The sequence below is a fragment of the Polaromonas sp. P1_F8 genome, from assembly GCF_056405635.1.
Window position 1 is genome coordinate 393677 of the sequence record NZ_JBFUBS010000002.1, and the last position, 111884, is coordinate 505560.

General features: G+C 62.5%; 104 protein-coding genes, 1 pseudogene and 1 riboswitch (1 of these 106 cut by a window edge). Of the genes and pseudogenes, 28 read left to right on the plus strand and 77 right to left on the minus strand.

The genetic code is table 11. From position 1 onward, the window contains the following. Both ruvB and AC1D1J_RS10770 read left to right on the plus strand, forming a co-directional pair. On the plus strand, positions 1–562 hold the 3' portion of the coding sequence (gene ruvB / locus AC1D1J_RS10765; RefSeq protein ID WP_477694672.1) for a Holliday junction branch migration DNA helicase RuvB. Its footprint begins 503 nt before the window's first position; the window shows 562 of its 1065 coding nt (coding positions 504–1065); its start codon lies beyond the left edge, outside the window; its stop codon occupies positions 560–562. A gap of 11 nt (positions 563–573) precedes the next feature. Continuing rightward, positions 574–1065: an energy transducer TonB gene (locus tag AC1D1J_RS10770; RefSeq protein ID WP_477694673.1), complete on the plus strand. Its 492-nt coding sequence runs from the start codon at positions 574–576 to the stop codon at positions 1063–1065. Between the two features lie 25 nt (positions 1066–1090). On the opposite strand, the gene AC1D1J_RS10775 is transcribed toward AC1D1J_RS10770, so the two are convergent. Genes AC1D1J_RS10775 through AC1D1J_RS10800 form a run of 6 tightly spaced genes read right to left on the minus strand, consistent with a single transcriptional unit; the run spans position 1091 to position 5821 of the window. Continuing rightward, positions 1091–2278, minus strand: coding sequence for a DSD1 family PLP-dependent enzyme (locus tag AC1D1J_RS10775; protein WP_477688525.1), 1188 nt, complete (start codon positions 2276–2278; stop codon positions 1091–1093). 24 nt (positions 2279–2302) lie between these two features. Then, positions 2303–2974, minus strand: a complete 672-nt coding sequence (locus tag AC1D1J_RS10780) for a histidine phosphatase family protein (protein ID WP_477688526.1) — start codon at positions 2972–2974, stop codon at positions 2303–2305. Between the two features lie 2 nt (positions 2975–2976). Further along, positions 2977–3597, minus strand: a complete 621-nt coding sequence (locus AC1D1J_RS10785; RefSeq protein ID WP_477670046.1) for a DUF4136 domain-containing protein — start codon at positions 3595–3597, stop codon at positions 2977–2979. Between the two features lie 53 nt (positions 3598–3650). Beyond that, positions 3651–4601 (minus strand): tRNA 2-thiocytidine(32) synthetase TtcA, encoded by a 951-nt coding sequence (gene ttcA / locus AC1D1J_RS10790; RefSeq protein ID WP_477688527.1) that lies wholly within the window; start codon positions 4599–4601, stop codon positions 3651–3653. 20 nt (positions 4602–4621) lie between these two features. Continuing rightward, positions 4622–4993 (minus strand): dihydroneopterin aldolase, encoded by a 372-nt coding sequence (locus AC1D1J_RS10795; protein WP_348046741.1) that lies wholly within the window; start codon positions 4991–4993, stop codon positions 4622–4624. Between the two features lie 54 nt (positions 4994–5047). Next, complete coding sequence (locus AC1D1J_RS10800) at positions 5048–5821, minus strand: SDR family oxidoreductase (RefSeq protein ID WP_477688528.1); 774 nt, start codon at positions 5819–5821, stop codon at positions 5048–5050. Between the two features lie 62 nt (positions 5822–5883). Between AC1D1J_RS10800 and AC1D1J_RS10805 the strand changes: the two genes are divergently transcribed. The 3 genes from AC1D1J_RS10805 (at position 5884) to AC1D1J_RS10815 (ending at position 8385) form a co-directional block, all read left to right on the plus strand. Then, complete coding sequence (locus tag AC1D1J_RS10805) at positions 5884–6990, plus strand: class I SAM-dependent methyltransferase (RefSeq protein WP_477694674.1); 1107 nt, start codon at positions 5884–5886, stop codon at positions 6988–6990. A gap of 221 nt (positions 6991–7211) precedes the next feature. Further along, positions 7212–7406, plus strand: a complete 195-nt coding sequence (locus AC1D1J_RS10810) for a DUF2905 domain-containing protein (RefSeq protein ID WP_477688530.1) — start codon at positions 7212–7214, stop codon at positions 7404–7406. Positions 7407–7422: 16 nt separating this feature from the next. Then, positions 7423–8385, plus strand: a complete 963-nt coding sequence (locus AC1D1J_RS10815; RefSeq protein WP_477694675.1) for an ROK family protein — start codon at positions 7423–7425, stop codon at positions 8383–8385. 18 nt (positions 8386–8403) lie between these two features. On the opposite strand, the gene mdtD is transcribed toward AC1D1J_RS10815, so the two are convergent. The 6 genes from mdtD to rplM form a co-directional block, all read right to left on the minus strand. Then, positions 8404–9825 carry a multidrug transporter subunit MdtD gene (mdtD, locus tag AC1D1J_RS10820; RefSeq protein WP_477694676.1) on the minus strand — a complete coding sequence of 474 codons (1422 nt, stop codon included), beginning with the start codon at positions 9823–9825 and terminating at the stop codon, positions 8404–8406. Positions 9826–9949: 124 nt separating this feature from the next. Beyond that, positions 9950–10315, minus strand: coding sequence for an iron-sulfur cluster insertion protein ErpA (gene erpA / locus AC1D1J_RS10825; RefSeq protein ID WP_122955163.1), 366 nt, complete (start codon positions 10313–10315; stop codon positions 9950–9952). Between the two features lie 167 nt (positions 10316–10482). Then, positions 10483–10884: a bactofilin family protein gene (locus AC1D1J_RS10830; RefSeq protein ID WP_457282898.1), complete on the minus strand. Its 402-nt coding sequence runs from the start codon at positions 10882–10884 to the stop codon at positions 10483–10485. 53 nt (positions 10885–10937) lie between these two features. After that, positions 10938–11645 (minus strand): DUF6776 family protein, encoded by a 708-nt coding sequence (locus AC1D1J_RS10835; RefSeq protein WP_477666786.1) that lies wholly within the window; start codon positions 11643–11645, stop codon positions 10938–10940. Between the two features lie 230 nt (positions 11646–11875). Further along, positions 11876–12268, minus strand: coding sequence for a 30S ribosomal protein S9 (rpsI, locus tag AC1D1J_RS10840; RefSeq protein WP_007867568.1), 393 nt, complete (start codon positions 12266–12268; stop codon positions 11876–11878). Positions 12269–12278: 10 nt separating this feature from the next. Next, entirely contained in the window at positions 12279–12707 is a 429-nt protein-coding gene (gene rplM / locus AC1D1J_RS10845; RefSeq protein WP_007867557.1) for a 50S ribosomal protein L13, read from the minus strand. A 205-nt stretch (positions 12708–12912) separates the two neighbouring features. Here rplM and AC1D1J_RS10850 point away from each other — a divergent pair, with 205 nt between their 5' ends. The 3 genes from AC1D1J_RS10850 (at position 12913) to AC1D1J_RS10860 (ending at position 18305) form a co-directional block, all read left to right on the plus strand. Continuing rightward, on the plus strand, positions 12913–13911 hold the full coding sequence (locus AC1D1J_RS10850) for a 23S rRNA (adenine(2030)-N(6))-methyltransferase RlmJ (protein WP_477694677.1): 999 nt from the start codon (positions 12913–12915) through the stop codon (positions 13909–13911). 324 nt (positions 13912–14235) lie between these two features. After that, complete coding sequence (locus AC1D1J_RS10855) at positions 14236–16236, plus strand: sensor histidine kinase (protein ID WP_477694678.1); 2001 nt, start codon at positions 14236–14238, stop codon at positions 16234–16236. After that, on the plus strand, positions 16233–18305 hold the full coding sequence (locus AC1D1J_RS10860) for a protein kinase domain-containing protein (protein WP_477694679.1): 2073 nt from the start codon (positions 16233–16235) through the stop codon (positions 18303–18305). Before AC1D1J_RS10855 ends, AC1D1J_RS10860 begins: the two co-directional genes overlap by 4 nt. Before the next feature lie 2 nt (positions 18306–18307). Here the strand turns inward: AC1D1J_RS10860 and AC1D1J_RS10865 are convergent, their stop codons facing one another. From AC1D1J_RS10865 to AC1D1J_RS10875, 3 genes are read right to left on the minus strand one after another with little or no spacing between them, the layout of a single operon-like run. Beyond that, positions 18308–19339, minus strand: a complete 1032-nt coding sequence (locus AC1D1J_RS10865) for a cytochrome d ubiquinol oxidase subunit II (protein ID WP_477694680.1) — start codon at positions 19337–19339, stop codon at positions 18308–18310. Next, on the minus strand, positions 19332–20747 hold the full coding sequence (locus tag AC1D1J_RS10870; protein ID WP_477694681.1) for a cytochrome ubiquinol oxidase subunit I: 1416 nt from the start codon (positions 20745–20747) through the stop codon (positions 19332–19334). Before AC1D1J_RS10870 ends, AC1D1J_RS10865 begins: the two co-directional genes overlap by 8 nt. Positions 20748–20749: 2 nt before the next feature. Beyond that, on the minus strand, positions 20750–21406 hold the full coding sequence (locus AC1D1J_RS10875; protein WP_477651344.1) for a GbsR/MarR family transcriptional regulator: 657 nt from the start codon (positions 21404–21406) through the stop codon (positions 20750–20752). Positions 21407–21618: 212 nt separating this feature from the next. Here AC1D1J_RS10875 and AC1D1J_RS10880 point away from each other — a divergent pair, with 212 nt between their 5' ends. Then, positions 21619–22170 carry a hypothetical protein gene (locus AC1D1J_RS10880; protein ID WP_477694682.1) on the plus strand — a complete coding sequence of 184 codons (552 nt, stop codon included), beginning with the start codon at positions 21619–21621 and terminating at the stop codon, positions 22168–22170. Between the two features lie 512 nt (positions 22171–22682). After that, positions 22683–23153 (plus strand): cupin domain-containing protein, encoded by a 471-nt coding sequence (locus AC1D1J_RS10885; protein ID WP_477694683.1) that lies wholly within the window; start codon positions 22683–22685, stop codon positions 23151–23153. Positions 23154–23180: 27 nt separating this feature from the next. Here AC1D1J_RS10885 and AC1D1J_RS10890 read toward each other — a convergent pair whose 3' ends face one another. The 4 genes from AC1D1J_RS10890 to ahcY all read right to left on the minus strand — a co-directional run bounded on the left by AC1D1J_RS10890 (position 23181) and on the right by ahcY (position 27279). Then, entirely contained in the window at positions 23181–23810 is a 630-nt protein-coding gene (locus AC1D1J_RS10890; RefSeq protein ID WP_477688537.1) for a septal ring lytic transglycosylase RlpA family protein, read from the minus strand. A gap of 11 nt (positions 23811–23821) precedes the next feature. Then, positions 23822–24658: a methylenetetrahydrofolate reductase [NAD(P)H] gene (metF, locus tag AC1D1J_RS10895; protein WP_477694684.1), complete on the minus strand. Its 837-nt coding sequence runs from the start codon at positions 24656–24658 to the stop codon at positions 23822–23824. A gap of 8 nt (positions 24659–24666) precedes the next feature. Then, positions 24667–25701, minus strand: coding sequence for a TlyA family RNA methyltransferase (locus AC1D1J_RS10900; protein WP_477694685.1), 1035 nt, complete (start codon positions 25699–25701; stop codon positions 24667–24669). A gap of 147 nt (positions 25702–25848) precedes the next feature. Beyond that, positions 25849–27279, minus strand: a complete 1431-nt coding sequence (gene ahcY / locus AC1D1J_RS10905; RefSeq protein WP_477688540.1) for an adenosylhomocysteinase — start codon at positions 27277–27279, stop codon at positions 25849–25851. A 101-nt stretch (positions 27280–27380) separates the two neighbouring features. Next, a riboswitch (S-adenosyl-L-homocysteine riboswitch) is annotated at positions 27381–27455 on the minus strand. A 265-nt stretch (positions 27456–27720) separates the two neighbouring features. Here ahcY and AC1D1J_RS10910 point away from each other — a divergent pair. Next, the gene (locus tag AC1D1J_RS10910; protein ID WP_477694686.1) at positions 27721–28533 is read left to right on the plus strand and encodes an HAD-IIB family hydrolase; all 813 of its coding nucleotides are present in this window, start codon (positions 27721–27723) and stop codon (positions 28531–28533) included. A gap of 115 nt (positions 28534–28648) precedes the next feature. On the opposite strand, the gene AC1D1J_RS10915 is transcribed toward AC1D1J_RS10910, so the two are convergent. Then, on the minus strand, positions 28649–29887 hold the full coding sequence (locus AC1D1J_RS10915; protein WP_477694687.1) for an MFS transporter: 1239 nt from the start codon (positions 29885–29887) through the stop codon (positions 28649–28651). Positions 29888–29994: 107 nt separating this feature from the next. On the opposite strand from AC1D1J_RS10915, the gene AC1D1J_RS10920 reads away from it, so the two are divergent. Continuing rightward, the gene (locus AC1D1J_RS10920; RefSeq protein WP_477688543.1) at positions 29995–30570 is read left to right on the plus strand and encodes a TetR/AcrR family transcriptional regulator; all 576 of its coding nucleotides are present in this window, start codon (positions 29995–29997) and stop codon (positions 30568–30570) included. Between the two features lie 112 nt (positions 30571–30682). Here the strand turns inward: AC1D1J_RS10920 and AC1D1J_RS10925 are convergent, their stop codons facing one another. Both AC1D1J_RS10925 and uvrA read right to left on the minus strand, forming a co-directional pair. Further along, entirely contained in the window at positions 30683–31654 is a 972-nt protein-coding gene (locus AC1D1J_RS10925) for a Bug family tripartite tricarboxylate transporter substrate binding protein (RefSeq protein WP_477688544.1), read from the minus strand. A 382-nt stretch (positions 31655–32036) separates the two neighbouring features. Continuing rightward, positions 32037–37907 carry an excinuclease ABC subunit UvrA gene (gene uvrA / locus AC1D1J_RS10930; protein WP_477694688.1) on the minus strand — a complete coding sequence of 1957 codons (5871 nt, stop codon included), beginning with the start codon at positions 37905–37907 and terminating at the stop codon, positions 32037–32039. Positions 37908–38106: 199 nt separating this feature from the next. On the opposite strand from uvrA, the gene AC1D1J_RS10935 reads away from it, so the two are divergent. Then, complete coding sequence (locus AC1D1J_RS10935) at positions 38107–39219, plus strand: ABC transporter substrate-binding protein (protein ID WP_477688546.1); 1113 nt, start codon at positions 38107–38109, stop codon at positions 39217–39219. A 376-nt stretch (positions 39220–39595) separates the two neighbouring features. On the opposite strand, the gene AC1D1J_RS10940 is transcribed toward AC1D1J_RS10935, so the two are convergent. From AC1D1J_RS10940 to AC1D1J_RS11000, 13 genes and pseudogenes are all read right to left on the minus strand, one after another. Continuing rightward, positions 39596–40060, minus strand: a complete 465-nt coding sequence (locus tag AC1D1J_RS10940) for a hypothetical protein (protein ID WP_457282875.1) — start codon at positions 40058–40060, stop codon at positions 39596–39598. Between the two features lie 190 nt (positions 40061–40250). Next, positions 40251–40409 carry a hypothetical protein gene (locus AC1D1J_RS10945; protein WP_477688547.1) on the minus strand — a complete coding sequence of 53 codons (159 nt, stop codon included), beginning with the start codon at positions 40407–40409 and terminating at the stop codon, positions 40251–40253. A 121-nt stretch (positions 40410–40530) separates the two neighbouring features. Next, positions 40531–42189, minus strand: a complete 1659-nt coding sequence (locus AC1D1J_RS10950) for an MFS transporter (protein WP_477688548.1) — start codon at positions 42187–42189, stop codon at positions 40531–40533. A 192-nt stretch (positions 42190–42381) separates the two neighbouring features. Then, the gene (locus AC1D1J_RS10955; protein ID WP_477694790.1) at positions 42382–43032 is read right to left on the minus strand and encodes a 2-hydroxychromene-2-carboxylate isomerase; all 651 of its coding nucleotides are present in this window, start codon (positions 43030–43032) and stop codon (positions 42382–42384) included. A gap of 47 nt (positions 43033–43079) precedes the next feature. Continuing rightward, positions 43080–43349 carry a DUF1289 domain-containing protein gene (locus tag AC1D1J_RS10960; protein ID WP_477694791.1) on the minus strand — a complete coding sequence of 90 codons (270 nt, stop codon included), beginning with the start codon at positions 43347–43349 and terminating at the stop codon, positions 43080–43082. Continuing rightward, a pseudogene (locus AC1D1J_RS10965) lies at positions 43341–43832 on the minus strand (YbaK/EbsC family protein); the annotation flags it as partial. The pseudogene AC1D1J_RS10965 and the gene AC1D1J_RS10960, both read right to left, overlap by 9 nt. A gap of 115 nt (positions 43833–43947) precedes the next feature. Then, on the minus strand, positions 43948–44868 hold the full coding sequence (locus AC1D1J_RS10970; protein WP_477694689.1) for a hydroxymethylglutaryl-CoA lyase: 921 nt from the start codon (positions 44866–44868) through the stop codon (positions 43948–43950). A gap of 27 nt (positions 44869–44895) precedes the next feature. Next, on the minus strand, positions 44896–45354 hold the full coding sequence (locus AC1D1J_RS10975) for a DUF3592 domain-containing protein (RefSeq protein WP_477694690.1): 459 nt from the start codon (positions 45352–45354) through the stop codon (positions 44896–44898). 36 nt (positions 45355–45390) lie between these two features. Further along, positions 45391–46320: a 2-hydroxyacid dehydrogenase gene (locus AC1D1J_RS10980; RefSeq protein ID WP_477694691.1), complete on the minus strand. Its 930-nt coding sequence runs from the start codon at positions 46318–46320 to the stop codon at positions 45391–45393. 36 nt (positions 46321–46356) lie between these two features. Continuing rightward, complete coding sequence (locus AC1D1J_RS10985) at positions 46357–48348, minus strand: acetyl/propionyl/methylcrotonyl-CoA carboxylase subunit alpha (protein WP_477694692.1); 1992 nt, start codon at positions 48346–48348, stop codon at positions 46357–46359. Then, positions 48341–49009 (minus strand): DUF4126 domain-containing protein, encoded by a 669-nt coding sequence (locus AC1D1J_RS10990; protein ID WP_477694693.1) that lies wholly within the window; start codon positions 49007–49009, stop codon positions 48341–48343. Before AC1D1J_RS10990 ends, AC1D1J_RS10985 begins: the two co-directional genes overlap by 8 nt. Continuing rightward, complete coding sequence (locus tag AC1D1J_RS10995; protein WP_477694694.1) at positions 49009–49788, minus strand: enoyl-CoA hydratase/isomerase family protein; 780 nt, start codon at positions 49786–49788, stop codon at positions 49009–49011. Before AC1D1J_RS10995 ends, AC1D1J_RS10990 begins: the two co-directional genes overlap by 1 nt. Positions 49789–49819: 31 nt before the next feature. Beyond that, entirely contained in the window at positions 49820–51442 is a 1623-nt protein-coding gene (locus AC1D1J_RS11000; protein ID WP_477694695.1) for a carboxyl transferase domain-containing protein, read from the minus strand. A 181-nt stretch (positions 51443–51623) separates the two neighbouring features. Between AC1D1J_RS11000 and AC1D1J_RS11005 the strand changes: the two genes are divergently transcribed. After that, the gene (locus AC1D1J_RS11005) at positions 51624–52658 is read left to right on the plus strand and encodes an AraC family transcriptional regulator (protein ID WP_477694696.1); all 1035 of its coding nucleotides are present in this window, start codon (positions 51624–51626) and stop codon (positions 52656–52658) included. Positions 52659–52699: 41 nt separating this feature from the next. On the opposite strand, the gene AC1D1J_RS11010 is transcribed toward AC1D1J_RS11005, so the two are convergent. Together AC1D1J_RS11010 and AC1D1J_RS11015 are read right to left on the minus strand one after the other, a co-directional pair. Further along, positions 52700–53005 (minus strand): hypothetical protein, encoded by a 306-nt coding sequence (locus AC1D1J_RS11010; RefSeq protein ID WP_477694697.1) that lies wholly within the window; start codon positions 53003–53005, stop codon positions 52700–52702. Continuing rightward, positions 53002–54411, minus strand: coding sequence for an MFS transporter (locus tag AC1D1J_RS11015; protein WP_477694792.1), 1410 nt, complete (start codon positions 54409–54411; stop codon positions 53002–53004). Before AC1D1J_RS11015 ends, AC1D1J_RS11010 begins: the two co-directional genes overlap by 4 nt. A 266-nt stretch (positions 54412–54677) precedes the next feature. Here AC1D1J_RS11015 and AC1D1J_RS11020 point away from each other — a divergent pair, with 266 nt between their 5' ends. Continuing rightward, positions 54678–55604, plus strand: coding sequence for a sigma-70 family RNA polymerase sigma factor (locus AC1D1J_RS11020; protein ID WP_477694698.1), 927 nt, complete (start codon positions 54678–54680; stop codon positions 55602–55604). 375 nt (positions 55605–55979) lie between these two features. Continuing rightward, positions 55980–57008: a restriction endonuclease gene (locus AC1D1J_RS11025; RefSeq protein ID WP_477694699.1), complete on the plus strand. Its 1029-nt coding sequence runs from the start codon at positions 55980–55982 to the stop codon at positions 57006–57008. A 276-nt stretch (positions 57009–57284) separates the two neighbouring features. Here AC1D1J_RS11025 and AC1D1J_RS11030 read toward each other — a convergent pair whose 3' ends face one another. After that, positions 57285–58193, minus strand: a complete 909-nt coding sequence (locus AC1D1J_RS11030; protein WP_477694700.1) for a hypothetical protein — start codon at positions 58191–58193, stop codon at positions 57285–57287. 266 nt (positions 58194–58459) lie between these two features. Here AC1D1J_RS11030 and AC1D1J_RS11035 point away from each other — a divergent pair, with 266 nt between their 5' ends. Then, the gene (locus tag AC1D1J_RS11035) at positions 58460–59437 is read left to right on the plus strand and encodes a Bug family tripartite tricarboxylate transporter substrate binding protein (protein WP_477694701.1); all 978 of its coding nucleotides are present in this window, start codon (positions 58460–58462) and stop codon (positions 59435–59437) included. A 57-nt stretch (positions 59438–59494) separates the two neighbouring features. Here the strand turns inward: AC1D1J_RS11035 and AC1D1J_RS11040 are convergent, their stop codons facing one another. From AC1D1J_RS11040 to AC1D1J_RS11050, 3 genes are read right to left on the minus strand one after another with little or no spacing between them, the layout of a single operon-like run. Continuing rightward, the gene (locus tag AC1D1J_RS11040; RefSeq protein WP_477694702.1) at positions 59495–60454 is read right to left on the minus strand and encodes a hydroxyacid dehydrogenase; all 960 of its coding nucleotides are present in this window, start codon (positions 60452–60454) and stop codon (positions 59495–59497) included. Between the two features lie 17 nt (positions 60455–60471). Beyond that, positions 60472–61152, minus strand: a complete 681-nt coding sequence (locus tag AC1D1J_RS11045) for an RraA family protein (RefSeq protein WP_477694703.1) — start codon at positions 61150–61152, stop codon at positions 60472–60474. A gap of 1 nt (position 61153) precedes the next feature. Then, positions 61154–62122, minus strand: coding sequence for a Bug family tripartite tricarboxylate transporter substrate binding protein (locus AC1D1J_RS11050; RefSeq protein ID WP_477694704.1), 969 nt, complete (start codon positions 62120–62122; stop codon positions 61154–61156). Between the two features lie 111 nt (positions 62123–62233). On the opposite strand from AC1D1J_RS11050, the gene AC1D1J_RS11055 reads away from it, so the two are divergent. Beyond that, a complete protein-coding gene (locus tag AC1D1J_RS11055; protein WP_477694705.1) occupies positions 62234–62989 on the plus strand; it encodes an IclR family transcriptional regulator in 756 nt (251 codons plus the stop codon). Positions 62990–63062: 73 nt separating this feature from the next. After that, the gene (locus AC1D1J_RS11060) at positions 63063–63401 is read left to right on the plus strand and encodes a hypothetical protein (protein WP_477694706.1); all 339 of its coding nucleotides are present in this window, start codon (positions 63063–63065) and stop codon (positions 63399–63401) included. A gap of 170 nt (positions 63402–63571) precedes the next feature. Here the strand turns inward: AC1D1J_RS11060 and AC1D1J_RS11065 are convergent, their stop codons facing one another. The 3 genes from AC1D1J_RS11065 to AC1D1J_RS11075 all read right to left on the minus strand — a co-directional run bounded on the left by AC1D1J_RS11065 (position 63572) and on the right by AC1D1J_RS11075 (position 66335). Next, positions 63572–63871, minus strand: coding sequence for a hypothetical protein (locus AC1D1J_RS11065; RefSeq protein ID WP_477689836.1), 300 nt, complete (start codon positions 63869–63871; stop codon positions 63572–63574). Positions 63872–63919: 48 nt separating this feature from the next. Next, positions 63920–65077 carry a formyltransferase family protein gene (locus AC1D1J_RS11070; protein ID WP_457282851.1) on the minus strand — a complete coding sequence of 386 codons (1158 nt, stop codon included), beginning with the start codon at positions 65075–65077 and terminating at the stop codon, positions 63920–63922. Between the two features lie 97 nt (positions 65078–65174). Then, positions 65175–66335 carry an aminotransferase class V-fold PLP-dependent enzyme gene (locus AC1D1J_RS11075; RefSeq protein ID WP_477659318.1) on the minus strand — a complete coding sequence of 387 codons (1161 nt, stop codon included), beginning with the start codon at positions 66333–66335 and terminating at the stop codon, positions 65175–65177. Between the two features lie 342 nt (positions 66336–66677). On the opposite strand from AC1D1J_RS11075, the gene AC1D1J_RS11080 reads away from it, so the two are divergent. The 3 genes from AC1D1J_RS11080 (at position 66678) to AC1D1J_RS11090 (ending at position 70913) form a co-directional block, all read left to right on the plus strand. Then, positions 66678–68192, plus strand: coding sequence for a sensor histidine kinase (locus tag AC1D1J_RS11080; protein ID WP_477694707.1), 1515 nt, complete (start codon positions 66678–66680; stop codon positions 68190–68192). Further along, complete coding sequence (locus tag AC1D1J_RS11085; protein ID WP_457282848.1) at positions 68189–68875, plus strand: response regulator; 687 nt, start codon at positions 68189–68191, stop codon at positions 68873–68875. Before AC1D1J_RS11080 ends, AC1D1J_RS11085 begins: the two co-directional genes overlap by 4 nt. A gap of 94 nt (positions 68876–68969) precedes the next feature. Further along, positions 68970–70913 carry a potassium transporter Kup gene (locus AC1D1J_RS11090; RefSeq protein ID WP_477694708.1) on the plus strand — a complete coding sequence of 648 codons (1944 nt, stop codon included), beginning with the start codon at positions 68970–68972 and terminating at the stop codon, positions 70911–70913. 307 nt (positions 70914–71220) lie between these two features. Here the strand turns inward: AC1D1J_RS11090 and AC1D1J_RS11095 are convergent, their stop codons facing one another. From AC1D1J_RS11095 to AC1D1J_RS11175, 17 genes are all read right to left on the minus strand, one after another. Next, the gene (locus tag AC1D1J_RS11095) at positions 71221–71598 is read right to left on the minus strand and encodes a YciI family protein (RefSeq protein WP_457282846.1); all 378 of its coding nucleotides are present in this window, start codon (positions 71596–71598) and stop codon (positions 71221–71223) included. A 101-nt stretch (positions 71599–71699) separates the two neighbouring features. Further along, complete coding sequence (locus AC1D1J_RS11100; RefSeq protein WP_477694709.1) at positions 71700–72362, minus strand: HAD family hydrolase; 663 nt, start codon at positions 72360–72362, stop codon at positions 71700–71702. A 37-nt stretch (positions 72363–72399) separates the two neighbouring features. Next, positions 72400–72714, minus strand: coding sequence for a hypothetical protein (locus AC1D1J_RS11105; RefSeq protein WP_477688685.1), 315 nt, complete (start codon positions 72712–72714; stop codon positions 72400–72402). 11 nt (positions 72715–72725) lie between these two features. Then, positions 72726–73142, minus strand: a complete 417-nt coding sequence (locus tag AC1D1J_RS11110; protein ID WP_477694710.1) for a YchJ family protein — start codon at positions 73140–73142, stop codon at positions 72726–72728. 10 nt (positions 73143–73152) lie between these two features. Next, positions 73153–73581 (minus strand): rhodanese-like domain-containing protein, encoded by a 429-nt coding sequence (locus AC1D1J_RS11115; protein ID WP_477694711.1) that lies wholly within the window; start codon positions 73579–73581, stop codon positions 73153–73155. A 180-nt stretch (positions 73582–73761) separates the two neighbouring features. Next, the gene (locus tag AC1D1J_RS11120) at positions 73762–74889 is read right to left on the minus strand and encodes an acyl-CoA dehydrogenase family protein (protein ID WP_477694712.1); all 1128 of its coding nucleotides are present in this window, start codon (positions 74887–74889) and stop codon (positions 73762–73764) included. Positions 74890–74915: 26 nt separating this feature from the next. Beyond that, a complete protein-coding gene (locus tag AC1D1J_RS11125; RefSeq protein WP_477694713.1) occupies positions 74916–75593 on the minus strand; it encodes an SDR family oxidoreductase in 678 nt (225 codons plus the stop codon). Positions 75594–75627: 34 nt separating this feature from the next. After that, positions 75628–76716, minus strand: coding sequence for a DUF695 domain-containing protein (locus tag AC1D1J_RS11130; protein WP_477694714.1), 1089 nt, complete (start codon positions 76714–76716; stop codon positions 75628–75630). Beyond that, a complete protein-coding gene (locus AC1D1J_RS11135; protein ID WP_477694715.1) occupies positions 76713–77894 on the minus strand; it encodes an acetyl-CoA C-acyltransferase in 1182 nt (393 codons plus the stop codon). Before AC1D1J_RS11135 ends, AC1D1J_RS11130 begins: the two co-directional genes overlap by 4 nt. Before the next feature lie 57 nt (positions 77895–77951). Continuing rightward, positions 77952–79541: a serine hydrolase gene (locus AC1D1J_RS11140; RefSeq protein WP_477689824.1), complete on the minus strand. Its 1590-nt coding sequence runs from the start codon at positions 79539–79541 to the stop codon at positions 77952–77954. A gap of 69 nt (positions 79542–79610) precedes the next feature. After that, positions 79611–81488 (minus strand): bifunctional isocitrate dehydrogenase kinase/phosphatase, encoded by a 1878-nt coding sequence (gene aceK / locus AC1D1J_RS11145; protein WP_477694716.1) that lies wholly within the window; start codon positions 81486–81488, stop codon positions 79611–79613. A 17-nt stretch (positions 81489–81505) separates the two neighbouring features. Continuing rightward, positions 81506–82198 carry a carbonate dehydratase gene (gene can, locus AC1D1J_RS11150; RefSeq protein WP_457282831.1) on the minus strand — a complete coding sequence of 231 codons (693 nt, stop codon included), beginning with the start codon at positions 82196–82198 and terminating at the stop codon, positions 81506–81508. 51 nt (positions 82199–82249) lie between these two features. Then, entirely contained in the window at positions 82250–83062 is an 813-nt protein-coding gene (locus tag AC1D1J_RS11155; RefSeq protein ID WP_477694717.1) for a hypothetical protein, read from the minus strand. A gap of 11 nt (positions 83063–83073) precedes the next feature. Beyond that, positions 83074–84255 (minus strand): isovaleryl-CoA dehydrogenase, encoded by a 1182-nt coding sequence (locus AC1D1J_RS11160; RefSeq protein ID WP_477694718.1) that lies wholly within the window; start codon positions 84253–84255, stop codon positions 83074–83076. A gap of 34 nt (positions 84256–84289) precedes the next feature. Then, entirely contained in the window at positions 84290–84733 is a 444-nt protein-coding gene (locus AC1D1J_RS11165; protein ID WP_477694719.1) for a PaaI family thioesterase, read from the minus strand. A gap of 60 nt (positions 84734–84793) precedes the next feature. Beyond that, positions 84794–85987, minus strand: a complete 1194-nt coding sequence (locus AC1D1J_RS11170) for a serine hydrolase domain-containing protein (protein WP_477688674.1) — start codon at positions 85985–85987, stop codon at positions 84794–84796. A gap of 26 nt (positions 85988–86013) precedes the next feature. Continuing rightward, positions 86014–86418: a MerR family transcriptional regulator gene (locus tag AC1D1J_RS11175; RefSeq protein ID WP_457282826.1), complete on the minus strand. Its 405-nt coding sequence runs from the start codon at positions 86416–86418 to the stop codon at positions 86014–86016. 126 nt (positions 86419–86544) lie between these two features. Between AC1D1J_RS11175 and AC1D1J_RS11180 the strand changes: the two genes are divergently transcribed. Further along, positions 86545–87642, plus strand: a complete 1098-nt coding sequence (locus tag AC1D1J_RS11180; RefSeq protein ID WP_477694720.1) for an MBL fold metallo-hydrolase — start codon at positions 86545–86547, stop codon at positions 87640–87642. Positions 87643–87866: 224 nt separating this feature from the next. Here the strand turns inward: AC1D1J_RS11180 and AC1D1J_RS11185 are convergent, their stop codons facing one another. The 11 genes from AC1D1J_RS11185 to AC1D1J_RS11235 all read right to left on the minus strand — a co-directional run bounded on the left by AC1D1J_RS11185 (position 87867) and on the right by AC1D1J_RS11235 (position 101046). Further along, a complete protein-coding gene (locus tag AC1D1J_RS11185; RefSeq protein ID WP_477694721.1) occupies positions 87867–88511 on the minus strand; it encodes a response regulator in 645 nt (214 codons plus the stop codon). 115 nt (positions 88512–88626) lie between these two features. Continuing rightward, complete coding sequence (locus AC1D1J_RS11190) at positions 88627–92931, minus strand: PAS domain S-box protein (protein WP_477688672.1); 4305 nt, start codon at positions 92929–92931, stop codon at positions 88627–88629. Positions 92932–92992: 61 nt separating this feature from the next. Further along, positions 92993–93433, minus strand: coding sequence for a response regulator (locus AC1D1J_RS11195; protein ID WP_348049366.1), 441 nt, complete (start codon positions 93431–93433; stop codon positions 92993–92995). Positions 93434–93581: 148 nt separating this feature from the next. Next, positions 93582–94610 carry a M48 family metallopeptidase gene (locus AC1D1J_RS11200; protein WP_477694722.1) on the minus strand — a complete coding sequence of 343 codons (1029 nt, stop codon included), beginning with the start codon at positions 94608–94610 and terminating at the stop codon, positions 93582–93584. A gap of 36 nt (positions 94611–94646) precedes the next feature. Next, positions 94647–95426 carry a lysophospholipid acyltransferase family protein gene (locus AC1D1J_RS11205; RefSeq protein WP_477649341.1) on the minus strand — a complete coding sequence of 260 codons (780 nt, stop codon included), beginning with the start codon at positions 95424–95426 and terminating at the stop codon, positions 94647–94649. Between the two features lie 118 nt (positions 95427–95544). Next, positions 95545–96117, minus strand: a complete 573-nt coding sequence (gene gmhB / locus AC1D1J_RS11210) for a D-glycero-beta-D-manno-heptose 1,7-bisphosphate 7-phosphatase (protein WP_477688670.1) — start codon at positions 96115–96117, stop codon at positions 95545–95547. Positions 96118–96141: 24 nt separating this feature from the next. Next, positions 96142–98247 (minus strand): glycine--tRNA ligase subunit beta, encoded by a 2106-nt coding sequence (gene glyS / locus AC1D1J_RS11215; protein ID WP_477694723.1) that lies wholly within the window; start codon positions 98245–98247, stop codon positions 96142–96144. Further along, complete coding sequence (locus AC1D1J_RS11220; RefSeq protein WP_477672064.1) at positions 98244–98777, minus strand: metal-dependent hydrolase; 534 nt, start codon at positions 98775–98777, stop codon at positions 98244–98246. Before AC1D1J_RS11220 ends, glyS begins: the two co-directional genes overlap by 4 nt. Before the next feature lie 11 nt (positions 98778–98788). Then, entirely contained in the window at positions 98789–99088 is a 300-nt protein-coding gene (locus tag AC1D1J_RS11225; RefSeq protein WP_477649325.1) for an antibiotic biosynthesis monooxygenase family protein, read from the minus strand. After that, positions 99088–100008, minus strand: a complete 921-nt coding sequence (gene glyQ / locus AC1D1J_RS11230) for a glycine--tRNA ligase subunit alpha (RefSeq protein WP_348049382.1) — start codon at positions 100006–100008, stop codon at positions 99088–99090. The genes AC1D1J_RS11225 and glyQ overlap by 1 nt, the downstream gene beginning before the upstream one ends. A gap of 81 nt (positions 100009–100089) precedes the next feature. Continuing rightward, complete coding sequence (locus tag AC1D1J_RS11235; protein WP_477694793.1) at positions 100090–101046, minus strand: LysR family transcriptional regulator; 957 nt, start codon at positions 101044–101046, stop codon at positions 100090–100092. 145 nt (positions 101047–101191) lie between these two features. On the opposite strand from AC1D1J_RS11235, the gene AC1D1J_RS11240 reads away from it, so the two are divergent. Then, positions 101192–101965: an SDR family oxidoreductase gene (locus AC1D1J_RS11240; RefSeq protein ID WP_477694724.1), complete on the plus strand. Its 774-nt coding sequence runs from the start codon at positions 101192–101194 to the stop codon at positions 101963–101965. Positions 101966–102046: 81 nt separating this feature from the next. Here AC1D1J_RS11240 and AC1D1J_RS11245 read toward each other — a convergent pair whose 3' ends face one another. Further along, positions 102047–103102, minus strand: a complete 1056-nt coding sequence (locus AC1D1J_RS11245; protein ID WP_477694794.1) for an asparaginase — start codon at positions 103100–103102, stop codon at positions 102047–102049. Between the two features lie 265 nt (positions 103103–103367). Between AC1D1J_RS11245 and AC1D1J_RS11250 the strand changes: the two genes are divergently transcribed. After that, entirely contained in the window at positions 103368–104276 is a 909-nt protein-coding gene (locus tag AC1D1J_RS11250; protein ID WP_477688667.1) for a LysR family transcriptional regulator, read from the plus strand. 118 nt (positions 104277–104394) lie between these two features. Here the strand turns inward: AC1D1J_RS11250 and lnt are convergent, their stop codons facing one another. From lnt to AC1D1J_RS11270, 4 genes are all read right to left on the minus strand, one after another. Beyond that, positions 104395–106005, minus strand: a complete 1611-nt coding sequence (gene lnt / locus AC1D1J_RS11255) for an apolipoprotein N-acyltransferase (protein WP_477688666.1) — start codon at positions 106003–106005, stop codon at positions 104395–104397. Positions 106006–106063: 58 nt separating this feature from the next. Then, complete coding sequence (locus AC1D1J_RS11260; RefSeq protein ID WP_477670114.1) at positions 106064–106846, minus strand: HlyC/CorC family transporter; 783 nt, start codon at positions 106844–106846, stop codon at positions 106064–106066. Positions 106847–107210: 364 nt separating this feature from the next. Continuing rightward, the gene (locus AC1D1J_RS11265) at positions 107211–107948 is read right to left on the minus strand and encodes a GNAT family N-acetyltransferase (protein WP_477688665.1); all 738 of its coding nucleotides are present in this window, start codon (positions 107946–107948) and stop codon (positions 107211–107213) included. A 261-nt stretch (positions 107949–108209) separates the two neighbouring features. Then, positions 108210–108683, minus strand: coding sequence for an Lrp/AsnC family transcriptional regulator (locus AC1D1J_RS11270; protein WP_477688664.1), 474 nt, complete (start codon positions 108681–108683; stop codon positions 108210–108212). A 117-nt stretch (positions 108684–108800) separates the two neighbouring features. Between AC1D1J_RS11270 and hppD the strand changes: the two genes are divergently transcribed. Genes hppD through phhA form a run of 3 tightly spaced genes read left to right on the plus strand, consistent with a single transcriptional unit; the run spans position 108801 to position 111692 of the window. Next, complete coding sequence (gene hppD / locus AC1D1J_RS11275) at positions 108801–109952, plus strand: 4-hydroxyphenylpyruvate dioxygenase (protein ID WP_477694725.1); 1152 nt, start codon at positions 108801–108803, stop codon at positions 109950–109952. A gap of 34 nt (positions 109953–109986) precedes the next feature. Beyond that, positions 109987–110802: a transporter substrate-binding domain-containing protein gene (locus AC1D1J_RS11280; protein WP_477694726.1), complete on the plus strand. Its 816-nt coding sequence runs from the start codon at positions 109987–109989 to the stop codon at positions 110800–110802. Next, entirely contained in the window at positions 110790–111692 is a 903-nt protein-coding gene (gene phhA, locus AC1D1J_RS11285; RefSeq protein ID WP_477688661.1) for a phenylalanine 4-monooxygenase, read from the plus strand. The genes AC1D1J_RS11280 and phhA overlap by 13 nt, the downstream gene beginning before the upstream one ends. Positions 111693–111884: the final 192 nt, after the last annotated feature.

Sequence of the window (111884 nt, forward strand, 5' to 3'; positions counted from 1 at the left end):
CACGCTGGTGGGCGCCACCACGCGCGCCGGCATGCTGACCAACCCGCTGCGCGACCGCTTCGGCATCGTCGCGAGGCTGGAGTTTTATACGCCCGACGAACTCGCACGCATCGTGCGGCGCAGCGCCAAGTTGCTCAATGCGCCCATGGACGAAGAAGGCGGTTTTGAAATTGCCCGCCGTTCACGCGGCACGCCGCGTATTGCCAACCGCCTGCTGCGCCGCGTGCGCGACTATGCCGACGTGAAGGGCACCGGCCACATCTCGCTGGACATCGCCAACAAGGCGCTTGCCATGCTCGACGTGGATCCGCAGGGCTTTGACGTGATGGACAGAAAGCTGCTGGAGGCCGTCATCCACCGCTTCGACGGCGGCCCGGTGGGCCTGGACAACATCGCCGCCAGCATCGGCGAGGAGCGCGACACGATCGAAGACGTGATCGAACCCTATTTGATCCAGCAGGGCTATCTGCAGCGCACACCGCGCGGACGCATCGCCACGCTGGCCGCCTACCGCCACCTGGGCGTGACGCCGCCGGCCAGCGGCAATGACATGTTCACGTGAAGGGAAGCTGCATGTGCGGGAACCTGCACCATTCAGCAGCTGCCCTGACGCTGACCGGCCTGGCCTTTGTACTGGCCGGCTGCGCCGGCCCGGCCCCCACGCCGCGCACGCCCAATCCAGCCGTGCCTCTCGCTTCCACGTCCAGCCTGCCGGAATTCCCCGAACTGTTCCGGCAGATGGGAAAACTCTACGCTGATCATCCGCAGGCGCCGCAGATGCAGGACGGCGACGGTATGGGGCAAAAAATTTCCATCGCACGCGTGCGCAAGCCCGGTGCGCTGGACGCGTTGCAGACTTACCGCGCGCAGGGAGTCCATGGCCGGGTTGTAGTGATCTCGCTGCTGGATGCTGAAGGCCGGTTGCTCGATGCGCGTGTGCTGTCGTCCACGCATGCCGAGCTCAATGAGGCGGTGCTGCAGTCGGCACGCGAGGCGGAGTACCGGGGCGGGCGCATCAATGGTGCGCCGTCACCGATGTACGCTATTTACGGCGTGAACTTCTAGGCGCGCTGTTTTACGCGCAGGGGAGTCAGGTCAATGCGCCGCGCGCGTCGACCTGGTATATGCGCTGCACCGTACCGTGGCGCAGGCCACCGGCCACGCCGATCATGGCGTCGTGCAAATTCACGGTAGGGTCGCAGTGGCCGGGAATCAGCCACAGCATGCTGCCCAGGCCGGGCAGGCGCTTGCTGTCGCCGGCGGGCCGCAAAATGCCATGCTCATCACCGCCGTTGAAATAGGCCAGCTCGCTTTCGCTGTCAAAGGCATGCACCAGCGGCAGGCCGGAATCAATGGCGTGGCTTTTATGGCCGGCGTCGCACACCGCATGGCTGCCGTGCGTGCTGACAACCTGCGTTTTGACGAACAGCGCATGTTCGAACTGCGGCTGCGACGGGTCCCGTTCGTTTTGGGCGTAGTCGGCGTCCATGAACATGAAGGAGCCGGCCTGCAGTTCGCCGTAGACGCCGCTGGCAGCTTCCAGCATCAGGCTGCCGGTGCCGGCCCCCGTGACCAGGTCTACCGTGATGCCCTGGGCTTCGATCAGTTTGCGCGTCAGGAGCACGGCCTCCACCGCCCTGGCGATGGCGTCGCGCCTTTCCTGGGCGCTGCGCATGTGCTGGGCCTTGCCGTGGTAGGCCTGCAAGCCGGCAAAACGCAGCGCGGGGTGTTTGCGGATTTCCAGTACCAGCGTGACGGCGGCGGCGCCGGGCTCGACACCGCAGCGGCCCTGGCCAACGTCAATTTCCACAAACACGTCGATCACGGTGGCGCCCGTGCTCTTTTTGTTGATGCGGGCCTCCGTCATGGCCTGCGCCAGGCGGATGACGCCTTCGGTGCTGTCCACCGCAATGGCAAGGTGCCCACCCTGGGCCGCGACTTTTTGCGTGAGCGCCGCCACACGGGCCAGCTTGCCCGGGGCGATCACTTCATTGCTGATGTAGACGTTGTACACACCGCCGGCCACCATGATTTCGGCTTCGGACGTTTTTTGCACGCACACGCCAATGGCGCCGGCCCGCATCTGCGCCTTGGCCAGCGCGACGCTTTTGTGCAGCTTGGCATGGGGACGCCAACGAACGTTGTGCTTCTTGGCAAATTCGGCCATGCGCGCGAGGTTGCGCTTCATCGCATCCAGGTCGATGACCAGGGCGGGGGTATCGATGTCGTTGACCGGTTTGCCGATCAGTTCGGCCAGATGGGATGGCAGGGTGCTCATGGATACGTAGAAGTTTATCTGTGCCTATTGTGCGCCGACACCGGAACCGGCCTCGCCGCCGGCAAATCCGTCATCCAGCGCAATGCCGTCCAGGTGCTGGGTGTCGGCCCAGCCTACCAGCGAAAAACCCTGGGGCGTCCAGAGCAAGCGGTTGATGGCCGTGTTGCCCAGCGCCCAGGTGCGTGGGGCCTGGATGTCCAGCCGCGTGGCGGCGCGGTACAGCACGTCCATCACCCCGCCGTGGCCCACCATGGCGATCAGTTCGCCCGGGTGCGCGGCCGCCAGACGCTCGGCGGTGGCCACCACCCGGCTGCGCAAATCCAGCAGCGACTCGCCGCCGGCAGGCGCAAACTCCGGATCCCGCTTGCGCCATCGCATCGACTGCTCGGGCAGCAGGGCCTCGATCTCCGAAAAGGTTTTCCCTTCAAAGTCGCCGAAGCCGCGCTCCCGCAGGCCTTCCTCACGCGTCACCTCGATGCCCAGTGCACGGCCCAGGTACTCCGCGGTTTCCCAGGCGCGTGTCAGATCGCTGGCGTAGATGGCGGTGATGGGTTCCTCGGCCAGCGCGAGCGCCATGCGCTCAGCCTGCCGGCGTCCAATGTCATTGAGGGGAATGTCCAGGTGGCCCTGGATTCGGGTATCCACATTCCAGGTGGTCTCACCATGCCGTATGGCAATAACGCGCGTTGATTCCATTCTTATCGTGGGATCTCGACGTTAATGCGTCTTGTCCCCGGCGGGGGTTGCGGAAAGCCCCGCAAGGCCGAGTCAAGCATGGCGGGCAGCACGGCCGGCGTGTCCGACCAGACGCCGTCGTGCAAGGCCCGCGTTTCATAGGCGACCTGGTTGGTGCGAAGGTCGCGCATCACGATGCTCAGCTCGCGCTTGAAATAGGTCGGCTCCGAGATTCCGCCGCCGATTGGGAACGACAGGCCGACCCCGACGCCGCGGCTGCCGCCGCCCATGAACACACCGCTTCCAAACCCAAAACCGCCGTAGGGACTGTAGCCATAGGGGCCGCGGTCGATGATCTGGGTGTTGGCCACAATCTGCACGCTGTAGCGTGCGGCGGGCGGATTGAGCTCCATTCCCACCTTGGCCAGGGCGCTGCGCGCCATGCCCTCGAGGGCCTCCTGCGGCGAACCCGGGGCCTGCTGGGAGGGCAGGCGCTCAAAGCGGTAAGGTGTGCCCGGCGCCGGCGGCGCGCCGTTCCAGTTGTAGAAGGCAGTGACATCACTGTCGACCAGGCGCACGGTGGAACAACCCGCCATGACAAAAGCCATGGCAGCCATGAAGAAAATCGCGAACGCACGTTTCATGAGACCTCCAAAGCAATGAGTTGTTGAAAAACGAAGAACGCTGAAAAAACCAGTCAACCGGAATGAACACCGATCACGGACAGGCCCGGAGGCACCGGTTCCCGGAACTCCTCAGCGTCAAAAGCCTTGTCGCCTTCCGGGTCGGCAATGCCCGTTGTCTTGATGCCCTTGAAATCATGGCGCTTGTTGTCCATCAGATGCGACGGCACGATGTTTTGCAGCGACGCGAACATGTTTTCCAGCCGTCCGGGGAATTTTTTCTCCCATTCGCGCAGCATGTTGCCAACCTGCTTGCGCTGCAGGTTTTCCTGGCTGCCGCACAGTGTGCACGGGATGATGGGAAATTCGCGCACCTGCGCCCAGCGCGTCAGGTCTTTCTCGGTCACGTAGGCCATGGGGCGGATGACGACGTTCTTGCCGTCGTCGCTCACCAGCTTGGGCGGCATGCCCTTGAGCTTGGCCGCGAAGAACATGTTGAGGAAGAATGTCTGCAGCATGTCGTCGCGGTGGTGGCCCAGCGCGACCTTGGTGCAACCGAGTTCGCCCGCCACGCGGTACAAAATGCCCCGGCGCAGGCGTGAGCACAGCGAGCACAGTGTTTTGCCTTCGGGGATCACGCGCTTGACGATGCTGTAAGTGTCCTGGTTTTCGATATGAAAGGGCACACCCAGCTTGCCGAGGTAGTCCGGCAGGATGTGCTCCGGGAAACCGGGCTGCTTCTGATCGAGGTTGACGGCCACCAGTTCGAAATTGATGGGTGCGCGCTTTTGCAGCTTCAGCAAAATGTCGAGCATGGCGTAGCTGTCTTTGCCGCCCGAGACGCACACCATGACCTTGTCGCCCTCTTCAATCATGTTGAAGTCGACGATGGCGCGGCCCACTTCGCGGCACAGGCGTTTTTCAAGCTTGTGGTCTTCGCGCTCGATCTTCATGCTGTTTTGCACGCGCGCGGAGCTTTCCTGCTGCTCGTGTTCCGCGACAGCATCTTCCCAAACAGCACTCATATCATTCACTCCCATATCGTTCACCACTGTCCCGTCTCGATGCGAATGGCTACTTCGCAGTCGTCAAAAATTTCAAGTTTGGCGATCTTCACCCGCACGCCCAGCACGCCGGGCAACTTCATCAGCCGGTGCGCCAGCTTGCCGATCAGGCTTTCCAGCAGGTTGACGTGTTCCGAGGTGCATTCGGTGATGATGATCTGCCGCACCTTGCGGTAATCCAGCACATGGTGGATGTCGTCGTCATGGGGCAGCAGCGGCTGCGCGCCCAGGTTCAGTTCGGCATCGACCTGGATCGGTTGCGGCGCGGTTTTTTCGTGATCCAGAATGCCCAGGTTGGCGTCAAAGCGCAAACCGGTGAGGTTCAGGATCTGGGTGCCCCGGGAATTGAACATGGTGCCAGTCTGTAGTGGGTCGGTTGTGGTGATGTGTAAGCCGTTGCCGATGGCTTACATCAGCGAAAAATCGCGCTCGAACTTCATCAGGTGCTGGCCGCCATCCACCAGCAGCGTGGTGCCGGTGATGGAGCTGTTCTCCAGTGCAAACTTCACCGTGGCCGCCACGTCGGCGGGGGTGGACGACCGGCCCAGCGGCGACAGTTTGTGACGGGTCTCGAATTGTTCGTCGGTGAGCAGGTGGCTGGTCAGCGTCAGCCCCGGCGCAACGCCGACCACACGAACCTGTGGCGCCAGCGCCAGCGCCAGCATGGTGCCGGCCGCTTCCAGCGCGGCCTTGGAAAGCGTGTAGCTGAAAAAGTCGGGGTTCTGGTTCCAGAGCTTCTGGTCCAGCAGGTTGACGACGGCCCCCCTGGCACCGCGCGAGGCCACATGCGCATGCAGGGCCTGGGCCAGCACGATGGCGGCGCCGGTGTTGCTGTGCAGATGCCGGTCCATGGCGGCGAAACCGAAGCTGGCGGCGCTGTCTTGCTCAAAGGTCGAGGCGTTGTTCACCACGGCATCGACCTGGCCCATGCGCTCCACCACGGCCGGCAACAGGCCGCGCACCGCCGTTTCGTCATTTAAATCCGCATGAAAAGCGGCCGCAGCGCCCGACAGCTGAGCGCAAGCAGCTACTGTTTTCATAGCATCTTCTTCGGAGCTGCGGTAGTGCACCGCCACCTGCCAGCCGCCGGCCGCGAGCGCCAGCGCGATGTCACGGCCCAGCCGCCTGGCGGCGCCGGTCACGAGGACAACGGGTCGGGATGATGGCGGGGTTGGGGTCATGGGTGGTGAGGGTTGGCAAAAAAGGTCAGGGACGTATCGCCGACAATTGCAGGCGGTGACAAATGACCCAGACGACCAATCCCCCCATTTTACCGACCGGCCTTGCCGACCACATCGCCAGGGCCATTGACGCTGCCGGCGGCTGGATCGGGTTTGACCGATTCATGGACATGGCGCTTTACACACCCGGCTGGGGTTATTACGCCAATACCTCGCGAAAATTCGGCCTGATGCCGCAGTCGGGCAGCGATTTTGCGACGGCCCCGGAGATGTCCGCCCACTTTGGCCGGGCGCTGGCCAGGCAGGTGAAAGAAGCCCTGGCGGCAACCGGCACCACGGAAATCTGGGAATTCGGCGCCGGCTCGGGCGCCCTGGCGCACCAGTTGCTGGATGCGCTGGGCGATTCGGTCACCCAGTACCGCATCGTCGATTTGTCGGGCAGCCTGCGCGAGCGCCAGCAGGAACGGTTGCAGGCTTTTGCCGGCAAGGTGGACTGGGTAGCGGAGCTCCCGGCGCAGATGCGGGGCGTGGTGGTGGGCAACGAAGTACTGGATGCCATGCCGGTGAAGCTGCTCGCGCGGCTCAACAACGCCTGGCATGAGCGCGGCGTGGCCCGCTTTGAGGGAGGATTTGTCCATGCCGACAGCCCGACCGATCTCCGGCCTCCCATTGAAGTGGAAGGCGAACACGATTACGTCACTGAAATCCATCCGCAGGCGGAAGGCTTCATGCGGACACTGGCCGACCGGCTGGACGCCGGCGCTGTATTCCTGCTCGACTACGGCTTTCCCGAACACGAGTACTACCATCCGCAACGCAGCATGGGCACGCTGATGTGCCACCGCGGCCACCTGGCCGATGCCGATGCGCTGGCGGACGTGGGCGACAAGGACATCACGGCGCATGTCAACTTCACCGGTGTTGCCCTGGCAGGGCAGGAAGCCGGCCTGCAGGTGCTGGGCTACACCAGCCAGGGGCGATTTTTGCTCAATTGCGGCTTGCTGGACGGCATGGAAAACGCCAGCCAGCCTGACCGGGTGATGTTGCAAAAGCTGGTGAACGAGCATGAAATGGGCGAGCTGTTCAAGGTGATCGGCTTTGGCGCGAAGGGAAGTCCACCATGGGAACCCATAGGCTTCGCCGCTGGCGATCGAACACACACACTCTAGAAGAAGCACCCCGTCCAGGCTCACCGCGCGTAGCTGTTCCCCCTCAAGGGGACGGCTCCTGCAATCTGGCAAAGCCAGTCCCGCGGCGCCTTGGCTGTGCTCACTGAATTCTTAAGCCAGCATGAGCCGTGGAACCGGCTTTGCCGGGCCACAGGCGGGCGGCCCCCTCGGGGGGCAGGGAGCTACACGAAGTGAGCGACCGTGGGGGCTAAACTAACCTCATGATCCGCTGGTTCATCGTTATCTTCCTGGCCCTGATGCTTATCAGCTGGTTCAGCCCGCTACTGCAGAAGCTGGGCTTCGGCAAGCTGCCCGGCGACTTGCGTTTTCGCCTGTTCGGGCGCGAATGGTTCATCCCGCTCACCACCACGATCCTGCTGAGCTTCATTGCCAGCCTGATCGCCAAGCTCATTTGAGAATAAGGCCCTCTACATGAAAGCCTGCGTCGACCTGGGCGGCACCAAGATTGCCGTCAGCCTGATTCCCTCGGCCCCGGAGATAACCTTCGCCCATGCCTCATTGGCCCTGCAGTCCCGGCGCACGGAACCCACTGGAAAAGAAGGCCCGCGCGACACATTGGCATGCCAGGTGTTGCGCATGCTGGACGAGGCCTGCCATGCGGCCGGCATCCGCGTACAGGATCTCGATGCGGTGGGCGTTTCGTCCTGTGGCCCTTTCGTGATGAGGGACGGCATGCTGGAGATATCCAACCCCAACATCTGCGGCGGCATGGCAGGCCCGGCACGCGGCCTGCCTAACGACTGGGTGAGCGTTCCGCTGGAAGCGCCTCTGCGCCGGCGCTTCGCCGAAAAACTCCGCATCGAGAACGACGGCGTGGGCGCCCTTCAGGCCGAACGCCGCTGGGGTGCACTGCAAGGCTCCAGCCATTGCGCTTACGTGACATGGAGCACCGGTATCGGCTTTGGTCTGTGCGTGGATGGCCGGATCCTGCGCGGCAAGCACGGCAACGCGGGCCATGCAGGCCATTCCTTTGTCAGCGACAGCAGCGATGCGCTGTGCGGCTGCGGCAATATGGGTGACCTCGAAGGCGTTGTGGCTGGCAACGCGATTGCGCGGCGCTTTGCCGGTGCGGGCTACCCCGGTGCTTCCGCATTGTTCGCCGCTGCGCAGACGGGCGACATGGCCGCCATCACGCTCGTGGATGAACTGTGCCGGGTACTGGGGCGCGGTCTCTACAACCTCGTCGTCACGATGGACCTGGAGCGCATCAGCATGGGCGGCGGCGTATTCTGGAATCACCGCGATTACCTCTTGCCGCGTCTGCGTTCACAGATTCACGGCAAGTTGCCCGCCCTGACGGATGATTTTGAGCTGGTGGCAGCAGGGCTGGGCGAAAGAGTCGGGGATTTTGCAGCTTTGGCACTGGTAAGTTGACCTGGCTGTCCGGCAGAACTAACCCTGCCCCGAAGCCTCGGTCGCTTCAGCCTTCTTCACCACCCTCACCTGCGGCGACAGCTGCCAGAAAATCCCCGCTGACGCCAGGGTGATCAAACCCATCGCGGCAAACGTTGCCTGGAAGGAATGCAGCGTCTGCACGGCCTCGCCCGCGCCAAAGAAGCCCGTGAAAGCGGCCAGCACCGCACCCGCGGCGGCCACGCCCATGCTCATCGCCAGCATCTGCACCATCGACAGCAAACTGTTGCCGCTGCTGGCCATGCTGCTGTCCAGGTCGCGCAGGGTCACGGTGTTCATCGCCGTGAATTGCATCGAGTTGACCGCGCCAAAACACGCCAGCTGGAGTATGTGCAGCCACAGCGGCTGCGCCGGCGTCACGAAAGCAAAACTCGCCATCGTCAGGCCCACCAGCGCGGTGTTGCTCACCAGCACCCTGCGATAGCCGTAGCGCGTGATCAGCGGTGTGGTGACGCGCTTGACCAGCATGCTCGCCACGGCAACCGGCACCATCATCATCCCCGCCTGCAACGGCGAATAGTCCAGGCTGACCTGCAGCAGGAGCGGCACCAGGAAAGGCATGCATGAGCTGCCCAGGCGTGAGAACAAATTGCCCAGCAATCCGATGCTGAGCGTGGGAATCGAGAACAGCTGAGGCGAAAACAGCGGATCGGGCCGCTTGGCGGCATGCAGCCAGTAGGCGGTAAGGCTGGCCATGCCGAACACCAGCAGCACCAGCACGCTGGCCTGTTTCAGGCCCATGCCCGACAGCCCATCCACTGCCAGCGACACGGCCACCATGCCAAAAGCCAGCAAAAGGTAGCCCGGCAGGTCGAAACGCGGCATTTGAAGCCGTGGGTTGTCCTCCATGTAGAAAAGCGTCGCCACGCAGCCCAGTACCCCTACCGGAATGTTGATGAGGAACACCCAGTGCCAGGAAGCCACCTGAACCAGCCAGCCGCCCAGCGTGGGCCCGATCAGCGGGCCAACCAGGCCCGGCACGGCAATGAAGCTCATGGCCTGCAAAAAGCGCTCACGCGGAAAGGCGCGCAGCACGGCCAGCCGGCCCACTGGCAGCAGCAGCGCCCCGCCCATGCCCTGCACCACACGCGCCGCCACCAGTTGCATCAGGTTGCCGGACAGCGCGCAGGCGACGGAGCCAATGACGAACAGCGAGATCGCCCCCACATACACCCGCCGCGTGCCAAAGCGGTCGGCGATCCAGCCGGACGCGGGGATCAGCATGGCCATGGTGAGGGAATAGGCCACCACCACCGACTGCATGCGCAAAGGGCTTTCGCCGAAGCTGCGGGCCATGGCCGGCAAGGTGGTGTTGACGATGGTGGCGTCCAGCGTCTGCATGAAAAAGCCGATGGCCACCAGCCAGAGCAGCATGCGCAATGATTTTTCTTCTGCCTGCATGGATGAGAGATGCGAAAGGGCGAACTTGGTTCACCGCATGGGGAATGAAGAAGACGGGAAGATGGCCGGACAGCAAAAAGCCGCCTCGAAGGCGGCTTTTAAAGCGAAGGCGTTGAGTTCCGCCTCAGGCCGAGAAGCTGGATCCGCAGCCGCAGGTGCTGGTGGCGTTGGGGTTCTTGATGACGAATTGCGCGCCTTCAAGGTCATCCTTGTAGTCGATTTCGGCGCCCACCAGGTACTGGTAGCTCATGGCGTCGATCAGCAGGGACACGCCATTTTTGGTCATCGTGGTGTCGTCTTCGTTGGTGATTTCATCGAAGGTGAAACCGTACTGGAAACCGGAGCACCCCCCGCCCTGCACAAAGACGCGCAGCTTCAGATCCGGGTTGCCTTCTTCAGCAATCAGCTCAGCCACTTTGGACGCGGCGCTGTCGGTGAAGACAAAGGGCGCGGGCATTTCGGTCTGGATATTTTCGGCAACGGCACTCATGGGGACTCCAATACATAAAGCGAATCAGGGTTCGCGATTCGAGGCGTTCAAGCCTCTGGCGACACTTATGGGCAAATAGTACAGCAATTCAATCAACCATAACGCCCATGCGTGTTAGGTCGTGCGGTCTATTTGTGAGCGCTTACTCGCTCAATTCGCCCAATCAATCAGATGTTATTGGCGGCCAGTTTGAGCGTGGGTTTTTCTTCCAGCTCCGCGTGGCTGGTAGCGCGCAACTGTCCGAATATGACGGCACCCTGGTGCATTTCAAGCGCCTTGTAAGAGACATCGCCCTCGATTTTGGCTTTGGGCTGCAATTCAAGCAGCTCGGAGGCGTGGACAGGGCCCATCACCCGACCATTGATGATCACATGGTCGGCATGAATATGGCCGGTCACGGTGGCGGACTCGCTGATCACCAGAATGCTGGAGCTGCCTTCGGCGGCACGGATGTCGCCGATCACTTCACCGTCGATCCGCAGGCCGTCGGTGAATTTCAGGTTGCCCTCGATGCAGCTGCCTTGGGCGATCAGGCTTTTGATGGGCGGCTGCTTCTTTTTTCCAAACATACAAAGGTTCCTGTGCTGGGGGGTGGCGGTGGAAGGGGAAATCGGGGAAATTCTCAAAGCTTGAAGGTCTGGGCAGATCTGACCGCTGTCCCCTCAATGACTTTAGCTGTAACTGTTTGTACCATGGCTTGGGGGGGCAAGTCGAGGACACCTTCCACACGAAGGTACTGTTTGAACTGTAAAGTTTGCGGTCCACCGGGCAAAGTCATCGTCCAGGGTTTTCCGTCCTGCGTGCCATGAACCGTCAGGTCAAGTTTCCCGTTGAAATTAGGCGCACCCTTGACGGGCTGGATCACCAGGACCTGCCATTTGAGCTGGGTTCCCGACAATACCTCGGCCTGCAGGCTGCGGATGGCGACAACCTCGGCGCTACCAGCCGGCAAAAGCTTCTGAAAAAATCCCAGGTCGTCACGCAGGCTGCGGTTGTCGCTCTCCAGCTGCCGGATCTGGCTCATCATCTTTTCCTGCACCGCTTTTTCGGCCGTGAGCAGACTGCCTGAAGTATTGGCAATCGATTGCGCCCTGTCGCGGTCTGCACGCAAAGTGACCACTTCCTGACGCAATACGCTGATCTCTTCCCTGGCATCGGTATCCACGCCCGCAATCCCCTTGCCGAACTCGAAGGCCCAGAGGGCGACCGCTGCGGAAAACCCCAGCATCAGGGCGCCGGCGATCCACCGCAAGGGCCAGGGAAGCGAGCTGCGCACCGACATGCGCGGGGAGCTGATCGTCAGCCGGCGGCGAAACAGGCGAAATTTCAAATCGGGGACCCTGCAGTTTTCGGTTCGAGGAGCTGCATTGTGCACGCAGACATCCGCTGAACCGCCCGATTCAGCCGTAAAGCCGGGTAAGGCTTTGCATCAGGAAAACTAAACGCTTACAAAGCATTGACAGGGCGTTGCGGGCGCCACACAAATGCTTCGGCCATGAAAAAAGCCGCCAGGTGAACCAGGCGGCTTTTTGGGGACAGCGAAAGCGGCTAAATGTCGATTTAGCGCTTGCTGAACTGCTTGCGGCGGCGAGCTGAGCGGAAACCGACTTTTTTACGTTCGACTTCACGTGCATCGCGGGTCACAAAGCCGGCCTGGCTCAGGGCCGGCTTGAGCGTTGCGTCGTAATCGATCAGCGCACGGGTGATACCGTGGCGCACTGCGCCGGCCTGGCCGGACTCACCGCCGCCGTGGACGTTGACCATGATGTCAAACGTCTCGACGTGGTTCGTCAGAAACAGGGGTTGGCGGCAGATCATGATCGAGGTTTCACGACCGAAGAACACCTGGATGTCACGGTCATTGATCGTGATCTTGCCGGTGCCTTTTTTGATAAACACACGGGCGACGCTGGATTTGCGACGGCCGGTGCCATTGTTCCATTCACCAATCATCAATGGCTCCTTAGATGTCCAGCACTTTAGGCTGTTGGGCGGTATGCGGGTGCTCTGCACCACCGTACACCTTGAGTTTCTTGATCATGGCGTAGCCGAGCGGGCCCTTGGGCAGCATGCCCTTGACGGCTTTTTCCAAAGCGCGGCCGGGGTGCTTGGCTTGCATGTCGCGGAAATTGGTGGCAGTGATGCCGCCTGGATAACCGGAATGGCGATAGTAGATCTTGTCAGTCGACTTGGCGCCGGTGACGCGCAGCTGGGCTGCATTGATGATGACGATGAAGTCACCGGTATCGACGTGAGGCGTATAAATGGCCTTGTGTTTGCCGCGCAAACGGAGAGCAACTTCGCTGGCTACTCGTCCGAGGACCTTGTCGGTCGCGTCAATCACAAACCACTCGTGCGTCACGTCAGCGGGTTTTGCGCTGAACGTTTTCATGAGTTTTCTTTCGAAAAAATGGTTTGTCGGGTTCTTTTCTGCGGTCGGTGTTCTTCTGATGAGAACCTCTTAGGCAGTATTTCAAGCTCTGCCGCGGAACCACTAGGCGCTGCAGAGCCAACGATTATATGAAAAATCAAGGACTTGCGTCAATATTCAGCCGGGTTTGAGGCATTTCCCCCATGCAAGAAGGTAGGATAGACCCATGTTTTCCTATCGCCACGCCTTCCACGCAGGCAACCACGCCGACGTGCTCAAGCACACCACGCTGATCGCGTTGATGAAGTATTTGACCCAGAAAGACACGGCGCTGACCGTGATCGACACGCATGCGGGCGCGGGCCTGTACCGGCTTGACGGCGACTACACCGAAACCAGCGGTGAGGCCCAGGAAGGCATTTTCAGGCTGCTTTCCCAATCTGCTTCCGAGACAAAACCGGCTCCAGCCCAAGTACAGCGGGCGCAAGCAGCTCCTAAAACCATAGCAAATCCCGCCGTCGCCAAACCAGCCGCTGGCGGCTGGGCGCCTGCCCTGCAGGACTACATCGACCTGCTGCGCGGCCTGAACCCGCAATTCGCCGAAAGCGGCGACATCGCGCACCTGAAGATCTATCCGGGCTCCCCTTTCATCGAGCAGCAATTCCTGAGCGGGCGCGACAAGCTCAAGTTGTTTGAATTGCATCCCACCGATTTCAAGTCGCTTTCCGGCAACATTGAACAGTTGGGTGTCGGCCGCCAGGTGGCGGTTTCGCGCGAAGACGGCTTTGAAGCCCTGAAAACCTTTTTGCCGCCACCCGCCCGCCGGGCGATGGTGCTGTGTGATCCCAGCTATGAAATGAAGAGCGATTACGCGCGTGTGTCGGCCTGCATGGCAGACGCCGTCAAGCGCTTCGCCACCGGCGCCTATGTCGTCTGGTACCCCATCATTCCGCGGCCGGAAGCCCATGACTTGCCCCGCAAGCTCAAGACGCTGGCCGTGAAAGCCAGCCGAAGCTGGCTGAATGCCGCTTTAACGGTGAAATCGAGCAAATTAACAACAGATGCCGCCGGTGACGTGGTACGGCCAGGCCTTCCTGCCAGCGGCATGTTTGTCATTAACCCGCCCCACACCCTCAAGGCAGAGCTGCAAGCGGCCTTGCCGCAAATGGTGGCCCTGCTGGGGCAAGACCGCAATGCCGGCTTCACGCTGGAGCATGGCGGCTAGGGCTTTCAGGACGACGCCCTGCAAGGGGGGCATGGCAGCCGGCACCGCCAGCCGGTTATGCCAGGTTGGCTGTGTTGTGCGCCCAGACTTTCCTGTCTTTACCGCCGCAGTGAGTTGTGGCAAGGTTGCCCCGTAAGCTTTCCCAAAGTCTGCGCCTTCATTTTCCCGCCGTGTTTCCCCTGCTTCCTGCGTCCTGATTTCCGCTTTCTTTTCTTCCTTTCCTCTTGGCTCTCCCCGCTCCCTCGGTGCTCCACCACTAACATGCCCGTCCAGGCTCAAGCTCTCCCATCCGCCGCCCCGGATACGCCGGGCCGTGGACCGCGCGTGCGTGGAAAAACGGCCAGGCCTGCGGAAACGGGAATCAACCCCGGCACAGCAAGCGACATGGCGATGGGCACGCCAGAGGACATGGAGCATGAAATCGAGCGCCGGGTTGCGCTTCGCACCCAGGAACTTCGTGCATCGCTGGCGCGCTACCAGACCATGGTGGACCTCGCGACCGAAAACATCTGCGTCGGGCAGGAAGGCCTGCTGCGCTTTGCCAATCCGCCGTGCCTGGCCTTGCTGGGTACAGAGGCCGGCACCATGGCCGACCGGCCCATGATCGAGTTCATCCATCCGGAAGACCGCAACTTTGTTTCCGGCAAGCACAAGCTGCGCGCCGCCGGCAACGTCGTCCCGGCGTTTGAGGCGCGATTCCAGCGCGACGACGGCACGATTTCCTGGGTGGAAATCAATGGCGTGCTGGTGGACTGGGAAGGTGCGCCGGCGGACCTTTTTTTCCTGAAAGATGTCACCGAGCGCAAAAGACTCGAGGCCCTGACCCGATCAGCCGCCGAGCGCTACCGGGCGGTCGTGGAAAACGTCAACGACGTGATCCTGGTGGTGCAAAAAGGCATCGTGCGCTTTTCCAATACCAGCGCCCAGGCCATGTTCGGCCTGACGCTCACCGGACTGCCGTCCATGCACCTGATCCATCCTGACGACCGCGGCATGGTGCAGCGCCAGCGCGAGCTCATGCAGTCTGGCACCATGGTCAGCGCCTACGAGGCCCGCTTCATCACGCCTCCGCGCGAAACGATGGCGCCGGACCTGCGCACCGGCTGGGCCAGCATCTACGGCACGCGCATTGAGTGGGATGGCGAACCTGCCCTGCTCGTGCTCATGTCCGACATCAGCGAGCGCCGCCGGCTGGACGAAGAACTCAAGACCGCGCTGACGCAGCGCGAAGCCATCCTCGAAACCACCGCCGTCGGCGTCACCTTCCTCAAGGCACGGCGCCACCAGTGGCTGAACCGCACGCTGGCCGCCATGCTCGGCTACAGCCCGGCCGAGCTGCTGGGCAAGGAGACGCGCGTTCACTATCCCAGTGACGAGGACTTCGAACGCACCGGCGAACTCGCCTACGCGCAGATCGCGCAAACCGGATCGTTCTCGCTGGAAACGCGCATGCGCCGCAAAAGCGGCGAGCTTATCTGGGTTCAGCTGGACGGCTCGGCGCTCGACCGCAACCGCCCGCAAGAAGGCTCCGTGTGGACTTACGTGGACATCACCCGGCGCAAGGTAGCCGACGAAGAAGCCCGACGGGCCCTGGCGCGCGAACGCGAGCTGGGTGAGCTGAAAACGCGCTTTGTGTCCATGGCCTCGCATGAATTCCGCACGCCGCTTGCCACGATCCTGTCGTCCGCAGAGTTGATCGAACACTACGGCGAAAAAATCACGCACCGCGAGCGCCAGGACATCATGGCCGACCTGGTGATCGCGGTCAAACGCATGCAGGGCATGCTTGAAGACATGCTCACCGTCGGGCAGGCCGACGCAGGAAAACTCAAGCTCAACCTGAAACCGCTGGATATCGCGGCGCTGTGCCGCAAGCTCGTGACCGAAATGCACACCAGCGACGCCGGCCAGCATGCGATTGAATTTGAAGCCCCCATCGGCCACGACGCTTTTTCGCAGCTGGTCCTGCTCGACGAACGGCTGGTCCGGCACATTGCCAGCAACCTGCTGGCCAACGCCTGCAAATATTCGCCCGCCGGCAGTGTGGTGGTGCTCACGCTGGACCGCCGGCAGGACGCGTCCGGGGACCACCTGATCCTGCGCGTCAGCGACGAAGGCATCGGCATTCCGCCCTCGGACCTGCCACGCCTGTTCGAGAGCTTTCACCGCGGCTCCAATGTAGGCAACCGCCAGGGCTCCGGGTTGGGCCTGGCCATTGTCAAACACGCCGTTGACCTGCATCACGGCAAAATCGAGGTGGCAAGCATGCCGGGAGCAGGCACACAGTTCACGATCAGCTTGCCCATTTCTCAAGGAACCCCATGACCCTGATCCTGATCGTTGAGGACGACGACGCCATCCGCAGCAACATCGTGCGGTTGCTCAAGCTTGAAGGTTTTGAAACGGCCGCGGCCGCAGATGGCCGGCAGGGCCTGGAGCAGGCCCGCGCAAGCCGCCCCGACCTGATCGTCTCCGACGTCGGCATGCCCGGCATGAACGGCTTTGAACTGCTGGCAGCCGTGCGCGCCGACCCGCTGCTGGTCAACACCCCCTTCATGCTGCTGACCGCGCTGGACGACCGCGAAAGCATGCGCCGCGGCATGACGGCCGGCGCCGACGACTATTTGTCAAAACCCTTCAGCCGTGCCGAGCTGCTCGACGCCGTCAATGCGCAGCTGAAGAAAAAAGCACGGGTGAGTGAAGCCATCGACTCGGGGGTGGCCGCCGGCGAAGAACGCCTGCGCGCAGCTTTTGCCAGCCGCATCAGCGGCAGCCGCCCCGACAGCGTACCGGTTGATATTCCGGCCAGCGCGCAAACCGAAGAACTGCCCAATGCCACTGTGCTGGTGGCCAGCATCCGCAATTTCACCTCGCTGGCTGAAAAACTCAATGCCGCGGAAGTGTCGCAACTGCTCACCGAATATTTTGAGCGTATCTCCGAACCCGTGCTGAAAAACAGCGGCCGGCACATCAAGTTTGTCGGCGACGGGCTGATGGCGGTGTTTGTCGACACCCTCACCGGCTCGCCGCTGCCGGCCCCGCGCCGCGCCATTTCTGCGGCTCTTGCCATGGCACTGGCCACGCATGAATTCCGCGACTGGCTGGAGCAGCGCTTCGGCGGCCGCGCGCTGCCGCCGTTTGCCATGGGCATCGGCATCCACAGCGGCGCCGTCACGCTGTGCCAGCTCGGCACGCAGCAGACCAAGGAACTCACGCCCGTGGGCGAAACCGTGACGCTGGCCTCGCGGCTGGAAGACGCCACCGAAGAAAAGGGCTGGACGGTGATGGCCAGCGAGCAGACGCTCGGCGAAGCCGGCACCGGTATCCAGACCGGCATCCACACCTCGCTTTCGCTGCCCGGCCGCAACCTCGCCATCGATGTGGCCGAGGTCACAGGCCTCATCACCACCATGGACGACAAAATCCACGGCATGGCCAGCCTGACCGAGCGCGCCAGCGAGATCAGCGACGCCGTGCGCGCCAATTCGGACATCACCGCACGCGCGGTCAAGGGCGCGCTGGACGCCAAGCTCTCGGCGCTGAAAGACCTGCGGTTTGACGCCAGCAGCGAGGCGGTACGCCTCAAAGGCTACCGCATCACGCGCAAGATCGGCGCCGGCGGCATGACCGAGGTCTACCTGAGCGAGCGTGAATCGGACGGCCTGCCGATCGTGCTCAAGGTGCTGGACTCACGCGGCAAGGAAGCCTCGGAACACCTGGTGCGCTTCATCCAGGAATACGCCCTGCTCTGCAAGATCGACCATCCGCACGTGATCAAGATCTACGACCAGGGATTCACCGACGAACACGCCTACATCGCGATGGAGTACTTCGAACGCGGTGACCTGCGCAGCCTGTTCGGGCCCGACCTGGCCCGCTCGCAGGCGCTGACGGTGGCGCGCGAGGTCGCCCAGGCGCTGTCGGCCATCCATGCGCACGGCATCGTCCACCGCGACATCAAGCCTGAAAACGTCATGCTGCGCGCCGACGGCAGCGTGGCGCTGGCCGACTTCGGCATTGCCAAGTCCATGCTGCAGGCCCCCAGCATGGGCCTGACCCAAACCCACCACGGTGACGTCGTTGGAACGCCCTACTACATGAGCCCCGAGCAGGCCACAGGCCGCAAGGTAACGGCGCAGTCCGACCTCTACAGCCTGGGCGTGATGCTGTTTGAAATGCTGGCCAACCGCAGGCCCTACGTTGCCGAATCGCTCGAGCTGCTGCTGGCCAAACACCTGAATGCCGATACCCCCGCACTTCCCGAAGTGCATGCGGAATTGCAGGGCGTGGTCAACAAACTGATGGCCAAAAATCCCGAGCACCGCTACGAATCGGCCGAAGCCTTTTTGCTGGAGCTGGAAGCCATAGCCCCCGCTCCCGAGATCAGTCTGTAGCGCTAGTACTTCAAGGCCGTACTTTTTCCCCAGAAAATCCGGTACGCAAAGATCGTGTACCCAATGATCATCGGCAACACCACCGCCGCACCGGCCAGGATCACGCCCATGGCTTCGGGCGCACTGGCCGACTGCCAGATCGTCAGCTTGTCGATCACCAGCCACGGAAAGAGGCTGTAGGCCAGGCCGTAGAAGGCCAGCAAAAACACGCCGACCGTGGCACCGAATGGCACCCAGGCGCCGTATTCATTGCCCTGCGCCAGGCGCACAGGCAGGCGCTGCAGGCTGCGGAAAATCACACCGAACAGCACCGCCGTGGCTGCCGGGATCGGCAGCAGCAGCACGATGTTCGGAAACGAAAACCATTTGTCGAAAATGCTCTGGCTCACCAGCGGTGTGGCCACCGAAATGGCGCCGATACCGATCACAGTGAACAGCAGGCTGCGCCTGGCCCAGCGCACGGCTTGCAGTTGCAATTCGCCTTCGGATTTGATGATGAGCCAGCCGGCGCCGAGCAGGCAATACGCCGCGACCAGCGCCGCGCCGATGACCGCGTTGAACACAATCGTCCACCAGGTCGCCGCAAAACCGGTGATCAGCGAACCCAGCATGTAGCCCTGCGACCAGCTCGCCAGCAGCGAGCCGGTGTAGAACATGCGGTTCCACAGCGGCTTGTGGCTGGCGCGCGCCTTCACGCGGAAGTCAAAGGCCACGCCGCGCAGCGTGAGGCCGATGAGCATGAAGGCCACGGGCAAATACAGCGCGCCCAGAATAACGCCGTGCGCCAGCGGAAACACGGTAAGCAAAATACCAACGCCCAGCACCAGCCAGGTTTCGTTGGCATCCCAGAAGGGGCCGATGCTGGCGATCATGGTGTCCTTGTCGTCATCGCCGGCGGTGCGCATCAACACGCCCACGCCCAGGTCGTAGCCGTCCAGAATCACATAGGCCAGCATGGCCAGGCCCATCACCACCAGGAAGACGATGGGCATCCAGCCGGCGGCTTGCGTCAGGTCAGGGGCAAGGTCAAGCATTGGAGGCTCCTTCTTTTTCGGGGTAGTTCACGACGTTGAGGTCCTTCTCGGGCTCACCGGCGGTGCTGTCATCGCCGAACGGCTTGTCCGCATGTTTCCTGTGCCGCGCGAGGTAAAACACCACCGACACATAAGACACCAGCAGCACCGCGTACAGCGCGAGGTAAAGCGTCAGCGTCAACGCAATGCGTGGCGCAGGCACTTTTGAGGCGGCATCAGCCGCCGTCAGCACGCCCGTCACCAGCCAGGGCTGCCGGCCGATTTCAGTCACATACCAGCCGGCGATCAGCGCGATCCAGCCTGCGAATGTCATGGCGACCAGAACTCGCGCATGCCATACGGTGAGCGTACGGTCAGGGTCTTTTTTCCAGGGTGCCAATTGCCACACGCTGGCCCAGCTGACCAGCAGCATCAGAACGCCCACCCCGACCATGATGCGAAACGCCCAGAACACCGGCGCCACGGGCGGATGCTTGCCTTCAAACTGGTCCAGGCCCTTGACTTCGCCGTCCAGCGAGTGCGTGAGGTACAACGACGCCAGCTTGGGAATCGCGATTTCATAGTGGTTGGCCTTGGCCTTTTCGTCCGGCAAGGCGAACAGAATCGCGGGTACGCCTTTCTCGGTCTTCCAGATGCCTTCCATGGCGGCCAGCTTGGCCGGCTGGTGCTCCATCGTGTTCAGGCCGTGCTGGTCGCCCGCGACAATCTGCAGTGGAATCAGCATCGCGGCCATGTAGATGCCCGTCTTCAGGCCGGCCATGACTTCTGCGCCGCGATCGTTGCGCAGCCAGCGGTAGGCCGAAACGCCCGCCACCAGAAAAGCCACCGTCAGCCCCGACGCCAGCAGCATGTGCACCAGCCGATACGGAAATGAAGGATTGAAGATCACCGCCAGCCAGCTCGTCACATGCGCCTGGCCGTTGATCATTTCAAAACCCGCCGGCGTCTGCATCCAGGAGTTGAGCGCCAGAATCCAGAAAGCCGACAGCGTGGTGCCGCCCGCCACCAGCAGCGTGGCGACGGTGTGCATGGTCTCGCTCACGCGTTCACGCGCGAACAGCATCACGCCCAGCATGGTGGCCTCCAGAAAGAAGGCCGTCAGCACTTCGTAGGCCAGCAGCGGCCCGGCGATGTTGCCGACTTTCTGCATATAGCCCGGCCAGTTGGTGCCGAACTGAAAGCTCATGGTGATGCCGCTGACCACACCGAGGGCAAAGGTCAGCGCGAAAATTTTCACCCAGAACTGGTAGGCGTCCATCCAGTATTGCGCTTTGGTTTTCACGAAGCGCAGCTTGAAGTACAGCAGCACCCAGCCCAGTGAAATGCTGATGGTGGGAAAGAGGATGTGGAAGGTGATGTTGGCCGCAAACTGGATGCGGGCCAACAGGAATGCGTCTAAACCGTCCATCATCAACTCCTGTTTTCGTCGGGAAGGTTGGCAGCGGGCGCTGCAGGGCCGGGAAGCTCGCCGGAAGGCTTCGCCGCCACTTTGCTGGATGCGGTGCGGCCTGTCAAACCGGCCTTCATGCTGCTGGCGACCTTGTCTTTCACCTCCAGCAGCTTCTGCACCTTGGCGCCCATCTTCATCAGGCTCATCAGCGTGGCCGAGTCCATCTTCTGCACATCAGCCAGCCAGCCCGTCATCAGCTCGATCAAATCGTGCATCTGCTTCATGCGCGCCTGGGCATGGATGTCGTCCTGGTTGGCCGGGTGTTCCATCAGCGCATCGCGCAGCATTGAAAGCGTCGGGTCTATTTCACGCTTGCGGCGTTCCTCGGCCAGTGTGCGGAAGATGGCCCAGACGTCTTCCGGCGCACTGAAATACTCGCGCCTGTCGTTCGGCAGGTGCTGCAGCCGCACCAGGTTCCACGACTGCAATTCCTTCAACCCCATGCTGACGTTGGAGCGAGAAAACGCCAGCGCTTCACCGATTTCATCGGCATTCAAGGCCCGCGGCGAGACGTACAGCAAGGCATAAATCTGCCCCACGGTCCGGTTAATGCCCCAACGGCTGCCCATTTCACCGAAATGGAGGACAAATCGCTGGGTCAGGGGGGCAAGGTTCATGGCGCGGGGCCTCTTTGGTTTATTGAATTTTCAGGAATTACTGAAATTCTAATAAATTGAAGCGGTTTGCGCTGGCGGCTGGGTTTTCGTTGACCCTTTTTGAAGGTTAAAGTCATTTCGAGTGGACTATCAACTTTCCATACAACCCCAGTCAAATGGCGCGGAGGAACGTTGAGACTCGCTCATACTGTTAAATAAAGGACGGAATAGTGATGGCCCAACAGTCCGACAAAACTTTTTCGCTCACCAATCCGATGGATATGCTGGTGAAGCTTGAATGGGAGTGGGACAAGATGCGTGGCTTCGATATCACGAAGTACAGCCATGAAAAAGCCTACTTTGCACTCAATGCCGCGACAACCGCATGGCACATTAGCGACTGGCTGGCGGCCACTTTGAGTGAAGAACAATACCTGCAGCTCTCAACTCAGGCAGGTACCCAAATTCGGGATCTCAAAAGCCTACAAAACTGGGCCATAAGGGAGTGCAATGGAGTGTTTGTTTGTGACCAAGTAGCAAATGGGGCAAAGCACTTCGCCATAAGACCTCGTGAAGAGCCCGTGTCAGCTAAGGAAAGGGAGTTTCTGCTCGGCGAACTGCGTACCTACTATCTGATGATCGAGGGCGGCGGAAATCTCATTTCGATGGACTGGATCATCGGACAAGCCTACGCATTCTGGAAAGAAGTGTTTTTAGCTTGCGGCATTGCCACTCCGGAACAAATTGACTATCCAATGGTGCCGCGTGCTTGGGCACTGCAGTAGCACTCTCCTAGGTCAACGAAATTTGGCCCCCCGTCCCGCATCCGTTTCCATAATCGGCGCCAGAACACCTTGCCTCGCTATTTGGCCTGGAGCGCGAGCGGCAGCTGGGCTCACCAACCTGTCAACCATAGATCACTATCAAATTCATAGCTGCTCGCGCAGATTCTTATTGGGCTGGGGGCATTTTTCATTCAAAAAAAGAGGCAAAACCGCCCCAAACCATCTCTCACCGGCCGGAAAAGCCTGAAAAACGGCCCTGAAAACATTTTTCCAGCCTATTTTCAGCATCAAATCGGCCTCTCGCCCAATTGGATCATGCGCCGGTAGCTATCAAATAGATAGCAAACATGGTCAGCAACTGAAGGCCTCCGGGCTGGAGGTGTTGCGGGGGTGTTAGCCGGACCTGCTTCCAAGCGAAACGGCCGGTTGCGGGTCGGGTCAGCGCTCTTGGCAAGCCCGTCGCAACATGGGCATACTGGCCCGCCCTTACACAACACCTCGAAAAGGATTCCATGCGCCACACCACCACCGTCCTCGGCTTTTCCGTCACCCTGGCTTTTGTGGCCGGGATTGCGCTGTCGCCGCTGGCCCAGCACGCCCTGCCCGATGCGCACGCGCAGGCCGTGCCCCTGGCGCCGGCAATGATTGACCTCGCGGCGCTCAAGCACGGCGACATTCCCGGCACCCCCAATCCTGAAATGAATGCGAAAGGACTGGTCATCACCGACAACGCCACCATCGGCATTCAGTCCGGCAATGTGGCCAAACACATTCACCCGAAAACCGACGAGATCCAGTACATCATCGAAGGCAGTGGCGCCATGTGGCTGGGCGGCGAGCGCAAGGAGTTCAAGCCGGGCACGCTGATCATCATTCCCAAAGGCACGGCACACGGCGGTACGCTGGTGACCAGCGGGCCCGTCAAGGCACTGGCCATCAAGATCCCGCCTCAGCCCAGGGACGACGTGACTTTTGTGAACTGAGCGAGCGCGCCTCGTCAGCGGGGCGATTCAGCGCGGCGTACGCGGCGCCGTTGGGCGCCGCCTTGCAGGCGGGCGCTTCCGGGCCGCAGGCGCGGGCGTCGTCGCGACCTCCGGTGTGGACTCCGGCACCAGCAGCACAACTTCTTTCAGCCCCATGCCCAGCATGCCGAGCTCTTCCGCCGCGGCACGGCTCAGGTCGATGATGCGGTTGCCGCTGTAGGGTCCGCGGTCGGTAATACGGACGTCCACGTCGCGGCCGTTGACCAGGCTGTGCACACGCACCATGGTGCCAAAAGGCAGCGTGCGGTGCGCGGCGGTGAACTCCTGCATGTCAAAGCGCTCACCGCTGGCGGTGCGCCGGCCGTTAAAGCGCGGGCCGTACCAGGAAGCCTGGCCGCGCTGGAATTCGCGGGGCACTTCGCCGGCCAGCAGCGACGGCCTGGGTGCAGCGGCAGAAGGCGGCACCTCGTCGGCCATCTCACCGATCACGGGTGATGCATCGGTGGCGGGACGTGAAGGACGCGGCACCGGTGCAGCAGTACCAGCGCCCGGCGCGGTGGATGACTTGTTGGATGGCGGCGTGGTGCAGGCAGCCAGCAAGGCCAGCAGCACCGCAGCGCTGAGGGTGACGGCAGACCGGCAGGCTCCCTGCAGCATGGATGGCGGCCTCAGGCGCGCTGCAGTCGCCCGATGATTTCGGTCGTCGCTGCGGCCTGGTTCATCGTGTAGAAATGGATGCCGGGCACGCCGGCTGCGTAGAGCTGCTCGCACAAACCGCTGATCACATCAAGGCCGAAGCTCTTGATGGACGCGGTGTCGTCGCCAAAGCCCTGCAGGCGCAGACGGATCCAGCGCGGAATCTCAGCGCCGCAGGCATCGGAAAAACGCATGAGCTGCGTGGAACTGGTGATCGGCATGATGCCGGGGACGATGGGCACGTCCACGCCCAGGGCCTGCGCGTCGTCGACAAAACGATAGTAGGCGTCGGCGTTGAAGAAATATTGGGTGATCGCCGAGTTGGCGCCGGCCTTGACCTTTTGCACAAAGGCCTGCAGGTCAGCGTCGGCCGATCTGGCCTGGGGATGGATCTCCGGGTAGGCGGCCACTTCGATGTGGAAGGCGTCGCCGGTTTCGGCGCGGATAAACGCCACCAGGTCGCTGGCGTAATGGAACTCGCCGCCAGCACCGTAGCCGCTGGGCAGGTCGCCGCGCAGGGCCACCAGACGCTTCACGCCCATGATCTGCAAGGTGGTGAGTTGCTGGCGCACGGTGGCCTTGGTGGCGCCCACGCATGAGAAATGGCAGGCCGCCGCCACGCCTTCGGCCAGGATCTCGCTCACCGTACCAAAGGTGCCGTCCTGCGTGGAACCGCCCGCGCCAAACGTCACCGAGCAGAACTCGGGCTTGTGCGCATACAGCGCCTGGCGCGCCACACGCAGCTTCTCGGCGCCTTCAGGTGTCTTGGGCGGGAAAAATTCAAAACTGAGGGGAAGGTTCAGGCTCATCACGGATCTCACTCGTCGTTGTTTGTCGTATCGGTTTTGTTGTCACGCCGTTTGCCACGTGCAGGGCCAGGTTGGCCGGCATGCGCAAGTTCGGAGTCTTCGTGCGGCGCGCGGGAGGCGCGCATTTCGCTGCGCGGCACGCGCTTGGCCACCTTGCGCTGCGGCGCGGCCGGCAGCGGCTGGTCTTCGCCCACCACGTCCTGGCCCTTGACGGCCTGGATAAAAAATTCGCGGTTGCCGTCACCGCCTTCAATCGGCGACTCCAGCCAGGCTTTGACTTCCAGTCCCAGCGCTGCGCAGGCATCGCGCAAGCGCTTTTCGACAAACTCGAAATGCGCCGGATCGCGCACGATGCCGCCCTTGCCGATCTGGCCGGGCTGCAACTCAAACTGCGGCTTGACCAGCATGAGCAAGTCGCCGCCAGGCTTGAGCAGGCGAACCACGGCGGGCAACACCAGCGTGAGCGAGATGAAAGACAGGTCGCCGGTCAGGAAGTCGAAGTTGGCTTCTGCGGCTGGGCTGGCCTCATCCAGGTCAGCGTCATCCTCATCGCCATCGAAGTCATCCGGAAAACCCATGTCATCGCTGTCGCCTGCATGGCCGGCCACGAGGTCGGCGGCGGTCATGGAACGGGCATTCAAGCCCTCGACGCAAACCACACGCGGGTCTTCACGCAGGCTGGCGTGCAGCTGGCCGTGGCCCACATCAACGCCCACCACCTGCACTGCGCCGTGCTGCAGCAGGCAGTCGGTAAAGCCGCCGGTGGACTGGCCCACGTCAAGGCAGCGCAAGCCATCCACCTTCAGGCCGGTAGCTTTCAGCGCGCCTTCGAGCTTGAGCCCACCGCGCGAGATGTACTTGGCTTCGGTGGTGTCCAGCAACTGCAGTTCAGCGCCGGGCGGAATCTCGTCGCCGTTCTTGGCGACCTTCTTCCAGGCAGCGTCGCTTTCAGGACGCCACTGCACACCCGACGCAATCAGGCGCTGGGCCTGGGAGCGGGTGGCGGCATGGCCGTGTTCGACGAGGAATAGGTCAGCGCGCATGTAGTTCCAGAAAAAAAGGGCTCAGCGCGTCGCGAGCGGCCGTCAGGCTAGGCGCGGGAGGACCCATGAACCGGAGCGTACTGGAGGTACGTGAGGATTCATGGAGGGACCCGCAACGACGCATCACGGCCGCGCAGTAGCGCGGGATCAGTAGCGGTAGGTGTTGGCTTTGTACGGGCCTGCTTTGCTGACACCGATGTACGCAGCCTGCTCGTCGCTCAACTCGGTCAGCACAGCGCCAACCTTCTTCAGGTGCAAACGGGCGACCTTTTCGTCAAGATGCTTGGGCAGCACATAGACCTTGCCCACTTCGTACGCGTCTTTCTTGGTGAAGAGCTCGATCTGTGCGATCGTCTGGTTGGCAAAGCTCGACGACATCACGAAGCTCGGGTGGCCGGTGCCGCAACCCAGGTTCACGAGGCGGCCCTTGGCCAGCAGGATGATGCGCTTGCCGTCCGGGAAGATCACGTGGTCGACTTGCGGCTTGATCTCTTCCCAGGTGCATTTTTCGAGTGCAGCAACGTCGATTTCGTTGTCGAAGTGGCCGATGTTGCAGACGATGGCCTGGTCTTTCATCTTCGCCATGTGCTCATAGGTGATGACGTTCTTGTTGCCGGTGGCGGACACAAAAATGTCAGCCTTGTCGGCGGCGTATTCCATGGTCACGACCTTGTAGCCTTCCATCGCGGCCTGCAGGGCGTTGATCGGGTCGATCTCGGTCACCCACACCTGGGCGCTCAGGGCGCGCAAGGCTTGTGCAGAGCCCTTGCCCACGTCGCCGTAGCCGGCAACCAGTGCAACCTTGCCGGCGACCATCACGTCGGTGGCGCGCTTGATGGCGTCAACCAGGGATTCGCGGCAGCCGTACAGGTTGTCGAACTTGGACTTGGTGACGGAATCGTTCACGTTGATGGCGCGCAGGGCCAGCGTGCCCTTGGCCGACATTTCATTCAAACGCAACACGCCGGTGGTGGTTTCTTCGGTCACACCGATGATGTTCTTCAGGCGGCGGCTGTACCAGGTCGGGTCTTGCGCGAGCTTGGCCTTGATCGAGTTGAACAGGCAGATTTCTTCTTCGCTGCCGGGTTTGGAGATCAGGCTCGCGTCTTTTTCGGCCTTGGTGCCCAGGTGCATCAGCAGCGTTGCGTCGCCGCCGTCGTCCAGGATCATGTTGGGGCCTTCTTCAGGCGTGCCCTTGGCACCGCTGAATTCGAAGATCTTGTGGGTGTAGTCCCAGTAGTCGGCCAGGGTTTCGCCCTTGATGGCGAACACCGGCGTGCCGGCAGCGGCAATCGCGGCGGCAGCGTGGTCCTGCGTCGAGAAGATGTTGCACGAAGCCCAGCGCACTTCAGCGCCCAGGGCCTGCAGGGTTTCGATCAGCACGCCGGTCTGGATCGTCATGTGCAGCGATCCGGTGATGCGCGCGCCCTTGAGCGGCTGCGCCTTCGCGAATTCTTCGCGGATGGCCATCAGGCCGGGCATTTCAGTTTGCGCGATGTTCAGTTCCTTGCGGCCCCAGGCGGCAAGCGAAATATCGGCAATGGTGTAGTCGGTGGAAGGTTTCAGGACGGCGCTCATTTGGTAACTCCGAAAGTCATAGGTCAAACTGGGCAAAATAGCCACGAGCCTGTACGTCAATCGGGGAGTTTGTTGTTAGCCTCACCCGGTTTGAAAGCACATGCGGGTGAGCGTGGTTGCAAATGAAAGTCCTGAGCCTAGACCACATGGAGTGGGTTGCAACGCTCCTCAGGAAGCCGTGATTATAACAAATCACCCCCGTCCAGGCTCACTGGCGTGTAGCCCGTTCCCCCCTCAAGGGGGCGGCGCCTGGGGCCGGCAAAGCCGGACCCTCGGCCCCCACTGGTGAAATACTCCCGCTGCATCCGCCCTGAATCTTCAAGCCAGCATGAGCCGTGGAACCGGCTTTGCCGGGCCACAGGCGGGCGGCCCCCTCGGGGGGGCAGCGACCCACACGAAGTGGGGGAGCGTGGGGGCCACATTCAGTGCGAAAATTTCACCATGCAAGAACTGAACACCTGGCCGGACAGCCAGCGGCGCCGCATCACCGGCGTCTTCACCGACATCGACGACACCCTGACCACTGAAGGCGCCATCACGGCCGATGCGCTGGCTGCGCTGGGCGAATTGAAAGCGCGCGGTTTCAAGGTCGTGGCCATCACAGGACGGCCGGTGGGCTGGAGCGAACCCTTCGCAGTGACCTGGCCGGTGGATGCCATCGTGGCCGAAAACGGTGCGGTGGCGCTGCTTTCCGAACAGGAAAATGGCCGGCAGACCAAGCAGGACGGGCGCAAGCCGCTATCAAAACTGTATCAACAGGATGCGGCGACTCGCGACGCCAACTTCGCCCGCATGCAGGCCGTGCTGGCGCGCATCGAGCGCGAGCTGCCAGGCATCACCCGCGCCACCGACTCGCCGGGCCGCGAAACCGACATCGCCATCGATCACAGTGAGTTTGTGCATTTGAGCGACGCGCAAATCGCCGCGGTGGTGGCGCTGATGAAAAGCGAGGGCATGCACGCCACCGTGAGCAGCATCCATATCAATGGCTGGTATGGCAGCCACAACAAGCTCGAAGGCGCGCGCTGGATAGTCCGGCAGCTCTGGCAGCGCGACCTGGACGCCGAGATGGACCAATGGGTCTATGTGGGCGATTCAACCAACGACCAGTTGATGTTCAAGACCTTTGCCAACAGCGTGGGCGTGGCCAACATCGCGCGCTTTGTTCCGCAGCTGGCGCACTTGCCGCGCTACGTAACGCGCGGCGAGCGCGGCGCAGGTTTCACCGAAATGGCGCGCGCTTTACTGGATTAACAACCGCAGCTGCCCCGCGTTACCTCAGCGGGTGCCGCGGATCGGGCTTTGCCCGGCCGCAGGCAACGTCCCCTGAAGGAGAGGGGACGCTACACGAAGTGAGCGTCAGCAGGGGTTAGCTATATTGGCGGCGCACCGAGCCCCAGCGCAGCCAGGCGCCGAGGGCCGCCACGGCCAGCACCAGCGCGGCGTAACCCTCTACCGTGGCAGGCAAGCCCAGCGGCGCGATCAGCCGGCCTGCCAGCATGGCGGGCACGCTGAAGGCCAGGTAGCTGATGGCGTACAGCGCAGAAAACAACTCCGCCCGCTGGTGCGGCTGTGCCATCGGCGCCAGCGTCTGCACCTGCGCGGAGAAAGCCGAGCCGCCGCCGAAACCGGCCAGCGCCGTCCCCGCGAAAAACAGCGCCACGGAACGGGTGGCCAGCGACAGGACCACCAGACCTGCGCCCACGGCGAGCAAGCTCATGCCGATGGCGCTCATGCGCACGGGCGAAAAGCGCCTCAACAAAGTCGGCGAAGCAGCGCCCAGGCCGAAGAAGGCCGCAATGGCCAGGCCATTGACGATGCCGTCGTGGATGCCAAAGATTTGCTGCAGCATGGAAGGCACCAGCGACAGGTACAGACCCGCCAGCGACCACACCGCCAGCATTGTCGGCACGCCGCGCACAAATTCGGCGCGCGCCTGCACCGGCACCGAGATGCGCGGCACCAGCGAAGCCAGCGCGCCGGGGCGCGGCGTGACGCTTTCGGGCAGGAACAGCGTGGCCACCGCACCCACGACGCAGATGGCGACCAGCACGCCGAACACCAGCGGCACCGGGTGCAAGGTGAACTTGACGGCGATACCGGTGAGCAACGCGCCCACGGCCAAGCCCGCCAGCGGCGAGACGCTGCCGATCATCGCGCCCAGGCGTTTCTGCGCGGCGGGGGCGGCTTCCACCACCGCCGCCGTCAGCGCGCCGCCGACCATGCCGGTGGCGATGCCCTGCACGATGCGCGCGGCGATGATGCCGCCTATGCCTTCGGCCAGCAAAAAGGTCAGCATCGCGCCGGCCTGCAGCAACAAAGCGGTAAACACCACGGGCCGGCGGCCGATGTGGTCAGACAGCGAGCCGGCCACCAGCAGCGAGGCCAGCAGCGCAATCGCGTAAATCGCAAAGGCCACCGTCAGCAGCGCGGGCGAAAAGCCCCACTGCTGCTGGAACACGACAAACAGCGGCGACGGCGCACTGCCCGCCACGAAGAACGCGAACAGCAGGATCGCCAGCAGAGGGAAGGCGGCTGCGGGCGGCAGTTGCCAGCGGGCGGCCTTGGTGGGTGATGATTGCAAAGAGGGGGCGGCTGGTGCAGTCATGGGGAAACGCTCGACTTTCTTAAAGCAAATTTATTTGCGTTTGCAAATTCTACGCCAACTGCAAAATTAACGCAAACATCATTGCTTTTAGGCTAAAATTCGCCCTGATGAGCACCTCCCAAACGCCCCAGAACAAACGCCCCGGCGGACGCAGCGCCCAGGTGCAAATCGTGGTGCGCAAGGCGCTGGAAGAACTGATTGCCCAGGAGGGCCGCGACAAAGTCACCGTGCCGGCCGTGGCCGAGCGCGCCGGCGTGAGTGCCTCCAGCATTTACCGGCGCTGGGGCGACGTGAACGGCCTGCTCGGCGAAACCGCCCAGCAGCGGCTGGACCCGAACCGCCCCCTGCCTGAGACGGGCGACCTGAAAGCCGAACTCACGGCCTGGGCCAAAGAACTGATCAACCACCTCAACAAGCCAGGCAATGCATCACTGCTGAAGGCCGCTGCCGCGCTGGCGGGATCAGAAGAAACCAATTGCCTGAAAAACCGCCGCAACGAAGCCACGGTTCTGGTCAAACGCGCCCAGGCCCGCGGCGACGCCACACCCACCGTGCAGCAGGTGCTGGACCACATGATGGCCCCCATCATTTACCGGTTGATTTTTGGTGCTGGCGTAGAGCCCGCGTTGGCGGAACAGTTAGCCGACGAATTGTTTGTCTTGGCAAACCCGGTCAGCAAATAGACCCGAAGAAGCCCAGGAGGCCGCGGAACCGGCTTTGCCGGGCCGCAAGCCTCGTCCCCTGCAAGGGGAAAAGGGACTACACGCAGTGAGTCCCGATAGGGGTGTGCTTATTTCAGTTGGGCTTAGCTAACCCAAGCTTGTCTATCAACACTTTTTCGCGCCCAACTGTGTCTTGCGCAAACTTCGTGTAGTCCGCGGAGCTCAGGTAGTTGGGCAGCATGTCGTAGCGGCCCAGCGCCGCGACGTAGCTCGGTTCTTCCATCGCTTTCTTGAAGGCGTCGTGCAGGCGCTTGACCACCTCGCGCGGCGTACCTTTGGGTGCGCCTATGCCAAAGGGCGAGTTCTGCACGATGTCGTAGCCCAGCTCTTTCAGCGTGGGCGCGTTCGGGAATTTGTCGAGCCGCTTCTCGCCCCAGGTATTGAGCACGCGCAGCTTGCCGGCCTCGACCTGCGGCGCAAAACCGGTGCTGTCGGCGCCCGCCATCAGCTGGCCGCTGACCAGTGCCAGCATCAGGTCAGCGCTGCCTTTGTAGGGTACGTGCTGCAGCTCGATGCCGGCCTTCTGCGCGATGAGCTCGGTCGTCAGGTGCGGGCTGGTGAGTGTGCCCGTCGAGCCGTAGGTCAGCTTGCCGGGGTTGGCCTTGGCATAGGCGACAAAGTCAGCCCAGGTCTTGAACGGGCTGTCGGCAGGCACCACGATGCCGAAGGCATAGCCAGTCACATTGATCACGTAGCTGATGTCCTTGACCGGGTCCCAGTTGATTTTGGTGGTGTAGCCAAGGCGAAACACGCCCAGCGGAATTTGCGCCAGCGTGTAGCCGTCAGCCTGCGCGCTTTGCAGTTGCTGGGCCGGCAGGGTGCCGCCCGCGCCGGGCTTGTTCTCAACGATCACCGTCTGCCCCAGAATCTTCGAGGCGTTGTCGGCCAGCGAACGCATGGTGATGTCGGTGGGCCCGCCCGCCGGGAAGGCGACGATCAGCTTGATCGGTTTGACCGGGAAATTTTGCGCATGGGCCGCACCCCACACGCCGGCGAGGGAAATGGCCAGGGCGGCGGTGATCTGCAGTAAAGGGCGGCGTTGCATCGGTGTATCTCCTGATCCTGAAAGTATGGCGGCTTGAAGCCCATATCATGCGTGCAGCAAGCCGCCATTGCATCAGGGCAACACCTGAAAGCTTGTCACGTCGGCGTCAGCCAAATCTTAAAGCGTTTTAAGCGTTTCAACCATACAGGACGAGCGCAAGCAGCTATCAATTCAATAGCAAACCATAAGCCCCCCTGCAAGCAGGGGGCCGCGGGACTGGCTTAGCCAGACCGCAGGCGCCGCCCCTGGAAGGGGGAAGGCGCTACACGAAGTGAGCGTCCGACGGGGTGAACTAATTCACCGCCCCCTGCAAGGGGGAACAGGCTACACGCAGTGAGCCTGGACGGGGGTGAGCTTATGAATCCGACGGGGGTGCTATCTACTATCTGTTCAATACGCTTTGCAAAGCCTTCCCGGTGTGCGTGCCCAGCTTCACCACCGCCTCAGGCGGTGCCGAAGCCACCACGCGCCCACCTGCGTTGCCGCCGTCCGGCCCCAGGTCGATCACCCAGTCGGCTTCGGCGATCACGTCCAGGTCGTGTTCGATCACCACCACGCTGTGCCCGCCGTTGACCAGGCGGTGCAGCACGTGGATCAGCTTTTCCACGTCGGCCATGTGCAGGCCCACGGTGGGTTCATCCAGTACATACAGCGTGTGCGGCGCCTTCTGGCCGCGGCGGGTGATGTCGTCGCGTACCTTGCTCAGCTCGGTCACCAGCTTGATGCGCTGCGCCTCGCCGCCTGACAGCGTCGGCGAAGGCTGGCCCAGCGTGAGGTAACCCAGGCCCACGTCTTTGAGCAATTGCAGCGGGTGGCTGATGTTGGGCATGGAAGAGAAGAAATCCACCGCCTCGTCCACTTCCATCTTCAGCACGTCGCCGATGTTTTTCCCGCGCCAGGTCACAGCCTGCGTTTCAGGGTTAAAGCGCGCGCCGTGGCAGGTTTCGCACAACACCTTCACGTCGGGCAGAAAGCTCATGCCGATGGTGCGCACGCCCGCGCCTTCGCAGGTGGGGCAGCGGCCTTCGCCGGTGTTGAAGGAAAAGCGCCCGGCGCTGTAGCCGCGCGCGCGGGCTTCCAGCGTGTCGGCAAAAAGCTTGCGGATCGTGTCCCAGAAACCGATGTAGGTGGCCGGGCAGGAGCGCGGCGTCTTGCCGATGGGCGTCTGGTCGACTTCCAGCACGCGGTCTACCGCCGCATAACCTTCGATACGTTCGCAGCCGGTCCAGTCGGGCGTCTTGCCCTTGTCGTCGGCGTCGCGCCCAGATTTGGTCGAGCGCTGCATGACACCCGCGTGCACATTGGTCAGCAGCACATCGCGCGCCAGCGTCGATTTGCCCGAACCCGATACGCCCGTCACCGCCACCAGCCGGTACAGCGGCACGGTGACCGAGACGTCCTTGAGGTTGTGCAGGTCGGCATTGACCACGGTGAGCCAGGAGGTGAAAGGCCCGGCCGCCGCGGGCGCCGCATTGTGCAGCGCGCTGGCACTGGCTGCGGCGGCTTTCAAAGCGGCGGCTTTGAGCGTGGCCGCCTTCTGCTTGCTCACGGGTTTGGCGTTCACGTCGACGGCTGCTTCCTTCGCCACGGCCACCGGCGCTGCGCCCTTGCGCGTTTCGCGCCGCAGCTGCAGCGGGTGAATCAAGGGGTTCGCCAGGTAGCGGCCCGTCAGCGATTCCGGCACGGCCGACAGCTGCGCCGCCGTTCCCTGCGCGACCAGCGTGCCGCCGCGCTTGCCTGCGCCGGGGCCGATGTCGATGATGTTGTCGGCGCGGCGGATCGTGTCTTCGTCGTGCTCGACCACCACCAGCGTGTTGCCGCGGTCGCTGAGTTTGCCCAGCGCGCTCAGCAAAATCTGGTTGTCGCGCGGATGCAGGCCAATCGTCGGCTCGTCCAGCACATAGCACACGCCCTGCAGGTTGGAGCCGAGTTGCGCCGCCAGACGGATGCGCTGCGCCTCGCCGCCCGAGAGCGTGGGCGCGCCGCGGTCCAGCGTGAGGTAGCCCAGGCCCACGTCTTCGAGGAATTCAAGGCGGCTCTTGATTTCGGGAATCAGGTCGCGCGCGATGCCGGCCTCACGGCCCAGCAGGGCGAGTTTTTCAACCCAACCCCGCACGTCCGTCACCGACAGCGCCGCGATGTCGGCAATGCCGACGCCGGCGAACTTCACCGCGCGGGCCTTGGCGTTGAGCCGCGTGCCTTCGCAGGTCGGGCAGGCGGTGCCGGCCACGTCTTCCACCTCGGGTTCGGCAAAACTTTGCTCGCGGCCCTTGTTGTCGTCGTCCATCACCGAGTCGTCAAACACCTTGCGCTGCTCTTTGGTGAGCTTCACGCCCGTGCCCACGCAGTCGGGGCACCAGCCGTGTTTGCTGTTGTAGCTGAAGAGGCGCGGGTCCAGCTCGGCATACGAGGTGGCGCAGATCGGGCAGGCGCGCTTGGTTGAGAAAGCGATCAGCTTGCCGATGTTTTTGGCGCTGGCGCCGGCCATCATCGCGCCGCGCAGGCCATCGAGCGGGGCCAGCACATGGACAACGCCCTTACCGTGCTCCAGAGCGGTTGCCAGTGCGGCGCGCAATGCGGCCTCGTTGTCGGGCGACACATGGATATCGGCAATCGGCAACTCGACCGTGTGTTCCTTGAATCGGTCAATGCGCGGAAAGCCCGTGGTTGGCAAAAATTCGCCGTCGATGCGCAAGTGCGTGTAGCCGCGTGGGCGCGCCCAGTCGGCCAGCTCGGTGTAGACGCCCTTGCGGGCAATCACCAGCGGCGCCAGCAGGCCGATGTGCTGGCCGCGGTAGGTTTTGATCAGCTGCGCGGCAATGCTCTCGGGGCTTTGCGGCATCACGGCCGCGCCGTCCTTGGTGCAATGCTGGATGCCCAGCTTCACATACAGGAGGCGCAGGAAATGCCAGACCTCGGTGGTCGTGCCCACAGTGGACTTGCGGCCGCCGCGCGAGAGACGCTGCTCGATCGCCACGGTAGGCGGAATGCCGTAGACCGCATCGACTTCGGGCCGGCCCGCCGGCTGCACGATGCTGCGGGCGTAAGCGTTGAGCGATTCGAGGTAACGGCGTTGGCCTTCGTTGAACAAAATATCAAAGGCCAGCGTGGACTTGCCCGAGCCCGACACGCCCGTCACCACATTGAACTTGCCGCGCGGAATGTCCACCGACAGGCTCTTGAGGTTGTTCTCTTTCGCGTTGACGATCTGGATCAGGTTCGAGAACGCCGGCCGCGTGGCCCAAACCTTGGGGCGCGACTCTTCCACGCCGTGCACCTTGCCCATGGCGTGCTCGTACTCACGCAGCGCCAGCGCGGTGTGCGATGTCGGGTGCTGGCGCACCTCTTCAGGCGTACCCTGCGCCACCAGCAGGCCACCGCCCTCCCCGCCTTCAGGGCCGAGGTCTATCAGCCAGTCGGCCGAGCGGATCACGTCAAGGTTGTGCTCGATGACGATGAGCGAGTGGCCCGCTTCGAGCAACTTGCGCAGCGCGCGCATCAGCTTGGCGATGTCGTCAAAGTGCAGGCCGGTGGTCGGCTCGTCGAACAAAAACAGCGTGCCGCGGCCAGGCTGCCTGAGCGCCAGCGCCTGTTTGCTGGCGCTGGTGGTTTTGCTGGCATTGGCAAGGAAACCCGCGAGCTTGAGGCGCTGTGCCTCACCGCCCGACAGCGTAGGCACAGGCTGGCCCAGCTTCACGTATTCCAGGCCCACGTCGACGATGGGCTGCAGGGAGCGCACGACTTCGCGGTCTTGCGCAAAGAGGGCGATCGCCTCGCTCACCGTGAGGTCCAGCACGTCAGACACATTGAGCAGGCGCGGCTTCACGTCGCCAATCGCCTTGCGTTCAATCGTCACTTCCAGGATCTCGGCGCGGTAACGCTTGCCGTCGCAATCGGGGCAGCGCAGGTAGACGTCGCTCAAAAATTGCATCTCGACATGCTCGAAGCCCGAGCCGCCGCAAGTCGGGCAGCGGCCGTCGCCATTGTTGAAGCTGAACTTGGTGGCGGTGTAGCTGCGTTGCTTGGCCAGCGGAGCCAGGGCGAAGAGGTCACGCACCGCGTCCCACGCCCCCACATAGCTGGCGGGATTGGACCGCGCCGTCTTGCCGATGGGCGACTGGTCAACAAACACCACGTCGGTCAGGTGGTCGGCGCCCATGAGGCGGTCGTGCAGGCCTGGCGTTTCGGTCGCCTTGCCGAACTGGCGCAGCAGCGCGGGCGCGAGGATGTCCTGCATCAGCGTGGACTTGCCCGAGCCGCTGACACCGGTAACGCACACCAGGCGCTGCAGCGGAAAGTCGACGGTCAGGTTCTTCAGGTTGTGGTCGCGCGCGCCTTCGAGGATGAGGCGCGGGGTGTTGTCGGTCACCGCGCGCTTGAAGCCCATGCCCACCTGCTTGCGTGAGCCGAGGTAGGCGCCGGTCAGCGTGTCGGCATGTTTGATGTCGTCAGGCGTGCCGTCAAACACGATCTGGCCGCCCTTCTCACCCGGGCCGGGGCCCATGTCGATCAGGCGGTCGGCTGCCAGCATGACGGCCGGGTCGTGCTCGACCACCACCAGCGTGTTGCCGGCGTCACGCAGGCGGTGCATGGCCTGGGTGATGCGGTTCATGTCGCGCGGGTGCAGGCCGATGGAGGGCTCATCCAGCACAAACAGCGTGTTGACCAGCGAGGTGCCCAGTGCGGTGGTGAGGTTGATGCGCTGCACCTCACCACCCGAGAGCGTGCGGCTTTGCCTGTCGAGCGTGAGGTAGCCGATGCCGACGTCGCAGAGGTATTTGACGCGGGTCTGGATTTCTTCGAACAGCGACTTCAGCGCCTGCAACTCTGCATCGTCGCCCATCACGTCGAGTGAGAGGCCGCTGAAGAACTGCCGCAGCCTGTCAATCGGCAGGCGCATCAGGTCGTGCAACGCCAGGCCCGGCAGGGCTTCGAGCTGTTCACGGCTCCAGTGCACACCCACCGGCATGAAGCGCTGGCTGGGCGGCAGCACCGCATCTGCGGCTTCCTTGGAACCGAGGCGCCAGAGCAAAGATTCGAGCTTCAGACGCGCGCCGCCGCAGGTCTCGCATTGCGTGTAGCTGCGGTATTTGGACAGCAGCACGCGGATGTGCATCTTGTAGGCCTTGCTTTCCAGGTATTCGAAGAAGCGCTTGATGCCGTACCACTGCTTGTTCCAGTTGCCGTCCTTGTAGCCCGGTGTGCCGTTGATGACCCAGCCCTGCTGCTCTGGCGTGAGCTTGTACCAGGGCGTGTCGCGCGGAACACCCGCCGCTTCGGCGTGGCGCAGCAGGTCGTCCTGCGCTTCTTTCCAGGCCGGGGTCTGGATGGTCTTGATGGCGCCGGCGCGAAGGGTGAGCTTGTCGTTGGGAATCACCAGGCCGTAGTCGACGCCGATGACGCGGCCAAAGCCGCGGCAGGTTTCGCACGCACCCATGGCCGAGTTGAAGGAGAACAGCGAGGGCGTGGGGTTGGTGTAGCGCAGGTCGCTGTCGGGGCAGTGCAGGCCAGTAGAGAAGCGCCACATCACATCCGGTTGACCATCCTCTGCGTGTTGTACATAGATGTTCAGTCGCCCGCCACGCTTCAATGCCGTCTCGATAGCTTCCATCACACGGGCTTTTTCCACCGCGTGGGTGCGAAAACGGTCGGCCACCACGTCCAGCAGCTTGTGCGGACCGGCCGGCGTGGCCACGTCCCGCTGGGCATGCACGCGCGTGAAGCCGCTGACAGAGAGCCACTGCTCGACCTGCTCGGCGCTGGTGTTGCCGGGCAACTCAACCGGAAAGGTCAACACCACGCGCGGATCCCCCTCTTTGGTGCGCGCCATCAGCTCGGCATAAATCGATTCAGGCGTGTCGTGGCGCACGTTCTGGGCGGTCTGCTTGTCGAAGAGCTGCGCGGCGCGCGCGTAAAGCAGCTTCAGGTGGTCGTTCAACTCCGTCATGGTGCCCACGGTGGAGCGCGAGCTGCGCACCGGGTTGGTCTGGTCGATGGCGATGGCGGGCGGCACGCCTTCCACTTTGTCGACGGCCGGCTTGTCCATGCGGTCCAGGAACTGCCGTGCGTAGGCAGAGAAGGTTTCCACATAACGGCGCTGGCCTTCGGCGAACAGCGTGTCAAAGACCAGGGAGGATTTGCCCGAGCCGCTGGGCCCTGTAACTACCGTCATTTCACCGGTGCGGATATCCAGATCGAGGTTTTTGAGGTTGTGCTGGCGCGCGCCGCGAATGCGGATGATTCCCTGGGACATGAGTGCAGTCTTTCCTGAAGAGGTCAAACATTCTAGACAGGGCAATCGGCTGTGCAGGACGTAGGGATTAATATCCTTTTTGCACACTTTTAGCTACGTCAATTAGGGCGGCTTCTGGTTTTCCTGATCGCATTTTTTGCGCTTTCATGCTTCACTTATGGATACATCATTTCACCCGGATGGAGATACTGTGAACAACATGAGAAAACTCAGCAGATGGTGCGCCGCCATCGCGATGGTGGCCGTGGCCCAGGCCAGCCATGCGCAACTCCTTGTCGGGCAGACCGCAGGGTTCACCGGCCCCGTGGGCGCCGGCGTCAAGGAAACCACGGAAGGCGCCAAGCTCTACATCGACGCCGTCAATGCCAAGGGCGGCGTGGGCGGGCAAAAGATTGAGCTGGTGTCGCTCGACGACAAATTCGATCCGAAGCTGGCGGTCGAAAACGCACGCAAGCTGATTGAAGAACAAAACGTGCTGGCCATGTTCCTGACCCGCGGTACACCCCATACCGAAGCCATCATTCCGCTGCTCGACAAAAACAGCGTGCCGCTGGTCGGCCCTTCTACCGGTGCCATGGTGCTGCACCAGCCCGTCAAAAAACATGTGTTCAACGTACGCGCCACCTACCAGCGTGAAGCTGAGAAAGCGGTCACTCACCTGCATTCCATGGGCATCACGCGTATCGGCATCGTGTATGCCGACGACAGCTTCGGCGCTGACGGCGTGATGGGCGCGCAAAAAGGGCTGACGACTGCCAAGCTGCAGCCCGCTGTACTGGAAAAATTCGACCGCTCCAAACCCGACTTCGCGCCGATCGCACCCAAGGTTTACCAATCCAACGCGCAGGCCGTCATCATGGTGGCCTCAGGGCAGGCCGTGGTCGACGGCATCAAGGCCTTCCGCGCGGGCGGCTCCACGGCGCAGATCGTGACGCTTTCGAACAATGCCTCGGGCGGCTTTGTGAAAAGCCTGGGCGACAACGCCCGTGGCGTGATCGTCACGCAGGTGTTTCCGTATGAGCGCTCCATCGCCTTCCCCATGGTGAAGGAGGCACAGGAGCTGGCCAAGGCCAAGGGGCAAGCCGACGTGAGCCCCGCGATGCTGGAAGGTTTTGCTGCTGCAAAGGTCTTGGTGGAGGGCTTGCGCCGGGCAGGCGCCAAACCCACGCGCGAGAAACTCCAGGCGGCCCTGGAGGGCATGCGCAAGATTGATATCGGCGGGCTGGAAGTGAGCTACAGCCCCGAAGACCATACCGGGCTGGATTTTGCCGATCTGTCCATCATCGGCACCGACGGAAAATTCAAGAGATAAATAGCACCCCCCTGCCGACGCTCACTTCGTGTAGCGTCACCTCCCCCCAGGGGGACAGGCGCCTTGCGCCCGGCATAGCCGGATCGCGGCCCCTGCTTGGAAAGAGAATCCCCCCTGCCGACGCTCACTTCGTGTAGCGTCACCTCCCCCCAGGGGGACAGGCGCCTTGCGCCCGGCATAGCCGGATCGCGGCCCCTGCTTGCGAATTCGCAGACCCGCGGCCAAGCCATGCAGGTTTGAAGATTCCCCCTGCCGACGCTCACTTCGTGTAGCGTCACCTCCCCCAGGGGGACAGGCGCCTTGCGCCCGGCATAGCCGGATCGCGGCCCCTGCTTGAGAATTCGCACACCTGCGGCGCCAAGCCGTACGGGTTTGCTCAACCGTACAGAGCCTGCTCAAGTTCCTTGAACTTCTCGGGGCCTACAGCTTCCTTGATCTTGGGCGCCAGCTCCTTGAGCTTGTCGATGTCGCCTGCGGCTTCCACCGCAAGGTTCAGCCGGAAACCCCGAAGGCCCAGGGCGGCCGTCAGCCGCGTGGCGATGGGGTAAGCCCTTGAATAATGCTCTTGCGCATTCAGGGTGGGACTGCCGTCGGCGTTGTGCGCCGACACCTCAGGGACTGGCTCGGCAGGCGGCTGCACTGCCAGCGGTGCCAGCAGGCCCAGCGAAATCAGGTGGTTGATGTCTTCTGCGGTTACGCCGAATCCTGAGGTGGCCTTGACCACATCGGCCATGCTGCGTTTGCCGTCAAACATGATAAAGGCAGAGCGCTGCCGGGGGGTCAATGCGACGGTTCGGTTCTGTACGGCGGTCTGGCCGGCTTCCGTCTTGGTGTAAATCATCGGCTGGTCTCCAGTAAATGCGCGAGGGCGCCACCATGCGGTGCTTGATATTCAGAGACGCTGTAATGGCTTGTTTTGTCTCTGTTAATTCAATTTACCTCATTTTTACCTGCGCCGCACCTATTTCGGGCATGTCGCGGCACTGTCCTGCCTGCGAATGCGCCACGTGCTGCCAGCCTGATCCCTTCACTCAACCGCCCGCACCAACCCCAAAAGCAGCCGCAACAACAGGTACATCCAGCCGCGAAGCACCATGTTTTTCACCACTCAGATCAATATCGCCGCCCTTGTTCAACAGAAATAATGCCAGCCCGGCAATCACGATAAAACCCACAACAATTTTCCACATCTTTCTTTCTCCCAAAAAAAAGCCCCCGGCAAATGGATGACGAGGGCCCGTAAAAAACACAAGGCTTTTCAGCCTGAAAAGGCCGGTGCGGGCTCCTGGCCCGCACCGGCGCAAATACCCATCAGTCGTTGGCGTAAATATCCACGTCCTTGGTTTCCTTGATGAACAAGGTGCCAACCACCAGCGTCATGGCGGCGACGATGATCGGGTACCAGAGGCCGTTGTACATATTGCCGGTCTGCGCCACGATGGCAAAAGCCGTGGTAGGAAGCAGGCCACCGAACCAGCCGTTACCGATGTGGTACGGCAGGCTCATGGAGGTGTAGCGGATGCGGGTCGGGAACAGTTCCACCAGCATGGCGGCGATCGGGCCGTACACCATGGTGACCAGCAGCACCAGATAGAACAGGATGACCGTGACCATGACCTTGTCGACCTTGGCTGGATCAGCCTTGCTCGGGTAGCCGGCAGCCTTCAGGTCGTCCGCAACCGCTTTCTTGAACTCGGCATCTTTCTTCTTGGCGTCGTCGGCGCTCAGGCCCTTGGCGTTGTAGCTGGGGATGGCGGTTTCGCCGATCTTGATGGTGGCCACGGTGCCGGCGGGTGCGGCGACGTTGTCATAGCTCACCGAAGCGCCTGCCAGCACCTGCTTGGCGATGTCGCAAGAGCTGGTGAACTTGACGGTGCCGGTCGGGTTGAACTGGAACGAGCACTCTTTCGGGTCGGCGGTCACAACCACCTTGTTCTTGGCTTGTGCCGCGGCCAGGTCAGGGTTGGCGGCTTTGGTCAGCGCAGTGAACACGGGGAAGTAGGTGACCACAGCCAGCAGGCAGCCGGCCATGATGATGGGCTTGCGGCCGATCTTGTCGGACAGCGTTCCGAAAATCACGAAGAAAGGCGTACCCAGGATCAGCGAATAGGCCACCAGGATGTTGGCCGTGGGGCCGTCGACCTTGAGCGCCTGCGTCAGGAAGAACAGCGCGTAGAACTGGCCGGAATACCACACCACAGCCTGGCCGGCGGTCAGGCCGATCAGCGCCAGGATCACGATCTTCAGGTTTTTCCACTGGCCGAAAGACTCGGACAACGGTGCCTTGGAGGTCTTGCCCTCAGCCTTCATTTTCTGGAAGGCAGGGGATTCGTTCATCGACAACCGGATGTAGACCGACACGGCCAGCAGCAGGATGGACACGATGAACGGAATGCGCCAGCCCCAGTCGGCGAATGCGACTTCGCCCATGGCGGTACGCACACCCAGGATGACCAGCAGGCTCAGGAACAGGCCCAGCGTGGCTGTGGTCTGGATCCAGGAGGTGTAGGCGCCGCGCTTGCCCTGTGGCGAGTGCTCGGCCACATAGACAGCTGCACCACCGTATTCACCGCCGAGCGCCAGGCCTTGCAGCATGCGCAGGGCAATCAGGATCACCGGGGCGGCGACACCGATGGATGCGTAGTTGGGCAAGAGGCCGACGATGAAGGTCGACAGGCCCATGATCACGATGGTGACCAGGAAGGTGTACTTGCGGCCGATCATGTCGCCCAGGCGGCCGAACACCAGCGCGCCGAAGGGGCGCACGATGAAGCCGGCTGCAAAAGCGAGCAGCGCAAAGATGAAGGCAGAGCCCGAGTCCAGTCCGCTGAAGAACTGCTTGGCAATGATGGCTGCCAATGAACCGTAGAGGTAGAAGTCATACCACTCAAATACGGTGCCGAGCGAGGAGGCGAAAATCACCTTCTTCTGCTCGGCTGTCATCGGCCTGTTGTCGACGGCTGTTGCCATGATGTTGTCTCCAAAATAATGAGACTTCCGGTATGGAAGCTACCTTCATTATTTTGGTTGTGGCTGACCTAGCTCTGACGTGAAACTAACAGGAGCTTTCACGAAACTTATGCGTGGCTGACAAGTCAAGGGGAAACCCTTGAAGAACTTTTCAGCATGCGAAGCACCTCAGGGAAAACGCTTAAAACCTTCTTAGGTGCCGCGTTTAATGCCCGTCGCAACCTTACACGCGGCATTCCAGCCATCACCCTCAAACCAGGGACTGCCGAGCAGGTACTCGCGCAGCATCGGCAACGCATCCAGGCCCCAGAAAATTTTGCCGTCGACTTCAAACGCCGGTACACCAAAAACGCCCTTGGCAATCGCCGCTTCCGTATTGCTTTTAAGCTGCGCCTTCACGCCCTCGTCCTGTACATCGCGCGCAGGCGCGAGCTGCTTGACCAACGCTTCGTAACGGGCCGCATCGCCGGCTTCACCGCCTTCGCCCCAGACATGGCGAAAGATGGTTTCGCACGCATAGCGGTTGGGCGTGCCGCCCTGCCCCTCGGGGCCGCAGGCCACAGCCAGGCGCAGCAAAGGCAAGGGGTTGAAGGGGTGGCTGGCCGGCATCTTCATCGCGATACCCAGGCTGTGTGCCAGCCACAGCACCTGCCGGTAGGTCCAGTCGCGTTTGGGGGCGATCTCCGCAGGGCCCAGCTGGCCATAGTGCTTGAGCATGCCCGCGAACAGCACCGGCGTGTACGCCACGCTGTAGCTCACACCCTTCAGCGCTTCTGGAAAGCGCTCAAAAGCCAAAAAGGCATAGGGCGAAATGACGTCGAAGTAGCATGTGATGTGCTTGATCGCGGGCGCATCACCGGCTGCCGGCTTCATCGTCGTGTTCTCGCCGGTCATGGCTTCATCGCAGTCATGCGCTGCCCGATGGATGTCCAGATATGGCGCTTGCCGGCATCGTCAGCGCCGCTCCACTGCGCGATTTCATCGCGCGTGCGAAAGCAGCCTTCGCACAGGCCCGACGCTGCGTTCATGCGGCACACGGAAATGCAGGGCGACGGGACGTCGGGCTCATCGTCGAGTGTGGCCGCGCGCAGGGACACCAGTTCGATCGCATGCTTGCGTGCCAGTTTGTCTTCGTCCACATTCACCGCAAAGTCCGCCACCGGCGCGCCCGTCAGTAGCTCAAGCTCCTGCGGCGACAGCTGGAACACCGCATGCGGGTGGCCCGCGGCGGCCCACACGGTTTCAAAGCGGAACAGCGAGCGGTCAATCAGCGTCACGGAGGGCGTGGCATGCGCCAGCGGCGACACACCGCCTATGGAGAACCCCGTGCGCGCCTTCACAAACTCCGCATCGGCCCGTGCCAGACGCTTGCCGTCGATACACACCATGGCCTCGACCTTTTTTTCATCAACCCGCTGGTCGCCTGACGTCACCACCAGCACGGCGGCATCGTCGGACTTGCGGCGAAAAATAATGCTCTTGGCAATCTGGCCCACCTGCACACCCAGCGCATCGGCTGCCTGCTGCGCGGTGCGCGCGGCATCGTCGAGCATGACGGGTGCATGCAGGTGGCCGCTGTCCAGCAGCACAGCGGCCACCCGCTGCACACCCTCAGGCAAAGTCTTCAATTCGGATCCACACATCATGAGCCCCCACGCTTTTCACTGCGTGTAATACGCTGCCCCCCGAGGGGTCGCTGCGCCTGCGGCCCGGCAAAGCCGGTTCCGCGGCCCCGGCTGGGTTTTATGTCATTGCACATTAGTTCTGTCGCTTATTCAGTAGCGCGGTTGCCGCGCGGGAGTTGGGCTTGCGCCCCAGGAAATCGCTGATGAATTTTCCCGCATCAATGAGCTTGTCCAGGTCAATGCCCGTCTCAATGCCCATGCCATGCAGCATGTACACGACATCTTCGGTCGCCACATTGCCCGTCGCGCCCTTGGCAAACGGGCAGCCGCCCAGGCCGGCCGATGAGGTGTCGTATTGCCATACGCCCATCTGCAATGCCATCAGCGTATTGCCCAGCGCCTGGCCGTAGGTATCGTGAAAATGCCCGGAGACATCATTGATGTCGAAATGCTTGAGCGTCGCCTCCATGGCACGCTGCACCTTGAGCGGCGTGCCCACGCCAATCGTGTCGGCCACCCCCACATGCTGCACGCCTATGCCCTTCATCAGGCCAGCGAGCATGTCCACACGTTCAGGCGCAATTTCGCCTTCATAGGGACAGCCCACGGTGCAGGACATCGCGCCCCGCACATAAATGCCTTTTTCACGCGCGGCCTCGACCACGGGGCGAAAGCGCTCAATGCTTTCGGCAATCGAACAGTTGATGTTCTTCTGGCTGAAGGCCTCGCTGGCCGCGCCGAACACCACGATCTCGTCGGGCCACAGCTCGCGCGGCGGCGCAATTGCGGCTTCAAAGCCTTTCATGTTGGGCGTCAGCACCGAATAGCGCACACCCGGCTTGCGCTTGATACCCGCCATCACCTCGGCGTTGTCGGCCATCTGCGGCACCCACTTGGGCGACACATAACTTGTGACTTCGATCTCGGTCAGGCCCGCGTCCTGCAGGCGCTGCACCAGCTCGATCTTCACGGCGGCAGGCACCTGGGCTTTTTCATTTTGCAAGCCGTCGCGCGGGCCGACATCGACAATTTTGACTTTGGAGGGCAAGGACATGATTTTTTTCCGTATTCGATTTCAAGGTCAGGCGGCCGCAGGTGCCGCACCGCGCGGGCGCAACCACAAAAGCAGCCAGCCGGCCAGCACACCCAGCGCACTGAACACCAAAAGAACCCCACCGATAAAGCCCTGCACCAGCACCGACCCCACAATCTGGGCCTGCACTGGATCTGCCACCGGATAACGCACCTTCACGGCCTCACCCACTTTATGGACGGCGCCGCCCTGGCGCACCAGCGGATCAGCCACACGCAGGGTACGGCCATCGTGCGCGGAAAATTCGACAATGCTTTTCTGGCCCGTGCTGAGCTTCAGGCGGGACGCTTCATGTCCCACCACCCGGCCGGCTACCGTGCGGGTGTCGCTGCCAAGACCCAGGCTTGAGGCCAGCAGCCAGAGAGCCCCCAGGGCTGTCAGCCCGCTGGGCACCAGCAACAGCCAGCCCAAAACACTGAGCAGGCGGTGAGATGTGGACGATGGCATCAATGAAACTCCGGGGACTGCGCTTCAACAGCCGCTTCAATAGCCACGCAGTGGATCAACAATACCAGCAACCCGCTCCCCGCGTTCGACGGCACGCACCTTGCCCGCAATCTGGGCAATGCTTTCCTCACGCAGCGTGCGGGCCGAGGTGTGCGGGGTTACCGTGACTTTCGGGTGTTTCCAGAAAGGGTGATCTGCCGGCAGCGGTTCAACATGGAATACATCCAGCGTGGCGCCCGCCAGGTGGCCGTTGTCGATCAGCGTGATCAGGTCGCCATCGACCAGGTGGCTGCCGCGCGCCACGTTGATGACATAGCCGCCGGGCCGCAACTGCGACAGGGTGTCCAGGTTCATGATGCCCCGCGTTTCAGACGTCAGCGGCAGCAGGCACACCAGGATGCGGCTGGCCGCCAGGAACTCCTGAAAACCCTGCCCACCCGCATCGCCCGAAAAACACCGCACACCCTCAATCGTCTTGGGCGACCGGCTCCAGCCATTGACCGGAAAGTCAAACTGCGCCAGCGCGCGGCCGACGCGCTCACCCAGCACGCCCAGGCCCATCACGCCAATGGGGAAATCGGTGCGCAGGCGCGGCTTGCGGTACGACCATTTGCCTTCGGCAATATCGGCCTCATAGCCATCGAGCTCGCGAAAGTGGCGGATCACCGCATGGCACACAAACTCGGCCATCTGCACGGACATGCCGGCGTCGTCCAGCCGCACCACCGGTACGCCGGCTGGAAGCCGCAGCTTCATCAGCGCGTCAACGCCGGCGCCAATGTTGAAGATGCCTTTGAGCTTTGGCTGCTCGTCAAAGAACTGCTGGGGCGGCGCCCAGACCACCGCGTAGTCGGCCGGCGCCGCGCCGGCGGACCACAACTCCACCTGCGCATCGGGAAACTCGGCCTTCAGGCCGTCTACCCAAGGCTGGGGTTTGATATCGGAACAGCAAAAACTGATGCGCATGAAAAGGATCCCGTTTGAATCAAGGCAAAGTAAAAATCAAACGGCTATTTTCAACAATTCCGAGCCTTCGCTCACCTGGTCGCCCGGCGCATACAGCAGCTCCTGCACCGTGCCATCGGCCGGCGCGGCAATGGTGTGCTCCATCTTCATGGCTTCCATCACCGCCAGCGGCTGGCCTTTGCTGACCTTGTCGCCCGCCTTGACAGCAAACGACACCACCTTGCCGGGCATGGGCGCCGTGAGGCGGCCGCCTTCGGCCTGCGCTTCGCCCGCATGGGCCAGCAGGTCGATGGAAAGGATTTGCGTGGCGCCTTTGGCTGTGAACACATGGTCCAGCTCGCCCTGGGCATATACGGCGGCCGTCATGCGCTGGCCGGCAAACTGCACGTCAATGCCCTGGGCGGTTTCAGCAAACACCAGCGGGCCCGATGCCTCACCCATCGTCAGGCGCAGCGCACCATCGTGCAGGTAGGCCAGCGTTGCCTTGGCGGGTTCGCCATGAAATTCAAACTCAAAGCGGCGCTCCATCACACCATGCGAGCGCCAGCCATCGCGGCGGCTGAAAGGGTCTGCGCCTTCCATGGCCCGCTCATCCAGCAGGGCTTTGGCCACCGCCGCCGCACCCGCCATGGCCAGGCCCACCGGCTCCTGCTTGAACAGCACCGCCTCTTCGCGCTGGATCAGCGCGGTGTCGAGGTTGGCTTTGGCAAACGAGGGGCTGCGCACCACATAGCGCAAAAACTGCACATTGGTGCTCAGACCCACGATGCGAGTCTGCGCCAGCGCATCGTCCAGCCGGGCCAGCGCTTCCTCGCGCGTGGCGCCATGCACGATGAGCTTGGCCACCATGGAGTCGTAATAAGGCGAAATCGCATCGCCTTCACGCACGCCGTCATCCACGCGAACCTGTCCTCTTTCAAACGCCGTATGCACTGGTTTCTTGTAGACGTGCAGCGTGCCGGTAGCGGGCAGGAAGTTGTTGTCGGGCGTTTCGGCGCAGATGCGCGCTTCGATGGCGTGGCCGTGGATTCGCAGTTGATCTTGCGCCAGCGGCAGTTTTTCGCCTGAGGCCACGCGCAGTTGCCACTCGACCAGGTCCAGCCCGGTGATCGCCTCCGTCACCGGGTGTTCGACCTGCAGACGCGTATTCATTTCCATAAAGAAGAAATTCATGCTGCCGTCGGCTCGCTGCTCGACGATGAACTCCACCGTGCCCGCGCCCACATAATTCACGGCACGCGCCGCCGCCACGGCGGCCTCACCCATCTGCTTGCGCATGGCTTCCGTCATGCCGGGCGCCGGCGCCTCTTCCAGCACTTTCTGGTGGCGGCGCTGCACCGAGCAATCGCGCTCAAACAGGTAAACGTAATTGCCATGCGTGTCGCCAAACACCTGGATCTCTATGTGGCGCGGCCGCTGGGCATACTTTTCCACCAGCACCGCGTCATCACCAAAGCTGTTGATGGCCTCGCGTTTGCATGAGGCCAAAGCCGCGTCGAAGTCTTCCGTCTTGTCGACCGCGCGCATGCCCTTGCCGCCGCCGCCCGCGCTGGCCTTGATCAGCACCGGGTAGCCAATGCGGTCGGCCTCGCGCTTGAGCAGCGCCGGGTCCTGGTCGCTGCCGTGGTAGCCGGGCACCAGCGGCACGCCAGCTTTTTCCATCAGCTGTTTGGACTCCGCCTTCAGGCCCATGGCCTTGATGGCCGAGGCCGGTGGGCCAATAAAGACCAGCCCTGCGTCGGCACAGGCCTGCGCAAATTCCTCGTTCTCGCTCAGGAAGCCGTAACCCGGGTGAATCGCCTCGGCGCCCGTGGCCCTGGCGGCTTCAATGATGCGCTCCCAACGCAGGTAACTGTCTTTGGGCGCGCTGCCGCCGATGTGCACCGCCTCGTCGCAAAAGCCGACATGTTTGGCGCCCGCGTCGGCATCGGAATAAACCGCAACAGACTGGATGGCCATGCGGCGGGCAGTCGCGGCAACGCGGCAAGCTATTTCACCGCGATTTGCGATAAGGATCTTTTTAAACATGGTCGTTCTTTGAGAAAGGAGACTTCAAGGTGAAAGCGGAAGCGGTTCCGGGGTCCGGCCTGCCGCTGAAAATACGGGCCACGCGGATAAACAGCTGACGCAGAAAGCGCCAGCAAACGCGGATCAGCCAGATGCTGAGCGCCAGCACCAAAGCCAGCACCACCACAAACACCAGCGGGTGGGCAATCGCCAGCCACAGGCCGGCCGGCACCAGCGAGTCTTCGACCAGCGAGGCGCCGATGTTGCTGAAAGGCTCGGGCGAGGTGTTGATGGCTGCGCGCGTGGTGGCCTTGGCCGCAAAGCTGGTGGCGGCCAGCGTGCCACCCAGCAAGGCCGCCACCAACGCGCCCAGGCCGTTGTCTGCGCCAAACACGGCGGCTGCCAGCGCGGCACCCGCCGGGATGCGAATCACACCGTGCACCACATCCCACAGCGAATCAAGGCCCGGAATCTTGTCGGCAAAAAATTCAATGAACACCATGAAGCCGCTGACGCCCAGCACCACCGGATTGGCCAGCAGCTGCAGGCCTTGCGGAAGCTCTACCCAGCCCATAAACCCTGCCAGCCCGGTCAGCAGCACGACAAGGTACAGGCGCACGCCACTGGCCCAGCCCAGCGCACCGGCCAGGGCAATCAGTTGTGCGGTGTCCAGGGCTTGCATCAAGTGATCCAGTTCGGTTTGCGCTTTTGCAGGAACGATTGAACGCCTTCGCGGCCTTCAGCGCTCACGCGCACATCGGCAATGCTTTCCACCGTCATCTGCACCAAGTCCGGCGTGATGGGCTGGCCGCCTACGTCCTGCACCAGCTGTTTGCACAGCTTCACGGCTTCGGGGCCCGAATTGACAAGTGCCTTCACAAGCTCGGCCACCTTGGCGTCCAGCGCGTCGGCCGTCACCACTTCATGAACAAAACCAATGCGCAAGGCCTCAGCGGCATCAAAGCGCTCGGCCGTGAGGAAGTAGCGATGCGCCGCCCGCGCGCCCATGGCGCGAATCACATACGGGCTGATGGTGGCGGGTATCAGGCCCAGCTTCACCTCACTGAGGCAATACCCTGCAGTGTCCACCGACACAGCCATGTCGCAAGCCGCCACCAGGCCCATGCCACCGGCATACACGTCGCCCTGTATGCGGGCAACCACCGGCTTGGGGCATTCATAAACAGCCTGCAGCATGGTCGCCAGGCGGCCCGCGTCTTCCAGGTTCTGCGCATGGGTGTAGTCGGCCATGCTGCGCATCCAGTTCAGGTCGGCACCTGCGCAAAAGGCCGGGCCGTTGGCCGCCAGCACAACGCAGCGCACCTCGTCGTGCATGCCCAGCTCGACAAAAGCCTGCGTCATCTCGGCGATGACCTCCTGGTTGAAGGCATTGCGCACGTCAGGGCGGTTCAGCGTGACGGTCGCCACCAGCGCCTCGACCTGGATGTTCAGATGGTTCATCTCATTTGTCCTTTCCAGCTGGCTTTTCTGATCACATGCGGAACACGCCGAACTTCGTGTCCGGAATCGGTTGGTTCAGTGTGGCCGAGAGCCCCAACGCCAGCACACGCCGCGTATCCGCCGGGTCAATCACACCGTCGTCCCAGCCGCGCGCGGTGGAGTAATACGGGTGCGACTGCTGGCCAAACTGGTCCAGCACCGGCTGCTTGAAGGTGGCCTCTTCTTCGGCGCTCCAGCTGCCGCCCTTGGCTTCAATCGCGTCGCGCTTTACGGTGGCCAGCACGCCGGCGGCCTGCTCGCCGCCCATCACGCAGATGCGCGCGTTCGGCCACATCCACAAAAAGCGCGGTGAATACGCCCGGCCGCACATGCCGTAATTGCCGGCGCCGTAGCTGCCGCCAATGATCACGGTGAACTTGGGCACCTGGGCCGTGGCCACGGCCGTCACCATCTTGGCGCCATGGCGGGCAATGCCTTCGGCTTCGTATTTTCGGCCGATCATGAAGCCGGTGATGTTCTGCAGAAACACCAGCGGCACCTTGCGCTGGCAGCACAGCTCGATAAAGTGCGCGCCCTTCTGGGCTGATTCGCTGAACAAAATGCCGTTGTTGGCGATGATGCCCACCGGCATGCCCTCAATGTGCGCAAAGCCGCAGACCAGCGTGGGGCCAAAGCGCGCCTTGAACTCATGAAACTCGCTGCCGTCGACGATGCGGGCAATCACCTCGCGCACGTCATACGGTTTTTTCGGGTCCACCGGAATCACACCATGCAGCTCTTGCGGGCTGTGCAGCGGCGGCACCGGCGTACGCAGGGCCTGGTCGAAACGTTTGGTCTTGTTGAGGCTGGCCACCGCCTGCCGGGCCAGCGCCAGCGCATGCGCGTCGTTTTGTGCCAGGTGGTCGGCCACGCCTGAAAGACGCGTGTGCACGTCACCGCCGCCCAGGTCTTCAGCGCTGACGATCTCACCAATGGCCGCCTTCACCAGCGGCGGGCCGCCCAGAAAGATGGTGCCCTGATTCTTGACGATGATGGTCTCGTCGCTCATGGCCGGCACATACGCGCCGCCGGCCGTGCAGCTGCCCATGACCACGGCAATCTGCGCAATGCCCTGCGCGCTCATGTTGGCCTGGTTAAAAAAGATGCGGCCAAAGTGGTCGCGATCAGGAAACACGTCGTCCTGGTTCGGCAAATTGGCGCCGCCCGAATCGACCAGGTAGATGCAGGTGAGGTTGTTTTGCATTGCCACTTCCTGCGCGCGCAAATGCTTTTTCACCGTCATCGGGTAGTAGGTTCCGCCTTTCACCGTGGCGTCGTTGCACACGATCATGCAGTCCACCCCATTCACACGGCCAATACCGGTAATGACGCCGGCGCAGGGCGCGCTGTCGGTGCCGTCGCGGTCGGGGTACATGTCTTTGGCGGCCAGAGGGCCGAGTTCAAGGAAAGGCGTGCCCGGGTCCAGCAGCATCTGCACGCGGTCACGCGGCAGCAGCTTGCCGCGCGACACATGCCGCGCCCGCGTGGCCTCACCGCCACCCAGGGCGGCCTTGGCGACTTGCGCGTTCAGGTCGTCTACCTGCGCCTGCATGGCGGCGGCATTGGCCTGAAAGTCGGCAGAACGGGCGTTGAGTTTTGTCTCCAGAGCGGGCATGGCAATTCCTGAAATACGGATGAAAGGCGCTGAAACGGGGCTGGCCTGCGCCAGACCTTCGGGCACGTGGGCCCTACCTTAGCGCCAGATTAGCGCTAAAGGGCCAGCTTAGCGAAAACCCGCCCCACAGGCACAGCCAATGAGGTTGCAAATCCTGCCACCTGCGCGGAAAATTACCGCCATGCCCACGAAAACCGCCACAAGGCCCACCAATCCGCCCAAAGCCGCCACGCCCATGGCCTTTGCCAGAAGCATTGCTTCTGCCTACAAACGCTACAACCAAAACCCGGCAGAAGCCCTGAAACTGGCACAGATCACGCCAGCGCAGCTAAAACAAGTCAACGGCCACATCACCGCCCGTCAGATGGAGCTTCTTTCAGGCGCCGCCATGCAAGAGCTGGACGACGAAGGCCTGGGCGCCTTCAGCCGCAAACTGCCCTGGGGCAGCTACGGCATGCTGGCCCGCGCATCCATCAGCTCACCCAACCTGGGCGTGGCCCTGAAACGCTGGTGCCGCCACCACGCACTGATTGCCGACGACATCACCTTGCGCCTAAGCACCTCCGGCGACACCGCCGCCATCAGCGTTGAAGAGAAGGTGCCTGGCCAGGTCGGTGAGTTTGCTTTGGTGCATGTGCTGCGCAACATCCACGGCCTGGCCTGCTGGTATGTGGATTCGCGCATTCCACTGCAGGGTGCACGTTTTCCGTTTGCTGCACCGCCGCATGTAGAGGCCTATGGGCTGATGTTCCCTGGCCCGCTGCAGTTCAACGCTGCGCAGGCCGAGATCCGATTTGATGCACGCTACCTGGCATTGCCACTGCGCCGAGATGAAAAGGCTTTGCAGCAAATGCTTCAGCGGGCTTTGCCGTTGACGGTGTTGCAGTACCGGCGCGACAGGTTGTTGGTCGAGCAGGTGCGGCAAGCTCTGGCCAACCCTGCGGTGGCTTCGCACAATGCGGAGACTTTGGCCGCGGCGCTGAACATGTCGGCTCGCACACTGCACCGCCAACTGAAAGAGGAAGGCGCCTCACTGCAGGCACTCAAGGACGGCGTGCGCTTTCAGCAGGCCGGGGAACTGCTTCACCGCACCAGCCAGCCGGTGAAAAAAGTGGCTGCGGCTGCCGGCTTTGGCAACGAGAAAAGCTTTACCCGGGCATTTCGTGCGTGGTCTGGCGTCAGCCCCGGAGAGTTTCGCAAAAACCTGCAGGGCTGACAGGCCTTGATGCGCCTGGCGTTACACCGGACGCACCTCCTTCAGCCAAAGCTGCTGAAAAACCCGATGGGCTGCAGCTCCTGCGTGACGGGCAATTCGTCACAGCGCGCCTTGATCTCGGCCGTGAAGGCCTTGAAGGCCGGCAGCCCGGGCAGCGGGCTTTCAACCACGCCGTCGCCGTACACCGCCACATGCACAAAGCTCACCCCGTCAGCCAGTTGATGTGTCTGGTAGCTCAGGCCGGCAGGCTTGACGGCCTGCAGTTCGGCGTACACGGCGCGAACGAGGCGCTCATTTTCTGCGGCCATTTCGGGCTTGACGCGGTAACGAACCATGACTGCTCTCATACTTTTGCTCCTGTGGGTTGAATAAAAAGGGGCGCCTTGCCGCGCAGCCGAAGGGCCACCGCGGCACCGGCAAGTGAAAGAAGGGCGCAGGCCATCAGCGCCTGGGCAAAGCCGCCGCTGAACTGTTGCGCGCTGCCATAGCCGCCCGCATGGGCAAACACCGTGGCTGCAACGGCCACGCCCAGCACGCCGCCGAGCTGCCGCAAGGTCTGGAACAAGCCCGAGGCCTTTCCGATATCGCCCGGCTCCACCTCTGCCAGCACCGCGCTTTGCACCGCCGGCATGGCCATGGAAACACCCATGCCCGTCACCACCATGGGCAGCACCCACAGCGCGTAGGCACTTTGCGGGCCGGCCAGCAACGCCACCCACGCCACGCCAACGCCCTGCAGGGCCAGGCCAACCACGACCAGCTTGCGTGCGCCAACGCGCGCCACCATGGCCCCAGCCACCGGCCCGACAAAAAACAGTGTGGCCGTCCACGGCAGCATGCTCAGGCCCGCGCCCAGCGGCGTGCGGCCTTGCACCACCTGGAAGAACTGCGCCATGAAAAACAGCGTGCCCATCAACGACGCCGTCATCAAAAACCCCGCCGCGTTACCCGCCGCAAACACCGGCGAGCGAAAAAGCCTGGGCGGCACCATGGCGTCCCACGCCTCACGGCGCTGCAAAGCAACAAAGGCTGCGCCCAGCACGGCCCCCATGCCCAGTGCGCCCAGCACAGGCACGCTGAGCCACCCGCCGTGCGCGCCGCGCATCAGCCCCCACACCAGCCCCAGCAAGGACAGCACCATGAGCACCGCGCCCCGCCAGTCCAGCCGGCCCGGCGTACCCTTGCTTTCGGGCACCTTGCGCCACACCAGCGCGGCCACCCCCAGCGCAAACGGCACGTTGATCCAGAAGACCCATTGCCACGCCAGGCCGTGCACAACCGCACCGCCTGCCACCGGCCCGGCCAGCACCGCCAGGCCGGTGATGCCGCTGAACAGCCCCAGCGCCTTGCCCCGCTGCGCCGGCGCAAACGTCGCCGCCAGCAAGGCCATGGCCAGTGGCAGCACCATGGCCGCGCCCAGGCCCTGCAGCGCCCGTCCCGCAATCAGCCAGCCCATGCCCGGCGCCAACGCACAGGCCGCCGACGAGGCGGCAAACACCAGCAGCCCGCAGGCGTAAACCCGCTTGCGGCCAAAGCGGTCGCCCAGCGCAGCAGCGGTCATCAGAAGCACGGCAAAGCTCAGGCCATAAGCATTGACCGTCCACTCCAGCGCCTCGACGGAGGCCGACAGCTCATGCCTGAGGGTGTCCAGCGCCGTGGTCACCACCAGCGCATCCAGCGCCGCCATAAACGACCCGGCCGCCGCCAGGCCCAGAACCCAGCGCTGCTGCGCGGTAAAACCTGCTTGATTCATTTGCGTCACTTCATCGCTCCTTGTTGAGAGGCGGCCCACCCCATCCAATGTCACATCCAATGCCACATACAGATAAATGCCCGCCTCTATGCCAAAGACGGCGCGGCCCGGCAAATCGATGCAAAAATATTTTTGCGTGGCCGCGCATCGTTTTGGCCCCGCCCAACGTCTCACAAAAGGACGCACCCCGGTTTGCCGCAACCTTTCATCGGCAAAGCCGCCCAAGCCCCCACCTCCGAAGCACAATCACCAAGCCAAGGCCCTTCATGAACGCCACACCCCACTCCACCGCCCTGCCTGCAGCACCAGCTGGCACACCCCAGCCGGCCCTGCCTGAGTTCATCACCCTCATAGGCAGGTTGCGGCCCCGGTTGCACCGCTACTGCGCGCGCATGACGGGCTCCATCTTTGACGGTGAAGACATCGTGCAGGACACCCTGGCCAAAGCCGCGCAGGCTTACGACCCGGCCACGGTGCAGCATGCCGAGGGCTGGCTGTTTCGCATTGCGCACAACACCGCCATGGACTTTTTGCGCAGCAAGGCACGCGAAGAAGTGCACCTTGCCGATGAAGAGCCCGACACAACCGCCGACCCCCACGCCAGCGCCGAGCTGCGCCATGCCACCACGGCAGCACTGCGCACCTTCATGCAGCTGCTGCCGGCGCAGCGCAGCGCGGTGATCCTGGCCGACGTGCTGGGTTACGCGATGGACGAAGCAGCAGAAGTGATGAACGTGAGCCTGCCCGCCATCAAGGCTTCACTGCACCGCGGCCGCCTGCGCCTGCGCGAGCTGGCCCGGCAACCACAAGACAAAGCCCCACCGCCGGCTTTGTCGCCGGCAGACCAGGCCCTGCTCACCGAATACGCGGCCCGCTTTAACGCGCGAGACTTTGACGGCCTGCGCGACATGCTGGGCGACCAGGTGCACCTGAACCTGGTGGCGCGTTTGCAACTGGACGGCAAAGCCCATGTGGCCGAATACTTTGGCCGGTATTCAGCCGTGACGGGCGTGATGCGCGTCACGCCCACCAACATCGAAGGCCGGCCCGTCATCTGGATACACCAGGAGAGCGACTCCACGGTCAATAGCGACTACATCGTGGGGCTTGAGTGGCGCGACGGGAAGCTCATCACGATTCGCGACTTCAGGTATGCGTTTTACTTTGATGATGGGGTGCTGTTTGATGTTTGATTGCGGGCCGTTGAGCGAGCATTGACTTGACGGGAAATTGGCAATTCAGTGGCCGGCTCACACTGCGACACCATGATGGCCACGTGGCCTTTATTTGATGCCGGAGAGATGCTTTCATGCATCTAACAGGTGCCCCCAAGCTGTTGATTTGTAAGGGCATTTCAGTTCGGGAATGGATTCAGTTACCACGAAATTTACAACAGCCCCCTGGCAGGATGGGACCTTAAAGATGGACTGCAGAGCTGCGGACCTTGGTGCCAGTCAAATCATTGATAGGATTCCATACGCCGTTTCTCGGTGCGCAGTTCATTAGGCCGACTGAACTTCTGCAGGATCGCCACTCCGTCGCATCTCCATTAATGCCTAGGGCAATACATGAATAGCAAATTGATGCCAGAGGACGGCGAAAGGCTTATCCAGGACGCTCTGGCTGAACTTGGTTGGGCTGCCGATGCTACGGCTGTGGCCGAGCGCGTCCGTCGCCTTGACCTTGGCTTGCCGGTCGAAGATGAGTTTGCCGTTGTCTGTTCGTGGCTCGGAAATTGCCGACTCCTGCACAAGCTTGATCAGCAGCAGGTTCCTGTGTCGTCTAAACAGGAGTTCCAGGTACCAGATCTGTTGGCTAGATTTTCAACGCAGAATGGCAAATCTCCTGTATTGATTGAAGTCAAATCCAAGCAAGAAAGACGGCTCTCATTGAGACCGGAATATTTGCAGCGGTTGCAGAACTACGCCGACATGGTAGGCATGCCGCTCCTGATCGCGTGGAAGTTCCACAGTTTATGGACGCTATTTGAGGTCAAGCATTTAACGAAAGCGGAAAAGAACTTCAACATCTCATTCGAGAAGGCTTCGCAGGAAAGTCTTATGGGCGTACTCGCTGGTGATGTGGCGTACAAAATTGGTGCTGGAGCGGGGATTCATTTGCGACTCAGGAAGGATAGGCTCATTGAACGTGTAGAAGATGAACGAGAGCGCAGCGAGCAGTGGGCTATGACTATTGATGACGTCTCCTTTACAGATTACAAAGGTATGCGCCGGACCGATTTGACAGAAGAAGTTCAGTCTCTCTTCACTGCGTGGGATTTAGAAGAGGTGCAAGAGCATACTGATACGCACATCCATATGCGGTTTGTGGCCAATCAGCAGGGCATTCAGTTTGCGCATACGGCCTTGGTTAGATTGCTTAGCTGGGAGGCTCCAAAAGACGACCGACCTCATTGGCGTGGCTTGCTGAGAAAGGAACGTGTGACTGCTAACGTCGCAAACTTTTCTGCCGCGCTATACGTTGCCCTGCGCGAAAAGGTGGTCTCTCACATCCTTCATGTGCAACCGCACCAAATGCCTGATTTCATTTCAAACGAATCTGACGGTGGTGCGGACAAAAAAAAGCCCGCGTGTTGAGCTCCGTCGAAAGCTGACCCATCGCTTGGCTCGGGTCTAATTGCCATCACTAAATACTGAGCTGAATATGTCACTTGACGATTTACATCGTCACCCGCTTTTCAAAGAGGTCGCAAGGGATAGTTTTGGCGTTCAAGATGCCATAGGTCTGAAGCTCACGGGCGATTTTGATGAGACATCCACGGTTGACGAACTCCAGTTCTACATCACGCGAGTTGGCTTTTCTCTATCGCATGCGCTCGGGTGGCTTAACTTAAGGTTGGAGTATTCGCTCGACTAAGCCCTATAACTATCGACGGTAATTTCCGCAGGAAAAGTCTTCATAAAGTGCCACGGCATTAACTCAACAAATATCGGCCCAATGGAAAAGAATCCCACAAGCGTTCCAACTGCTGCGTACAGAAAAAATGTGTAATTCTCAATACTTCCCAAATAGAAAAGACTCATCAGATAAGCCACAGATGGAGGCCCTGTGCAAATTGATACCACCATGATTCGATAAACAAAAGCCAAAAGGGCATTCATTAGCGGAACCTGCCTTGCACCGAATGTCTTTTTCCGAAAAGTTGGAACTTTTATAGCGGGGTAGTTGTTGACGCTGTGCGGAAATACCTCCCAGACTCCTTTGGCTTTTGAAATCAAGAGTGTTTCGCGATAGCGAGTCTGGTAGATGCTCGCATACCAGAGCATCATCAGCGGACCTAGGACCGCGACCAAAAGTAAGCAGAACTGTGACCATCTAAATCTGACGGTCGTGCCTATCAAGCTGACGGAAGCTTTTTCTGGGAGTTCAATCCCATGAAACTCGAAGGGTGCGTTAGTGACTGAACGCGCTTCATGTCTAAATCGCGCAATTATCTCTTCGGGAGCTGATCTGAACCGCGACTCAACTAACCCCTCTAGATAAGTGCGACAACTGTCTTCAGTGATGCCACTGGGGAGAAGGCGCGGCACACCCTGAGTAATGGCAACTTGAAGTGCGGTTTTGTACTCGATGCCCCACAAGGAGTTTTTATTGACTGGCTTTGCTCGTTCCCACTTATTCACTACGTCCGTGTTTTTCTCCAAAGCGTATGCGCCTTCATTTAGGCAATTTGCACGTACGATTTCTTGTTGGTTGTTCAGAGCCATAGCGACAAACAGCAGCAAACCCGTCGCAAATGTCATTGGTGCGGTAAGCAGCATGAGTCGTTCATAACGTCGTCCAAGATTTCTCACGGCAATCCCCCTGTTGAATTCATTATCAATCTGATGCTTGTACGAAATCGACCGACTACGGACACCTTGCAGGATATGTTCGAAAAAGCATCGCGGCGACGTGGTTGCTATCCGCCCCAGCTCATGTCTCGCACCTCCATTCAGGCATACAACTTGCATCCACGCCTGTGGCAGAGCGAGTTTGCAGAGCGCGAACTGCAACGCCCCTGCACCCTCAACGCTGAAAGCGACCTATGTCATCCATCCGCACAGCCTGCCTCGCGCTTTGCGCCGCGTCCGGCCTGGCGCTCGCCGCCCCCTCCTTGGCCCAAGAGCCCTACCCCAGCCACCCGGTCAAGGTCATCGTGGCGCTGCCGGCTGGCGGCAGTGTTGACATGGTGGCGCGCCAGGTCAGCCAGCAGCTGACCACCGACCTGGGCCAACCCTTTGTGGTGGACAACCGGGCCGGTGGTTCGGGGCAGATTGGGGTGCCGGTGGTGGCCAAGGCGGTGCCGGACGGCTACACCATCATGGTGTCACCGGCTTCCTTTCTGACGACGAACAAGAGCATCTTCAAGACACTGCCCTACAACCCGGAAACCGACTTTGTGGCCGTGACCAAGCTGGTGAACCAAGCCATGGTGCTGGTGGTGAACGACAAGGCGAAGTATGGAACGCCGGCCAGCATTCTGGCGGCGGCCAAGGCCAACCCAGGCAAGCTGACGTATGCCTCTTCAGGTGACGGCAGCCCGCAACACCTGGCGGGGCTCATGTTTGAAAGCCAGACCGGCGCGAAGCTGCTGCACGTTCCCTACAAGGGTGGTGCGCCGGCGATTACCGACCTGATCGGCGGTGTGGTGGACATGGCTTTTGCCCCGCTGCCGGAGGCACTGCCGCACATCAAGTCGGGCAAGCTGCATGCGGTGGGCGTGCTGAGTGAAAAACGCGCCGTTTCTGCGCCGGACATTCCCACGCTGCGCGAAGGCGGCGTGAACAATGTGGTGCTGTCGGCATGGATCGGCCTGCTGGTTCCCGCCAAAACGCCGCAGCCCGTGATCGACAAGCTCAGCAAATCCGCGAAGGCTTTTCTCAGAGGCGATGCCAAAACGAAACTGCTGGAGATAGGCATGGAGCCCGCGCCCGATGAGGCCAAGCCTCTGGCGCAAGTGATTTCAGAAGAGATTCGCATCCACGCCGACCTGGTGAAAGCCGCCGGCCTGGTGCCGCAGTAAAAGCGAAAGGCGCCGGCCGGGCTGGGCGCACGCCCCCGGACAACCGTCAAACGAAAGCTAAGCCAAAGCCCCAGCGGTAACGCCTTCAATCACGCTTCGCGCATTGCGTGCAGCCGCAACGCCCATGTTCACGTATGCGTTGCTCGTGACACCGCCGATGTGGGGGCTCAGGATGAGACCCGGCTCGTTCTGGAAGGGGTGCCCTGACACCATGGGTTCCACGCTGAAGCTGTCTAGGCCCGCAGAATGGACTTGTCCGCTGCGAAGGGCTTCGAGCAAAGCCGCCTCGTCTACCAGCCCACCGCGCGCCGTGTTGACGATGATCACGCCTCTTTTGCACTTTGCCAGCGTGACGCCGTCCAGCAGGTTGCGGTTCTCGTCGGTCAGCGGGCAATGCAGCGAAATCACGTCGGCGTTTTGCCAAAGCGTTTCGAGCTCGACCCGTGTCATGAATTCCGGCAGCTCTTTGGCGTAAGGGTCAAAGCCCAATACCTCCATGCCCAATGCACTCGCCATGCGTGCAAAGCGCAGCCCGATGGCACCGAGTCCCACAAGCCCGACAGTCTTGCCATACAGTTCCACGCTCTTGTGGGTGGCCTTGTCCCAGTGGCCGGCGCGCATGCGCGCGTCCAGCACCGGAATCGACTTTGCGCAGGCGAGCATCAATGCCAGGGCCTGTTCGGCGACGGCATTGGCGTTGGCGCCGGCCGCGGCACGCACTTCAACACCCCGCGCGGCGGCAGCCACCTTGTCGATGGTGTCGGTGCCGCTGCCGTGTTTGGAGATCACGCGCAGGGACGGCGCCGCCGTGATGGCGGCTGACCCCACCTTGCTGTAGCGCACGATGATGCCCACCGGGTCGTGTCGCTGGCAGAGGGCGACGATGTCTTCTTCTGTCGGTGTCTTGCCGGCGTAGATGACTTCGTAACCCTGCAGAAGCGCCAGCGCTTCCGGTGCAAGGTCTGCAGCAGTGACCAGAATGACCGGTTTCATGACGGGCTTCATGACGGGCTTCATGACAGGTTTCCCGTTGCTCACAGCGACTCGCCTTCTTTCAACACACCGGCACTGCGCAGCGCTGATTCCAGCCACTTCGCCGCTGTGTCGCCTTTTTTGATCGCCGCTATCCGTGCGTTTTCGTCGGCCACCTTCTTCACTGCGGCCGGCAGTAGGGATTCGATCTTCTCGCGTTCAACGACGACAACACCGTCCGCGTCACCCATCACGAAGTCGCCCGCATGCACGGTGACGCCGCCTGCCGTCACAGGGTGGCCGATGCGCCCCGGGCAGGTTTTGGTCGGGCCGTTCGGGTTGTACCCGGCCGCAAAGACGGGGAAATCCATTTCGTCAATCTCGAGGGTGTCCCGCACTGCGCCGTCAATGACCACACCGACGATTCCCAGCTGTTTGCAGGCGGTCATCATGATGGTGCCCATCAGCGCGGCGGTGAGGTCACCCTTGCCGTCAATGACCAACACATCACCCGGCTGCGCCAGTGACATGGCCGCGTGAATCATCAGGTTGTCACCAGGGCGGACTTCAACAGTGAAGGCCGTTCCGGCAAATTTCATGCGGGGGCGCAATGCCTTGATGTGCCCGTGCATCGCACCCCGGCGGCCGGCCACGTCAGCCAGGATGGCGGGCTGGAATTTAGCGGCCTCGCGCACAACGGCGGCCGGCACGCGGTCAAACTTGCGGATGATGTCTTGTGTCATGTCAATCTACTTTCGCACCGGATTCTTTGACGATCTTGCCCCAGCGGGTGATGTCTTCCCGGATCAGTTTGCTGAATTGCTCCGGCGTGCTCCCTTCCACGTCGGCGCCCTGGTCGCGCAGCTTCTTGCGCAGGTCTGCCGCCTGCAGCGCCTTGTTGATGTCGGCGTTGAGTTTGGCGACGACTTCCTTCGGCAGGTTCGCGGGCCCGGCAATGCCGAACCAGGTCACGGCCTCAAAGCCCTTGTAGCCGGACTCGGCAATGGTCGGCACCTGCGGCAGGTCTTCGGTGCGTTTGGCCGACGTGACGGCGATGGCGCGCATTTTTCCGTTCTTGATGTGGCCGATGAGCGTGGGGATAGAGGACACATAGAGCTGCACCTGCCCGCCAATCAGGTCGGTGGCGCCCTGCGCCGCGCCCTTGTACGGCACGTGCGTGAGCTTGACGTCTGCTGCTTTCTGGAAGGATTCGGTTGCAAGGTGCGCGACGGTGCCGTTGCCGGAGGTCGCATAGTTCAGGAAGCCGGGTTTGGCCTTTGACGCCGCAACGATGTCGGCGAGCGTCTTGTACGGCGAGTCCGCCGCGACGACGATGACCAGCGGCGCACTCGCCACGAGGCTCACGGGCGTGAGGTCCTTCATGGGGTCGTAGGGCAGTTTGGCATACAGGCTGGTGTTGATCGCCAGGTTGCTGGTCTGGCCGAGCACCAGCGTGTAGCCGTCTGCCGGCGACTTCGCCACGGCGTCTACGCCGAGGTTGCCGCCCGACCCGGGCTTGTTGTCAACGATGAAGGTGTAGCCCGAGCCCGTGACCTTGTTCGTGACTTCGCGGGCGATGATGTCGGTGCCACCGCCGGCCGGAAACGGGACGACGAGGCGGATGGGTTTGGTGGGCCAGGCCTGCGCAAAGGCGCTGGTGGCCAGGGAACACGCGATGGCAGCGGCCAGCACGCAACGGCGGGAAAGTTTCATGAATATGTCTCCAAGGCTCCGCTTTAAAACAATAGCTGCGGTATGGGTGTGACTGTAGGCGCGCGTTGCACGCCATACAATACCGTTTCATACAGTGAACCATGGTGCGGCATGCGCAACGATCCAGCAAATGAGCCGGTTGAGACGGGCGGCGGCGTCATCGCGGTGACGCGGGCGCTCTCGCTGATGGAAGCTTTTGAGGTGGGCGAGTCAACGCTTTCGCTGGCGGAATTGAGCCGGCGCTCACACATGCACAAGACGACGGTGCTGCGCTTGGCGCGCACGCTGGCCTTGTCGCAATACATGGTGCAGGCCGACGACGGCCAGTGGCGGCTGGGGCCGGCCGCCGGCTGGCTGGGTGCGCGCTACCAGGCCGGGTTCGACGTCAACCGGATCGTCGAGCCCACGCTGCACGAGCTCGTGGAGGCAAGCGGCGAAAGCGCGTCGTTCTACGTGCGCGAAGGCGACATTCGCGCCTGCGTGGCGCGTGTCGAAGGACCGCAATCGGTGCGGCACCACGTGCGTGTCGGGGAAAGGCTGCCCCTGAACAAGGGCGCACCAGGGCGTGTGATTTTGGCCTTCAGCGGCGCAGCGGGAGAACCCTACGAGTCGATCCGTGAGCAGGGGTACCAGATCTCGATGGGCGAACGCGAAGCCGAAGTGGCCAGCGTCGCGGCGCCGGTGTTCGGCCTCAACTGGCGATTGCTGGGGTCCATCTGCATCTCGGGCCCGAGTGCGCGGTTGTCAAAGACCAAACTGATGAAGCACGCAAAGAGTGTCATTCGCGCAGCGAACCAGCTGTCGTATGCGCTCGCGGGGAGCAAGTCGGCTCACACGCCGCGGGCGGTGTCGCGCTGGCATCCTTGAAAGCGGCTTGTCAGCCGTCTTGGGGTTCGTCTGAAAAAAGAGATGGTGCCTGGGGCGGATACGACCCTGGAGGATGACTTGCATCAAGGTGCGGCTTTTTTCAATCGGCCACTTCCTGCTCAACCAGACGCCTGATCTTCAACGCTTTCTCAAAGTGGTCCAGCCGGTGCGTTTGGATCCACCATTTTGCGGCCTCCATCAGGAGCTCCGGGTTGTCATTCTTGTTGGCAAAAAACGCGTAGAAAGACAGGCCGACGTTTTCGCCTTTCTCTTTGATTTTGTTTTCGCAAACATCGATTATTTTCTGTTTCAAATGGGCACGCAATTGGCCTCCTCACGTCTTCGCCGACATCTTGAACGCCAAAGCAAGATAGTCATGAACATGCTGCTTGTCGTTGATGTCATGAACTGATGCCAATGCAGTCGCTGGTCATGGTTTCAGGATTGGTAGTGTTGCTTGAACTCAGGGCTATTACAGCAAATCATGATTTTCGTTACTGCCAGCACTCGCAGCCACCACGCCGGACAAGCCGAATCTCAGCTCACTTGCCGGAAACCTGCCGCTCCCCCAAGCGAAATCTCTTAAAGCTCGCGCACGATCAACCAGGCACACAAGCCCACCACCAGAACCCCGGCAGCGACAAGTCCAGTCATCGTGGACATCCGGCGCTGGCGTTGACTGCATGGCAGGCAATAATTGAACATCTCGCCTTTGTAATGATGAAGAGGCAGGAGCAGGCCCGACCCGCCGCAGGCGTAACACCTTCCCTGCGCATTCCTCCGCTTGCCCCGGCGGTCGCGCCACACCTGAATGATGAGCCCAACGATGGGCAGCACACCCAAGCCCCCAACAACCAGCACCGCCACAACGATTTCAACCATTGCTATTCCGTACTCCTAGCTCACTTCATGCCCGAGGGGCGTGTCGACTTACCCGACAGCAAGCTGCCGCTCCCCCAGCGCAATATCCAGCATCATCTCGCTGGCCAAAGTCCCCAGCTCCTTCTGCAAAGCCTCCACCGACAACTTGGCCGGTACCAGCAAATGCGCCTCGACCTTGAAAGTCTGCTTGCCTGAGACGCCGCTGCGCACGATATCGGTGTGAATGCTCTCAATGCTGATGCCGCGCTCGGCGAGCATCTTGGTGAGGTTGCTGACGATGCCCAGGCGGTCTTCGCCTACCAGCTCCAGCTCAAACACGCGCAGGGCGGCGGGGGTGTTGGCGCCGTCGCTCTTTGCCACCACCACTTGCAGGCCGCTGGACTGCAGGCCGCGCAATGAGTTGGCCAGGTTGTCGGCGTTTTCGCGGGGCACTTCGAAGTGGACCATGCCGGCGAATTCACCGGCCAGGCGTGTCATGCGGCTGGCGGCCCAGTTGGCGCCGAAGCGTTGGGCTTTGTCGGCCAGGGAACTGACGATGCCCTGGCGATCGGTGCCGACGATGGAGACGACCAACGAAGTGTTGGCGGACGAGACCTCTTCGGTCAGCACCACGGCCTTGCGCAGCATGGGGGCCCGGGTGGCGAATGCGGGGTCTTGTACTTCGGCGGGCAGGCTGCCTTGCAGGCGGGCGTGGTGCACGACTTTGCTGAGCAGCGCCAGGCCCATGGGTGCAAGGGCGCGCTCCCACAGTTCGCGGGCGGTTTCGCCTTTTTTGACAAAGCACCAGTCTTGCGCGGCGATGGCGCCCGCGTCCCAGCCGTCGGCCAGGTGGTAGACGGAGCCGCCGGCGATCGGGTCGCCTTCCAGAATCGTCCACTCAACGGCTGCGATGCCGCGGTGGCGTGGCAGCAGCGAGGGGTGGTAGCCGATGCCACCCAGGCGCGAGCGTGCGAGTGCGTCGTCACTCACGCGGGCATGCGTGTGCGCGGCAATGATAAGTTCGGTGCCTTCGGCAATCGCCTCACCGGGCACGATCTTCGGGTTGGCCAGCACGTGCACGGGGATGCCGGCGGCACGCCCGGCAATGGCCAGCCGGTCGTCTTCGGCGGGGGCGACGATGCTGGTGAACTCAATGCCTTCTTCTTTGCGAAGCGCCTCAAACACCGAGGCTGCGAAAAAACGGGAACCGACCAAAGCGCATTTCATTGACACGTCTCTTTAGGAATGAATAGATAAAGGGATGGATTAAAACGGAAAGCGGACATAAAAAAGGGAGCCGAAGCTCCCGATGAGAAACAGCCGCTCAGGCCGCGACAGCCTGGCGCGCCTTCTCGGTCAGGCCGATCTGGTCGAGTGCGGCGGCGAGCTGCCCGACGGTGCGGTCAGACTGGTGCCACTTCTCGAGGCCAAACAGGCCGACGCGAAAGGTCTTGAAGTCGGCGGTTTCATCGCACTGCAGCGGCACGCCGGCGGCAGTTTGCAAACCTTGCGCAAGGAATTTTTTGCCGGACTGGATGTCTGGGTCAGTGGTGTAGCTGACAACCACGCCCGGGGCTTTGAAGCCTTCGGCGGCCACGCTGGGCAGGCCGCGGCTTTCAAACAGTTTGCGCACTTTGCTACCCAAGGCTTCCTGCTCGGCTTTGACTTTGGCAAAGCCGTAGTCTTGCGTTTCTTTCATGGCGGCGCGCAGGCGCGTGAGGGCGTCTGTGGGCAGAGTCGCGTGGTAGGCATGGCCGCCGTTTTCATACGTTTCCATGATCTGCATCCACTTCTTCAGGTCGCAGGCAAAGCTGGAGCTGGCGGTGCTGTCTATCGCGGCGCGGGCGCGCTCACTGAGCATGACCATGGCGCAGCAGGGGGAGCTGCTCCAGCCTTTTTGCGGGGCAGAGATGAGCAGGTCAACGCCGGTGGCCTTCATGTCGACCCACATGGCGCCGGAGGCAATGCAGTCGAGCACAAAGAGGCCGCCCACGGCATGCACCGCCGCGGCCACGGCCTGCAGGTAGCTGTCGGGCAGGATCATGCCGGAGGCGGTTTCGACGTGCGGGGCAAAGACGAGCGCGGGCTTTTCTTTGGCGATGGCAGCGACCACATCGGCAATGGGCGCGGGTGCCCAGGGGGCCTGCGCGCCGGGGCCGGTCTGTTTGGCCTTGAGCACGGTGTGCGACGCGGGGATGTGGCCCATGTCAAAGATCTGCGTCCAGCGGTAGCTGAACCAGCCGTTGCGGATGACCATGACGTGCTTGCCACCCGCAAACTGGCGGGCCACGGCTTCCATGCCGTAGGTGCCGCTGCCGGGCACCAGGGCCACGGCGTGCGCCTTGTACACGTCTTTGAGGATGCGCGAGATGTCGCTCATCACACCCTGGAAGCTTTTTGACATGTGGTTGAGGGCGCGGTCGGTGTAGACCACCGAAAACTCGAGCAGGCCGTCAGGGTCAACGTTGGGGAGGAGTCCGGGCATGGTGTTGTCTCTCAAATCGTTATTAAAAGTCGGGCAGCCAGCTTAACAGGATGAGGCGATTTTGGCAGTGGGGTTATGTGTGGTCGCGGGAGGCCCCCAGGGTGTGGGAGGCGCGTGGGGAGGCTGTGCGGCGGGCGCTCCGGGTGCGTCGTCTGCTATTTATTTCATAGCTGCTCGCGCTCGTCCCTATTGGGCTACAGGCACTTTTTATAGGTAAAAGTTGATACAGGTCAAGAATTTGGGCGGTTTGGGCGCCTTGCGGTGCACCACGCCCACCGCCACACCCCGCCAGCCTTCCTGATGCAATCCTGATGCGGCCGATGGTACGCTGGGCTTCTGATGATGAAAGCTGCCCTAGCCACACCCGCCACCGGCACAAGTTTGCGCCACTGGGCCATCGTGGCCCTGCTGCTGGCGGCCGCCACCGGCGGCGGGCTGCTGCTAGACAGGCAAGTCACGATTGCCAGCCAGGCCATGCTGTATGTGCTGGTCGTGGTGGTGGTGTCTTACACCATGGGCTGGAAGGAATCTGTGGCCTCGGCGCTGGTGGCCGTGACGGCGCTGAACTACTTTTTTGTGCCGCCGCGTTTTACTTTTGAGGTCGAAAGCCGGGATCACCTGATTGCGATTTTCAGCATGCTGCTGGTGGCGCTGGCCATCAGCCACCTGTCTGCGCGGCTGCGGCGCGAAACGGCTGCGGCCCGCCTGAACGAACAGCGTGCGCGCCAGCTGCAAGGCCTGGCCACGCAGCTTTCCACCGCAGCAACGGCACACGACATTGCCACCCTGGGCCAGGCGGCGCTGGATGAAGCCTTTGAAGGCCCCTGCCTGCTGGGCACACGGCAAGCCGGCGGCGAACTCTCGAACGCCGCCGTGCTGGAGCCCTCAGTGCTGGACGGCATGAAGTGCTGCATGCGCGAAGCGGCCACGCTGGGGCCCGGCACCGGGCGCTGGCCGGGGCTGAACGCCTGGTACCTGCCGCTGGGCGACAAGACGCAGATGCACGGCGCGGCCCGGGTAGAGCCCGCACCGGCACACGACACCGGCGGGCGCGAACATGCCGAGGCGCTGTGCGCGCTGCTGGGGCAGGCGCTGTGGCGGCTGCAGCTCAGCCAGTCGATGCAGGCGGCGCAGGGCGAGGCGCAACGCCAGCAGGTGCAAAGCACTTTTCTGGCGGCCATTTCGCATGACCTGCGCACGCCGTTGGCAACCGTGGTGGGCGCGGCATCAGCGCTGCAAACGCAGGGCGACAAGCTGGCCCCGGCCGAGCAGGCGCGGCTGCTGGGCAGCATTGTGAGTGAGGCCTCTTATTTATCGACCGTGACGGAGAACACGCTGCAGCTGGTGCAACTCTCCAACACCGCGCAGCCGCCAGCGCGGCAATGGGAATCACCCGAAGAAATTGTCGGCACCGTGCTGGCGCGCGTGCGCAAGCGCGACGCCGAGCGCCGCATCACCTCGACCGTGCAGGCCGGGCTGCCGCTGATCAAGGCTGACCCGGTGCTGCTGGCGCAGCTGGTAGACAACCTGCTGGACAACGCGCTCAAGTACAGCACCGGCGCGATTGCGTTGTCGGTGGAGGCCCAGGGCAACACGCTGCGGCTGGCGGTAAAGGACAGCGGTCCGCAAATCGCAAAAGACAAGTACGAGGCCATCTTTGCGCCCTATGCGCGCGGTGACCAATCCGGCCCGCGCGGTGCGGGCCTGGGCTTGGCGCTGTGCCGGGCCATTGCAGAGGCGCACCAGGGCCGGCTCACTTTATCGTCGCGCCGTGATGTTGGCGAACCAGGTGAAGGCAATGTCTTTACCCTGACGCTGCCCATCGAAGCACAGCAACCCGCGGGGATGCAGCCATGAGCCTGCGCCTTCTGGTGGTGGAAGACGACCGCGACCTGCGCGAGCTGATGCGCGCGTCGCTCTCGGTGGAAGGCTTTGAGGTGCAGACGGCCGTGTCGCTGAGCGAAGCCGCGGCGCTGGTGCGCAACGACCCGCCCGACGTGATTGTGCTGGACCTGGGCCTGCCCGACGGCGACGGCGCCGAGCTGGTGCAGGAGGTGCGGCGAAAGCATTCTCTGCCCATTCTCGTGGTGTCGGCCCGGCACCAGGAGGCGCAAAAAATCAAGCTGCTGGACGCGGGCGCCGACGACTACCTGACCAAGCCCTTCAGCGTGAGCGAGCTGCTGGCGCGCATACGCGTGGCGCTGCGCCACCGCGGCACGGCCCTGGCCGCGGCCGTAACGGTGCATGAACTTGATGGTTTGCGTGTGGACCTGACGCTGCACACCGCGCAGCTGCACGGCGAAACGCTGCACCTGACGCCCACCGAGTTCAAGCTGCTGGCGCGGCTGGTGCGCAGCGCGGGCCGCGTGGTGACGCACCGGCAGCTGCTGGCCGACGTGTGGGGGCCCGAATACACCGAGCACGTGCATTACCTGCGCCTCTACATGGCGCAGCTGCGCGCCAAGATTGAGCAGGAACCGGCCGAGCCCCGGCATTTACTGACCGAAACCGGCGTGGGTTACCGGCTGGCGGTGGACTGATACCGGCCTGAACGGCGATTTCCTTACGCGCACTTATGCGTTCCTGATGCCCGCCGGCCGACAGTGAGGGCTTCTTCACTGAGGGATGGAATGTATGGGAAATGTCGCAACGACTGCGAATGCTGCTGCAGAGGGCCAGGCCACAGCCGCCAACAACACAACGCGTAAAAAAGGCCACCGCGAAGGCGTGGCGGCGCTGACGCTGGGCGCGCTGGGCGTGGTGTACGGCGACATTGGCACCAGCCCGCTCTACACCATGAAGGAAATCTTCAGCCCCGCCACGGGCGTGCCGCTGGATGCGGTTCACCTCATAGGCGCGGTGTCCGTGATTTTCTGGGGCCTGATGATGATCGTCACGCTCAAGTACATCCTGCTGATCTTGCGGGCCGACAACAACGGCGAAGGCGGCATCATGGCGCTGACCGCGCTGGCGGCCAAGGCGGCCGGGCACAACCCGAAAGCGCGCACCGCCCTGCTGCTGACGGGCGTGCTGGGCGCGGCGCTGTTTTACGGCGACAGCGTCATCACGCCTGCGATCTCGGTGCTCAGCGCGGTCGAAGGCCTGGAGGTAGTGACGCCCGCGCTCAAACCCTATGTGCTGCCGGTGTGCATGGCGGTGCTGGTGGGGCTGTTTGCGGTGCAGCGTTTTGGCACGGGCCTGGTCGGCAAGCTGTTTGGCCCGGTCATCGTGCTGTGGTTTGGTGTGCTGGCCTTTACCGGCGCGATTGAGATTGCGCAGCAGCCCGGCATACTGGCCGCGCTGAACCCGCTGAACGCCATTCGCTTTTTAAGCGCACAGGGCTGGCACATGTTTGTGGCGGTTGGCGCCATCGTGCTGGCCTTTACCGGCGCGGAGGCGCTGTACGCCGACATGGGCCACTTCGGCAAGCGGCCCATCCAGTTTGCCTGGGGCGGCCTGGTGCTGCCGGCGCTGGCCATCAACTACATGGGCCAGGGGGCGCTGCTGATGCGCGACCCGCCCGCGCTGGAAAACCCGTTTTACCGCATGTTTGCCGAGGCCTGGCTGATTCCGGCCGTGGTGCTGGCCACGCTGGCCACCGTGATTGCATCGCAGGCTGTCATCTCGGGTGCTTATTCGATGACGCGGCAGGCCATACAGCTGGGCCTGCTGCCGCGCATGAGCGTGCTGCACACCTCAGCGCGCGAGGCCGGTCAAATCTACATGCCGGGCGTGAACTGGCTGCTGCTGGCGGCCGTGCTGGCCACGGTGCTCGGCTTTGGCAGCTCGTCTGCGATGGCGGCGGCTTATGGCATTGCGGTGACGATCACCATGCTGATCACTACCTTGCTGACCTTCTTTGTCATACGCCAGGGCTGGCGCTACCCCTTGCCGCTGGCGATTGCGGCCACCGCCGTCTTTGTGGCACTGGACCTTTTGCTGGTGGTGTCGTGCATGCTGAAGTTCATGCAGGGCGGCTGGTTTCCGCTGGTGCTGGGTGTGGCAATTTTCACCGTGATGGCAACGTGGCGGCGCGGGCGCGAGTTGCTGGTGGAGAGCATCCGCCACGACGACCCGGAGCTGTTGCCCTTTGTGACGGCGCTGTCGGCCGACAGTGTGAACCGGGTACAGCGCACTGCGGTGTATGCGGTGGCCAACCCCGACACGGTGCCGCAGGCGCTGATGCACAACCTCAAGCACAACCAGGTGCTGCATGAACGCAACCTGATCCTGACGGTGGTGTTTCATGAAGTGCCGTGGATACCGTTTACCGAGCGCGTGCAGGTGCAGCCGCTGGCACCGGGTTTCTGGCGGGTAGAGGTGAACTACGGCTTCAAGAACACGCCCGACATTCCGAAAGCGCTGGAGCTGTGCAAGGCCCAGGGCCTGCCCATCAACCTGTTCGAGACCTCGTACTTTTTAAGCCGCGAAATCGTGGTGCCCACGCGCGGCTCGGGCATGGTGCACTGGCGCGAGGCGCTGTTCGCCCTGATGTCGCGCAACGCAGGCAGCGTGGCGGGGTTCTTCAAGCTGCCCAACAACTGCGTGATTGAGCTGGGGACGCGGGTGCAGATTTGAGCTGAGTGGGGTCGACCGCCGCCCGCGTGGCGGGCCGGTGGCCTGCGGGAACGATGGGCGGCACTATCAATTTAATAGCTGCTCGCGCACACCCCTATTGGGTTACTGGCACTTTTGATGCTTAAAAATGCCTGTTTTTGGCACTTTTTTGCGCTCAAAAGGCCCTCAGGCCAGGTTTCGGACTGCACGGAAACGCTATTAAAACAATAGCTGCTTGCGCCCGTTGTTATTGGGCCAGAGGCCTCTTTGATGCCTGAAAACGGCTCAAAAAGGCCGGTCAGGGTCGGCCAGCCGCTAGCCAGCCGCCTCAGGCCTTGCCGTCGTACTGCTCAAAGAAATCGATGGGGTGCATGTCGATGCGCCAGCCGGCCTGCTCGCCCAGCGTGGCCGCCGGATGCAGCGAGGCAGTTTTCACGGCTTCGTCCGGGTTGGCAGCGTCGATGATGAAAAAGCCGCCCACCAGCTCCTTGGCTTCGGTAAAAGGGCCGTCGATCTTCTGCGTCTTGCTGCCGCGCGGCTGCAGGCGGATGGCGGGCTCGCCCAGCGAGGCGCTGACACGCAGCTGGCCGGTGGCCTTGAGCTGGGCGTCCTTGGGCGGGCACTGGCTGACCAGGGCCTGCATGTCGGCGGGCGGCATGGCGGCGAATTCGGCGGGGTTGTAATAGGCGAGGCAAAGGTATTTCACGGTGTTTCCTTCAAAAAGTGGTTGCTGACACCCCTACGACGAATGGCTTCGACCAGAATCGACCGGAATCGACATCTTTTTGGCAAAAAAACTGCGGCGCTTCAGCTCAGCAGCACTGGCAGGTCGGCCATGGCCGTGAACACATGCACCGCACCGGCGGCGCGCAGGGCTGCGGGCGCGTCGTGACCCAGCTCGGGCGGGCTGTAGCCAAACACCGTGCAACCGGCCGCCACGCCGGCCGTGACGCCGGTAACAGTGTCTTCGACCACGGCGCAGCGCTTCGGGTCTACGCTTAGCGCGGCGGCGGCGGCCAGGTAGACATCCGGGAAAGGCTTGGAGCGTGGCAGCTCGTGCCCGCTGAAGATGTTGCCCTCAAAGAATGGCATCAGGCCGCACTTTTCCAGCTGCAGCTCGACCTTGAAACGGTCGGCGCCGGACGCGCAGGCGATGCGGCCCTGGTAGGCCGTGTGGATCTGGCTGACGGCCTCGACTGCGCCATGCACGGCCAGCAGCGACTCGACCAGGGCTTCGTTGCGGCGGGCGCGAAACTCCAGCATCCACGCTTCGGTCAGCGGCTTGCCGGTGTGGGCTTCGATGGTGGCGGCTTCGTCCTTGACGGCCTTGCCGACAAACATGGCCATGCATTCGGCCGAGCCGAGCTTCCAGCCGAGCTCTTCGAGCATGTCGCGAAGCACGCCGTTGGTCAGCGGCTCGCTATCGACCAGCACGCCATCACAGTCAAATAACACCGCGTCGAATTTCATCTGTCTGCTTTCTTTTCTATTGGGTTGGCCAGCTTCGTCACAGGCTGATGTCCGGCCCTTGGCTCTGTTGGCCCTCTTGGCCATGCACCGCGTTCATCACACCAGTGCTGTGCGGCGCCAGGCCATAGGCGCGCAGGTTTTTGCGTAGCTCGGTCGTGTCGACCTCATTCCAGGCCAGGCCGCAGTCCATGCAGGCATGCGAATGCTGGTTTTGCAAAAGCACCGGCTTGCCGACAAGGGAGCGCAGCAAGCCACGCAAGGGATAGAACCGCTCCGCTTCGAAATTGCCGCGCACCACCTTGCGGCTGCTGCAGCGCAGGCAGTACATGCCGCGCACGGTCTGGTTGAACATGCCCGCTTCCTTTATTGAATGTCGCCGTCGACATAGTACCAATGCCCTTCTTCACGCACGAAGCGGCTGCGCTCATGCAGGCGAACGGCCGGGCTGCCGGGGCTTTTCTGGCGGGCGACAAATTCGACTTCGGCGTGGGTGTCATCAATCTGGCGATGGCTGCGAACTTCGAGGCCCAGCCATTTCACGCCGGGGTCAAACTCGATGGAAGCGGGCCGATGGCTGGCGTGCCAGGTGGTGAGCAGGTAGTCGGCACGTTCAAGCACAAAGGCGGTGTAGCGCGAACGCATGAGGGATTCGGCATCGGGCGCGGGCACAGTGTCGAAGTGACCAAGGTAGCGGCCACAGCAATTTGCGAACGGCAACGGCTTTTTGGCCGGACCGGTGCGGCCGCAGGGGCACGGCTGAGATAGCGACGGGCTCGGCATCACCCGCGCATCAGCCGCAGGCGTTGTTGTTGGCGCGGGTCTTGCGCTCTTCCAGCGTTTCGGTGGGCGCGCCCTGCTTGACCCATTCGGCATAACCGCCGTCGATGTGCGCGACGTTGCGCATGCCCATGTCCTGCAGGGTCTTGGTGGCCAGGGCGCTGCGCCAGCCTGCCCCGCAAAAGAGAATGAACTCTTTGCCTTCGTCGGCAAACAGGGGCTTGTGATACGGGGACTCCGGGTCTACCCAGAATTCGAGCATGCCGCGCGGCGCGTGGAAGCTGTCCACCACGGTGCCGGCTGTCAGCTCGCGCACATCGCGGATATCGACGATCTGTACCTTGGGGTCGCTGAGTTTTGATCTGGCCTCTGCCACAGAATAAGTCTTGACCTGCGCCATGGCCTCGTCGACCAGTGCGCGGAATCCTTTGGTAATCGGCATGCTCTGTCTCCTGCTGTGGATAGCCACTGAATCAACAAGTTTACGGCGTGCACTCCATGCGCAGTGCGACAAATCCCGCAAACCCAGCAGGGGCCGCGGAACCGGCTTTGCCGGGCCGCAGGCGCCGCCCCCTGCAAGGGGGGAGGAAGCTACACGCAGTGAGCTTCAACGGGGGTGTGCTCAAAGTCCTCGTTGAATGATAATTTTCTGGACGTCCGATGTGCCTTCATAGATCTGGCACACCCGCACATCGCGGTAGATGCGCTCCACCGGGAAATCGCTCACATAGCCGTAGCCGCCCAGCGTCTGGATGGCGGCGCTGCAAACCTCTTCGGCCATTTCGCTGGCAAAGAGCTTGGCCATGGCGGCTTCTTTCAGGCAGGGCAGGCCGGCGTCGCGCAGGCTGGCGGCGTGCCAGATCAGCTGGCGGGCCGCTTCGATCTTCGTGGCGCAGTCGGCCAGGCGAAAGCCTACTGCCTGGTGGTTGAAGATGGCGGTGCCGAAGCTCTGGCGTTCTTTGGCATAGCTGAGCGCGAACTCAAACGCGCTGCGTGCCATGCCCACGCTTTGCGCGGCGATGCCGATGCGCCCACCTTCGAGTGCGCCCAGCGCGATCTTGTAGCCTTCGCCTTCGCTGCCGATCAGGTTCTCGGCCGGGATGCGGCAGTTGTCAAAATTGATTTGCGCGGTGTCGCTGGAGTGCTGGCCCAGCTTGTCTTCGAGCCGCGCCACCACATAACCCGGTGCGCTGGTGGGCACGATGAAGGCGCTCATGCCTTTTTTGCCGGCGCCCTTGTCGGTGACCGCAATCACGATGGCCGCATGGCCGTTCTTGCCGCTGGTAATGAACTGCTTGACGCCGTTGATCACGTATTCGTCGCCGTCTTTAACCGCTGTGGTTCGCAATGAAGAGGCATCGCTGCCCACGTGCGGCTCGGTCAGGCAAAAGACGCCGAGCATTTCGCCCTGCGCGAGTTTTGTCAGCCACTGCTTTTTCTGCTGTGCATTGCCGTAGCGCATGAGGATGGCATTGACCGGGCAGTTGGTGACGCTGATGGCGGTGCTGGTGCCGCCGTCGCCGGCGGCGATTTCTTCGAGCACCAGCGCAAGCGTGAGGTAGTCAAGGTTGGCACCGCCGAACTCTTCCGGCACGCAGATGCCGTAAGCGCCGAGTGCGGCCAGACCCTTGTGCGCCTCAACCGGGAAGTGGTGTTCCTTGTCCCAGCGTTCGGCGTGGGGCCAGAGCTCGGCCTGCGCAAAGTCGCGGACCGCGTCGCGGATCATGGTTTGGTCTTGGGTCAGGATCATCGAAATCTTTCAGTGGAGTGCAGGGCTCACCATGTGCTGAAGCGGCGGCCGTCGTAGTCAAGAAAGGCGCCCTTGTGCTCGGAGGTCAGCCCAGCCAGGGTCTTGCGCATGGCCGTGACACTTTGAACCGTGGTGAGCGGTGCACCCTGGCCGCCCATGTCAGTCTGCACCCAGCCGGGCGACAAGGCCACCATGATGGCGCGCGGGTAGTCATGCTGGGCAGACGCCACGGCCATGTTCAGCGCAGCCTTGCTGACGCGGTAGGCCCAGCTGCTGCTGGACGGTACCTCGCCAATGCAACCCATGCCGCTGGTGATGAAGGCAAAGCAGCCGCCCTTGCCTGCGCGTGCGGCCTCGACCATGGGCGTTACCTGCGGAATGGCCTGCATGGCGCCCAGCACATTGGTGTGCATGGTGTGGTCAAACGCCTCGCGCGTCGGCGGCGAGAGTGCATCGCCCTGCGGAAAGACGCCGGCCACATAGAGGGCGATGTCGATCTCTTCGCCGTCCAGCAGCCAGGCCAGGCCGCTGATGCTGGCAGGCCGGGCCACGTCAAGCCGCAAGGCCTTGGCGCCCAGGGCCTTGAGGCGCTGCAGGCCTTCGTCGTTGCGCGCCGTGGCAATGACGTTGGCACCATCCGCCACGTACTGCCTGACGAACTCAAGGCCTATGCCGCGCGATGCGCCGATGACGAGGACTTTCATGGATCAGGGCCTGTTAACACTGTGTTTGCAGGACCTAGCCCGCAAAATTGAAATACTTTGACCAGGACGGGTCGAACGCATTGCTCAGCTCAACGTCGGCGAACGATGCGCCGCGCAAGCTGGTGTCAATCACATCGAGTGCAGCAGGCAGGTCGCCCACGTAATAGTTGGCCAGGCGCCGGCCGTTCCTGACCACGGTGTGGGACAGAATACCGGCATGCTGAAGCTCCAGGCGGGTGGCAATCTGCTCCTGGACTTCGCGGGCACGCTCCAGTGCCGCATGGTCATCCACGGGCAGGCGCAGCTCGATCGCGTGGCCCAGGTCAGGCCGCGCTGCAATCGCATTGGCGCTCTGGTTGACCGCCACGATCGCCTTGTCGCCCTCCTGGTCGTCTTCTTCGTCGTCGCCCTCTTCGTCGCCGTCCTGGTTGTTGCCAAAGACAACCGTCATGACAGACCACCGATGTTCGCCGCTCGGGAACAGGCCTGTGTGCCCCAGTTCGTTCGTCCAGAACGCGTCGAGCACAGCGCCGAACTTGTCGAGCGTCGTGGAGCCGGCCACTTCGTCCGAGAACGCGTCGACGAAGTCCACAAAACCGACCTTGACCGCGAAGTCATACTCGCCCAGCACATGGTCGAGCATGATGAAGGTCATGTTGCGTGCATGGTCCTGCATGTCGCTGGGCAGTTCACGCGCAAACATGACTTCGATGCCCACCTGCCCTTCATCGGCGACGTGGCCGATCAGCACCTCGGAGGTTGCCAGTTCAAAGTTGTCCATCCGCATGGGGAAGTCGGGGCTCTCCGTGCGGGCGCGAAAGGCGGTGAGGCTGTAGTGCTTCAGCGGCGGCGCGCGCTTGACGAAGTCCAGCAATAGCGGAAAGGTTTCGGTATTGCCGTGCGCGGTGGCGATCAGTTCGACCTGCTGGTCGCCGTCGTCAGCCGACATTTCCAGCGCCAGCCCTTCCAGATACTCCTCGAGAACTTCGTTGATGTTCTCGACCTGGTCGCGTACCGGCTGGCGGACAAGCTCCGCCTCGCCCTCCTGGAATTTCAGCCAGAAGGCATCAATGCGCTGGGCGAGCTCAGCGGGTGAAAGCGTTTGTGGTGCTTCTTGCGTCATACCAGCTCGATCGCCATGGCTGTGCCTTCACCGCCGCCGATGCACAAGGTGGCAACGCCTTTCTTCAGGCCGCGGGCCTTGAGCGCGTGGATCAGCGTAACCAGGATACGGGCACCGGACGCGCCGATGGGATGGCCCAGCGCACAGGCACCACCGTTGACGTTGACGATGTCGTGGCTGATGCCGAGCTCTTTCATGGCCGCCATGGGCACCACGGCGAAGGCTTCATTGACTTCCCACAGGTCCACGTCTTTGGCGCTCCAGCCGATTTTCTTGAGCAGCTTGTTGACGGCGCCGACAGGGGCGGTGGTGAACCATTCAGGGTCTTGCGCAAACGTGGCGTGGCCGAGGATGCGCGCGATGGGCGTGGCGCCCAGTTCTTTGGCGGTCGATTCGCGCGCCAGCACCAGGGCGGCGGCGCCGTCGTTGATGGACGAGCTGGAGGCGGCGGTGATGGTGCCGTCTTTCTTGAAGGCCGGTTTGAGCGTGGGTATCTTGTCGAGCTTGACCTTGCCCGGGCCTTCGTCGATGGAGATCACCGTTTCACCGCTGCGGCCCTTGACGGTGATGGACGTGATTTCGGCCTTGAAGGCACCGGATTCGGTGGCGGCCTTGGCGCGGTTGACGCTGGCGGTGGCAAAGGCGTCCTGCGCTTCGCGGGTGAACTTGTACTTGTCGGCGCACTGCTCGCCGAAGGTGCCCATGGCGCGGCCGGGTTCATAAGCGTCTTCCAGGCCGTCGAGCATCATGTGGTCATAAATGCGGTCGTGCCCGATGCGGATGCCGCTGCGGCCCTTGAGCAGCAGGTGGGGTGCGTTGGTCATGCTTTCCATGCCGCCGGAAACCATCACGTCGCGGCTGCCGGCGATGAGCTGGTCGTGCGCGAGCATGGTGGCTTCCATGCCGGAGCCGCACATTTTGGACAGCGTGACGGCGCCCACACTGGCGGGCAGGCCGCCCTTGAAACCGGCCTGGCGTGCCGGCGCCTGACCCTGGCCGGCCATCAGACAGTTGCCGAACAGCACTTCGTCGACCTTTTCAGGCGCGATGCCGGAACGCTCGATGGCGGCCTTGATGGCGTAGCCGCCCAGGTCATGGGCCGACAGGCTGGCGAAGTCGCCCTGGAAGCCGCCCATGGGGGTGCGGGCTGCGCCGAGGATGACGATGGAATCAGACATGAGGTTCTCCTTGAAAAAAAAGGGGGGATAAAAAAAGTTAAAGGAATGCGGCAGGCTTTACGGCTGCGCCGCAACGCGTGTGAAAGTGCCCAGGCCTTGCTGGTTGTAGTGCTCGAGGGTGATCTGGTTGCCGCTGAACGTGGCTTTGGAAAGCGAGCCCGGCGGCGCGCTGTCGTTGAGCGGCACAAAGGTATAGGTGTCGCCGTCCCAATGCTGCAGGGGAAAGACCAGCTGGGGCGCAGCACCTATGCGCAGCTCAAGCGCACCCTGCGCCGTGCGCACGACCTGCAGCGGGCCGAGGTAGTCGTTGCGCCAGGTGCCCGTGTTGGCCTGCAACGGTGGTGCGGGCTGCGCCGGGCGGGGCTTGCCCGCGAGTTCGCCCTGCGGCGTGAAGACCTCGGCCATCTGTGCGGCGGCAATGGCGTACCAATCCTTCTTCACGGCGCGGAACTCTACCAGGTCGTAGAACTGCGCCACCAGCCCCTCGGCCACACCGGTGGGCCAGGCATTGGTGAGCACCACGATGCCCAGATTGGCCGACGGCATGACGGCGAAGTTGGTGGACGCGCCCCAGGAAAATGCGCCGTTGTGGCTCAGCACGGGGCGGCCGGCTTCGGTGGTGCTTATTGCGAAGCCATAGCCGTAAAACACGGGACGCTTGCCCGGCGCGGAGGCTTCCTGGGTGAGGTTCTTGGGTGTGAGGGCCGGCATCAACGCAGCAGCCGGCACCAGTTGCCCGCCAGGGCCGATGCCCCCTGACAGCACAAAAGACATCCAGCGCGCGACATCCCTGGCCGAAGAACTGACGCCGCCGGAGGGTTGCTGGCGGTCGGTGTTGAAACCCGTGGACCAGTTCTGGCGGCCGGGGATGTAGCCACGCTCGGGACCGATGACAAACACGCCGTTTTCCTTGACATGGCCTGGCGCGCGGTTCGACCTGGCCAGGAAATCCGCAAACCGCGAGCTGGTTGATGCCATGCCCAGCGGCTTGTAGAGCACCTGTTCCGAAAGGCTGGCCCAGTCCGTGCCGGCCGCCGCGGCGACCGCCATCGCGGCGCCGGTCATGCCGTAGTTGGTATAGGCGTAAGAAGCGCGAAACGGTGTCAGCGGCAACTGGCTGAAGCTGCGCAGGATGTCCTGCTGCGGGTAACCGAGCTCTTCGAGCATGTCGCCGGCATGGCCGGGCAAGCCGGAGCGGTGCGCGTACAGGTCGCCGATGGTGATGTTTTCGCTGACGTAGGCATTGCCCAGGGCAAAGCCGGGCAGGTGCTTGCGCATGGGTGTTTCCCACTTCACCTTCTCGGCGCCGACCTGCTGCGCGACAACCGTGGCGCCAATCGGCTTGGACATGGAAGCGAGCTGGAAAACGGTGTCGGCATCGACAGGCTGCGGGGAGCCGGCCGCACGCACACCAAAACCCTTGGCGTAAACGATGCGATCGCCCTCCACCACGGCCACGGCCATACCCGGAATCCCCGAGCGCCGCATCAACTGCTCAGCCATGCCGTCAATTTGGCCAATGGCGTAGGAAATCTGCTCAGACGCGGGCGGGCTCTGGGCGTAGGTGGGTGCAACCAGGGAGCCGGCAACGACAGCCATGAGCCATGCCAGAGGCAACAAGCGCGGGGAAAAGAGGCCGGACATCATCAACGTCTCCTTCAGGTCACAGGGTCTGAAAGGCATCCATCGCCATTCGCTTGTCCGTGCACCGTCGCCTCAAGGCGTCAGGCCGCTGAGGCCAGTGAGCACGGGCTCGGGCGGCAGTTGCATGAGGACTTCATCGTGGGGAGCACCGGGGCTGTGCAGCGCGACAAAACGTTTCTCGCGCTCATAAGGAAATACGTCGTGCACGTGGCCGGCCTGGATGCGTGCCTGGTGGCTTTGCCAGAAATGGGCGTCGAGCAGGTCGCCATGGTGCTTCATGAAGACTTCGCGCACCGCGTCATTGCCGAGCAGGAAGGGGCCGAAAGTTTCGGGGAACACATCCTTGGGGCCGACGGTATACCAGACCTCGCCGCTCATCTCTTCTTCCTCGTTGCGCGCGGCGGGCACCTTGCGGAAGTTGCAGTCGGTGATGTATTCGATCTCGTCGTAGTCGTAGAACACGACCTTGCCGTGGCGCGTGATGCCGAAGTTCTTCCAGAGCATGTCGCCGGGGAAGATGTTGGCCGCCACAAGGTCCTTGATGGCGTTGCCGTATTCGACCACGGCGCGCTCGATCTGGTCCTTGGCGGCGGGCTCTTTCACGCCGGCGTCAAAGGCTTCCTGCAGGTAAATGTTGAGCGGGATCATGCGCCGCTCGATGTAGACGTGCTTGATGATGACTTCTGTGGCACCGTCGCCGTCGCGGTCGCTGATTTCAAGCTGGCTGGGCGCGAATTTCTCGATCTCGGTGATCAGCTCGTCGCTGAAACGTTCGCGCGGGAAGGCCACTTCGCTGTATTCCTGCGTGTCGGCCATGCGGCCCACACGGTCGTGCTGCTTGACCAGTAGATACTTGCCCTTGATCTGCTCGCGCGTGGTGTCTTTTTGCGGCGGGTAGTAGTCCTTGATGACCTTGAACACGTAGGGGAACGAGGGCAAGTCGAACACCAGCATGACCATGCCCTTGATGCCGGGCGCGATGCGAAACTTGTCGGTGGAATGCCGCAGGTGGTACAGAAAGTCGCGGTAAAAAAGCGTCTTGCCCTGCTTGGCCAGGCCCAGCGCGTTGTAGATTTCAGCGCGCGGCATGTGCGGCATCATGCTGCGCAAAAACTGCACGTAGGCCGATGGGATGCCCATGTCGACCATAAAGTAGGCGCGAGCAAAGCTGAACAGGATGAGCAAATCATCTTCACCAAACAGCGCGGCGTCGATGACCAATTTACCGGCCTTGTTGTGCAGCACCGGCAGTGCAAACGGCACTTCGTTGAAGCCGTTGATGATCTTGCCGACGACGTACGCGCCCTTGTTGCGGAAAAACAGGCTGGTGAGTACCTGGATCTGGAAGTTGGCGCGCAGCTTGACGTCGGTGAGCCGCCCGCTGATGGCTTCAAGCACATAACCCGCGTCGCGCTCGAGGTTGTCAAACGGCAGGCGCAGGTCGAAGTCGCGCACCAGCTGCAGCAGCACCTCGCGCATGTTGTCGCGGGTGGGGTAGTAGGCGCGGTAGGTCGGCTGCGAAGCCAGCTCGTCGTTCTCGATGTATTCGGTGCTGACGGCGGGCCGCACGAAGATGAAGTCGTTCTGGAAGTAGCTGCGGTGCAGGATCTTGGTGGTGACCGAATTGAAAAACGTTTCGGCCAGCTCGGGCTGGTGGTGGTTGACCAGCAGGCCGATGTAATGGAGCTTGACCTGCTGCCAGACGTCCATGGGCTGGTCGCCGGCCTTGAACTCGCGCTCCAGGCGCATGGACGCTTCGCGCACGCGCAGGTCGTAAAACTCGATGCGTTCGCGCTGCGCGCGCTGCTGGCCGTGCCAGTCTGCCGTTTCAAAGCGGTGCTTGGCGCGCGCGGACTCGGTTCGGAACAGTTGGTAGTGGCGGTTAAAGCCGTCCATCATCGCCTTGGCGATGTCGTAGGCAATGCTCGAGTCCAGGCGCTGGGGGAACATGGCTTGCTTTGCGCCGTTCAGACCAGCTGCTGCTGTTCACCGCCGCCGACGCGGGCGTTCCAGGTGTCCCACACACGGTCGATGGCCTTGCCGTAGAACTTGTTGAGCTCCTCGGGCGCCGACACGCTCATCTGCAGGTCCTGCAGCAGGCCGTCATGTACGCCGAAGGCCCAGCCGTGCACGGTGACCTCCTGGCCGCGCGCCCAGGCATCAACCATGACCGTACTGACGGAAACATTGACCACCTGCTCGATGACGTTGATATCGCACAGGGCTTTGGCACGCACTTCCTCGGGCAGGCTGTCGAGGAGCTGGCGGTGGCGGTGGCGCACGTCCTGGATGTGACGAAGCCAGTTGTCGGCCAGGCCGATGCGCGCGCCTTCCAGCGCGGCCTGCACGCCTGAGCAGCCGTAGTGGCCGACCACCATGATGTCTTTCACCTTGAGGCGCTCGACGGCGAACTGGATGGCCGAAAGCGCGTTGAGGTCGGAGTGCACGACGATGTTGGCCACGTTGCGGTGAACGAACACCTCGCCGGGCTCCAGGCCGGTGATCTGGTTGGCGGGCACGCGGCTGTCAGAGCAGCCTATCCACATATACCTGGGCGTCTGCTGCTTGACAAGGCTGGTGAAGAAGCCTGGGCGCTCGGCTTCCATCTGCGCGGCCCAGGCGCGGTTATGGGCGAAGAGGTCTTGGAGCGAAGTGGTCATGGGTGTATTTTCGCCTGCCCGCGGGGATGCCGTCCGGCAAGCGGCTGAAAGTCATGTTTCATCGATCGCCCTCGCCTTCAACAGCGCTTTTTCTCCCAGGCATTTATCGGTCAGAGTGGCGAGCTCTTTGTCGCTGAACGGGGCCGAGGGTGTGGGGTTCGGCCCGGCTTTCACGATGGACGCATCGACCAGCAAAGGGCCTTCTCCGGAAAAATCACAGACAAAACGGTATTTGCCGTCAGTGAGCGACGCGGTCAGCATCTTCCGGGTCTGGTGCAGCTTGCCACTCTGGTAGCACCACCTGTCCACTTCACCGTCACCCTGGACCAGTCCGGTCAGGCAGCGGTCTCCTTCGCGCTCATAGAATACGCCCTTGCCTCCCGCAAGGAGTGGGCGCAGGTTCTTGAAGTCAGGCGTTGCGCCGTGCGAATACATCAACTGCTGGGAGGGATAAGGATTTCCGGCGCCATGGGCGTATTCAAACAGCGTGAGGTTTCCCATGCTGGCCCACTTGAACTGCTCACATCCTGTATGAAGCGTCTGGCCCTTGGCGGTGAAAGCCATGGGCTCGTCAAGGTCGATGCTGACCGTTGTGCCGTCCCGCAGGGTGAGGCCGACAGCGTACGCCGCAAACCGGCCCTTCAGGGCGAGCACGGCTTCCTCGGAGACCTCCCCCACCCTTGAGGCATCAAGAAAGACGTTCACGGCCTTTCCCCGCAGCGATTCGGGGACGCCGCATTCGAACGTCGCGTCGGCTTGCGGCACTGCCGCGTAGGGCGGGGGCTCATCTTTTTCGCACGCACCGAGAAGCGCGGCAAGCACGAGCACAAGGAGCCACTTCGCCGTCTGATGTATCACTGGCATGGGTAGCGGCCTTACATGGTCTCGGCGAACAATTCGCGCCCAATCAGCATGCGGCGGATTTCGCTGGTGCCGGCACCGATTTCATAAAGCTTGGCGTCGCGCCAGAGGCGGCCCAGCGGGTATTCATTGATGTAGCCGTTGCCGCCGTAGATCTGCACGCCCTCGCCGGCCATCCAGGTGGCTTTTTCGGCGCACCAGAGGATGACGGAGGCACAGTCCTTGCGGACCTGGCGCACATGGTCGGTGCCGAGCATGTCGAGGTTTTTAGCCACGGTATAGGCAAACGAGCGGCCGGCCTGCAGCACGGTGTACATGTCGGCGACCTTGCCCTGGATCAGCTGGAACTCACCGATGCTCTGGCCGAATTGCTTGCGGTCATGGATGTAGGGCACGACGTTGTCCATGACGGACTGCATGATGCCCAGCGGGCCGCCGGTGAGCACGGCGCGTTCGTAGTCGAGCCCGCTCATCAACACTTTCGCGCCGCTGTTGAGGCCGCCGAGAATCTGGCTGACTGGCACTTCGACGTTGTTGAAGACGAGCTCGCCGGTATGGCTGCCGCGCATGCCGAGCTTGTCGAGCTTTTGCGCAACGGAGAAGCCCTTCATGCCTTTTTCAATCAGGAAGGCGGTGACGCCGCGTGCGCCGAGCTCGGGCTCGGTCTTGGCATAGACCACCAGGGTGTCGGCGTCGGGGCCGTTGGTGATCCACATCTTGCTGCCGTTGAGCAGGTAGTAGCCGCCCTTGTCTTCAGCTTTCAGCTTCATGCTGATGACGTCGCTGCCGGCGCCGGGTTCGCTCATGGCCAGCGCACCCACGTGCTCGCCGGTGATGAGCTTGGGCAGGTATTTTTTGCGCTGCTCGTCGGTGCCGTTGCGCTTGATCTGGTTGACGCAGAGGTTGCTGTGCGCGCCGTAGGACAGCCCCACCGAGGCGCTGGCACGGCTGATTTCTTCCATGGCGATCATGTGGGCCAGGTAGCCCATGTTGGCGCCGCCGTATTCCTCACCCACGGTGATGCCGAGCACGCCGAGCGAGCCCATTTTTTGCCACAGGTCCATCGGGAACTGGTCGTTGCGGTCGATCTCGGCGGCGCGCGGGGCGATTTCGGCCTGCGCGAATTCGCGCACGGCATCGCGCAGCGCGTCGATGTCTTCACCGAGCATGAAGTTGAGTCCGGGCATGTTGGTCATGGTGGGCTTTCTGAAGTCGTATGACGGGATTGGATTAGTAGGTCTTGGGCACGGGCACCAGCGTCTGCTGCATCAGCGCGCAGGCGCTTTCCTTGCCCGCTGCGCCGACGTGCGTGACTTCAGCGGTCGTGACGATGATGCGCTTGCCGGCCTTGACGACGCGGCCCAGGGCGCGCAGCTCGCCGTCCCTGAAACCGGCCATGAAGTTGATTTTGTATTCGACCGTGGTGACCTCGGAATCTTCCGCAGCCATGGTCAGCGCGGCGTAACCCCCGGCGATATCGGCCAGCGCGCCCATCGCGCCGCCGTGGAAGCTGCCCTGCTGCTGCGTGACGTGCTCCGAATAGGGCAGGGCCACCTCGCACAGGCCGGGCTCCACGCGCAGCAGGCGCGCGCCCAGGTGCTGCATCAGGCCCTGGCGCAAAAAGCTGGCTTCAATGCGGCGAAACAGTGTGGACGGTGCGGCGGTTGCATCCATGGAAGACCCTTTGAACAGATAAAAAGGCGGCTCTTGTTTTAGTTGACGTTTACGTAAACGTCAATTATGCCTGCTGGCGGAAGCACTGTCCAAGGGCGGTGAAAGCTTCGCGCGCGACCTGAGCGTCCGGGCGATCGCGTCCCGAAGAGGAAAGAGATGGGCGTCGCCGGCAAATTGGGCTTCCCGCGAATTGCCCGTATGGACAATCACCATGCGGGCGACGGGATCGACAAAGATGTTCTGGCCGCCGACGCCCCAGAAGAACGACCGGCCGCCGGCCGCCTGCGGAATCCAGACGTGCAAGCCATAGAACGGAGCCCCTTTGGGCTGCGGCTTGTCCGGCCGCAGCATGACCATCTCGTCGATCCATGCGGCGGGCACGACCTGCCCGCCTGCCGCCTGCCCCCGGTTCAGCACCAGCGTCCCCAGCCGGCCGTAGTCGCGCAGGCGCGCGGCGAACTGGCCTTGAACGCCCTCCTCGCCATGGAAATTCTTGATCCAGAAGCCGCTGCCCTCGGCCCCGAGGCGCGACCATATCCTGTCCTCCAGATACGCGGTGTTGCTCATGCCGGTACGTTCGCTCAGCATGAGGCCGAGCAACGCGGTCACCGCGCCGTTGTAGCTGAAAGTCTTGCCGGCGGGCGATCGATCCGTCTTCTCCTGCAGGTAGCGCCGCATGCTCTGGCGCGGCGAGACGGTGGGGTCGGTCGCGCGGTTGTCCGATATCGCGCCCGCCTCATAGGCGGCATGAAGTTTGGCCGAGGCGGCCATCCGCAGCAGATCCTCCACCGTATCGTCGGCAAACGCGCTGGCTTCGAAGCCGGGCAAGACCTGCCTGACGGTGGTGCCCAGCGCCAGCCTGCCTTCCGCGATCGCCACGCCGACCAGCAGCGACAGGATCGTCTTCGACATGGACGCCGAGTGCAGCGCGTCCTGGGCGCCGGTTCCCTGCAGGTATCGCTCATAGACGATCCGGTCCTCATGCAGGACGAGAAACCCCGTCGTGCAGAAACGGGCCAGGTACTCCTCGAGCGAATGGGCTTGCGGATCCCCGGCAACGCGATACGTCACATCCTCCAATGGCAGGCCATGGCCGAACACCGCCGGCGCACCGGCCGCCCGCGCTTCATTGAACGGAAATCGCTGCTGGGGGTTGCGGAATGAACCGGTGCATCCCTGTTGGGCCGCCGCGAGGGCGGGCAGGCCCACCGCGAACAGGACCAGGGCCGCGCGGCGCAGGGAATCGATCGTCATGGGGCCCGGCGGAAAGCAGGTCACCGCTACGCCGCCTGCTTCGCTTTCTCAAGTTTCGCCAGCAGCGCCTTGGCCTCGCGCTCGTGCGTTTTCACCTCTTCGAGGTTGCCCTGCAGTTCGGTCATCTGCTCCTCCAGCTGTGCACGGTGCTGCGCCAGGATGGCGAGGAACTTGCGCAGCTGCGGCCCGGTGTCGCGCGGGCTGTCGTACATGTCGATGATGTCCTTGGCCTCGGTCAGCGACAGGCCCAGGCGCTTGGCGCGCAGGGTAAGCTTGAGCCGGGTACGGTCGCGCGCGGTGTAAACGCGGTTGCGCCCGCCCGCGCCTTCGCGCTGGGGCTGCAGCAGGCCCATGTCTTCGTAAAAACGCATGGCGCGCGTCGTCAGGTCAAACTCTTTTGCCAGGTCGCTGATGGTGTAGGTAGTGGCCATGGTGGTGAAGTCTTCTTTGCAAACGCTAAGGGCTCGTGGCTATTGAGACAGCGCGAAACAGGCGCGGTCCCTACAATGGTTGTGTATGACGTTTACGTAAACGTCAAATATACCGCGAATGATGACATGAACCTCCTTGAGCAGCAACTGGATTACCCCTTTGGAGATACCCTGCCCGAGTCGGGCATGACCATGGAGGTGGCGCCGGGCGTCAAGTGGATACGCATGGCCCTGCCCTTCGCGCTGAACCACATCAACCTGTGGCTGCTGCGCGATGAGATGGACGACCCGGACCGGGCGGGCGCGAAGATCCAGGGCTGGACCATCGTGGACTGCTGCATCAGCCGGGACGAGTCCAAGGCGCAGTGGGAAGCGGTTTTTGCCACCCAGCTGGAGGGCCTGCCGGTGCTGCGCGTCGTCGTGACGCATATGCACCCCGACCACATCGGCCTGGCGCACTGGCTCTGCGAGCGCTGGACCACGCCCAAACACGTGTGCATGTTGTGGATCAGCGCCACCGACTACCTTTCGGCCCGTATCGGCTCGCAAAGCACCACCGGCTTCGGCGGCGAGAGTGCAGCGCGCTTTTTTGCCGCGCACGGGCTGGTCGACCCGGAATCCGTCGAGAAAATCCGCGGCCGGGCCAGCTACTACCCCGGCATGGTGCCGGCCGTGCCGGCCAGCTACGTCCGCATCATGGACGGCATGACGGTTCGGATCGGTGGGCGCGACTGGCGCTGCATCAGCGGCTACGGCCATGCACCCGAACACATCGCGCTGCACTGCGAAGCGCTGGACACCCTCATCAGCGGCGACATGGTGCTGCCGCGCATTTCAACCAATGTGAGCGTTTACGACATGGAGCCGGAGTCGAACGCGCTCACGCTGTTCCTGGAATCCATCGACAAATTCCTGCCGCTGCCTGAAGACACGCTGGTGCTGCCGTCACACGGCAAACCCTTTCGCGGCCTGCACACGCGCATAGGCCAGCTGCACGACCACCATCGCGACCGGCTGGCCGAAGTGATGGCTGCCTGCACCGCCGCGCCCTGCAGCGCGGCCGACATCCTGCCCATCATGTTCCCCCGCAAGCTGGACCTGCACCAGACCACCTTCGCCATGGGCGAAGCGGTGGCCCACCTGCATGCGCTGTGGTTTGGCGGCAAGCTCACGCGCCGGCTGGACAGTGACGGGATTTATCGCTTCAGTAGCGTTGGTCCGTAAGCAAGGCCGCGGAGGCCGCCCGCACAAGCAGGGCGCTATGTTTTTAGTAGCTGCTCGCGCTCGCCTCTATTGGCCTACAGCCCGATTAAGCACATAAGAATGCAATGGATGGCTGTGGGGCCCCTTCTTTACCAGCAGGGGCCGCGGGACTGGCTTTGCCAGACCGCAGGCGCAGCGGCCCCCTCGGGGGGCAGGGAGCTACACGCAGTGAGCGACCGTGGGGGCTAGGCTCTCCACTTCCGGTTAGCCGTCACCAAAGCGGTGAGGTAACCGTGCAACCATTCAAAATTGACAGGCTTTTTCAGCAGGTGGGCGTGCTGCGGCAGGCCCCCGCGGGCCTCAATGGCGTCGGGCGGCAGGCCGCTGATCACCACGATCTGCATATCGGCCAGCTGCACGTTGCGTTTGAGCGCCTTGAGCATCTCAATGCCGTCCACGCCGGGCATGGACAGGTCCGTGATCAGCAGGTCGGGCCGCATGCTGGCGATATCCATCATGGCCTCCAGGGCAGATGGCATCCAGGTGCAGTCAACCGGCAGGTCCCAGTCTTCAAACTGGCAGCGGTACAGCTCGCGGGTGTCTTCGTCGTCTTCCACCATCAGCACCCGCAGGCGGCTTTTGGGGTCGGTGTCGACGCGGGACAGCTGTGGGCTGTTTTTGGCCAGGTAGGCGTTGATGGACTGCAGCGCAATGCGGCGGTGCCCACCCAGCGTCTTCCACGCCTCGATTTCCCCTTTTTCAACCAGGGACTGCACCGTCGCAACGGAGAGCCCCAGAAGCTTGGCTGCATAGCTGGTGCCGCAGTAATCCTCGCTGGAGAAATCCGCAGCCGTGATCGCGGCCTCGAAGGACTTGGGTTCACGCGCCATGGCAGACCGAACGGGGATTGGAGTGTTTCATTTTGGGCATTTTAATCAATTCGACTCAATCGCTTCACAGAAAATGATAGTAAGCATCAACTAACACCAGCGAGCACTGCCAGCGTCAGGGAGACAGCGGTGCCGTGGGCAGGGTGAAGAAGAACGTTGCCCCCTTGCCGGGCGCCGCCTCGGCCCACAACCTGCCGCCGTGCCGCTTGATCACGCGGCTGACGGTGGCCAGCCCGATGCCCGTGCCCGGAAACTCCGCGACAGCATGCAGGCGCTGAAACGGCTTGAAGAGCTTGTCGGCGTAAGCCATGTCGAAGCCGGCACCGTTGTCCCTGACGAAAAACTCCGGCAGCCCCGCGGCATCCAGCTGGCAGCCTACTGTGATTTCGCTGAGGGGTTGCTGGGCGCTGAACTTCCAGGCATTGCCGATCAGGTTTTCCATCACCACCCGGACCAGCCGGCTGTCGCCGTGCGCCTTCAGGCCTTTTTCGATGTTCACCGCAACCTTGCGCTCGGGGTCGCGCACCCGCCATTCGTCCAGGATGATGCGGGAAAGCTCCGACAGGTCCACCACCTTGTTATTCAGGGGGGTGCGCGACACCTGCGCCAGCGACAGCAGGTCTTCAATCAGTTGCCCCATCTGCGCCACGCCGGCCTGGATACGTGCCAGGTAGTGCGTCACCTTCTCGCCGGCATCGGCCCCCAGGTGTTTGCCCAGCAGGCGGCTGAAGCCGTCAACGGTGTTCAGCGGCGAGCGAAGGTCGTGCGACACGGAGTATGAAAACGCTTCGAGTTCCTGATTGGACAGGCGCAGGGCGGCTTCAATGGCCTTGATCTCGGTGATGTCCGCGTCGATGCCCACCCAAAAGGCCACTTCACCGCGTTCGTCCAGCACGGGCGATGCGCGGTAGGACATGGTGTGCACGCCGTCCTTGGCCAGCACGCGGCGTATGCCCGAGTATTGCGACCGCGTCTCCCGGGCGACCTGCCAGCGGGCCCTGATATCGGGGAGGTCGTCCGGATGAATGGCGGCAAACCATTGCGTGCCGGTCCAGTCCTCCATTTTGCCGCCCGCCAGGTCAAACCAGGCGCGGTTGAAGTAGGTGGCCGCGCCGTCCGGGTCGCTGGTCCATACCACCTGGGGTGCCTGTTCGGCCAGCGCCCGGAAGAGCGCCTCTTGCCGCTCCAGCGCCAGTGTGCGCTCGGCGACTTTCTGCTCCAGTCCGGTGTTGAGCTGGCTGACCTCCTCGATCAGGCGGGAGTTCTGGATGGCGATGGACGCGAGCTGGGTCAGTTCGAGCGCCACATATTCGTCCTCCTGCGTGAACTCGCCCTCGTATTTGTCGGACAGCTGGAGCAGCCCGATGTTCTTGCCGTCGCGGCCCGTCAACGGTACGGCCAGCCAGCCGCGCATGGCCGGATGCTTGTCGGCGTAACTGCCGAAGCCGCGCCAGCGCGGATGCGCCTCCAGCTCGGCCTGGGTCATGCGCATGGACCGGTTGGTCTGGCAGACCAGGGCGTAAATGCCGGTGCCGTCGGGCGCCTCGATCATGTCCCGGTATTTCGCATATTTTTCGGAAAGCGACAGGGCGTTGATGGCTTGCCCCCAGTCGCTGTTCACGGTGAGGCTGACGATCGCCTGGTGCGCGCCTATCACCCCCCGGGCCTGCTCGGCCACCTCGTGCATGGTGCTTTCAAGCGTCTGGTGCCAGGTGATGGCCTGGGCCGCGTCAGCGGCGCGCTGCAAGGTGTACAGGTGTTCCTGGACCTCATTTTCAACCTTGACCTGGGCCGAGATATCCAGCGCCAGGACAAAACGCGCCGGCCGGCCGGCATACTGCACCGAGGTTGAAAATGGGCGGGCAGTGAAAAATGACCCGTCCTTGCGGCGATGTTCCCAACGCTCCCTGACGATCAAAGGCGAGGCGGTGTGCTGGGTCCGGAGGTTTTGAGCTTCCGCTTCGCTGCGAATGTCGTAGATCGTCATCGACAGAAACTCTTCCATCGTATAGCCGTAACTCTTGACGGCGGCTTCGTTGACCGTGAGGAAGCGATAGGTCTCGGCGTCAAAAACCCACATCGGAATCGGCGCCATTTCAAACAGGGCCGAGTAGCGGTGCTCGCTTTCCACCAGCGCCTGCTCTGCCAGCTTGCGCTGGGTGATGTCGCGCTGCACCGCGACCCAGTGGGTGTAGTGGCCTTTGGTGTCGGTGATCGGAACAATGTCGAGCTCCAGCCAGACTTCCTCGCCGCTCTTGGTGTAATTGATCAGCTCGGCGCGTACGGGCTGCCATTTTTCCAGTGCGGCCTTGATGCGGTCGAGCTCGTCCCGCTGCGTTTTGGGGCCCTGCATCAGGCGTGGCGTTTTTCCCAGTACCTCTTCACGCGTGTAACCGGTACGGCGCTCAAAAGCGTCGTTGACAAAGATGATGCGCGGGCCGGCGCCATCGATGGGGGCGGCCTCGGTGATGAGCACAATGTCGTTGAGCCGGGATACGGCGGTTTCCAGAAGGCGCAGATGCGCCTGCGCTTCGTGCTGTTCCGTGATGTCCTGCAGCACACCGACCAGGCTCACGACCTTGCCGTCCCGCTGCAAAGCCCGGCCCTGCGTGCGCACCCAGATGCGCCGGCCCTTTGCCGTGATGAGGGGCAGCTCCAGGTCCCATGGGGTACCCTGCTTCAGGGCTGCCAGGGCGACCGAGCGGATGGTGCGCCGCGCTTCGGGTGCATAAAAGCCGAGCGCCTCCTCCACCCCGAGGCCGGCCGCCGGATCGAGTTCGTGGATGCGGTAAATTTCTTCAGACCAGTAAGGCGTCATGGTGTCGACAACGACCTCCCATCCGCCGACTTTCCCGAGCGCGCCGGTGCGGTTCAGCAGCTCCGTGCTGCGGGCCACCACCAGTTCCGCGCGCTTGCGGTCGGTAATTTCCTGGATCACGCCGGAGCGGCGGCGCCCCGACGGCCCGCGGCCCGCGCCTTGCCCCTCCTGCCCGGTGTCCCCGGGCTGCGCTTCGTCAGCGCGGCCAAACAGGTGGACCCATCGAATCTCGCCAGCGGACGTGACGATGCGGAACTCCATGTCCAGCGGCTGGTTGCTCCGAACGGACAGATCGCGCCGTTCCTTGAAGGCCTGGCGGTCCCCGGGATGGACCAGCTGCATGAATCCGCCATGGCTCCTGTCGAAGGTCGTGCGGTCAACGCCGAGCACCTCGTAAACCTCATCGGACCACCAGCTTTCATCAGTGCTGGTGTCCAGCTGCCAGTAGCCGATGCGGCCCAGGCGCTGGGCGTCCCGCAGTTTCTGCTGGATGGCTTCGCTGTTTGCCAGTTCGGCCTCCAGGACACTCCGATGTTGCTCAAGCGACTCGGCCATGCGGTTAAAGCCCGTGGATATCTTCGCAAACTCCCCGAAGTCGTCAGGCCGGCCGGGCGGTATCCGCACATCCAGCCGGCCGTTCTGAAGCTGCCGGATGGCCTCAAGGATGTTTCGGGTGGGCTCCACGATGGCACGCCCGCCAATGACCCAGGCAACGCCGCCGCCCACAAATGCCACCAGCAACAACACCACCAGTTCCAGCCACAGCTGTTCCCGGCTGGCGCCCACGACCAGTTCGCGGTCCAGGCTGACCGCCACAAAGAAAGCGGCGTGTACGTCGGGGCTGCTGGGCATGAAAGCCCACAGGCGGCGTTGCCCGGTGCCGTCCTGCCCATCGCTGGTTCCGGCACGCATCTGCTGCACGGCCGCCTTCAGCACGGGGCTTCTGGCCACCTGCCCGATCCGTATGGGGAGGTCGGGTTTGCCCGCCAGCAGCACGCCGCCGCGGTCATGTATGCCCAGCGCGCCGCCGGGCGGCAGCTGGACGTCGATGGTGGATTTCGCCATCTCGGCCAGGTCAACCGACGCAAAAGCCACGATATCAACGCGCCCGTCCTTGTCCAGCAGGGGCAACGCAAATGTGATGGAAGGCCGGCCCGTGGCACGCCCCACAATGTATTCACCCACCACAAAGCTGCGCTGCTCAACGGCATTGCGGAAATAGGCCCGGTCGCCCAGGTAGCCGAGCCGCACGCCTTCCTGCCCGTTGCACAGCGCATAGCCGTCCGTTCCCACAATGCCGAAATTGGCGTAAAGCGGAAACAGCTTGTTGAGCTCTACAAGGTAGCGGTTGCAGCGGTCGGCGTTGCCGTCCCGCAGGCCGGGCACATGAACAATTGCCGTCAGTATCTGCCGGGCCGATTCCGCCAGGCGCTGCTGGCTGGATGCGGCCAGCGATGCGGCGAATTGCAGGTCGGTCTGGGCGCGCTCGACGGCGGTGTCGGCGTTGTAGACGGCCTTGAAAATGGACAGGCCAAACATCGGCACGATCGCCACCAGCACGAGCATGACAAGGCGGGTCCGCAGCGTGATATGAAGCTTCATGGCATCAGCGCCGCAGGTACCGGCACCGGGTGTTTCTGGTCCACCGGTGCGTCACGGGATGTCAGCCGGCCGCGATGGATTCATTGACGCCCAGCCAGTACGCCTGCAGGCGGTTGAGCTTTTCGGTCAGCCCCCCAAAATCGACGGGTTTACGGACAAACCCGTTGGCCCCGCTCTGGTAACACGCCACGATGTCGGACCGCTCGCTGGAAGATGTCAGCATGACCACCGGCACCAGCGCAGTCAGGGGATTGGCCCGCACGCTGCGCAGTACGTCCAGGCCGGACAGCTTGGGCAGCTTCATGTCGAGCAGGATGAAAGCCGGCTGCCTTTGCGTGTCGCGCCCCGCATGGGCACCCTGGCCGAACAGAAAGTCCAGCGCCTGCACACCGTCCCGGGCGACGGCAATCTCGGCTGTGACGCCCTGCTCCTCCAGCGTCAGCACGGTCAGTTCCAGGTGGTCCGGGTTGTCTTCAACTACGAGTATGAGTTTGTCGTTCATGTGGACTTCAGGTGCGCGGAGTCAATCCCTGTCGTTTTCTGGTTTTTGGTGTTTTCTCATATTACCAAGTAAAGAAACGCCGCAGTACTGTGATTTGTACCCCTTTCACGTCTCTTGACGGGGCTTGCCCGGGCGCTGCAGCGCAGGCCTACCAGCGGGGGATCGCTTCGTCCTTGAGCTGGCCGCGCAGCTCGGCGTAGTCAGGCACCACCGCGCGCACGGTGTCCCAAAAACGCGGGCTGTGGTCCATGACACGCAAATGGCTCAATTCATGAACCACCACGTAGTCGATCACCGACTGCTTGAAATGGATCAAGCGCCAGTTCAGCCGGATGGAACCATCGGCGCTGGCGCTGCCCCAGCGGGTGCCGGCGCTGGAAAGGCTGAGCTTGCGCCACTGCACGCCCAGGTGCGGCGCGAAATGGTTGAGCCGCTCGGTAAAGACCCGCTTGGCCTGGCGCATCAGCCAGGCCTGCACGGCGTCGCGGATCTGCTCGGGCGTGGCATGGTGGGGCAGGCCCACATGCAGCGTCAGCTGCGCCACACCGGGCAAGGTGCCATTGGACGCATCGCCGTCGCCCCGCAGCAAGACTTCGGCGGCCGCGGTGCCGGTTTTGAGTTCGGCGCCGACGCCGCCGAAAGCATGCCGCGGATCGATCACCACAATGACCTGGTCGCCCAGGAAAGGCAGCGTGGTGCCGTCCTTCCAGTCAATGCGTGCGGACTCCAGGCGCTCATGGCGCGCGCGGGTTTCCTGCAGCTTGGCCAGGATCCAGCCGGATTTTTCCAGCACCGCCTTGTCGATTTCATACAGCGGCACCCATTTGGGCGCGCTCACCGTGAGGCCGTCGGCGCCGGCAGAAAAGCCGATGGTCTTGCGTTTGCTGCGGCGGAACTCGTAGGCCACCAGCACGCCGTCCAGCACGGTCTCACGGCTGGCGCGGTGGTGGCGGAAAGTAGCCGGAGCCAATGCCTGCTGGATGGTTTGCGCGGGAAGATGGGGCCCCACAAAATCGGCCGTTGCTATATTTTCAATAGCTGGTGGCGCCCGGCTATCGGGCGCTGCAGGCCTTTTTGGCTTGATTTTTCTGGCTTTGGAGCCGCTGGGAACGCCAGCAAGCGGCGCCGGCGCGGAATCAAACAGGTCGAGCGTGAACTGAAGAAGCCGTTGCATCATGGCAGTTTAGCTTGACAGCATGGGCAGGCTGGCCGCTCAGGTATTGGGTGCGACGGGTGTGGCGGGCGCGGCGACCACTTCACCGGCATAAGCCTCGGGGTCAAGGCGCCGCATTTCGGCTTCGATCCAGGTTTCCACCTCGCGCATCAACTCGTCGGGCTGCCGGCCGGTGCTGTCAATCGGTTTGCCGATGGAGATGTCAACAATGCCCGGGGTTTTGATGAAGGCCTTGCGCGGCCAGCATTTGGCCGAGGTCACGGCAATCGGGATCACGGGAGCGCCGGTTTCAATGGCCAGGCGCGTACCGCCGGATTTGTAAGTGCCCTTCTGGCCGCGCGGGATGCGCGTGCCTTCGGGGAACATGATGACCCATGTGCCCTGCGCCATCAGGCGCTTGCCCTGCACCACGACCTTGTTGAAGGCCTGCGACCGCTGGCTGCGGTCGATGTGGATCATGTCCATGCGCGCCATGGCCCAGCCGAAGAACGGCACGTAGAGCAGCTCTTTCTTGAACACATAAGCCAGGGGATGCGGCATCAGCGTGGGCATGCACAGGGTCTCCCAGGTGCTCTGGTGCTTGAGCAGCAGCACGGCGGCGCTGGTCTGGCCCGTAGGCAGGTTTTCCATGCCGGTTACCCGGTTCTTGATGCCCAGGATGAAGGTGCCACCGCTGACCGCCACACGCAGCCAGCCGGCACACATCCAGTACATGGTGTTGCTGCTGACGAACAGTGAGGCGATCACCACAAAGGTAGCCCAGGGGATCACCGTGATGGCCATCCACAGCAGGTGAAGGATTGATCGAATCAGGCGCATGTCAAGGTTTCCGGTATCAAGCAGGTTGTGGATGCTGGTGTACAGCAGTTTTCACGGTGTTTCAAGGCTCTGGCCCTTATGTGGCGGGCGCGAGCAGCTAGTATTTTTATAGCATCACCTACAGGGCCACTTGCAGGGGCCGGGCGCTGCGTTCCAGGATGAAATCGGCAAATGCCGACAAATCAGCATGCACCTGCGTGCCTTCGGGCAGGCCCTCGGGCTGCCCGCCGCTGCGGTAGCGCGCCGACTTGCCCGTCAGCACCAGGTGCGGTTCGCACCCGGCAGCCGCGCCGGCCTGCAGGTCGCGCAGCGAATCCCCTGCGGTGGGCACCCCCTTGAGCGGCACGCCGAAACGCGCGCCGATCTGCTCGAAAAGCCCAGGCAGCGGTTTGCGGCAAGTGCAGCTGTCTTCGGGGGCGTGCGGGCAGTAAAACACCGCATCGATGCGCCCGCCGACAGCGGCCAGCAGCTTGTGCATCTTGGCGTGCATGGCGTTGAGCGCCGCCACGTCAAAGAGGCCACGCCCCAGCCCCGACTGGTTGGACGCGATCACGACGTGCCAGCCGGCATGGTTCAGGCGCGCAATGGCCTCCAGCGAACCCGGCAGCGGCAGCCACTCGTCCGGCGCCTTGACGAAGTCGTCGCTGTCGCTGTTGATGGTGCCGTCGCGGTCGAGGATGATGAGTTTCATGGTGGTTTGCCTTTGGCTGGAAGCTTACGCCGCTAGCTTGGACAAGTCAGCTACCCGGTTCATCGCTTGATGCAGGGTGGCCAGCAGGCCGAGGCGGTTGACCTTGAGAGCCGGGTCTTCGGCATTGACCATCACGCCGTCGAAGAAGGCATCGACTGGTGCCTTGAGCGCGGCCAGTGCCTGCAGCGAGGCGGCGTAGTCACCGGAGGCAAAAGCAGCTTCGGCTTTGGGGCCCACGGTCTTCAATGCATCAGCGAGGGATTTCTCGGCGGCTTCCTGCAGCAGCTCAGGTTTGACCGCAGCTTCGACCGTGCCTTCAGCCTTCTTCAGGATGTTGCCGACGCGTTTGTTGGCCGCAGCCAGCGCAGGCGCTTCAGGCAGCGCGGCAAAGGCGCGCACGGCCGCCAGGCGTTTGGCCACATCGCCGAGACGTTGGGGCTTGAGCGCCAGCACGGCATCAACCTCTTGCGCGCTGTAGCCCTGCTCGCGCAGGGAGCCGGCGAGGCGGTCGTAGATGAAGTCGACCAACGCCACGGAGGCATCCTGAATCTTGTCACCGAACACCGGCTGCGCGCCCTGTACCAGTTCCAGCAGGCCCAAAGGCAGGTCTTTCTCGACCAGCATGCGGATCACGCCCAGTGCATGGCGGCGCAGCGCGAACGGGTCCTTGTCGCCCGTCGGCAGATTGCCGATGCCGAACATGCCGACCAGCGTTTCCAGCTTGTCGGCCAGCGCAACGATGACGCCGACGGTGTTGCGCGGCAACTCGTCGCCGGCAAAACGCGGCTTGTAATGGTCTTCAATGGCGTCGGCGACGTCAGCACTGAGGCCGTCGTTGAGCGCGTAGTAACGGCCCATGGTGCCTTGCAGTTCGGGGAACTCGCCGACCATGTCGGTCACCAGATCGGTCTTGGCCAGTTCGGCGGCGCGCCGCACATCGGCGACATTGGCATTCAGGCGATTGGCAATGGCTTCGGCAATGGCGCGTACGCGCTGCGTACGCTCACCCTGCGTGCCCAGCTTGTTGTGATACACCACCTTGCCCAGGCCTTCAACGCGCGAAGCCAGCGTCTTTTTGCGGTCCTGGTCGAAGAAAAACTTGGCATCCGCCAGGCGCGGGCGCACGACGCGCTCGTTGCCGCCGATCACGGCGCTGGCATCCGTCGGGCTGATATTGCTCACGACGAGAAACTTGTTGGTGAGCTTGCCCGACGCGTCGAGCAGCGGGAAGTACTTCTGGTTGGCCTTCATCGTGAGGATCAGGCATTCCTGCGGCACGCCGAGGAATTCTTTTTCGAATTCGCAGACCAGCACGTTGGGACGTTCGACCAGCGCGGTCACTTCGTCGAGCAGGGCGTCGTCTTCAATCGCCCTGGCGCCGCCGCCAACTTTGGCCGCGGCTGCAGCAAGCTGCTTGATGATTTCGGCTTTGCGCGCGGCAAAACTGGCGATCACCGCGCCGTCTTTTTGCAGGGTAGCGGCGTAGGCGTCGGCATCCTTGAGCACCACCGGGTCGACGGCCGCTTCAAAGCGGTGGCCGTGTGTGATGTTGCCGGCCTTCAGGCCCAAGGCCTCGATAGCGACCACCGAATTGCCGTGCAGCGCGACCAGGCCGTGCGCCGGGCGCACAAATTTCACATCGCTCCAGCCGTCGGCCAGCTGGTAGGTCATGACCTTGGGAATCGGCAATTTGGCAATGGCTTCGAGCAAGGCTTTCTGCAACCCCTCAACCAGCGTCGCACCCTTGACGTTGCTGTCGTAAAACAGCGCCTCTGCCTTGCCGTCGGGCGCGCGCTTGAGACCTGCAACCGCCGACGCATCGGCGCCCAGCGCCTGCAGCTTTTTGAGCAGCGCGGGTGTGGCATTGCCCGAAGCATCCAGCCCCACCGCCACCGGCATGAGTTTTTGCGAAACAGCCTTGTCGACGGCCTGTGCGGCCACCGCCGTAACATGCGCGGCCAGACGGCGCGGAGAGGCAAATGCCGTGAGGGCCGAATCTGCCGCCGTCAGGCCCTGGGTCTTGAGCTGCTCGAACAGCACGCCGGCAAAGGCATCGCCCAGTTTTTTGAGCGCCTTGGGCGGCAGCTCTTCGACAAACAGTTCAACGAGAAGATTTTGGGAGGCGTTCATTGGTTTTTTCGGGAATGTCGGAGCGCAAAAATGGCCAGGGCTGCAACCATCAGCGGCAGCCAGATGGTTTGGATCTCATTGAGCAACACGTCGGCGCCGCGTTGCGTGAAGAACCGGGAAAAGGAGACCGGCGAAACTTCAACCGGCCGCCATGGGCTGAAAAACCGCTGGTCGGAAAACGGCCAGTAGAGAGGAATGGCCACGCCGCCATTGGTCAGGGTGTCCAGCAAGGGATGCGAGAACACGCAAAGCGCGATCCACGCATAGCCCTGCCATGGCGCCAGTTTCCAGTGCCGCGCCAGCCACCAGCCGATGAGGCCCACAACGAGCGCAAAGCCCAGGGTATGGGTAAAGCCGCGATGCCCCCAGATACCGCCGTAATGGATGCCGAGCTTGAAAGCGATGCCGTCAAAGTCGGGAAGGATGGCCGCGACCATGCCCGCCGCCAGCATGGAAGGCGGTATCCGCTTGCTACCGAGGGCCACTGCAGCAGCAACGGGGACGGCGATGTGGGAAAAGATGGTGGGCATCGAAGATCAGCTCACCGTTTTGGCGTGGCATCGGCGTAGTGCAACACCGTGGGAAACGGATCGTAAAAATGGTGAAGCAGCTTGCGCCATGCCTGGTAGGGCTCTGACTGGCGGAACCCCACGGTGTGGTCTTCCAGGGTGTTCCAGCGCACCAGCAGCATGTAGTGGTGGTCGTTTTCCAGGCAGCGCTGCAACTCGTGGCCCTGGTAGCCGCCCATTGACGCGATGATGGCCTGCGCCTGGGCAAAGGCCGCCTCGAAAGCGGACGCTTCGCCGGGCTTGACCTGCAACTGGGCGATTTCCAGAATCATCAGGCCGCCTTCTTCGCCATTTGCTCGACCCATTCACGCGGCGCCATCGGGAAGCCCAGGCGCTCACGGCTTTCGTAATAGCTTTGTGCCACGGCGCGGGCCAGGTTGCGGATGCGGCCGATGTAGGCGGCGCGCTCGGTCACGCTGATGGCGCCGCGGGCGTCCAGCAAATTGAAACTGTGGGCAGCCTTGAGCACCTGCTCATAGGCCGGCAGGGCCAGTTGCACGTCGATCAGGTGTTTGGCCTGCTTTTCATGCGCCGTGAAAGCGGTGAAGAGGAAATCGGCGTCGCTGTGTTCGAAGTTGTAGGTGGACTGCTCGACTTCGTTCTGTTTGTAGACGTCGCCATAGCTCAGTTTGGAGCCATCAGGCCCTTCGGTCCACGTGAGGTTGTAGACGTTGTCCACGCCTTGCAAATACATGGCCAGGCGTTCCAGGCCGTAGGTGATTTCGCCGGTGGCGGGTTTGCAGTCGATGCCGCCGACCTGCTGGAAGTAGGTGAACTGCGTGACTTCCATGCCGTTGAGCCAGACTTCCCAACCCAGGCCCCAGGCGCCCAGCGTCGGATTTTCCCAATCGTCTTCCACAAAGCGGATGTCGTTTTTCTTCAGGTCAAAGCCCAGCGCTTCCAGAGAGCCGAGGTAGAGCTCGAGGATATTGGCCGGTGCCGGCTTGAGCACGACCTGGTACTGGTAGTAGTGCTGCAGGCGGTTGGGGTTCTCGCCGTAGCGGCCGTCCTTGGGGCGGCGGCTGGGCTGTACATAGGCGGCTTTCCAGGGCTCGGGGCCCAGCGCGCGCAGAAACGTCGCGGTGTGCGAAGTGCCTGCGCCGACTTCCATGTCGTAGGGCTGCAGCAGCGCGCAACCCTGGTCAGCCCAATAGGACTGCAGCTTCAAAATAATTTGCTGGAAAGTAAGCATAAGAGTGGAGTTTTGCCAAACGCGGGGCACCTGGATTGCAGGCCCGGGGAGCGGCGCCTCAGGTGGCGGCCGCCAAGCCGGTCATTTTACGCGGCGGCGCGCGGGCGCCTTGGTGAGCGGCATCTGGGTGGGCGGCACATACCAGCCGGGCCCGGTCTTGAAGGCCTCGACCAGGAAATCCACCATCACACGGACCTTGGCGCTCAGGTGCCGGCGGCTGGGGTAGACCGCCAGCACGTCGATTTCAGGCATGCGGTAGCCCGGCAGCAGGGGCACCAGCCGGCCTTCGCGCAGGTCTTCCCCAACCAGGAAGGCCGGCTGCCAGATAATGCCCAGCCCCGCCACGGCCGCTTCGCGGGCTGTGTCGCCGTTGTTGGCGTGCATGATGTAGTTGACCTTGACCACATGGGGACGCCCCTCGCCGTCGATGAAATGCCATTCGTTGGCGGTGGCGGCATAGGTGTAGCCCAGGCAGCGGTGGCCCGCGAGGTCGGCGGGCACAGCCGGGCGGCCGTGCTTTTTCAGGTAGGCCGGTGCGGCACAGAGGATGTTGCAGGAAGTCGCGAGCTTGCGGGCCGCATGGGTGGCCGGCCCCGTGCGCGAGATGCGTATGGCGAGGTCGTAGCCTTCTTCCACGATGTCCACCACGCGGTCGCTGAGGGCAATGTCGAGTTCCACCTCGGGATAGCTTTGCATGAAGCGCGGCCACAGCGGCGCCAGGTGACGGATGCCAAAGCTCACAGGCGCATTGATGCGCAGGCGCCCGCGCGGCTGCAGGGTTGCCGACGAGGCCAGCGCCTCCGCGTCGGCAACCTCTTCAAGAATCGACTTGCTGCGCTCATACAGCGCTTCGCCGCTTTCGGTGAGCGAGAGCTTGCGGGAGCTGCGGTTGAGCAGGCGCGTGCCGAGGTGGGCTTCCAGCTCATTGATATAGCGGGTGACGTTGGCCGGCGAGGTGTCCAGCGCATCGGCCGCACGCGTGAAACTGCCGCGGCCCACCACGGCGGCAAACACCTCAAACGCACGCAGCCGGTCCATTTCAACCCCAATCATTCATAAAAGATGAATGATTAAATCAGTTTTACGGCCTTCCTCCAATAGAAGATGAAACTTACATTGGACTCATCGGCAGGCAGTAAGCACACCGAACCAGGAACCCCTACCCAAGACAAAGGAAATCGACATGACCACGCAAACCACTTCATTCACACCCCGCTTCGCCAACAAGACCGTGCTGGTCACGGGCGGCAACAGCGGCATCGGCCTGGCCACCGCCCTGCAATTCGCCGGGCAAGGCGCGCGAGTCATCATCACCGGCCGGGACCAGGCGTCACTGGACCAGGCCAAAGCCCAATTGGGCACAGGCGCCATCGCCCTGCGCAACGACGCAGGCGCCAGCGGCTCGGCCAAGGCACTGGCCAGCGCATTGGCCGCCGAAGGCATCACGCTGGACGCCGTGTTCATCAATGCCGGCCTGGCCAAATTCGCCCCGCTCGAAAGCGTGGACGAAGCACTCTGGGACGACACCTTCAATGTCAACGTGAAGGGCGCCTTCTTTGCGATCCAGGCACTGTCGCCACTGCTGAACACGGGCGCCGCCATCATCCTGAACGGCTCGATCAATGCCCACATCGGCATGCCCAACTCCAGCGTCTATGCCGCCAGCAAGGCGGCGCTGATTTCGCTGGCAAAAACGCTGTCGGGTGAGCTGGTCGCTCGCGGCATCCGCGTCAATGTGGTGAGCCCCGGGCCGGTGCAAACGCCGCTGTACGGCAAGCTTGGCGTGCCTGCAGACCAGCTCGATGCGCTGGCCGCCGGCATCCAGGCGCAAGTGCCGCTGAAACGCTTCGGCACGCCCGACGAAGTGGCCAGCGCCGTGGTGTATTTGTCATCGCGTGAGGCGGCTTTTATTGTCGGTACCGAGCTGATCGTCGACGGCGGCATGAGCCAGCTGTAAGCACCTCCCGCGCACGCCGCGAGAAAGAACAAGGGCGATGCCGCTGCCGGCATCGCCCTCTTTTTCTGATTACGCAAAAACTCAGTATTGCCAGAAGATGCGCTGCAGCTCCTTGCTGTCAATGTTCTTCGTCAAGGCCACGGCGGCCAGGATGCGGGCCTTTTGCGGGTTCAGGTCGTGCGCAACCACCCAGTCGTACTTGTCGTCAGGCTGCTCGGCGTTGCGCAGCACAAAGCCTTCGGGCACACGCGAGGAGCGCACGACCTGGATGCCTTTGGCGCGAACTTCCTGCAGCGCAGGAACCACACGGTCGGCCACGGAGCCGTTGCCGGTGCCGCCGTGGATCAGGGCCTTGATGGCAGTCTTGCCGACAGAGTCCACCGTAGAGCGCGGCACGTTGCCGTAGCCATAGACGATATCGACCGGCGCCAGCGCTTCGAAATCATCAATGTTGAATTCGGACTGCGCGGTGTGGCGCTTCACAGGCGCGCGGAACCAGTAATTCTGGCCTTCCACCACCATGCCCAGCGGGCCCCACTGGCTCTTGAAGGCCTCGGTCTTGATGTTGATGGTTTTGGTGACATCACGGCCGCTCTGGAGTTCGTCGTTCATCGTGACCAGCACGCCTTTGCCGGCGGCGTCCTTGCTGGCGGCCACGCTCACGGCGTTAAAAAGATTCAGCGCGCCATCGGCTGACAGCGCCGTGCCCGGACGCATGGAGCCGACCACCACTATGGGCTTGCTGGTGCGGATCACGAGGTTGAGGAAGTAGGCGGTTTCTTCCAGCGTATCGGTGCCGTGGGTGACCACGATGCCGTCCACGTCGGACTGCTTGACCAGCGCCGAGATGCGTTTGCCCAGCTTCATCAGGTTGTCGTTGGTGAAACTTTCGGAAGCAATTTGCGAGACCTGCTCACCCTTGACGTTGGCCACGTTGGCCAGCTCGGGCAGGCCGGCCAGCAGTTTGTCGACCGGCACCTTGGCGGCGGCATAAGTCGCGCTGTTCAGTGCCGAGGCGCCGGCGCCGGCAATGGTGCCGCCGGTGGCCAGGATCACGACATTGGGTTTGGCGGCGGTTTGCGCCAGTGCGGGCGCGCCGAGCGAGGTAAAGGCCACCAGGCCAAGCGCTGCGCCCATGTGCCGAAATGTTGAGGCTATTTGCATGTATGTCTCCAAGGAAATGGAATTTGTCTGATTTTTTGCGCACAGCGAACAAAACAAGCGGTTTTATCAGCCTGTGCGGCGATTTGCCCGGCCTTGCGGCCAAAGGTGGCTCATCGTAGCGACGCTGGCAGCCCCCAGCGATGCATAATGTAACGAGGGGTATGACTAAAACTCACACCCCTCAGCAGCATGGCCCCATGCGTCTCCGGCGACCCGGCAGCGACATACCCGCAGCGACATGAACCTCAGGCAACTTGAAGTCTTCCAGGCGGTGATGCAGACCGGCAACATGAGCGCCGCGGCGCGGCTGATCTGCATCACGCCCTCGGCCGTCAGCAAGACGATTGCGCACACGGAATTGCAACTGGGCTACAAGCTTTTTACCCGCGGCAAGGGCACGCTGGCCCCCACGCCCGAAGCGCGCGTGCTGTTTGAAGAATCCTCGCAAATCCACCAGAAGCTGGACGGGCTCAAGCGCATTGCCGTCAACCTGCGGCAGTCGGCCGGCGGCCAGGTGCGGCTTGCGGCCATTCCGTCCGTCAGCCACGAGTTTTTACCGCTGGTGCTGGAAAGGCACATGGCGCGCTACCCGCGCGTTCGCGTCGAGGTGCGCACGCTGCACCAGGACCAGATGGTGCAGGCACTGCTGACGCGCAGCGTGGACTTTGCCCTTGGTTTTTATGAACACCCGCACCCGTTGCTGACCAGTTCGACGCTGGTGAGCGGCCCGCTCTACCTGGCCGTCACGCGCGACATCTGGCAGCGGGCCGTGAAGGCAAGACGCCAGAACCCGATGTCCTTCCTGGCCAGCATGCCGCTGATACGGCTGGTGGGTGAGGACCCGATGTGCCAGTCCATCGACGACCTGGCGCGCCACCTGGGCCTGACCGCCCCCGAAGGTTTGCAGGTGCACACCTCGCGGCTGGCGCTGGAGCTGGTCAAGCGCGGCATGGGCTGGACGGTGGTGGACTTCCTGACGGCCAGCAACCTGGACCCGCAATCATTGACCGCGGTACCACTGCATGATTTTGCCCAGGCGCCACTCCAGATGTATTTTGCGAGCAGCACACCACCTGGTCAGGATGCGCTGCGCATGCTGGAGATGCTGCCAGAACTTTTACACGGCGTGATGGCCTCGACCCACTGAGCGCCGCACCTCCGAGCCAGCAGGTGCCGCGGAACCGGCTTGCCGGGCCGCAGGCACCGTCCCCTGCAAGGGGAAAAGGGGCTACACGCAGTGAGCCCCGATAGGGGTGTGCCCTCTCCTACCGGCGACGGCGGAACGCCAGCGCCAGGCCGGCCACGCCCAGCCCGAAGCCCCACAGCGGCCAGAGGCCGTAGCGGGACACCCACTGGGCATAGGGCGTGATGCCGTTGCGGCCCTGGACGTCGCCGTTCAGCACGCCGCGCGTGTGGCGTTCCAGCGAATGCGTGACCTTGCCCTGGTGGTCGATGATGACCGTGGCACCGGTGTTGGTGGCGCGAATCATCGGTCGGCTGAACTCCAGCGCGCGCATGCGCGAAATTTGCAGGTGCTGGTCAATCGCCACGGTGTTGCCGAACCAGGCGATGTTGCTGACATTGACAAAGATGGTCGGGGCCAGCGCGGGATCGATGAAGCGTGCGCCCAGCTCTTCGCCAAAAAGGTCTTCGTAGCAAATGTTGGGCGCCAGCCGCTGGCCCTTCCATTCGAAGGAGGCCTGCCCGACCGCGCCGCGGTTGAAGTCGCCCAGCGGGATGTGCATCATGTCGATGAACCACCTGAAACCCGTCGGTATGAACTCGCCGAACGGCACCAGGTGATGCTTGTCGAAACGGTATGGCTCTGCTTGCCCGGGCTTGAAGCCCAGCACAGAGTTGGCGTACCCGGCCTGGGAGCTGCCAATCGGCAGGCCGATCAATGCCGCCTGGTTGCCGGCGGCAAACCTTGCCTGCAGCGCTTGCCAATAGCCTTCCGGCAATTGCTGGGGCAGCACGGGGATGGCGGTTTCAGGCGCCACCACCAGCGGCGCTTTCGCATCGCGCAGCTGCTGGCCGTACCAGCGCAGCGCTGTGGCCACGCCTGTGCCGGGCTGGAATTTTTCGTTCTGGGGGATGTTGCCCTGCAGCAGCGTGACGCCCAGCGCCTCGGCGGGCTGGACCGGGGCATCGCCGGGCCAGGCGCTTTGCACCGGCAGATAACCCGCCACTATGCAGACAACCAGGATGCCGGTCACGTTCAGCCATTGCACATGGGATGCGCGCAGGGTCATCGCCAGCCAGGCGGCAACCAGCGCGGCCAGAAAAGTCAGCCCATGCACACCCACCCACGCGGCCAGCGGCCTGGCCCAGCCGTCGACGTGGGCATAGCCGCCCTCCCCCCAGGGAAAGCCGGTAAAGAATTCGACCCGGGCCAGCTCTGCCAGCAGCCAGAGGGCTGCAAACACCGTGGCACGTGGCAGCCTGCGCCTGGGCGCCAGCTTCACGAAAAATGCGCTGGCCGCTGCGTAGTAGAGCCCCAGAAAGGCGGCGAGCAGCACGATGGCCAGTACGGTCAGGGGCGCTGCCAGCCCGCCGTAGTAGTGCATGGAAATGAACAGCCACCAGAAGGTGCTGCACAACATCGCCGTGCCGAAAAGGCCGCCCATCCAGGCGGCGCGCTTCCACGAGCGGCAGCTGTCAAGTTGCGCGGTAAACAGGAAAAGCGCCAGCAGTTGCAGCCACCACAGCGGCTGGCCCTGTGTAAAACCAAAATCAAAAGGCCAGGCCATGCTTGCTGCATGGGTGCAACCAGCTATCAAAATAATAGCGACCTGGAACGGGGAAATGCCTTTGCGCGGCGGCGGGTTGCGTGCGTGCTCAAGCAGCGCCGGCAAGGTCGGGAGATGGGACATCATGCTTTGAATCGAATCCCGTCCCATAGTCAGCCCGCCCTTTTTTTTCGTGAATTCGTTGTCAGACGCCGGCGTTGACCGGCGACACCTTGAACCAGCGCACGGCCCCACCTTTGGTGTGCAGTACGGTGAACTGAAGGCCTGCCAGCGCGTAATGCTCGCCGCGCTTGGGAACATGGCCCATCTCATGCGCCACCAGCCCCCCGATCGTATCGAAGTCGGTTTCGGGCAGCGTCACGCCAAAAGCCTCGTTGACACGCTCGATGGAGGTGTCGCCGCTGACGCGGTAGGTGTGGTCGCTGAGGCCGAAGATGTCGCCTTCGTCTTCGGCGATGTCGAATTCGTCCTCGATCTCGCCGACGATCTGCTCGAGCACGTCTTCAATGGTGATGAGGCCGGCCACGCGGCCGAATTCGTCGATGACGATGGCCAAGTGGTTGCGGTTGCCGCGGAATTCACGCAGCAGGTCGTTCAGCCCCTTGCTCTCCGGCACAAAGACGGCGGGCCGGAGCAGGGCCTTGATGTTGAGTTCGGGCGCGCGCTGCAGCTTGAGCAGGTCCTTGGCCATCAGGATGCCGAGGATATTTTCCTTTTCGCCTTCGTAGACGGGAAAGCGCGAGTGGGCGGTGTCGATCACCAGGTGCAGCAGTTCGTCGAACGGCGCGTCGATGTTGATCACGTCCATGCGCGGGGCTGCCACCATGACATCGCCCGCCGTCATGTCGGCCATGCGGATGACCCCCTCGAGCATCTCGCGGCTCTGGGCTCCGATGACGTCATTGTCCTGGGCTTCCACCAGGGTCTCGATCAACTCGTCCTTCGAGTCGGGGCCTGGGTGGAGCATTTCAGCGAGCTTCTGCAAAAAGCCGCGTTTGTCTTCTGGCCTGGAAGACCGACTGGGGGGAACGTCGGACACGTGATGGGCGGTCGGTAGTTGTGAAGGGGCTAAGGATAGCTGAAATCCTTGACGGTGCGCAGGCGTAATTTGCCGTCGCGTGCCGAAGCGGTTGGCTTTTTGTATTTCCCGTTTGGGTTTGTGTCCATCCAGGGACACGCGGCGGGGGTTTGGATGATTTTTGGCGCGTAGCCAATGGAAATGAGCGCGAGCAGCTATTGAATTGATAGCACCAAGCACGTCTTTACGGCACCTGCTGCCTGGGTTGAGCCTGCACGCGGCCGGCTCTTGCGCCGGCCCCGCGCTGAAGCCATCACATCGGCATGCGGTCCCGCCCATCGCGCACGCCCTGCCGCACCTCCTGGACCATCGCCAGCAAGTCCCAGAACTGCTTGGCCTGAACCTTGAGGCGGTAGTCGGTCTGGGCGATCTGCTCTTCGACCATTTCGGTCATGCGCGAGTCCAGATCGGCCGGCGGCAGCTTCAGGTAGGCCTCGCTTTCAGAGCCGTCGCGTTCGATCGTGGCGCCGGCCTTGCGTGCGATGTTGAGCATGGCGGTGTTTTCGCTGAGCGCGTGGATGAACATCATGTCGACACCGTTGTTGCGGGCGTGCATGACGGCACGGTCAAAAAGACGCGAGCCGTAGCCGCGGCCACGCGCCTGGGCCAATACAGAGACGCCGAACTCGGCGCAGCTCTTGAGGTTGGGGTCGGTGGTATGCGCCAGGTGGGCCATGGCGATCAGTTCCAGCTTGCGGTTGTAAATACCGAAAATCTCGTCGCGCTCGAAGTTGAGCCCGTCTACATAGCGGTGGATCTGCTCATCGTTGGCCGAATAGCCAAAGCGCAGGTAACGGTCGTGGGGGCCCAGTGCCAGCAAATGGGTGGCGATGCGTTCCCCGTGGCTGGGGCCGATCGAACGGATTGGAACCATGACGGGCTGGACATGACGCGCTGGAGGCGCCGCAGAGGTGCGCTCTTCCACGGGAGGCCGGAAGAATTCCTTGCCTGCGTTATAGGATGCTCTCAAAAGGGTGCTGGGTGTAACCATGATCTCAATATAAGGGTTTTCCCTAGAATCAACAGTCTAGGGGCTTCTGAACCAGCGTCAATAGAGGGCCGTTTCAAAAAACGCCCCTATGTGGATTTTTCCCAATAAATACGGGCGCATGCAGCTATTAAAAATATAGCAAACTGACACTTACGGTTGTTTCGTCGCGCAAATTGTTGCAATACAGCAACACTCTGCACGCGTATTCGGGCAAATCAGGCACATGGGAATGCCGGTTCCCCGGCTTCGCCCCGGTTCAGCTCACAAAGGAACGGCCGTCGTCGCCTTGACCCGGTCCAGCACAAAACTCGTTTTGCAGTCCTGCACGCTGGGGTGTTTGAGCAGGGTGTCCATGATGAAACGGCTGTAATGCGCCATGTCCTGCACCAGCACGCGCAGCAGGTAGTCCATCTCACCAGTCAGCGCTGCACACTCGGCCACTTCAGGCCAGGTCTGCACACTGGCGCGAAACAGGTCCATGGGGTTGCGTTTGTGGCTTTCGGTGTGCTTTTCGAGCCGAACGTTGATGTAGGCGGTAAGCCCCAGCCCTACGGCCTCAGGCTTGACGAGTGCTACATAGCGGTCGATCACGCCGCTTTCCTCGAGCCGTTTTACGCGCCGCAGCACCGCGCTGGGCGAGAGGCCTACAAGCTCGGCCAACTGATCGTAGGTGGCGCGGCCATCGTCCTGAAGGCTGCGCAAAATATGCCGATCAAGCTTGTCGAGTGTTTCCATTCAAATAATTTTGCAGGTTTACTGCGCAAATGGCAATTAGAGCGCCCAATTTTGCAATAAAACTGACCACCGGCGCCGCTAAAGTCACTTTATACGCACACCTATCTGGAGACACGCATGAATGCACGCGACGACACCGCCCTGAACTTTGAACAGGGCGCGGCCTGGGACAACCCCATGGGCACCGACGGTTTTGAGTTCATTGAATATGCGGCACCCGACCCTGTCGCCATGGGTGCATTGTTCGAGCGAATGGGCTTCACGCCAATTGCCAAACACCGCCACAAGAATGTCACGCTGTACCGCCAGGGCGGCATCAACTTCATCCTGAATGCTGAGCCCGACTCGTTTGCCCAGCGCTTTGCGCGCCAGCACGGCCCCAGCGTCTGCGCCATCGCTTTTCGCGTGCAGGACGCCAAGGCCGCCTATGAACGCGCAATCTCACTGGGCGCCTGGGGTTATGCCCACACATCGGCGCCCGGCGAGCTGAACATTCCGGCCATCAAGGGCATCGGCGATTCAATCATTTATTTCATCGACAAATGGCGCGGCAAGAACGGCGCGCAACCCGGCGACATCGGCAACATCGGCTTTTACGACGTGGACTTTGAAGCCTTGCCCGGCGTGCAGGGTGACGCGCTGAACCCCGCCGGCCACGGCCTGACGTATATCGACCACCTGACGCACAACGTGCACCGCGGCCGCATGGACGAATGGGCCGGCTTTTACGAGCGGCTCTTCAATTTCCGCGAAATCCGCTACTTCGACATCGAAGGCCAGGTTACCGGCGTGAAAAGCAAGGCCATGACCAGTCCCTGCGGCAAGATCCGCATCCCGATCAACGAAGAGGGCAACGAAAAAGCCGGCCAGATCCAGGAGTACCTGGACCGCTACCAGGGCGAAGGCATCCAGCACATCGCCATGGGCAGCAACGACCTGTTCACTACGGTGGATGCATTGCGCAGCAGCGGCGTGAAGCTGCTGGACACGATCGACACCTATTACGAGCTGGTCGACAAGCGCATTCCGGGCCACGGCGAGAGCGTGGCCGATTTGAAGAAGCGCAAGATCCTGGTAGATGGCAAGAAAGGCTCGCTGCTGCTGCAGATCTTCAGCGAAAACCAGCTCGGCCCGATCTTCTTCGAGTTCATCCAGCGCAAGGGCGACGATGGTTTCGGCGAAGGCAATTTCAAGGCGCTGTTTGAAAGCATCGAGCTGGACCAGATGCGCCGCGGGGTTTTGTCGGGCGACAAGGCAAGCGCACAATAAAGTTTTTCCATCCCCCAACCTCACGGAGATTGCCATGTCACTTTGCCCGCAACTGCCCCATCGCCTGGCCGCATTGGGTGTCGCCACCGCCGCATTGTTTGCGGTGACGGGGGCACATGCCCAGACGGTGGTCAGCGTCGCTCCGGCCTCCAGCCTGGACAGCGTGCAAAAGGCTGGCGTGCTGCGCATCTGCACACCGGGCGACTACAAGCCCTTCAGCTTCCAGAAGCCCGACGGCACATTTGAAGGTATCGACGTGGACCTGATGGCCTCCCTCACGGCCAGCCTGGGTGTGAAGCCTGAGTGGGTCAAGACCAGCTGGTCCAACCTGATGCCCGACATGGTGGGCGGCAAATGCGACATGGCTGTTGGCGGCATCTCGGTGACCACCGAGCGGCAAAAGCGCGCCTTCTTCAGCACACCCTACATGGTGAACGGCAAGACGCCAATTGCGCGCTGCGCCGACGTGGCCAGGTACCAAAGCGTGGCCGACATCGACAAGCCCACCACGCGCGTGATCTTCAATCCGGGCGGCAGCAACGAGCGTTTTGCCCGCGCCAACTTCAAGCAGGCACAGATGCGGCTCAACCCCGAGAACTTGACGATCTTTGACGAAATCCTGGCCAACCGCGCCGATGTCTTCGTCACCGAATCGGCCGAGGCGATCACCCAGCAGAGGCTGAAGCCGGGCCTGTGCGCGATCAACCCCGACAAGCCGCTGCAGTACGGCGAAATGGCTTACCTGCTGCCGCGCGGTGACGTGACGTTCAAGGCCTACGTCGACCAGTGGCTGCACCTGGCCAAAGCCGGCGGGGACTACCAGCGCGTGGAGAGCCAATGGCTGAAGTAGAGAGCAACACGCCACCCCCGGCGGTCTACGGCCAGTCTGACCGCCCGCCGCGGGGTGACTACGCACGTGGCGGCCAGGTCAATGCGGACTACACCTGCCCGCAAAACTACGCGGCCTACACCGCAGAAGATCACGAGACTTACCGGCGCCTTTACACACGGCAGTCGGCATTGCTGCCTGGCCGGGCCTGCAGCGCCTTTATCAAGGCCCTGCCCAGCCTGGGCGCAAGTGATGCCATCCCGCGTTTTGAAGACGTGAACGAGCGGCTCTTCAAAGCCACTGGCTGGCAGCTGGTGGGTGTGCCGGGGCTGATTCCCGAGGTGCCCTTTTTCACGTTGCTGGCGAATCGCAAGTTTCCGGTGACGGACTGGATACGCACGCCGGCCGAATTCGACTACATCGTCGAGCCCGACATCTTTCACGATTTGTTCGGCCACGTGCCGCTGCTGTTCGACCCGAGCTACGCCGACCACATCCAGGCCTACGGCAAGGGCGCGCTGAAAGCGCATGCGCTGGAGCATGGCGCCCAGCCGATTCCCGGCGCGGTCGAAATGCTGTCGCGCCTGTATTGGTACACCATCGAGTTTGGCCTGATGCGCGACAAACAAGGCAACGATGAAGTCCGCGCATATGGTGCCGGCATTCTCAGCAGCCCCGGCGAACTGGCCTGGAGCGTGGAATCTGCAGAGCCCAGGCGCGTTTCACTGCGGGACAATGCCGACCTGCTGCGCTGCATGTCGTCGACCTACAAAATCGACAGCTTCCAGCAGCAGTATTTTGTGATCGACAGTTTTGATGCGCTGCTGCGGCTGACGGAGCCGGATTTCACGCCGTTTTACAAGACGCTCGCGCAACATGCTGCACAGCAAAAGGCCCTTAGCCCTGCTTGAGCTGGCACGGCACTATCCGCACCTCTCTCTGAGTAAGCCGCCTGACACAATTCCTGATCACCTGATCAAAAATGGTCACCGGTGGTTTCCATGATGTGCGGCTACCGAAAAAATCAGGCATGAGCGCGCAGCGCGGCGGCAGCGGCAGCTTGCATCGTGTCGCTGCGAGGCGTTTTTCGCACGGGGCGGACC

What these genes read in the sequence shown, in the direction of transcription:
- AC1D1J_RS11250 (WP_477688667.1), top strand. Translation starts at nt 103,368, where the DNA reads ATGAACCTCAGGCAACTTGAAGTCTTCCAGGCGGTGATGCAGACCGGC.
- glyS (WP_477694723.1), bottom strand. Translation starts at nt 98,247, where the DNA reads ATGAACGCCTCCCAAAATCTTCTCGTTGAACTGTTTGTCGAAGAGCTG.
- AC1D1J_RS11055 (WP_477694705.1), top strand. Translation starts at nt 62,234, where the DNA reads ATGCGCAACGATCCAGCAAATGAGCCGGTTGAGACGGGCGGCGGCGTC.
- AC1D1J_RS10940 (WP_457282875.1), bottom strand. Translation starts at nt 40,060, where the DNA reads ATGATTTACACCAAGACGGAAGCCGGCCAGACCGCCGTACAGAACCGA.
- AC1D1J_RS11175 (WP_457282826.1), bottom strand. Translation starts at nt 86,418, where the DNA reads ATGGCCACTACCTACACCATCAGCGACCTGGCAAAAGAGTTTGACCTG.
- AC1D1J_RS11035 (WP_477694701.1), top strand. Translation starts at nt 58,460, where the DNA reads ATGTCATCCATCCGCACAGCCTGCCTCGCGCTTTGCGCCGCGTCCGGC.
- AC1D1J_RS10935 (WP_477688546.1), top strand. Translation starts at nt 38,107, where the DNA reads ATGAGAAAACTCAGCAGATGGTGCGCCGCCATCGCGATGGTGGCCGTG.
- AC1D1J_RS11270 (WP_477688664.1), bottom strand. Translation starts at nt 108,683, where the DNA reads ATGGAAACACTCGACAAGCTTGATCGGCATATTTTGCGCAGCCTTCAG.
- AC1D1J_RS10920 (WP_477688543.1), top strand. Translation starts at nt 29,995, where the DNA reads ATGAGCACCTCCCAAACGCCCCAGAACAAACGCCCCGGCGGACGCAGC.
- AC1D1J_RS10885 (WP_477694683.1), top strand. Translation starts at nt 22,683, where the DNA reads ATGCGCCACACCACCACCGTCCTCGGCTTTTCCGTCACCCTGGCTTTT.
- glyQ (WP_348049382.1), bottom strand. Translation starts at nt 100,008, where the DNA reads ATGCTTACTTTCCAGCAAATTATTTTGAAGCTGCAGTCCTATTGGGCT.
- AC1D1J_RS11020 (WP_477694698.1), top strand. Translation starts at nt 54,678, where the DNA reads ATGAACGCCACACCCCACTCCACCGCCCTGCCTGCAGCACCAGCTGGC.
- AC1D1J_RS11165 (WP_477694719.1), bottom strand. Translation starts at nt 84,733, where the DNA reads ATGGATGCAACCGCCGCACCGTCCACACTGTTTCGCCGCATTGAAGCC.
- AC1D1J_RS10890 (WP_477688537.1), bottom strand. Translation starts at nt 23,810, where the DNA reads ATGCTGCAGGGAGCCTGCCGGTCTGCCGTCACCCTCAGCGCTGCGGTG.
- AC1D1J_RS11040 (WP_477694702.1), bottom strand. Translation starts at nt 60,454, where the DNA reads ATGAAGCCCGTCATGAAGCCCGTCATGAAACCGGTCATTCTGGTCACT.
- AC1D1J_RS10870 (WP_477694681.1), bottom strand. Translation starts at nt 20,747, where the DNA reads ATGGACGGTTTAGACGCATTCCTGTTGGCCCGCATCCAGTTTGCGGCC.
- AC1D1J_RS10785 (WP_477670046.1), bottom strand. Translation starts at nt 3,597, where the DNA reads ATGAAACGTGCGTTCGCGATTTTCTTCATGGCTGCCATGGCTTTTGTC.
- gmhB (WP_477688670.1), bottom strand. Translation starts at nt 96,117, where the DNA reads ATGAAACTCATCATCCTCGACCGCGACGGCACCATCAACAGCGACAGC.
- phhA (WP_477688661.1), top strand. Translation starts at nt 110,790, where the DNA reads ATGGCTGAAGTAGAGAGCAACACGCCACCCCCGGCGGTCTACGGCCAG.
- ttcA (WP_477688527.1), bottom strand. Translation starts at nt 4,601, where the DNA reads ATGAGTGCTGTTTGGGAAGATGCTGTCGCGGAACACGAGCAGCAGGAA.
- AC1D1J_RS10810 (WP_477688530.1), top strand. Translation starts at nt 7,212, where the DNA reads ATGATCCGCTGGTTCATCGTTATCTTCCTGGCCCTGATGCTTATCAGC.
- hppD (WP_477694725.1), top strand. Translation starts at nt 108,801, where the DNA reads ATGAATGCACGCGACGACACCGCCCTGAACTTTGAACAGGGCGCGGCC.
- AC1D1J_RS11105 (WP_477688685.1), bottom strand. Translation starts at nt 72,714, where the DNA reads ATGTTCAACCAGACCGTGCGCGGCATGTACTGCCTGCGCTGCAGCAGC.
- AC1D1J_RS10800 (WP_477688528.1), bottom strand. Translation starts at nt 5,821, where the DNA reads ATGACCCCAACCCCGCCATCATCCCGACCCGTTGTCCTCGTGACCGGC.
- AC1D1J_RS10995 (WP_477694694.1), bottom strand. Translation starts at nt 49,788, where the DNA reads ATGAACCATCTGAACATCCAGGTCGAGGCGCTGGTGGCGACCGTCACG.
- AC1D1J_RS11180 (WP_477694720.1), top strand. Translation starts at nt 86,545, where the DNA reads ATGAACCTCCTTGAGCAGCAACTGGATTACCCCTTTGGAGATACCCTG.
- AC1D1J_RS11075 (WP_477659318.1), bottom strand. Translation starts at nt 66,335, where the DNA reads ATGCCCGGACTCCTCCCCAACGTTGACCCTGACGGCCTGCTCGAGTTT.
- AC1D1J_RS10795 (WP_348046741.1), bottom strand. Translation starts at nt 4,993, where the DNA reads ATGTTCAATTCCCGGGGCACCCAGATCCTGAACCTCACCGGTTTGCGC.
- AC1D1J_RS10880 (WP_477694682.1), top strand. Translation starts at nt 21,619, where the DNA reads ATGGCCCAACAGTCCGACAAAACTTTTTCGCTCACCAATCCGATGGAT.
- AC1D1J_RS10815 (WP_477694675.1), top strand. Translation starts at nt 7,423, where the DNA reads ATGAAAGCCTGCGTCGACCTGGGCGGCACCAAGATTGCCGTCAGCCTG.
- AC1D1J_RS10770 (WP_477694673.1), top strand. Translation starts at nt 574, where the DNA reads ATGTGCGGGAACCTGCACCATTCAGCAGCTGCCCTGACGCTGACCGGC.
- AC1D1J_RS11100 (WP_477694709.1), bottom strand. Translation starts at nt 72,362, where the DNA reads ATGAAATTCGACGCGGTGTTATTTGACTGTGATGGCGTGCTGGTCGAT.
- AC1D1J_RS10925 (WP_477688544.1), bottom strand. Translation starts at nt 31,654, where the DNA reads ATGCAACGCCGCCCTTTACTGCAGATCACCGCCGCCCTGGCCATTTCC.
- AC1D1J_RS11130 (WP_477694714.1), bottom strand. Translation starts at nt 76,716, where the DNA reads ATGACGCAAGAAGCACCACAAACGCTTTCACCCGCTGAGCTCGCCCAG.
- AC1D1J_RS11010 (WP_477694697.1), bottom strand. Translation starts at nt 53,005, where the DNA reads ATGAGAGCAGTCATGGTTCGTTACCGCGTCAAGCCCGAAATGGCCGCA.
- AC1D1J_RS11200 (WP_477694722.1), bottom strand. Translation starts at nt 94,610, where the DNA reads ATGATGCAACGGCTTCTTCAGTTCACGCTCGACCTGTTTGATTCCGCG.
- AC1D1J_RS11225 (WP_477649325.1), bottom strand. Translation starts at nt 99,088, where the DNA reads ATGATTCTGGAAATCGCCCAGTTGCAGGTCAAGCCCGGCGAAGCGTCC.
- AC1D1J_RS11000 (WP_477694695.1), bottom strand. Translation starts at nt 51,442, where the DNA reads ATGCCCGCTCTGGAGACAAAACTCAACGCCCGTTCTGCCGACTTTCAG.
- AC1D1J_RS11155 (WP_477694717.1), bottom strand. Translation starts at nt 83,062, where the DNA reads ATGCCAGTGATACATCAGACGGCGAAGTGGCTCCTTGTGCTCGTGCTT.
- AC1D1J_RS11265 (WP_477688665.1), bottom strand. Translation starts at nt 107,948, where the DNA reads ATGGTTACACCCAGCACCCTTTTGAGAGCATCCTATAACGCAGGCAAG.
- AC1D1J_RS11045 (WP_477694703.1), bottom strand. Translation starts at nt 61,152, where the DNA reads ATGACACAAGACATCATCCGCAAGTTTGACCGCGTGCCGGCCGCCGTT.
- AC1D1J_RS11070 (WP_457282851.1), bottom strand. Translation starts at nt 65,077, where the DNA reads ATGAAATGCGCTTTGGTCGGTTCCCGTTTTTTCGCAGCCTCGGTGTTT.
- AC1D1J_RS11115 (WP_477694711.1), bottom strand. Translation starts at nt 73,581, where the DNA reads ATGCCGATTACCAAAGGATTCCGCGCACTGGTCGACGAGGCCATGGCG.
- AC1D1J_RS10945 (WP_477688547.1), bottom strand. Translation starts at nt 40,409, where the DNA reads ATGTGGAAAATTGTTGTGGGTTTTATCGTGATTGCCGGGCTGGCATTA.
- AC1D1J_RS11060 (WP_477694706.1), top strand. Translation starts at nt 63,063, where the DNA reads ATGACTTGCATCAAGGTGCGGCTTTTTTCAATCGGCCACTTCCTGCTC.
- AC1D1J_RS11025 (WP_477694699.1), top strand. Translation starts at nt 55,980, where the DNA reads ATGAATAGCAAATTGATGCCAGAGGACGGCGAAAGGCTTATCCAGGAC.
- AC1D1J_RS10830 (WP_457282898.1), bottom strand. Translation starts at nt 10,884, where the DNA reads ATGTTTGGAAAAAAGAAGCAGCCGCCCATCAAAAGCCTGATCGCCCAA.
- AC1D1J_RS10775 (WP_477688525.1), bottom strand. Translation starts at nt 2,278, where the DNA reads ATGAGCACCCTGCCATCCCATCTGGCCGAACTGATCGGCAAACCGGTC.
- AC1D1J_RS10850 (WP_477694677.1), top strand. Translation starts at nt 12,913, where the DNA reads ATGTTTTCCTATCGCCACGCCTTCCACGCAGGCAACCACGCCGACGTG.
- AC1D1J_RS11160 (WP_477694718.1), bottom strand. Translation starts at nt 84,255, where the DNA reads ATGACCAACATGCCCGGACTCAACTTCATGCTCGGTGAAGACATCGAC.
- AC1D1J_RS10950 (WP_477688548.1), bottom strand. Translation starts at nt 42,189, where the DNA reads ATGGCAACAGCCGTCGACAACAGGCCGATGACAGCCGAGCAGAAGAAG.
- rplM (WP_007867557.1), bottom strand. Translation starts at nt 12,707, where the DNA reads ATGAAAACGTTCAGCGCAAAACCCGCTGACGTGACGCACGAGTGGTTT.
- AC1D1J_RS11125 (WP_477694713.1), bottom strand. Translation starts at nt 75,593, where the DNA reads ATGAAAGTCCTCGTCATCGGCGCATCGCGCGGCATAGGCCTTGAGTTC.
- AC1D1J_RS11050 (WP_477694704.1), bottom strand. Translation starts at nt 62,122, where the DNA reads ATGAAACTTTCCCGCCGTTGCGTGCTGGCCGCTGCCATCGCGTGTTCC.
- AC1D1J_RS11260 (WP_477670114.1), bottom strand. Translation starts at nt 106,846, where the DNA reads ATGCTCCACCCAGGCCCCGACTCGAAGGACGAGTTGATCGAGACCCTG.
- erpA (WP_122955163.1), bottom strand. Translation starts at nt 10,315, where the DNA reads ATGAGTGCCGTTGCCGAAAATATCCAGACCGAAATGCCCGCGCCCTTT.
- ahcY (WP_477688540.1), bottom strand. Translation starts at nt 27,279, where the DNA reads ATGAGCGCCGTCCTGAAACCTTCCACCGACTACACCATTGCCGATATT.
- AC1D1J_RS11220 (WP_477672064.1), bottom strand. Translation starts at nt 98,777, where the DNA reads ATGCCCACCATCTTTTCCCACATCGCCGTCCCCGTTGCTGCTGCAGTG.
- AC1D1J_RS10865 (WP_477694680.1), bottom strand. Translation starts at nt 19,339, where the DNA reads ATGCTTGACCTTGCCCCTGACCTGACGCAAGCCGCCGGCTGGATGCCC.
- AC1D1J_RS11245 (WP_477694794.1), bottom strand. Translation starts at nt 103,102, where the DNA reads ATGGGCGCAGCGCTTGGCCTGGTGGCCTTTACCTCGCTCGGCGCGCCC.
- AC1D1J_RS10985 (WP_477694692.1), bottom strand. Translation starts at nt 48,348, where the DNA reads ATGTTTAAAAAGATCCTTATCGCAAATCGCGGTGAAATAGCTTGCCGC.
- AC1D1J_RS10860 (WP_477694679.1), top strand. Translation starts at nt 16,233, where the DNA reads ATGACCCTGATCCTGATCGTTGAGGACGACGACGCCATCCGCAGCAAC.
- AC1D1J_RS11085 (WP_457282848.1), top strand. Translation starts at nt 68,189, where the DNA reads ATGAGCCTGCGCCTTCTGGTGGTGGAAGACGACCGCGACCTGCGCGAG.
- AC1D1J_RS11090 (WP_477694708.1), top strand. Translation starts at nt 68,970, where the DNA reads ATGGGAAATGTCGCAACGACTGCGAATGCTGCTGCAGAGGGCCAGGCC.
- AC1D1J_RS10970 (WP_477694689.1), bottom strand. Translation starts at nt 44,868, where the DNA reads ATGTCCTTGCCCTCCAAAGTCAAAATTGTCGATGTCGGCCCGCGCGAC.
- AC1D1J_RS10990 (WP_477694693.1), bottom strand. Translation starts at nt 49,009, where the DNA reads ATGCAAGCCCTGGACACCGCACAACTGATTGCCCTGGCCGGTGCGCTG.
- AC1D1J_RS10910 (WP_477694686.1), top strand. Translation starts at nt 27,721, where the DNA reads ATGCAAGAACTGAACACCTGGCCGGACAGCCAGCGGCGCCGCATCACC.
- AC1D1J_RS11280 (WP_477694726.1), top strand. Translation starts at nt 109,987, where the DNA reads ATGTCACTTTGCCCGCAACTGCCCCATCGCCTGGCCGCATTGGGTGTC.
- AC1D1J_RS11235 (WP_477694793.1), bottom strand. Translation starts at nt 101,046, where the DNA reads ATGGACCGGCTGCGTGCGTTTGAGGTGTTTGCCGCCGTGGTGGGCCGC.
- AC1D1J_RS11195 (WP_348049366.1), bottom strand. Translation starts at nt 93,433, where the DNA reads ATGAACGACAAACTCATACTCGTAGTTGAAGACAACCCGGACCACCTG.
- AC1D1J_RS11110 (WP_477694710.1), bottom strand. Translation starts at nt 73,142, where the DNA reads ATGCCGAGCCCGTCGCTATCTCAGCCGTGCCCCTGCGGCCGCACCGGT.
- uvrA (WP_477694688.1), bottom strand. Translation starts at nt 37,907, where the DNA reads ATGTCCCAGGGAATCATCCGCATTCGCGGCGCGCGCCAGCACAACCTC.
- AC1D1J_RS11185 (WP_477694721.1), bottom strand. Translation starts at nt 88,511, where the DNA reads ATGGCGCGTGAACCCAAGTCCTTCGAGGCCGCGATCACGGCTGCGGAT.
- AC1D1J_RS10875 (WP_477651344.1), bottom strand. Translation starts at nt 21,406, where the DNA reads ATGAACCTTGCCCCCCTGACCCAGCGATTTGTCCTCCATTTCGGTGAA.
- AC1D1J_RS10980 (WP_477694691.1), bottom strand. Translation starts at nt 46,320, where the DNA reads ATGCGCATCAGTTTTTGCTGTTCCGATATCAAACCCCAGCCTTGGGTA.
- AC1D1J_RS11120 (WP_477694712.1), bottom strand. Translation starts at nt 74,889, where the DNA reads ATGATCCTGACCCAAGACCAAACCATGATCCGCGACGCGGTCCGCGAC.
- can (WP_457282831.1), bottom strand. Translation starts at nt 82,198, where the DNA reads ATGACCACTTCGCTCCAAGACCTCTTCGCCCATAACCGCGCCTGGGCC.
- lnt (WP_477688666.1), bottom strand. Translation starts at nt 106,005, where the DNA reads ATGATGTCCCATCTCCCGACCTTGCCGGCGCTGCTTGAGCACGCACGC.
- mdtD (WP_477694676.1), bottom strand. Translation starts at nt 9,825, where the DNA reads ATGCAGGCAGAAGAAAAATCATTGCGCATGCTGCTCTGGCTGGTGGCC.
- AC1D1J_RS11065 (WP_477689836.1), bottom strand. Translation starts at nt 63,871, where the DNA reads ATGGTTGAAATCGTTGTGGCGGTGCTGGTTGTTGGGGGCTTGGGTGTG.
- AC1D1J_RS11080 (WP_477694707.1), top strand. Translation starts at nt 66,678, where the DNA reads ATGAAAGCTGCCCTAGCCACACCCGCCACCGGCACAAGTTTGCGCCAC.
- metF (WP_477694684.1), bottom strand. Translation starts at nt 24,658, where the DNA reads ATGAGCCTGAACCTTCCCCTCAGTTTTGAATTTTTCCCGCCCAAGACA.
- AC1D1J_RS11140 (WP_477689824.1), bottom strand. Translation starts at nt 79,541, where the DNA reads ATGATGTCCGGCCTCTTTTCCCCGCGCTTGTTGCCTCTGGCATGGCTC.
- AC1D1J_RS11135 (WP_477694715.1), bottom strand. Translation starts at nt 77,894, where the DNA reads ATGTCTGATTCCATCGTCATCCTCGGCGCAGCCCGCACCCCCATGGGC.
- AC1D1J_RS11015 (WP_477694792.1), bottom strand. Translation starts at nt 54,411, where the DNA reads ATGAATCAAGCAGGTTTTACCGCGCAGCAGCGCTGGGTTCTGGGCCTG.
- AC1D1J_RS11030 (WP_477694700.1), bottom strand. Translation starts at nt 58,193, where the DNA reads ATGCTGCTTACCGCACCAATGACATTTGCGACGGGTTTGCTGCTGTTT.
- AC1D1J_RS11190 (WP_477688672.1), bottom strand. Translation starts at nt 92,931, where the DNA reads ATGAAGCTTCATATCACGCTGCGGACCCGCCTTGTCATGCTCGTGCTG.
- AC1D1J_RS11005 (WP_477694696.1), top strand. Translation starts at nt 51,624, where the DNA reads ATGCCCACGAAAACCGCCACAAGGCCCACCAATCCGCCCAAAGCCGCC.
- AC1D1J_RS11205 (WP_477649341.1), bottom strand. Translation starts at nt 95,426, where the DNA reads ATGCGCCTGATTCGATCAATCCTTCACCTGCTGTGGATGGCCATCACG.
- rpsI (WP_007867568.1), bottom strand. Translation starts at nt 12,268, where the DNA reads ATGATTGGTGAATGGAACAATGGCACCGGCCGTCGCAAATCCAGCGTC.
- AC1D1J_RS10975 (WP_477694690.1), bottom strand. Translation starts at nt 45,354, where the DNA reads ATGCCATCGTCCACATCTCACCGCCTGCTCAGTGTTTTGGGCTGGCTG.
- AC1D1J_RS11170 (WP_477688674.1), bottom strand. Translation starts at nt 85,987, where the DNA reads ATGACGATCGATTCCCTGCGCCGCGCGGCCCTGGTCCTGTTCGCGGTG.
- AC1D1J_RS11240 (WP_477694724.1), top strand. Translation starts at nt 101,192, where the DNA reads ATGACCACGCAAACCACTTCATTCACACCCCGCTTCGCCAACAAGACC.
- AC1D1J_RS10780 (WP_477688526.1), bottom strand. Translation starts at nt 2,974, where the DNA reads ATGGAATCAACGCGCGTTATTGCCATACGGCATGGTGAGACCACCTGG.
- AC1D1J_RS10915 (WP_477694687.1), bottom strand. Translation starts at nt 29,887, where the DNA reads ATGACTGCACCAGCCGCCCCCTCTTTGCAATCATCACCCACCAAGGCC.
- AC1D1J_RS10805 (WP_477694674.1), top strand. Translation starts at nt 5,884, where the DNA reads ATGACCCAGACGACCAATCCCCCCATTTTACCGACCGGCCTTGCCGAC.
- AC1D1J_RS10900 (WP_477694685.1), bottom strand. Translation starts at nt 25,701, where the DNA reads ATGCGCGCTGACCTATTCCTCGTCGAACACGGCCATGCCGCCACCCGC.
- aceK (WP_477694716.1), bottom strand. Translation starts at nt 81,488, where the DNA reads ATGTTCCCCCAGCGCCTGGACTCGAGCATTGCCTACGACATCGCCAAG.